At 45.8% G+C, this 99379-nt stretch carries 92 protein-coding genes, 3 pseudogenes and 1 riboswitch; of the genes and pseudogenes, 15 read left to right on the top strand and 80 right to left on the bottom strand.

From position 1 onward, the window contains the following. On the top strand, nucleotides 1-1525 hold a 1525-nt coding region (locus BN1234_RS04905; protein WP_054955543.1), incomplete at its 5' end, for a YhgE/Pip family protein. A 129-nt stretch (nucleotides 1526-1654) separates the two neighbouring features. On the opposite strand, the gene BN1234_RS04910 is transcribed toward BN1234_RS04905, so the two are convergent. The 7 genes from BN1234_RS04910 to BN1234_RS04940 form a co-directional block, all read right to left on the bottom strand. After that, complete coding sequence (locus BN1234_RS04910; RefSeq protein ID WP_054955544.1) at nucleotides 1655-2551, bottom strand: hypothetical protein; 897 nt, start codon at nucleotides 2549-2551, stop codon at nucleotides 1655-1657. A 19-nt stretch (nucleotides 2552-2570) separates the two neighbouring features. Continuing rightward, nucleotides 2571-3935: a nucleotide sugar dehydrogenase gene (locus BN1234_RS04915; RefSeq protein ID WP_054955545.1), complete on the bottom strand. Its 1365-nt coding sequence runs from the start codon at nucleotides 3933-3935 to the stop codon at nucleotides 2571-2573. 65 nt (nucleotides 3936-4000) lie between these two features. Beyond that, nucleotides 4001-4795 (bottom strand): response regulator transcription factor, encoded by a 795-nt coding sequence (locus BN1234_RS04920; protein ID WP_054955546.1) that lies wholly within the window; start codon nucleotides 4793-4795, stop codon nucleotides 4001-4003. Between the two features lie 59 nt (nucleotides 4796-4854). Further along, nucleotides 4855-6222 (bottom strand): glycosyltransferase family 2 protein, encoded by a 1368-nt coding sequence (locus BN1234_RS04925; protein ID WP_170307988.1) that lies wholly within the window; start codon nucleotides 6220-6222, stop codon nucleotides 4855-4857. Nucleotides 6223-6265: 43 nt separating this feature from the next. After that, nucleotides 6266-7459, bottom strand: a complete 1194-nt coding sequence (locus BN1234_RS04930) for a HEAT repeat domain-containing protein (protein ID WP_054955547.1) — start codon at nucleotides 7457-7459, stop codon at nucleotides 6266-6268. A gap of 30 nt (nucleotides 7460-7489) precedes the next feature. Continuing rightward, a complete protein-coding gene (locus BN1234_RS04935; RefSeq protein WP_054955548.1) occupies nucleotides 7490-9772 on the bottom strand; it encodes a hypothetical protein in 2283 nt (760 codons plus the stop codon). A gap of 759 nt (nucleotides 9773-10531) precedes the next feature. Beyond that, the gene (locus BN1234_RS04940; RefSeq protein ID WP_054955549.1) at nucleotides 10532-12298 is read right to left on the bottom strand and encodes a glycoside hydrolase family 35 protein; all 1767 of its coding nucleotides are present in this window, start codon (nucleotides 12296-12298) and stop codon (nucleotides 10532-10534) included. 228 nt (nucleotides 12299-12526) lie between these two features. Between BN1234_RS04940 and BN1234_RS04945 the strand changes: the two genes are divergently transcribed. Continuing rightward, nucleotides 12527-13423, top strand: a complete 897-nt coding sequence (locus BN1234_RS04945; protein ID WP_054955550.1) for an AraC family transcriptional regulator — start codon at nucleotides 12527-12529, stop codon at nucleotides 13421-13423. An 84-nt stretch (nucleotides 13424-13507) separates the two neighbouring features. Here the strand turns inward: BN1234_RS04945 and BN1234_RS04950 are convergent, their stop codons facing one another. The 6 genes from BN1234_RS04950 to BN1234_RS04975 all read right to left on the bottom strand — a co-directional run bounded on the left by BN1234_RS04950 (nucleotide 13508) and on the right by BN1234_RS04975 (nucleotide 20298). After that, nucleotides 13508-14581, bottom strand: coding sequence for a Gfo/Idh/MocA family protein (locus tag BN1234_RS04950; RefSeq protein ID WP_054955551.1), 1074 nt, complete (start codon nucleotides 14579-14581; stop codon nucleotides 13508-13510). A gap of 89 nt (nucleotides 14582-14670) precedes the next feature. Continuing rightward, nucleotides 14671-15762, bottom strand: coding sequence for a Gfo/Idh/MocA family protein (locus BN1234_RS04955; protein WP_054955552.1), 1092 nt, complete (start codon nucleotides 15760-15762; stop codon nucleotides 14671-14673). Nucleotides 15763-15764: 2 nt separating this feature from the next. Then, nucleotides 15765-16718, bottom strand: coding sequence for an AraC family transcriptional regulator (locus tag BN1234_RS04960; RefSeq protein WP_054955553.1), 954 nt, complete (start codon nucleotides 16716-16718; stop codon nucleotides 15765-15767). 3 nt (nucleotides 16719-16721) lie between these two features. Beyond that, complete coding sequence (locus BN1234_RS04965; protein ID WP_054955554.1) at nucleotides 16722-17726, bottom strand: Gfo/Idh/MocA family protein; 1005 nt, start codon at nucleotides 17724-17726, stop codon at nucleotides 16722-16724. Between the two features lie 237 nt (nucleotides 17727-17963). Beyond that, entirely contained in the window at nucleotides 17964-19514 is a 1551-nt protein-coding gene (locus BN1234_RS04970) for a tetratricopeptide repeat protein (protein ID WP_054955555.1), read from the bottom strand. Nucleotides 19515-19758: 244 nt separating this feature from the next. Beyond that, nucleotides 19759-20298 carry a GNAT family N-acetyltransferase gene (locus BN1234_RS04975; RefSeq protein ID WP_054955556.1) on the bottom strand — a complete coding sequence of 180 codons (540 nt, stop codon included), beginning with the start codon at nucleotides 20296-20298 and terminating at the stop codon, nucleotides 19759-19761. Between the two features lie 314 nt (nucleotides 20299-20612). On the opposite strand from BN1234_RS04975, the gene BN1234_RS04980 reads away from it, so the two are divergent. Then, complete coding sequence (locus tag BN1234_RS04980; RefSeq protein ID WP_054955557.1) at nucleotides 20613-20969, top strand: DUF2512 family protein; 357 nt, start codon at nucleotides 20613-20615, stop codon at nucleotides 20967-20969. 333 nt (nucleotides 20970-21302) lie between these two features. Here BN1234_RS04980 and BN1234_RS04985 read toward each other — a convergent pair whose 3' ends face one another. From BN1234_RS04985 to BN1234_RS05020, 8 genes are all read right to left on the bottom strand, one after another. Further along, a complete protein-coding gene (locus BN1234_RS04985) occupies nucleotides 21303-21722 on the bottom strand; it encodes an RDD family protein (protein ID WP_370733787.1) in 420 nt (139 codons plus the stop codon). Between the two features lie 136 nt (nucleotides 21723-21858). Beyond that, the gene (locus BN1234_RS04990; protein WP_054955559.1) at nucleotides 21859-22350 is read right to left on the bottom strand and encodes an AraC family transcriptional regulator; all 492 of its coding nucleotides are present in this window, start codon (nucleotides 22348-22350) and stop codon (nucleotides 21859-21861) included. A gap of 47 nt (nucleotides 22351-22397) precedes the next feature. Next, complete coding sequence (locus tag BN1234_RS04995; protein WP_054955560.1) at nucleotides 22398-22832, bottom strand: YhfM domain-containing protein; 435 nt, start codon at nucleotides 22830-22832, stop codon at nucleotides 22398-22400. 23 nt (nucleotides 22833-22855) lie between these two features. Further along, nucleotides 22856-23221 (bottom strand): VOC family protein, encoded by a 366-nt coding sequence (locus tag BN1234_RS05000; protein WP_054955561.1) that lies wholly within the window; start codon nucleotides 23219-23221, stop codon nucleotides 22856-22858. Nucleotides 23222-23306: 85 nt separating this feature from the next. After that, on the bottom strand, nucleotides 23307-23576 hold the full coding sequence (locus BN1234_RS05005; protein ID WP_054955562.1) for a hypothetical protein: 270 nt from the start codon (nucleotides 23574-23576) through the stop codon (nucleotides 23307-23309). A gap of 30 nt (nucleotides 23577-23606) precedes the next feature. Continuing rightward, nucleotides 23607-24002 (bottom strand): HIT family protein, encoded by a 396-nt coding sequence (locus BN1234_RS05010; RefSeq protein ID WP_054955563.1) that lies wholly within the window; start codon nucleotides 24000-24002, stop codon nucleotides 23607-23609. A 114-nt stretch (nucleotides 24003-24116) separates the two neighbouring features. Beyond that, on the bottom strand, nucleotides 24117-24674 hold the full coding sequence (locus BN1234_RS05015; protein WP_054955564.1) for a GNAT family N-acetyltransferase: 558 nt from the start codon (nucleotides 24672-24674) through the stop codon (nucleotides 24117-24119). A gap of 22 nt (nucleotides 24675-24696) precedes the next feature. Beyond that, nucleotides 24697-25200: a GNAT family N-acetyltransferase gene (locus tag BN1234_RS05020; RefSeq protein ID WP_054955565.1), complete on the bottom strand. Its 504-nt coding sequence runs from the start codon at nucleotides 25198-25200 to the stop codon at nucleotides 24697-24699. 267 nt (nucleotides 25201-25467) lie between these two features. Between BN1234_RS05020 and BN1234_RS05025 the strand changes: the two genes are divergently transcribed. Together BN1234_RS05025 and BN1234_RS22190 are read left to right on the top strand one after the other, a co-directional pair. Then, nucleotides 25468-26391 carry an EbhA gene (locus BN1234_RS05025; protein ID WP_211751793.1) on the top strand — a complete coding sequence of 308 codons (924 nt, stop codon included), beginning with the start codon at nucleotides 25468-25470 and terminating at the stop codon, nucleotides 26389-26391. Between the two features lie 23 nt (nucleotides 26392-26414). Next, on the top strand, nucleotides 26415-26744 hold the full coding sequence (locus BN1234_RS22190; protein ID WP_156337151.1) for a hypothetical protein: 330 nt from the start codon (nucleotides 26415-26417) through the stop codon (nucleotides 26742-26744). Between the two features lie 189 nt (nucleotides 26745-26933). On the opposite strand, the gene BN1234_RS05035 is transcribed toward BN1234_RS22190, so the two are convergent. Beyond that, nucleotides 26934-27629, bottom strand: coding sequence for a DinB family protein (locus BN1234_RS05035; protein WP_054955567.1), 696 nt, complete (start codon nucleotides 27627-27629; stop codon nucleotides 26934-26936). A gap of 40 nt (nucleotides 27630-27669) precedes the next feature. Next, complete coding sequence (locus BN1234_RS05040) at nucleotides 27670-28083, bottom strand: hypothetical protein (RefSeq protein ID WP_054955568.1); 414 nt, start codon at nucleotides 28081-28083, stop codon at nucleotides 27670-27672. A 117-nt stretch (nucleotides 28084-28200) separates the two neighbouring features. Here BN1234_RS05040 and BN1234_RS05045 point away from each other — a divergent pair, with 117 nt between their 5' ends. Further along, complete coding sequence (locus BN1234_RS05045) at nucleotides 28201-28548, top strand: nitrous oxide-stimulated promoter family protein (RefSeq protein ID WP_054955569.1); 348 nt, start codon at nucleotides 28201-28203, stop codon at nucleotides 28546-28548. An 8-nt stretch (nucleotides 28549-28556) separates the two neighbouring features. Here BN1234_RS05045 and BN1234_RS05050 read toward each other — a convergent pair whose 3' ends face one another. The 11 genes from BN1234_RS05050 to BN1234_RS05100 all read right to left on the bottom strand — a co-directional run bounded on the left by BN1234_RS05050 (nucleotide 28557) and on the right by BN1234_RS05100 (nucleotide 35271). Next, nucleotides 28557-29063: a GNAT family N-acetyltransferase gene (locus tag BN1234_RS05050; protein ID WP_054955570.1), complete on the bottom strand. Its 507-nt coding sequence runs from the start codon at nucleotides 29061-29063 to the stop codon at nucleotides 28557-28559. A gap of 45 nt (nucleotides 29064-29108) precedes the next feature. Next, nucleotides 29109-29630: a GNAT family N-acetyltransferase gene (locus BN1234_RS05055; protein ID WP_370733788.1), complete on the bottom strand. Its 522-nt coding sequence runs from the start codon at nucleotides 29628-29630 to the stop codon at nucleotides 29109-29111. 27 nt (nucleotides 29631-29657) lie between these two features. Next, nucleotides 29658-30200, bottom strand: coding sequence for a hypothetical protein (locus tag BN1234_RS05060; protein WP_054955571.1), 543 nt, complete (start codon nucleotides 30198-30200; stop codon nucleotides 29658-29660). 86 nt (nucleotides 30201-30286) lie between these two features. Next, nucleotides 30287-30754: an NUDIX hydrolase gene (locus BN1234_RS05065; protein WP_054955572.1), complete on the bottom strand. Its 468-nt coding sequence runs from the start codon at nucleotides 30752-30754 to the stop codon at nucleotides 30287-30289. A gap of 42 nt (nucleotides 30755-30796) precedes the next feature. Then, nucleotides 30797-31600: an inositol monophosphatase family protein gene (locus BN1234_RS05070; RefSeq protein ID WP_054955573.1), complete on the bottom strand. Its 804-nt coding sequence runs from the start codon at nucleotides 31598-31600 to the stop codon at nucleotides 30797-30799. A gap of 25 nt (nucleotides 31601-31625) precedes the next feature. Then, nucleotides 31626-32126, bottom strand: coding sequence for an HIT family protein (locus tag BN1234_RS05075; RefSeq protein WP_054955574.1), 501 nt, complete (start codon nucleotides 32124-32126; stop codon nucleotides 31626-31628). 27 nt (nucleotides 32127-32153) lie between these two features. Then, nucleotides 32154-32975 (bottom strand): class I SAM-dependent methyltransferase, encoded by an 822-nt coding sequence (locus BN1234_RS05080; protein WP_054955575.1) that lies wholly within the window; start codon nucleotides 32973-32975, stop codon nucleotides 32154-32156. 18 nt (nucleotides 32976-32993) lie between these two features. Next, the gene (locus BN1234_RS05085) at nucleotides 32994-33620 is read right to left on the bottom strand and encodes an HAD family hydrolase (RefSeq protein ID WP_054955576.1); all 627 of its coding nucleotides are present in this window, start codon (nucleotides 33618-33620) and stop codon (nucleotides 32994-32996) included. Nucleotides 33621-33646: 26 nt separating this feature from the next. Continuing rightward, nucleotides 33647-34096: a GNAT family N-acetyltransferase gene (locus BN1234_RS05090; RefSeq protein WP_054955577.1), complete on the bottom strand. Its 450-nt coding sequence runs from the start codon at nucleotides 34094-34096 to the stop codon at nucleotides 33647-33649. Beyond that, the gene (locus BN1234_RS05095; RefSeq protein ID WP_054955578.1) at nucleotides 34096-34725 is read right to left on the bottom strand and encodes a GyrI-like domain-containing protein; all 630 of its coding nucleotides are present in this window, start codon (nucleotides 34723-34725) and stop codon (nucleotides 34096-34098) included. Before BN1234_RS05095 ends, BN1234_RS05090 begins: the two co-directional genes overlap by 1 nt. 42 nt (nucleotides 34726-34767) lie before the next feature. Beyond that, nucleotides 34768-35271, bottom strand: a complete 504-nt coding sequence (locus BN1234_RS05100; RefSeq protein ID WP_054955579.1) for a DinB family protein — start codon at nucleotides 35269-35271, stop codon at nucleotides 34768-34770. Between the two features lie 115 nt (nucleotides 35272-35386). Between BN1234_RS05100 and BN1234_RS05105 the strand changes: the two genes are divergently transcribed. Continuing rightward, a complete protein-coding gene (locus BN1234_RS05105) occupies nucleotides 35387-35737 on the top strand; it encodes a DUF898 family protein (RefSeq protein ID WP_054955580.1) in 351 nt (116 codons plus the stop codon). Nucleotides 35738-35771: 34 nt separating this feature from the next. Here BN1234_RS05105 and BN1234_RS05110 read toward each other — a convergent pair whose 3' ends face one another. From BN1234_RS05110 to BN1234_RS05250, 30 genes and pseudogenes are all read right to left on the bottom strand, one after another. Further along, complete coding sequence (locus tag BN1234_RS05110) at nucleotides 35772-37280, bottom strand: serine hydrolase domain-containing protein (protein ID WP_170307989.1); 1509 nt, start codon at nucleotides 37278-37280, stop codon at nucleotides 35772-35774. A 53-nt stretch (nucleotides 37281-37333) separates the two neighbouring features. Next, the gene (locus tag BN1234_RS05115) at nucleotides 37334-37837 is read right to left on the bottom strand and encodes a GNAT family N-acetyltransferase (protein WP_054955582.1); all 504 of its coding nucleotides are present in this window, start codon (nucleotides 37835-37837) and stop codon (nucleotides 37334-37336) included. A gap of 4 nt (nucleotides 37838-37841) precedes the next feature. Next, nucleotides 37842-38717: a GNAT family N-acetyltransferase gene (locus tag BN1234_RS05120; RefSeq protein ID WP_054955583.1), complete on the bottom strand. Its 876-nt coding sequence runs from the start codon at nucleotides 38715-38717 to the stop codon at nucleotides 37842-37844. A 70-nt stretch (nucleotides 38718-38787) separates the two neighbouring features. Beyond that, nucleotides 38788-38967, bottom strand: coding sequence for a PspC domain-containing protein (locus BN1234_RS21755; protein WP_082423104.1), 180 nt, complete (start codon nucleotides 38965-38967; stop codon nucleotides 38788-38790). Nucleotides 38968-39037: 70 nt separating this feature from the next. Next, entirely contained in the window at nucleotides 39038-40606 is a 1569-nt protein-coding gene (locus tag BN1234_RS05130; RefSeq protein ID WP_054955585.1) for a response regulator, read from the bottom strand. Continuing rightward, the gene (locus BN1234_RS05135) at nucleotides 40581-42497 is read right to left on the bottom strand and encodes a cache domain-containing sensor histidine kinase (RefSeq protein WP_082423105.1); all 1917 of its coding nucleotides are present in this window, start codon (nucleotides 42495-42497) and stop codon (nucleotides 40581-40583) included. The genes BN1234_RS05130 and BN1234_RS05135 overlap by 26 nt, the downstream gene beginning before the upstream one ends. 69 nt (nucleotides 42498-42566) lie before the next feature. Further along, a complete protein-coding gene (locus tag BN1234_RS05140; protein ID WP_054955587.1) occupies nucleotides 42567-44255 on the bottom strand; it encodes a type 2 periplasmic-binding domain-containing protein in 1689 nt (562 codons plus the stop codon). A 115-nt stretch (nucleotides 44256-44370) separates the two neighbouring features. Next, nucleotides 44371-45261, bottom strand: a complete 891-nt coding sequence (locus BN1234_RS05145) for a carbohydrate ABC transporter permease (RefSeq protein ID WP_054955588.1) — start codon at nucleotides 45259-45261, stop codon at nucleotides 44371-44373. Nucleotides 45262-45279: 18 nt separating this feature from the next. Next, a complete protein-coding gene (locus BN1234_RS05150; RefSeq protein WP_054955589.1) occupies nucleotides 45280-46248 on the bottom strand; it encodes an ABC transporter permease in 969 nt (322 codons plus the stop codon). A gap of 190 nt (nucleotides 46249-46438) precedes the next feature. Beyond that, on the bottom strand, nucleotides 46439-46957 hold the full coding sequence (locus BN1234_RS05155) for a GNAT family N-acetyltransferase (protein WP_054955590.1): 519 nt from the start codon (nucleotides 46955-46957) through the stop codon (nucleotides 46439-46441). Then, nucleotides 46938-47672, bottom strand: a complete 735-nt coding sequence (locus BN1234_RS05160) for a GNAT family N-acetyltransferase (RefSeq protein WP_054955630.1) — start codon at nucleotides 47670-47672, stop codon at nucleotides 46938-46940. Before BN1234_RS05160 ends, BN1234_RS05155 begins: the two co-directional genes overlap by 20 nt. Before the next feature lie 82 nt (nucleotides 47673-47754). Then, on the bottom strand, nucleotides 47755-48279 hold the full coding sequence (locus BN1234_RS05165) for an AAA family ATPase (protein WP_170307990.1): 525 nt from the start codon (nucleotides 48277-48279) through the stop codon (nucleotides 47755-47757). A gap of 459 nt (nucleotides 48280-48738) precedes the next feature. After that, the gene (locus BN1234_RS05170) at nucleotides 48739-50190 is read right to left on the bottom strand and encodes an extracellular solute-binding protein (protein WP_054955592.1); all 1452 of its coding nucleotides are present in this window, start codon (nucleotides 50188-50190) and stop codon (nucleotides 48739-48741) included. 90 nt (nucleotides 50191-50280) lie between these two features. Next, entirely contained in the window at nucleotides 50281-51312 is a 1032-nt protein-coding gene (locus BN1234_RS05175; RefSeq protein WP_054955593.1) for an alpha/beta hydrolase family protein, read from the bottom strand. Continuing rightward, the gene (locus tag BN1234_RS05180; protein WP_054955594.1) at nucleotides 51299-53212 is read right to left on the bottom strand and encodes an NHL repeat-containing protein; all 1914 of its coding nucleotides are present in this window, start codon (nucleotides 53210-53212) and stop codon (nucleotides 51299-51301) included. The genes BN1234_RS05175 and BN1234_RS05180 overlap by 14 nt, the downstream gene beginning before the upstream one ends. Further along, nucleotides 53193-54431 carry a DegT/DnrJ/EryC1/StrS family aminotransferase gene (locus tag BN1234_RS05185; protein WP_054955595.1) on the bottom strand — a complete coding sequence of 413 codons (1239 nt, stop codon included), beginning with the start codon at nucleotides 54429-54431 and terminating at the stop codon, nucleotides 53193-53195. Before BN1234_RS05185 ends, BN1234_RS05180 begins: the two co-directional genes overlap by 20 nt. A 20-nt stretch (nucleotides 54432-54451) precedes the next feature. Beyond that, complete coding sequence (locus BN1234_RS05190) at nucleotides 54452-56161, bottom strand: polysaccharide deacetylase family protein (protein ID WP_245640096.1); 1710 nt, start codon at nucleotides 56159-56161, stop codon at nucleotides 54452-54454. A 122-nt stretch (nucleotides 56162-56283) separates the two neighbouring features. Further along, the gene (locus tag BN1234_RS05195) at nucleotides 56284-57879 is read right to left on the bottom strand and encodes an extracellular solute-binding protein (protein ID WP_054955596.1); all 1596 of its coding nucleotides are present in this window, start codon (nucleotides 57877-57879) and stop codon (nucleotides 56284-56286) included. A gap of 86 nt (nucleotides 57880-57965) precedes the next feature. Further along, the gene (locus tag BN1234_RS05200) at nucleotides 57966-58841 is read right to left on the bottom strand and encodes a carbohydrate ABC transporter permease (protein WP_054955597.1); all 876 of its coding nucleotides are present in this window, start codon (nucleotides 58839-58841) and stop codon (nucleotides 57966-57968) included. 33 nt (nucleotides 58842-58874) lie between these two features. Next, entirely contained in the window at nucleotides 58875-59840 is a 966-nt protein-coding gene (locus BN1234_RS05205; protein ID WP_054955598.1) for an ABC transporter permease, read from the bottom strand. Next, nucleotides 59812-62334: a heparinase II/III domain-containing protein gene (locus BN1234_RS05210; RefSeq protein ID WP_054955599.1), complete on the bottom strand. Its 2523-nt coding sequence runs from the start codon at nucleotides 62332-62334 to the stop codon at nucleotides 59812-59814. The genes BN1234_RS05205 and BN1234_RS05210 overlap by 29 nt, the downstream gene beginning before the upstream one ends. Before the next feature lie 473 nt (nucleotides 62335-62807). Further along, the gene (locus BN1234_RS05215; RefSeq protein ID WP_156337153.1) at nucleotides 62808-63272 is read right to left on the bottom strand and encodes an NUDIX domain-containing protein; all 465 of its coding nucleotides are present in this window, start codon (nucleotides 63270-63272) and stop codon (nucleotides 62808-62810) included. Between the two features lie 210 nt (nucleotides 63273-63482). Beyond that, entirely contained in the window at nucleotides 63483-64097 is a 615-nt protein-coding gene (locus tag BN1234_RS05220; RefSeq protein WP_245640097.1) for a GNAT family N-acetyltransferase, read from the bottom strand. A gap of 11 nt (nucleotides 64098-64108) precedes the next feature. Next, nucleotides 64109-64885, bottom strand: a complete 777-nt coding sequence (locus BN1234_RS05225; RefSeq protein ID WP_054955600.1) for a class I SAM-dependent methyltransferase — start codon at nucleotides 64883-64885, stop codon at nucleotides 64109-64111. Between the two features lie 79 nt (nucleotides 64886-64964). Beyond that, the gene (locus tag BN1234_RS05230) at nucleotides 64965-65390 is read right to left on the bottom strand and encodes an NUDIX hydrolase (protein WP_054955601.1); all 426 of its coding nucleotides are present in this window, start codon (nucleotides 65388-65390) and stop codon (nucleotides 64965-64967) included. Nucleotides 65391-65495: 105 nt separating this feature from the next. Further along, nucleotides 65496-66080 (bottom strand): nucleoside-triphosphatase, encoded by a 585-nt coding sequence (locus BN1234_RS22725; RefSeq protein ID WP_245640098.1) that lies wholly within the window; start codon nucleotides 66078-66080, stop codon nucleotides 65496-65498. Then, a pseudogene (locus tag BN1234_RS22730) lies at nucleotides 66066-66527 on the bottom strand (NUDIX hydrolase); the annotation flags it as partial. The pseudogene BN1234_RS22730 and the gene BN1234_RS22725, both read right to left, overlap by 15 nt. 50 nt (nucleotides 66528-66577) lie before the next feature. Next, a complete protein-coding gene (locus tag BN1234_RS05240) occupies nucleotides 66578-66844 on the bottom strand; it encodes a pyridoxine 5'-phosphate oxidase C-terminal domain-containing protein (RefSeq protein WP_054955603.1) in 267 nt (88 codons plus the stop codon). A gap of 96 nt (nucleotides 66845-66940) precedes the next feature. Continuing rightward, nucleotides 66941-68284, bottom strand: a complete 1344-nt coding sequence (locus BN1234_RS05245) for an alanine/glycine:cation symporter family protein (RefSeq protein WP_054955604.1) — start codon at nucleotides 68282-68284, stop codon at nucleotides 66941-66943. 149 nt (nucleotides 68285-68433) lie between these two features. Then, a riboswitch (glycine riboswitch) is annotated at nucleotides 68434-68533 on the bottom strand. A gap of 409 nt (nucleotides 68534-68942) precedes the next feature. Beyond that, nucleotides 68943-69254 (bottom strand): DUF6944 family repetitive protein, encoded by a 312-nt coding sequence (locus tag BN1234_RS05250; protein WP_054955634.1) that lies wholly within the window; start codon nucleotides 69252-69254, stop codon nucleotides 68943-68945. 174 nt (nucleotides 69255-69428) lie between these two features. Here BN1234_RS05250 and BN1234_RS05255 point away from each other — a divergent pair, with 174 nt between their 5' ends. From BN1234_RS05255 to BN1234_RS05285, 7 genes are all read left to right on the top strand, one after another. Then, nucleotides 69429-71219 (top strand): sensor histidine kinase, encoded by a 1791-nt coding sequence (locus tag BN1234_RS05255; RefSeq protein WP_054955605.1) that lies wholly within the window; start codon nucleotides 69429-69431, stop codon nucleotides 71217-71219. Between the two features lie 2 nt (nucleotides 71220-71221). Next, nucleotides 71222-72823 (top strand): response regulator, encoded by a 1602-nt coding sequence (locus BN1234_RS05260; RefSeq protein ID WP_054955606.1) that lies wholly within the window; start codon nucleotides 71222-71224, stop codon nucleotides 72821-72823. Between the two features lie 83 nt (nucleotides 72824-72906). After that, entirely contained in the window at nucleotides 72907-74223 is a 1317-nt protein-coding gene (locus BN1234_RS05265) for an ABC transporter substrate-binding protein (RefSeq protein ID WP_054955607.1), read from the top strand. Between the two features lie 138 nt (nucleotides 74224-74361). Continuing rightward, the gene (locus BN1234_RS05270; RefSeq protein WP_054955608.1) at nucleotides 74362-75243 is read left to right on the top strand and encodes a carbohydrate ABC transporter permease; all 882 of its coding nucleotides are present in this window, start codon (nucleotides 74362-74364) and stop codon (nucleotides 75241-75243) included. Nucleotides 75244-75258: 15 nt separating this feature from the next. Continuing rightward, entirely contained in the window at nucleotides 75259-76092 is an 834-nt protein-coding gene (locus BN1234_RS05275; protein WP_054955609.1) for a carbohydrate ABC transporter permease, read from the top strand. A gap of 15 nt (nucleotides 76093-76107) precedes the next feature. Beyond that, nucleotides 76108-77874, top strand: a complete 1767-nt coding sequence (locus BN1234_RS05280) for a glycoside hydrolase family 36 protein (protein ID WP_054955610.1) — start codon at nucleotides 76108-76110, stop codon at nucleotides 77872-77874. Between the two features lie 444 nt (nucleotides 77875-78318). After that, nucleotides 78319-80607: a helix-turn-helix domain-containing protein gene (locus BN1234_RS05285; RefSeq protein ID WP_054955611.1), complete on the top strand. Its 2289-nt coding sequence runs from the start codon at nucleotides 78319-78321 to the stop codon at nucleotides 80605-80607. 100 nt (nucleotides 80608-80707) lie between these two features. Here the strand turns inward: BN1234_RS05285 and BN1234_RS05290 are convergent, their stop codons facing one another. The 13 genes and pseudogenes from BN1234_RS05290 to BN1234_RS21765 form a co-directional block, all read right to left on the bottom strand. Next, a complete protein-coding gene (locus BN1234_RS05290) occupies nucleotides 80708-81745 on the bottom strand; it encodes a glycoside hydrolase family 18 protein (protein WP_054955612.1) in 1038 nt (345 codons plus the stop codon). Nucleotides 81746-81776: 31 nt separating this feature from the next. Next, on the bottom strand, nucleotides 81777-84404 hold the full coding sequence (locus BN1234_RS05295; protein WP_054955613.1) for a transglutaminase domain-containing protein: 2628 nt from the start codon (nucleotides 84402-84404) through the stop codon (nucleotides 81777-81779). 6 nt (nucleotides 84405-84410) lie between these two features. Further along, the gene (locus BN1234_RS05300; protein WP_054955614.1) at nucleotides 84411-85433 is read right to left on the bottom strand and encodes a carbohydrate-binding family 9-like protein; all 1023 of its coding nucleotides are present in this window, start codon (nucleotides 85431-85433) and stop codon (nucleotides 84411-84413) included. A 16-nt stretch (nucleotides 85434-85449) separates the two neighbouring features. Further along, entirely contained in the window at nucleotides 85450-86736 is a 1287-nt protein-coding gene (locus BN1234_RS05305) for an alpha-L-fucosidase (protein ID WP_054955615.1), read from the bottom strand. 204 nt (nucleotides 86737-86940) lie between these two features. Beyond that, complete coding sequence (locus BN1234_RS05310; protein ID WP_054955616.1) at nucleotides 86941-88548, bottom strand: extracellular solute-binding protein; 1608 nt, start codon at nucleotides 88546-88548, stop codon at nucleotides 86941-86943. 45 nt (nucleotides 88549-88593) lie between these two features. Further along, nucleotides 88594-89502, bottom strand: a complete 909-nt coding sequence (locus BN1234_RS05315) for a carbohydrate ABC transporter permease (protein ID WP_054955617.1) — start codon at nucleotides 89500-89502, stop codon at nucleotides 88594-88596. Between the two features lie 17 nt (nucleotides 89503-89519). Next, nucleotides 89520-90479 carry an ABC transporter permease gene (locus BN1234_RS05320; protein ID WP_054955618.1) on the bottom strand — a complete coding sequence of 320 codons (960 nt, stop codon included), beginning with the start codon at nucleotides 90477-90479 and terminating at the stop codon, nucleotides 89520-89522. 371 nt (nucleotides 90480-90850) lie between these two features. Beyond that, nucleotides 90851-91759 (bottom strand): ABC transporter permease subunit, encoded by a 909-nt coding sequence (locus BN1234_RS05325; RefSeq protein WP_054955619.1) that lies wholly within the window; start codon nucleotides 91757-91759, stop codon nucleotides 90851-90853. Nucleotides 91760-91765: 6 nt separating this feature from the next. Beyond that, nucleotides 91766-92692 (bottom strand): ABC transporter permease subunit, encoded by a 927-nt coding sequence (locus BN1234_RS05330; protein ID WP_054955620.1) that lies wholly within the window; start codon nucleotides 92690-92692, stop codon nucleotides 91766-91768. Nucleotides 92693-92975: 283 nt separating this feature from the next. Next, the gene (locus BN1234_RS05335; protein ID WP_245640099.1) at nucleotides 92976-93500 is read right to left on the bottom strand and encodes a DoxX family membrane protein; all 525 of its coding nucleotides are present in this window, start codon (nucleotides 93498-93500) and stop codon (nucleotides 92976-92978) included. 181 nt (nucleotides 93501-93681) lie between these two features. Continuing rightward, nucleotides 93682-93897 (bottom strand): annotated as a pseudogene (locus BN1234_RS05340) (DUF4303 domain-containing protein); the annotation flags it as partial. Further along, nucleotides 93867-93968, bottom strand: coding sequence for a GNAT family N-acetyltransferase (locus BN1234_RS23040; protein ID WP_082423107.1), 102 nt, complete (start codon nucleotides 93966-93968; stop codon nucleotides 93867-93869). The pseudogene BN1234_RS05340 and the gene BN1234_RS23040, both read right to left, overlap by 31 nt. A 21-nt stretch (nucleotides 93969-93989) precedes the next feature. Then, nucleotides 93990-94374, bottom strand: a pseudogene (locus BN1234_RS21765) (hypothetical protein). A gap of 87 nt (nucleotides 94375-94461) precedes the next feature. On the opposite strand from BN1234_RS21765, the gene BN1234_RS05345 reads away from it, so the two are divergent. Continuing rightward, nucleotides 94462-95406, top strand: a complete 945-nt coding sequence (locus BN1234_RS05345; RefSeq protein ID WP_156337154.1) for a glycoside hydrolase family 18 protein — start codon at nucleotides 94462-94464, stop codon at nucleotides 95404-95406. 42 nt (nucleotides 95407-95448) lie between these two features. Here the strand turns inward: BN1234_RS05345 and BN1234_RS05350 are convergent, their stop codons facing one another. From BN1234_RS05350 to BN1234_RS05360, 3 genes are all read right to left on the bottom strand, one after another. Beyond that, nucleotides 95449-95907 (bottom strand): RidA family protein, encoded by a 459-nt coding sequence (locus tag BN1234_RS05350; RefSeq protein WP_054955624.1) that lies wholly within the window; start codon nucleotides 95905-95907, stop codon nucleotides 95449-95451. Nucleotides 95908-96070: 163 nt separating this feature from the next. After that, entirely contained in the window at nucleotides 96071-97054 is a 984-nt protein-coding gene (locus tag BN1234_RS05355) for an aldo/keto reductase (RefSeq protein ID WP_054955625.1), read from the bottom strand. Between the two features lie 212 nt (nucleotides 97055-97266). Beyond that, nucleotides 97267-99379: FAD-dependent oxidoreductase (locus BN1234_RS05360; protein WP_082423108.1), on the bottom strand; the 2113-nt coding region annotated here is incomplete at its 5' end.

A 99379-nucleotide genomic window follows, 5' to 3' on the forward strand; every position in this document is an offset into this window, starting at 1 on the left:
CCGGGCCATGAATATCGCAATCCAGGATATGAAAACCGCCGGCAAACTTGTCAGTGAATCACAAAAGGCGCTTCCTAATCTGGAACAATTGGCAACCCAGGGGCAAGAGGCTGCAAAAGCGATCGCAGAATTTGCTGCGAAAGCGTCCGAAGCATCTGTGTCTCTTGAACCGCGCCTAAAACAAAATCTGGCTGCATTGAATGAAACGGCGATCTCTGTTCTGCAAACCATCGAATGGATGCAGCAGACGGGCGTTTCATCTGAAGAAGTCCATACACGATTACAGGATGCTGGACAACTTGCCGGAACATCTGCAAAGATTGCGAAGCAGCTGTCCGGATTATTTAATAAGCTGGACACCGCGTTTCCTGGAACAGCAGCGCAAAGTGCAGCCGCAACCTTGAGCAGTATAAGTGATAAATGGACTGCCCTCCAAACGGGTATTGCGGCGGCTGATAAGGCTATTAGCGACAATTCTGATGCGGCGGCGAATCAGCTGAATGCCTTGAAACAACTAGCAGATGATGCCGCCAAATTATCCGGTGGATTGCTGAGCAATTACGATACTCAGATCGGACCACAAATTTCTGCAGGCTTACAAGATACGGAAAGTGCGGCCCATTCCATCGAGGGAGAGCTAAAACGGGCATTAAAAGCAGTTCCTGAGGTTAAGCAGCTCCTCCAGCATGCTGAATCCGGGCTTGCTGCAGGCAGCAAAGAAGCCGTTTCTGTTCAGAATCGGCTCCCGGAGGCTGAGCAGCATATTATAAATTTAGCCAGCCGGTTTCGCAGGCTGGATCAAGGAGGAGAATTACAAGAAATTATTGATCTGCTAAGGAACAATTTCGAGCTTGAGAGCCAGTTTTTCGCAGAACCGGTATTGCTGAAAGAAAACCGGTTATTCCCGATTCCGAATTACGGATCAGGTATGTCACCTTTCTTTACGACATTGTCCCTATGGGTAGGCGCTCTGCTCCTTGTGTCTCTGCTGAGTGTGGAAGTACCTCATGAAACCACCTATAGGAGCATAGAGATATATTTTGGCCGATTCCTTACCTTCCTGTCTGTAGCGATCCTTCAAGCACTGTTCGTCACGCTCGGCGATTTGTTTATTTTGAGAACCTATGTTGTGAATCCCCTGTGGTTTGTACTATTTGCTATCATGATCAGTATGGTATTCATGCTGATTGTATATACTCTCGTATCCGTCTTCGGCAACGTGGGAAAAGCAATGGCAATTGTCCTGCTGGTGATCCAGCTTGCAGGGGCTGGGGGGACGTTTCCGATCCAGATGACTCCGGTTTTCTTTCAAGTGCTTCACCCTTATCTTCCATTTACTTATGCCATCAGCATGATGCGAGAAGCTGTTGGAGGCATTTTATGGGATGTGGTGTACCGGGATCTGCTGATGTTACTGATCTTTGCGTCGGCGGCGGTTGCTGTCGGTATCGGACTTAAAGGTCCTCTTAACCGTGCAGGAGCTGGTCTGGTCCGCAAAGCTAAGGAATCCAAGCTGATTCACTGAATTCGTTGTGCAGACATGGTTTCGATGGCATATCCCTGGCATAACAAAGCAGGCCGCGCTGGGAACATTCCCATTCACGGCCTGCTTCATGTGATTTTTGATTTTTACGGATAACGGTTAAAGCTAAAATCACTCTTCATCTGCTCTGGCAGTAATTTTATTGTGCCACTCTTGATAGTGATGGACCGCAAGCCCGGCGAATGACTTGTGCTTCGATCCTAATTTAGCTGCTCGATTCGCCTCGCTCTTCATGGTTTTCTCACTTTTGTCATAGAAGGTTAAATGTTCCCCTTCCACCGTATCGGTCAGCTCCATACCGATCCAGACAAACTTCCCAAGCTCGTCTGCCTGTGCCAATTCTTCCTTGGATAACTCGTACATTTTCTCACCGTCATCCCGGTAAGACATAACGGCAACCGCATCCGTCTGCTCCAGCATCCAACGGCTGAAGTTGTCTGACCCTTGAGGTCCCGGAACAGAATCCAGCCAGAAAGGAACCGCTGCACTCACTAGAAGTCCTTGGCGTCTTGCCTCCTGTACCCAGACCTCCATATTGCTGCCCCATTCCTCTATAACCTTCTCCTGTTCACTTTCCCAGCGTTTTAGAATATAGGGCTCAACATCCAGTTGAATTCCTTGAAATCGTTCCTCTGGAGCCGAAGTCTTATTATATTCATCAAGCCAGTCCAGCAGTTGCAATCCTTCTTTATTTTGATCCGTATAAGCCCAGTCGGGTTCGCCGCCCAAGGCATGAACATCAATATTCGCCAAACGGGCAGAACGGATAAACAATCGATAGTCTTCAGCCGGAACGGCCTCCTGAATTTGCAGGAAAATGGTTGTGACCCCTTCTTCCCTGCCGAATTCCAGAATTTCGTCAATCTCGCTCCTAATGATTGAAGTATCCCACAGCCATGTCGCTTTATCCTGTTTCACAGGTGCAGATGGAAGAATAACAATAATCAGCAAAAGACTTATCAGTCCAGTAATGATATAAAATCTGACTTTTGCCGATATTTTCTTCATTCTTCTCCTCCATTTCCGCTTATACCAGTACTGCTTCTCCCGGTTCCGTCACATGCTGAACCGAGTGTCCAATTTTATATATATGCGGCTGAGCATAGGAGTTAAATGCATTTCTTGTATCCAGAATCGGCACGCCCAAAGAAGCGATCATGCTGTAATCCAGACTGCTGTGATTCGTAATAAGCACCATGCAGTCGTATTTGTTTCTGAACTGGTTAAGATCATATTCTACACTGTTGACGGTTGCTCCATTTTTATCAAGGAAGCTGTGAGCATGTGGGTCGTAGTATTCTACATTCGCTCCATTCTCTTTGAACTGCTCATATACTTCGAGCCCCGGTGATTCGCGCAAATCACTAATATCTGGTTTGTAAGCCATACCAAGGAGCAGGATATTCGAACGCTTAATCGATTTGGCATATTCATTAAGTATCGTAGCTGTCTTGCTTATTACATAGTAAGGCATATTGTCATTGGTCGACTGTGCCAGCTCGATAAATTTACTGTAGAAGCGGAAGCCTTTTGCCTTCCAGGACAGGTACATCGGATCAAGCGGAATGCAATGTCCACCGATACCGGGACCCGGATAGAAAGGCATATAGCCGAACGGCTTCGTAGCCGCCGCATCAATGACTTCCCATACATCAATTCCCATCCGGTCGCACATCATGGCCATTTCATTGACAAAGGCGATATTAACGCTTCGGAATGTGTTCTCAAGCAGCTTGGACATCTCCGCTACCTTTGGAGAACTAACTGGAACAACGGAATCCACATATTTTTTATACAAGGCAACACCCAATTTAAGGCAATCCTCGGTTGTACCTCCAATGACTTTGGGTGTATTCCGCGTATTAAATCGACTGTTTGAAGGATCGACACGCTCTGGAGAAAAGCATAGGAAGAAATCTTTGCCGGCTTCGTATCCAAGCGCTTCGATCTCGGACTGAATCAACTCTTCAGTTGTACCAGGATAGGTTGTACTCTCCAGCGTAATGAGCAGGCCCGGCTTCATGAAATGCTTAATCTCATCAACGACCTTTGTGATATAGGACGTATCCGGGTCTTGATTCTCACTCAAGGGAGTCGGAACACAGATGCTGATTGCATCAATTACGGCAATCATGCTGTAATCCGTCGTTGGCTTGAATCGGCCAGTTTGCACGCAGGCAGCCAGGTCTTCTGACGAAATATCGGAAATATATGAATCTCCGCGGTATATCCGATCGATTTTTTCCGGATCCAAATCGATGCCTACGACCGTAAATCCTTGCTTAACCATCTCCACAGCAAGAGGTAGACCTACATATCCTAGCCCCACAACCCCGAGCACTGCTTTCTTCGTTTCAATTGCATTAAATAAAGTTTCGAATTTTTCATTCATAAATATCTACCTCCAACGGTGTATTGTCTATAGAAGCGTGTTAGCGTACGCGGTAAAACAATTATTTAATGAAGACAACGACGTATGCGGGCATCCAGCTCGACCGGAGAGAATGGCTTTGTAACATAATCATCCACTCCGTTCTGGAAGCACTGGCTGATCGTCTGCTCCACACGTTTCTCGGTTAATACGACAATCTTAGGGTTGACATCAAGCTGTTGAATATGATGAATAAACGGAAGACCATCAATACCGTATAAATTCAGCTCTGTCAGGACCAAATCAGGCTCCCATTTCGGAATCAATTCCAGTGCTTCCAATCCGTCCACCGCTTCAAGGGTTTCATACCCTTGCATGGCCAGGCGAATCTGTAAGAACTCACGAATTGTAGTGTCATGATCGACTATGAGGATGCGGCTCGTATCCGCCCCCGCTTCGTCTTCACTAAAGATCTGAATATCCTGCGTGGTGCTTAAACGAGCCGATTCTGCCATCTTCCTAATCGCCTGGGGAGATGAGGCATGAGGGCCCGCCGAAAGTGTAATTCTCGGATCCGAATTCTCGTTCATTTCAAGCAGAAGCTGCTTGAGCAGCAGCGCCTGGTAATGAGCTGCATCAAGCGTGAGACCTGGAAGAATAACTGCAAGTGTCTTGGTGACAGGGTCCTTCCGGACCTCACCATGAACACCGGACATTGGATTAAAGAATCCCTTTACCATATCCTCGAGACCCGGGGACTCTCCGGCGCAGTATAGAAACAGGAGTGAACACGTCCCTCTCGGTTCTTTACGTACTTCCTGTTCCAATAAATGATACAGCTCCGTGCCGGGCTCTCTTTGCAATATTGCGGTTTGAGACATGATCAATTCCACCTTTCTTCCATTTAATAATGTTTAAAAAAATCAGACGGACCTGGTTGTCAGGCAGCCTCGTTCTTGTCTTTCCAGCTCTGTCTAGTCATCGTTCCCCATGTGTTGTTGTTTCGCATGTATTGAATATGACCCTGTACTCTCCACAACACACCCAATTGGTGATATCCTACAAATTTGAGTGCTGAGAAGAAGAGCATTTTGACCAGATCGGACAACTTGCTGTATCTCTTGAAGGCAATCTCCTCCAATAGAAGCGCACCCACACTGAGCAAATATCCACTCAGAAAGTTCACAAGTCCGAATACAATCAAAATTTTCCAACTTGTCATATCCAGCAAAACATATCCTAACAGAGCCAGCAGGCCCGTGATTCTAAAGTAAGGGTTAAGTGCTTCAAAAATAACGTTATACGGCATCGTTAAGAGTCCCATGATCTTGTACTTGGGATTGAATACCATGTCGCGATTTTCAATCATATTTTTGAGGTTTCCACGTCCCCAGCGCTTTCGCTGATTGGACAATATATGATAGCTGTCCGGTGCTTGAGTCCAGCAGACGGCTTCCGGGCAAAAGGCAATGCGATAAGGAAGCTTATTCTCAAGCATATAACGGTGCAGCTTGATGATGATATTCATATCTTCACCGGGATAGCCGCCCCGGTAGCCTTCAACAGCAATCACATGGTCTTTTCTGAATAATCCAAACGCACCCGAAACGATAATGAGTCCATTAATCCGGCTCCATCCAATCCGTCCGCCCAGAAAAGCCTTTAAATACTCAATAGATTGGAACATTGGCCAGATCTGGCGCGGCAATGATACCTTCTTCACGGCACCGTTCTCAATAACACACCCGTTAGCAATACGCACATCTCCGCCAATGGCGACAGTTTCTTCTGGATTCTCCATATACATGCGTGCCATACGGATCAGAGCATCTTTCTCCAGCAATGAATCCGCATCAATGGAAGAGATAAGCGGATAGCGGGACAAATTGATACCAGCGTTTAATGAATCCGCCTTACCGCCATTCTCCTTATCGATAATGAACAAATGAGGAAACTGCTCATTGTGATAAACACCACGAACTTTTTTCGTATTAAGCTTCCCTCTAAACTCGGGATTTGGCACACGTTTAAGGTCATATTCATCGATCAAGACCTTCAATGTCTCATCTGAGGAGCCGTCATTGATGACGATTACCTCATACGTCGGATAGTTTAGAGTCATGAGACATCTAACATTTTCAATGATGGTCAGCTCCTCATTATAAGAAGGAACAAGGAGCGAGACCGATGGAACCAGTTCGGAGCCTGACAACGTGTTATATTTGGAATACGTTGCCCTTCTGAAAATATCTCCGATATTTCTGAAAGAAAACAATGATATTGCAAAATAGAGCACATTGACGAACATTACATAATAAATCGCTATCATCCCATAGGTGAGCAGGATATCTCTAAGCAGTGTAATCCCCTCCTACTCGTGCTATTTGTACGTTCCGTTTTTTCGGCTGAACTCCGAAATAACTTTCGTACAGCAGTTTTTTCTTGTTAAATGCAATCATTTGATCTACGGCATCATGGTTATTATCCTTACCCATAATAGCTTCTATTCGGTGGAGTGCCGTTTCCCTTGCGCCTCCGGTTCCATTTAGTGCTGCTTGACACAGAACCTCAAAGCCCTGCTCGCCCAGCAAGGATAAGCTTTCTGCACTAATATTGCGAACATGCCAATTCTCATCCTGAAGTGCAGCCTCCAGCAGCGGTATACTGCCTGCCGCATGCAGTTGACCGAGCGCCTTGGCTGCAGCCGCCCGCACTTCCCACTCCGCATCATTCATCAATTGCTTAATTGTCTCATCCTTCAATACCGGATTCGAACTAAGGTATAGCTTGACCGCTTCTGCCCGGACGTCTTTCTCTTCGGAGCCGACAAGACGGTCGAGTGCCGGAACAACCGCAGGTACGGCTTGCCCCCACATTGCAACCAGTGCTACTTTTACCAAATCCGGATTGGGATCATCCAGAAGCTTGCGCACCAGACTTGCCGAATCCAGCCTGGTTTCCAGCAGAATATTCGCAGCCATATGGTGAATAGGTTTCTTATAGGACAGAAGCTTTGATAGCATGGCACGAATCTGATCCGGCCGAGCTGCACTTTTCGAAATTGCACGGGCAATAATGATCGTCTGCGGCCCATACTTCGTCCGGTCAAGCAAGGTTTCCAAAGCCGGTACCGCTTCTTCTGCACGCATGCCTCCAAGTCGATAAGCCGCTTCTATTCGGCGGCCATAACGCATGCTGGAGAGTGCACGAATCTCGTCCTCTACAAAACCTGCTTCTTTACACAATTCAATCAGTTTCTTCCGCGCATCTCCTTTAAACTGCTCAATCCATTCTATAAATTTATCTTGGATAACCCGGCGCTCCAGCGGCTTGAGTTCTCCTGGTGGAAGCGCCAGCTTTACATCATCATGCAGATGAGCCTGAACGTATAAGAAATAATCCCGATGTTTCTCTGAATATTGTTCCATATGCTTCTGCTCAGCATTATATTTAATTTTCATTTGGAACAAGAGGATGATGCCGACTGCGATAAGGCCCAGACAAACATAGATGAATATATAAGCCAAGGCTAAGTTTGAAAACATATCCGATAGTTCCTCCTTTATGGTAAAGCTCTACTTTTCATTTCGAATATCAGGTATCTCTGTGAAATACTTCTGCATCGCATAGTAACTTTTCTTCAAACGTTCACTATACTTGACCGTCTCCCACGGCTTCCATGTATAAAAGGCACCGTTTTCCAGCTTCATCTCTTTGTTTCCTTGAGGATTAGAGACGGCTGAATTGGCTGCAGGTTTGCCCTTTGTCTGTACTGATTCTGACCGGTCCGAAATCCAAGGTAACAGGCGAATTCCTTCTGTCACTTTAGTATTAAAGGTTCTGCGATCATTCGGACTATAATCAATAACCTGCAGAGAACTTGGGTCTGCGAATCCAAGCAGCATCCATGGAATACGCATCTCTACAACTTTACCTTGGTACTGCCATGATGTAGTAGAGCTGAAATCCGAAGCCTCCGGATCACTAGATCCCCGTTTCAAGTAACCTACCGTTTCCTCTACAAATGGATGGGCAAAGCGGGTATCCGGCGGATTCATCAACAAGCTGATAGCGAGCTTCCATTCATTGAATGAGCTCTCTTTGCTTGATTTGCTATTTCCTTTCGAATCCTTGCTTTCCTCATCCTCATCAATCATCCAGTAACCGTTCTTTCCATAAAGCCGCTTATGGAAATCGTAAGTTGGCGCGATTTTGACCTGGGATTCGCTGCCTTTCCCCAGTTCAATGAGTGTCTCTAATCCGCCACCAGTAATTGTTCTGCCAGCAAGCTCCTTCTTCGGCAGCTCACCGCCATCAATCGTGTCTGCGCCGATGTAAAGCTTGGATTTCTTCGGATCAAATTCCTGATCCAGCTCCATCCCGATATAAAGATAAGCTTCATCGTGTGTCATCCGCATACCTTTTACACCAGAGTCATTGCCTTGCCAGTGAGTAACTTCCCCTTCAGGAAGCTCATCCCAATCTGCAAGATTCCCATCCATGACCAGCATTTCTTCCTTACCAGGCTGCATGGCAAGAACACCAAACATCTTTTCATTTGTCAGCACATTTAGCCAATAGGGCCGGCGATCAGGCGGAATCTCGAACGGCATGGTGTTCCAGGTCTTCTTGAACCATTCGTCCTGCCACATGAATAGAATGGCACCGGAATATCCTTCGTCATAGATGTCTTTCGTAAGGGATACATTAATTTCACCCTGTTCCTGCTCATCATGCCCGCCTTGATCCCGACCGCCTGGACCGTGGTGGGAAACACCAACTGATGAAGGTACACCATACTCTGTTACCATAATTGGCATATCGGTAAACTTCGCCTTTAATTTCCGCAGATAAGCCTTATAGGTGTTGTATCCACCCTGTCCATCTGAGATGGTCTGCAAGCTTTTGTCTGTGCGGAAAAAATCGGGGTAGTACGGATACACATGATAAGAGGCAAAATATCCAGCATCCCAATTCACCGGCTCAATATGTCTGGCATCTACGGAGACCATATCCTCCTCAAACAATGGTTCACCCGGATGCTTAAGAACATCAGTTGTCACCCAGTTCGTAAAAGTCATTGGATGCTGCCAGCCATATTTTTGCTCCTCAGCAGCTGCATAATCTAGGAGTCCGGCAAGCCAGCTCTCAAATGGGCTTGCTTCGGGTGCAGCGGAGAAATAGCTGCCTTTGTAAAGCTCAACATCCTTGTGTTTGCTATTTGTATTTTTGACCATGGAAGGGTCCCATTCGGTACCTATATGCCATGCCATCAAATACTTCCCTGCATTCGTTGTATATTTTCCACTCGATGCCCCGTACTTCTCTTCCACAGTGATATCTCCATACACAGCAGCTACGGCTTTTGAAATCTCGTCTTTAAACTGCTGGTGGATATCACCTAGATAAGCATCCTGCTGCTCGATCAGCTGCTCTTCCGGAGACCATATGCCCTGCATAAAGTAAAGCGGGTCTTCCCCTTTGTTCCGGTTATATTTCACGATTGCTGAATAAAACACCGGATTGTGTACGGTATACAGTCTTATAACATTAGCTCCCATATCGTCAATCTGTTTAAACCACCGGAGATAATCCTCCTCTGTGGCAGGCAGTTCTCCCGGAAAGTGACCCGGAACCGTTGCTCCTAGATTGACACCTTTAACAAATAGATCCTTCCACTGCTCGTTCTCATCGTATTGAAGAAAACTTGTACCCTCTGTTCTAAATTTCATTTTCTTTCCGTCTGTATCTGCAAACGTTGTTAGTGACGGCTTAAAATATCCAAAGATAGCAGCACCACCACAGAGCAGTACGACGGTAAGTATGCCGAGCAGCATCCATCGTTTTCTCTTTTTCATTGCTGTTTCAACTCACCTTCTCCTCTGTTATCCAAAATTCCCTCTGTGATGTTTCCCAGTTCGGCGAAAGCTACACAGGCAATTCTACGACCAGCGGCCTCCTCAGCGCTATGCAACCGATTTACCAACTTTTCAGATTGTCATAGTAGGCATAAAGATACAATCGGTTTTTTATTCTGCTTAAGACTCCTGATCGTCAATTTGAATCGAGTGAGAGGAGGGAAGCGCCCGCTTTATCACGCTTATATGACAGTCCGTGAAGACTCCATTTCTCGTTGACAGAAGCAGTATGAACTATGGATCAGCGTAAGAAAGCGATTCGTAGTTTTCTGAAAATTTTCTTAATCGAATAATTAAACGTCAAAAAATTGCTAAAGTTCCGGTCATTTTTACACGATTATCCAGAGTTATTACAAAATTGATACCAAAGTACGACATGTAAATCACCTTTTCCCCCGTCATTACGCGATTGTTAAAAAATGGGCTGTAACAACAAAATAAGAAGAGAGTCCCAGAGTGGGACCCTCTTCTTTATCCGTTAATTTCCATATGATTTAATAAGGTCAAAAGCACCTAATTTCAAGCTTTTCATCAAGAAATACTAACTTAAATTTTTTCGTAGTACATGGTCTAAAGTATCAAAAAATAGCAATAACGCGTCATATACAGAAACATTAGGTATATTAGGTATATTTTTCATGTTTCTTTTATGCTTTTCATACAACTACTTATGCTCATATACTCTTCTGCAAATTTTTGTTATGACCCCAAATCAGGCGTGTCGACCAGTTCGATTCGAGGCTCATCGGCATGATGCAGCTCGAGTATTATTACCTCATTTCGGCCTTTTTTAAGCAGCGGTGCTGGTAAATAGAGAGTTCGCTGCGGCCCTTGGTCCCAGTAACGCCCCAAATTAAATCCGTTAATCCAGACAACACCCTTGCCCCATCCATCCAATCGCACAAACGTATCGGCAAGCTCCTCAGCTTGGAATTCACCTTTATAGAACTTAGGACGGTCGTTTCTGGCAGTAGCCTTATCTACAATATCGTTAAATGTCAGGCCTAAGGTGTCTTTTAAAGGCAGCGGATAGATTGTCCAGTCAAACAGGAACTGATTATTTAACCTGACGCCTTCCGTAATCCCTTTAGGGTCCCAAAGCTTAGGCCCATAGTTGACTCGTCCCATATTCTCGACAACGATATCCAGCCTTGCCCCGCCTTTAGGTATTTGAAGCAGCAGACTCTGAGGATTCCATCGTTCTACCGTTCCTTGGTAAATACCGTCCAGATAGACCTGAGCACGGTCGCGGACTTCCTGTATAAATAAACTTCCACCTGTCCGTGGGCCTGAAATATGAGTTGAATAAACAATAAAGCCGTAGTTTTGACCAAGCTTCTCCATCGGGACCGGGGCAGCATGCTTTACAGGAGCAGATATCAGATCCAATTGATCAAGCAAATCCGCCTCGCCTGTCAATGTGATGATACCATAGCTTTTCTTCGGCAGAGGCGCCGGCATTTCCGGCAGCTCTGATTCATCTATCCCTTTATATTTAGCAATAATCCCTCGAACTGCTTGAAGTTTAGCTGTGGCGTCACCGCACTCTGACAGCGGAGAGTCATAGTCATAACTTGAAATCGTCGGCTCATAAATATCCTGATTATTTGCTCCATTATAGAAACCAAAATTCGTTCCCCCATGGAACATATAAAAGTTAACAGATGCACCTGCTTGAAGCATCTCATTAAATACCTCTGCAACATCCTCTGCATCACGAGTGTGATGCGGTTTCAGCCAATGATCAAACCATCCATTCCAGAATTCCATGCACATAAGCGGCTCGTCAGGGCGATACTCTCTTAATTTTTCAAATGCCACCCGCGGGTTCGATCCAAAATTAACGGTTGCAAGAACATCAGAAACCATTCCGCCTTGAAGCATGCCATCCTCAGGACCATCTGAGGTAAACAGCATCACATTCACACCTCGTCTAATAAGCCCTTCCTTCAAATAATTCAAATACTGATGATCATTGCCGTAACTGCCATACTCGTTCTCGATCTGAACGGCAATAACCGGACCGCCATTTGAGCTTAGAAGTGGAACAAGACGGGGAATCAGCTCATCATAATATCGGTCAACCTTCTCCAGATACAGCTTATCCATACATCTAACCTTCATATCCGGATAGCGAAGCAGCCAGGCTGGAAGTCCGCCGAACTCCCATTCCGCACAAATATACGGACTTGGTCTCAATATAACATGCAGTCCAACCTTTTCAGCGACACGAACGAACCCCTCTACATCCGCGAGACCGTCAAAGCAAAATTCCCCTTCTTCCGGTTCATGCAAATTCCACGGCAAATAAGTTTCAACCGTATTAAATCCACATGCTTTCAGCTTTAAAAGCCGATCTTCCCAATATTCCGGAACAACGCGAAAATAATGGATTGCACCTGAAATGATTTGCAGCGGCTTTCCTTCCCATTGAAATTGCTTGTTCGCTATAGATAACAGTGCCATTGCTTAACTCCCTCCTACTATTTTAATAACATGACCTTAATTCCCATTACGATTGTTTGTATTATCCACTTTTATCATCCGGGAAATGGAGACAACACTCAATCTCCAGATGGAGCATCTTCTATACCATTTGTGCCAATGATTCCATTCACAAGGCAAATTAACATGTTATGATAACCGTATTAGAACTGGAATTTTAATTTTGCGCTAACTATGAAGGAGATTTCCATGAGTTATTTGTACGAATTCCCTTATTTAATTAATACTTTACAAGTATCAGGCTGCCATTTCGGTATCCATCCTCCCGGCTGGAGTTATCCAAGGCATCACCATCATTTGTTTGAGTTACTCTGTTGTCTTGAAGGTGACGTCGTCCAAATTATGAATCGTGATCAGCTTACATTGCATCCGGGTGACTGGCTGCTTATTAAATCTGGGGTCAGACATCAATCCATCAATGCTTCGAGCTCGCCATACGGCTATTTCAATGTTCACTTTGACCTTGATGTTCCTGAGATTCGCAGTATGCTGGCAAGCGCTCCTTATCGGTACATTCCTCAACAAGTCGCAGATCGGACAAAACTCAGTACTTATATCAACGAGCTGGAAGGCATTCTTCGGCGTAACCATATAAAGACAGATACAGAGGCAATACCAGAGGAGATCGAAGATACAGCTCACAGCTTCCGCTTTGAAGACAAGCTGCTGCTGCAATCCTATACCCTGCTCATCATTCATGATGTGCTGTCTTTACTGCGTGAACTGCCTGCACCTCATATGACACCCACAAGGGAAGGTCCCTTACAGGCAACAGAAATTGCACATACAATTGAAGAAATGTTATCCCGGGGCTTAGATGATGAAATGTCCGTAAACAGAGTAGCCAAGGAACTGAATTTAAGTCGCAGCCAGTGCAGTAAGCTATTCTCCAAGGTGTATGGACTCTCTCCAAGACAATATGTAAGTCGTCAAAAACTCAATGCTGCCAAGGAACTGCTCGTAACCACGAATCTCCCGGTCAGTGCAATTGCCGAAAAGCTCGGTTTTCACTCTGCAAGTCATTTCTCCAGACAATTCCGGCGCTGGACCGGTCAATCACCAACTGAATACAAGCCCAAGCAATGATTAACTGTTCACCCTGAACATATAAAAGAGCACCACTCTTCTCAACTTACCTTAGAGAATAGTGGCGCTTTTTTATATTCTTATTTATTTAGTTACAGGGTAAAGATCAAAATCTTTAATGCTTTCACCTGTTCTGCCTGCCTCGAACACCGCTTCAATGATATTCAGCACTCGCAGCACTTCCTCATTCTTTACAATCGGCTCTGCACTACCTTCAATCACAGCTGCAAAGTTATCGAAGAAGCTGCTTGGCTGACGGTACGGAGCAGGAAGTGCCTCTGTAATGGTAGCCTCCTCCGAAGGCGGAGCCATCGTCTTGGTCAATCCGACTCCGGCTTGGATCGGCTTCGGCTCGACTTTCACCGCATCCTGGTTTCTGCTAACGACTCGGCCATTTAACGACCAGTCTTCAATAACTCCTGTTCCTTCTGTTCCTTTGACATACCAGCGAGGCAGGGTAATGAAATTCGTGGTTCCTACTTCGATTACCGCAGATACGCCATTCTCGAATTGCAGATAAGCTTCAAATCCATCATCCACACCATCGCCCAAAATATAGCTTAACCGGCTGCTCAGACTTGTAATTTTGCTGTCCACCATGAAGATAATCTGGTCCAGCAAATGCACACCCCAGTCCAGAAGCATACCTCCGCCGTATTCCTCAAGGTGGCGCCAGTCGCCTGGAATACCGTTAGCGCCGTGCACTCTCGATTCAATACGGAAGAGCTCACCAATGGTCTTCTCATTATACATTTGCTTGATGATCAAGAAGTCCTCGTCCCAGCGGCGGTTTTGGTGAACCATCAGAACCTTGCCTGCTTCATCGGCAGCAGCGAGCATTTCTTGAAAATCACTTACGGAAAGGGTGACCGGCTTTTCACAGATGACATGCTTGCCTGCCTTAAATGCCCGGATTGCCAAATCCTTATGCACATCGTTAGGAGTCGCAATAAGAACCACCTCTACCGATGGGTCACTTAAAACAGCTTCATAGCTGTCATAAGAAAAATACCCTGCTTCCACAGATGCCTTGCGCCGTTCTTCCAAAACATCATACGTTCCCGTCACTTCAACATGTTGGTTGTCTTTCATCAGTTTAGCATGGTAGCTTCCCATTCCTCCAAAGCCTACAATGACCACTGAGTGTTTCGTTGACATGGATACACAGCTCCTTTACGCTACAACAGCATCTTAAATGAATTTCCAAAGCTTTATGGTGCGTGGAAAGACTTTCCTTATTATTAACCTTATTTTGCTTGATTCATATACACTGCTTTTCCTGTATTGGCAGATTCATATATCGCTTCCAGGATTTCAGAAACCACACATGCTTGTTCCGGGGTTACAACCGGCTCTAAATCCTGATCCACTGCTTCAATCCATTTTCTCATTTCAATATCGGCATCGCTTTCGGAATGACCTGAATAAAATGCAACGCCGCCCGATTTCAAGTCAACCTCCTGTGTGTACAATCGGCTGAACTGTTCTCCGTTTATTCGCAGACCGCCCTTCATATCTGCACCGGCTTTCGTGCCGCTAAGGCTGCATTTCGCTTCATCTACTTCCAGAGAATTGAGTGCCCAGCTGGCTTCAAGCATAATTGTTGCTCCATTTTCCATAACAATCATGCCGAAAGCTGAATCTTCAACGGTGAATTTTTCCGGGTCCCATGGTCCCCAGGCATTTGCTGCATTCTCGTTTTTAGCGAGCTCGTGATATTTAGTTCCCAAAACGACTTTCGGTTTATAATTATTCATCATCCACAATGTTAAATCAAGTGCATGAGTTCCGATATCAATGAGCGGACCACCGCCCTGCTTCTCTTCATCCAGGAACACGCCCCATGTTGGTACCGCTCTTCTGCGAATGGCGTGGGCCTTTGCATAATAAATATCGCCCAGTTCCCCGGCTTCGCATACCTGTTTCAGGTGCCAGCTGTCAGGTCTATAACGGTTGTTGTATCCGATGGTCAGCTTTTTACCTGTTCTCTTGGCTGCTTCAACCATGCTTCTGGCTTCTGCTGCCGTTTTAGCCATCGGCTTTTCACACATAACATGCTTACCGGCTTCCAGTGAAGCAATGGAAATGGAAGCATGAGCATCATTCGGGGTAAGTACATGAACGATATCAATGGTGCTGTCTTTAAGAAGCTCCGTATAATCCGTATAAACTGCTGCCCCTTCAATACCGAATTTTGCAGCTGCTTCTTCGGCACGGCTCTCAATAATATCACAAAAAGCTACGAGCTGTACGTTCTTCAGCTTGCTCAGGCTCGGTAAATGCTTACCGTTCGCAATTCCTCCACACCCGATAATACCTATACGATATACTTTACTCATTGTTAGTCACCTTCACTTTTCATAAGTTTATTGTTGGCCTTTCGATAAACGCCAGGCGTCATTCCCAGTCGCTTGCGGAATACAGCATGCAGATAATTTGCATTCGTAAACCCTTCCATCAGAGCGATTTGCTCAATGGGCATCGTGCTTTCCGCCAAGAGCCGGCAAACCGCCTCTACCCGAATATCCTCCAATATCCTGCTAAAGGAACTGTCCGGATTCATATGCTTGATCACACGCTGCAGCTGCCTTGGACTAATGTTAAGCTTCTCTGCTACATTCTCAATCGTCAGACTCGCCTGGTAGTTGGCTTTCATAAAATGAATGGCATATTGGTACCGATAAGAGAGCATATCCCGAACGGGTGCTTCCGCTCGAATTCCCTCAGAATCGTAAGCTCTTACAGCTTTAACTAAAATACTAATTACAAGATTCTTGATGGACGTATAATAGCCTGCAAGTTTCCCATCACATACCTGATAGGCTTCCAGAAAACAATTCATCGCCTTGTGAGAGTCGTAATTTGGGATAAGCGGAAGCTGTCTTAGTTTCCCGATGCATTCCTCCGCTTCGGCTGCTTCCCAAGGGTCAATATCACAATCTTGTTTCTCCGAAATATTCACATGCAAGCAGAGCTCACTCATAGGCTCCTTGGCATCTGCCTCCTGATAATGCATGACGCCGGGACCCGTTAAATAGAACATTCCTTGGGATAAGGAATAGGCCTGATCTTCAAGAATTACCCGTCCCTTACCTCTTGGAATGAAGTGAAACTCAAATTCGGAATGGTTATGAAAATCTATCACTTTTCCAGGAGAAAACTGAGTCAGGTGAAACCTGAGTACATGAATCTCATACCGTCCCCAATTGATTCGAATATCCAGCCTTTCGAGCATATCCTGCTTCTCAATCATGATACCGTAAGGAAAGACATTACTTCGTTTTAACTCTTCCATTGGTTAAGCTTTCAGTTCATCCAGTTTAACTATCCGTCCTTCTGCTGCGGAACGATTAGCTGCTTCCATTAAGCGGGAAAGCTCAACGGCCATAGCAATGTTCTCGTCAGCTGTTGTGTCGTTCAGGATGTGGTGCACCCACTGATGGAATGCGCTCTCACGATGATCGTGCAATGGAACCTCTGTCCACTCCGAATTAGAGCCTTCCAATAGATTCGTCTTCAGCAAAAGCTTCTCTTCCGGTGTACCGAATAATAACGTCCCTTCTGTACCGTGAACTTCAATCGTAAACGGAGAGTGACTGTTTACAAAGCCTGCCTCGACCACACCAATGGCTTCGGATGCTGTATGCAGGGTTGCAACAGCATTGTCCTCTACCTCTTTACCTGTCACATAACTAAAGCAAGCGCTTACGCCAGTGATGTCTTCTCCAAGGAACAAGCGGGTCAAATACATCGGATGACAGCCAAGATCGATCAGCGCCCCGCCTCCGCACTGTTCTAAATTATAAAAATGCCCGGGAAGCCAGCCGGCAATCGCTCCACCATGGGAAAGACGAACTCGAACATATGTAATCCTGCCAAGCAGTCCCTGCTTCAGCACATTTTGTACAGCTAGTGTATAACCATCATTTAAACGGGGTAACGATACTGTCAGCTTAACGCCTTGTTTCTCGACCTCTGATACAATTTCATTGGTCTCAGCAAGTGTCGGCGCTACCACCTTCTCGGTAAAGATATGTTTGCCTGCCTTCGCTGCTGCTACCATTACCTCACGGTGCCTGTTTGTAGGCGCATCCACGATGACAGCATCCAGATCCTCCAGGGCAAGCATGTCATCCAGATTTTCAAAGAAAGGAACCTGCAGCTGCTCCGCTGCTTTTTTTCCGCGAACGGGATCTTCATCCCAGACAGCAACGATGTCTGTATCCTTATGCTCCTGTGCCTGTTTGGTGTAATCCCAAGCGTGAACGTGCCAGTAGCTGATTTTGCCGATCCTTATGCTCACTTCACATTACCTCCCAGTATATAACATCCTGACATCCACTTATAAAGGTACCACATTTTTCATCTTAATATTATAGAAGTATGCGACAAACGATATATAAAATTACGACATGCTTGTTTCTTTTTGCAAATAGAACTGTCCCGAAGTAATTTATCAGGATAAACAAAAGACCCTGGCCGTAAATACAATGATCTCGGGCTGGGTCATATGATGTCTACTTATTCACTTATTCACATTTTACTCAAAACATTTCAGCAGCGCCAGTGCCTCCTCATGCCCCGGCTCTATTGCTAGCGCTTCCCGCGTATAGGCTTGAGCTTCTTCATCTTCCCCTAATTCGTAACAGCATATAGCAAGGCAGTACAGAACCGTAGGCACGGGTTCATCTTCATCTGTTTCCACCGATGTCTGTAAGAAATACTTCGCATCCTCATACATATCCATCTCGAAGAATAGCAGACCGGCATCCATTGCCAGATCATAGCGCTGTTCCATCTCATAATACGAGGACCACATTATATATATACCTCGTTGAATATCCTGCAATTCTTCAATATTAGCTTCTGGGAGTAAAGTCGAGATTCGCTTCGTGCTCTGGATAAAAAACTCGGCATCATAACCGCCCAAACGCCAAAAGGACAGAATTTGTTGTAGTCCCATTGTCTCAAGGCGCGGGTCCACCCATTCTTTCATGCTAAAGAAATCATCAGGTCCAAAGCGCTCAATGCACTGACGGAATGCGAGTCTTGTGTTCGCATAACTCATAGGAGTGTCCAGCATGAATATGCAGCCTACATTAATATTTTTGTAATGATGAGCCGTGAATAATGTCAGCGCGCCTTTTTGTTCAAATACATGCTTCAGTGCGTGATAGTTAGCCGTAAATGAGAAGCTGCCATGCCGAATTAATTCAGGGGGGTCCGCGAATTTCCAATTCTCAATAAGGTGATCCCCTTTATCTGCCGTAAGGAGAAGAAAGCCTGCCTGAGACAATTGATTCAATCGCTCTAAGCATATGAGACCGGCTTGAGGAAACAGAACATGCGAATCTTCAAGCTCTTGCTGATAAAGGGCGATTACATCACGATAAGGATAATTATCTGCCTCATACTCTGGCGCCCGGCGGTGTTCATAATTTAATTTTAAAAGTCCTAATGCTTCAGAGGGTTTCATTGTCTCGGCTTCAACGGGTGTCTCAACAATTACATCACATTCATGAATTTTACCATCACCTATATAAAGCAGCTCCTGCGGAATCCCGTCGAAAAAATAATTAGCGATAATCAACAGTGGCTGCTTTAAATCTCCCGGGCGGATCACTGTATTGGATACAACCAAATGAAGCTCCGTGTCATTCACGGCATCAAACTTGGCAAAGTCCACCAGACCTTGCTGAATAAAGGGCTGCAGAGCAGGATGCTGACTCCAGGCGTTGACATTTTTAATAGGTAAGTCTGTCATTACATAACGGAAAGGAGGAATCGCAATTCCCGCATAATCTCTCAGTTCACACAATTTATGGAGTACGTGAAATGCAAAGCGGCCTGCACCCGCTCCCAGTTCAACAATAGTTACGGGCTCAGAGATTTCCCCTTTCTCCGCCTGATCGCGTAAAAATCCAAAAATCATTTCCGCATAAGCGGTAGCGATCATCGGGTTGCTTGTTATATATTGCGGAACCTGGTCATTATTCCATGCTTTCGTGCCTTCTTCTTCATAATATGCCCGCTGCAAGTCCCAAATGGGGGCATCGCTGAAGCGGTAACGTTGTTGTGTATATTCTGTCATTCGCGGTAAACCTGCTCTCTAAGTATATGGTTGGATAATCCTTAGAATTTTACCACATATACTGGCTGTACCCAAGTCAAGCCTCATTATACATAACTAGCTTTCCAGAATCATATCCTCCTTGCCGGTTTAAGCCTAAGAGATCATAGGGTTGGGTTAAAGATTTGCAAGACTTTTCGTGCTTCATTCATATTATTCGCTGGGGCAATTACTCATACAGTGCTGACAGGTTGTAATTAGATGATTATCTGCGATGATTCTCAAATTGAAATATTAACTTATGACCGTCATTTGTTGTATCGTCATACTTTTCTTGATATGAACCTGAAGTATATTGATTAATGGTTCTTCTCCAAAAAGATTGAGCTCTCTTATTCCCTTCACCGGGATTGGTCTGTAACTCCCATGTCCCTTTATGCTTGTCCAAAACTTGTACCGCTGCGGCTTCAGCTGCACCTTGACCACGGAACGGCCTTAACACAAAAAACTCGTTCATATAATAATCACTGCCATGAGGAGTGTAAGGCGGAGTTGCTACCAAGGCAAATCCTGCCGGAATATCATCTGCTCTAATTAAATACGGAAATAATATCGATTCTTTCTCCCACCAGATGTCAAAAACTTTGTTCTGTTCATGTAATGTTAATGTATCGCCGTCTTCATACACTCCATACTTATTCGGTTTCCATCCCCAAATTTCAGACAAATCATGAAGGTAGAGCGGATATAGGTTATTTATAATAAACTTCGTGGATTGATCTGTTAGTTCGATTGAAACGCTCAAATTTCTGTCCTCCTTTACTTCTTCTATTTAACTTTCTTTAGTATAATCCGTAATTTATCATTTGTATATTTCTTCCATTAAGCTCTGCTATTTGTTCACGTATTACCCGTGCTTGCTGACACGATGTCATTCAGCACCTTTATTTATTTTCACAAGCAAAAAAAGAAACCTTGAAAAGCATAGAGCCAATCAAGGTCTTTATACCCATATAGAAAAGTCGATCACCTATGGCTACCGAGCCTTCCGTTTGTTTTGTCCGCAGGAAGGCAGGTTAATAGAATGTACAACAAATTACTGAAGAGGATGGTGTAAAAATGAAGATGTTCTTAGTGAAAATGCTTGGCAACGGGGCCATTGTGGTCGGATTGCTGATGCTGCTGGGCGATGCTTCATTCATTGGTGCTCTAGGCACTGCCTTGGCATTGACCGTCATCGCTTATCTGCTCGGAGATCTTGTTGTCTTGCCGAAAACCAATAATATGATTGCGACCGCGGTGGATGCGGTACTGGCTTTCGTCCTCCTATGGGGAGTTTCAAGCAATGCCGACTGGAATATCAGCATGGGAGACCTGCTGATCATCACATTGGCTCTTGGCGTGTTTGAATATATTTTTCATGAAATGCTGTATCGTACTGATTACCATAGAGGAAAGCGCAAGATTGAAACCTAAGTTAAGGAATAAGTCTGAAAAGGGCTGGGGAAGAAAGAGACGGGATGCGATGGCATCTCGTCCTTTTTTGATATACACATGAAGAAGGCCTATTTCCTGCGGAGCCCAGGAGAATAGGTCTTAAGTTTTATGGAAGAATTAAGCTTATTTGGCAATAGCGTTAACGATCAGTGATGTTAGGCAGCAGTCCCGAGACTTCAAGATGGACGCCTTCAGCTTCAATTTTTTTACCAAAATTATCTTATACCCTTTAATTCCGCTTATACTCTTTAATTCCGCTTAGTTTCTTCCCCATAAAAAAACACCTCACCTGGTTACGGCAAGGTATTGTTCTCATGATTCTTGATCATAAACCACTTCGGTTCCTGCAATTAGATCATGTAAAGCACGCTTGTCCTTACGAATGCTGACCATAATAATGCTTGCAATCAATCCGATTCCAATGGTAAATACGTATACCATTCCTCCTACAATATTACGCAGGAACATGGTTACAAGGGTGGGGGGCATCCGATCTTGTACCTTTCGGATACGAATTTTGCATATGCGTTTCCCTACAGTATAGCCATTCCAATATACAGGCAGCAGCAGTGAATATAACACGCTCAGGACATCAATAATTATGAGTTCCCGCTCCGTGCCGCCGGTCATTAGAAAAGTAAGAATACTTGATGGAATTCCAATGATAAAGCCATCCAGCAATAGAGCTCCGACTCTGATCCAAATTCCTGCTGCTTTACTCGCGATCGTCACCCACTCCAGTCATCATTCAAAGATTGCTTGTGTCTCGTTAGTATTTTCAGAATTCCTCCATATTATCCATCTACGCTAAGCCCACCCCCGCTCATAAAAAAAGGATTAGGACACTCCTGTCCCAATCCTTCCTAACTTATTGAAATTCTTTTATTTGTCGTATCGGAATATACAGATCAACCTTTGCTTTTCCTTCAGGGTCATCAGCAGGATTATTCATGCAGAATTCAAGACAATGCCTGTCATCCGGTTCATAATCACTGTTCGGCAGCCACTGTCCGTAAACACTGTGATAAGTGAGCGCCAATTTATCAACGGTATCATAGAATGAATACAGCCCATAAAGCCCACCTGGCAGTTTCTTGTACTGGATCTCTGTCTCAGGCTCGTCCAGCTTATTAAAATTCTCGGGTAAGGTCACACAAGCATCATAACGGCAAGCATGCTCTTCTGTTGTACTTGGATCAACTAATGATATGCCTATAAAATACTGTGCCGGAGGAAACAATTGATGTGTGCCTGCCCATTCCCCAAGCTTCCCCCATAGTCTCTCCAGGCTCAGCTTATTGGATAGATTCTCTTCGATATACTCAATTACTTTATTGATCCGGTCAGTATAGTTGTTCATAGGGGTATTAATCCTTTCGCAAAATCCTTAATTAGTCGCCCCAATACTTACTTCAAATCTTCTAATATTCCTTTGATCTCCGCTCTGGCATTTTCATCTATAACAAAATGACCTTTTGTACCTTGATCCGTAAACAAATTACCGCCATCAAGAATCCACAGATGGAGTTTTTTAATTGCTCCATTATTAAAGTAAATCTCTACAGAATAATCTGGCGGACCTATATCAAGTTGTCCTATATCATATGCCCCATCAGAAATGGCACTTATAAATATATTCATTTCTTGCTGTGTCAGAGTCAGAATTCGGTCGGGATCTTTCATGTCCTGGATTTCAATTGTATGAACATCCTCCGTGCGAATGCTGTTACGATCTCCCCAGGTATTTGAACTCTGGCTTTGTTCTTTAGTATTCTGGCATCCAGACAGTATAGTGACCAGCACCATACATATTAAAATCAGCTTATTCATGACCTTTTTCATAACCCCTCCAGTGGTGGATTTGCCTAATCTATAGGTTTAATAAACTCAACTCTATTTCCAAAAGGATCTCGAAATTCAAATCGTTCAAAACCAGGAATCGGTACCGAATCAAGGATTTCAATACCATTCTCTTGAAGCAGCTTCTCCATAGCCTTTAAATCTTTGACTTCATAAGCAAGATGGGCTTTGGTTAATAGACGATCGACTCCAGCTTCTGTTCCAATATGCAGCTGCTGGTCACCAACCTCAACCCACAATCCCCCCCTGCCGGTCAAAGATTCTGGCTTGGCGATTTCCTTCAGCTGCAATACTCCGCAATAGAAGCTTCTTGCCTCTTCTTCTTGACCCGTAGGTATCGTAATCTGGGCATGATGAAAACGACTAATCATTATAGAGACACTCCTTTCTATTTTTATTTGCATACACTCCTGGAAGTTATTTTGTCTTTGTTATGAGAAAATCGGGTCTTAATATTTATACCACACTTACAAAAGTGCTCCCTGCTAAATACAAACATACGATTGCCAACACCATAAACATCACAAAAATTGGTTTATTACTTCGAAATTTCACACTATATATTCCAAAAAAGAGAGCAGCAGCAAGCTTGGCAAGGCTCTGATAATACCCGTTGAAGCTTGAACTGCTGAAAACAACCGCGATCAGCAAGGTTAATACGATTAAAATTTTAAACCACAAGGGTTCACTTAAAAATAGCCTCCAAAACAATTTGATTCGCTCCATATTAGCCTCCCAATATAATGAGTTTGAATTTTAAGTTAATTTTCCCTTGGTCTTTCTTCTATTTTCTTTACTCTTAAACAGATACCTTATTCCTTTTCCCGCCATCGGTTCATCTGCATATCTTGGGAGAACATGCATATGCGCATGAAATACATGTTGTCCTCCGATCTCCCCGCAATTCCACCCCACGTTATATCCGTCAGGTTGGTATCTTTCATCCATATAACTTTTAACTTCCTGCAGCAATTGATAGGTAGCATTCCATTCATCTTGGGTAAGATCAAACACGGTTTCTCTATGTTGTCTTGGGACAATGATTCCAGACCCTTCAATGTCCTGCTCGTTTAACTGTAAAAACATGCAGTGCTCATTTTCCAAAATAATATTCTGGTCACTTCTTATCTCTGGTTTGCAATATTCACAAATATTCGTGTTCTACGCCCCCTAAATTTGTTCAGTATTAAGTTCAATCTAACAAAACAACCCAGCCTAAAGATTAGCTCTGATCTTAGGCTGGGTCTGTTGTTGTATAAATATTTTTTATGTATAAGCTGGAGACTCTTCGATTATTCCATAATAAACAAGGTCTTCGTATTGTCCGTTTTTTATCACATGTTCATGTAGACACCCTTCAAATTGCATACCTATTTTTTGCAAAACTCTTCCGGATGCAGGATTCGAGCCAAAGTGACGAGCAAACACCTTATGGTACTTCTTTTCCTTAAAAGCATAATCAAGCATCGCTTGTGCAGCCTCTGTGGCATACCCTTTTCCCCAGAATGCTTCTCCAATCCAATAAGCAATTTCTCCATGACGAAAGCTCTGGTTATTGGATAATCCTATGGCCCCGTATAATTGTCCGGTAGCCTTATCTGTGATCGCAAACTCGTATGATTTATTTTTCTGAAAGTTCGTCAGATGACTTGAGATCCAGGAGAGGGCATCTTGGACAGCGTATGGGTACGGAAGGTATAGTGTATTTTTATAAATATTATAGTTGTTGCAGAGCCTAGCAACCTCAGGAGCATCCGAAGAATGAAATAACCTTATGGCTAACCGGTCCGTAGTAATTGTTATATTCGAATTATCCTCAGTCACTTAAATCCCCCATCATCTGGTATCATAATCTCTTGGTTAAATAGAGCGCAACATCATCATCCATTACTGTCGTGTCGCCATGTTCGATATATTGGCGGCTGTTATAGATCCCCTTACCATCCGGAATATATCCTCGCTTTGCATATAGAATCTGTGCATTCCCATAGTCGGAAAATAACCCCACACCGATTCCAGCAATTTCAGACCGTTCTTTAATTCTTTTTTCTGCGCTGTCCATCAACGCCGAGCCCACACCAAGGCGCCGATAATTGATGAGTACGTTAAAATCATTTATTTCCGGAATTCCCTGTTCTCTAAAAGATGGATAATATGAACTCCATAAAATATTGACATACCCGGCGAACATATTATCCACTTCTGCAACTAACGAAACTCTCTCACTATTAGACTGTTCCTCAAAATACCTTAGATATAACTCTACAGGCTTATCCCATCCCTGTTCATAAAACGCTGCTGATATGAGTGAAGGATCTTGCTCATTTAATTCTCTAATACGGATTGTCATAGCATTTTGCCTGCTTTCGTAGTTGATTCTTAATTCTCTAACGAAATTTATAGTGTCGCCTTCTGATCATCTATCATTTCTTCTCCACCAGTCTTAAAATCTCCTTCAAGTTGTCTTTGAATAAAATATTCTACCATTATTTACAACACCCCTACTCTCGCTTTGAAATGCTAAATGTCATACTCATGTCCCCTGCTCCCTTGCTACTATAATTTTTGTAGAGAAAAGCAAAAGATTGAAATAATTTGAAATTATAGGAGGGTATTCATGAAAAGAAGTTTAACATTGGTTAGTTTAATTTTAATAATGTGTTTAGGCTTGACCGGCTGTAAAAGTTCGGATTATAACAAAGCAATAAAGTTTGAAGAATCTAAAGATTACTCTTCTGCTGCAGCAATTTACGAAGATCTTGGTGACTATAAAGACTCCGCAGATCGCCTCAAAAACTGTAACACTCTTATTAGTGCAATCGAAAAATATGATGCTGCTAAAAAAGATGTTGAAAAGAAAAACACAGAATTGGAAACCACTATTTCCACTGCCGAGGCACTCATTTCTAAAGGTGAAAAAGCATTAAATGAAAAACTTATACCAACATTAGAAACTGCGATATCCGAGACAAAATCCGTTAAATATAATATTCCTGCTAGGCCTGATGCAGCTGATGATATTGTTAAAGTTACTGAGGAATTAAACAATATTGACTACAGTGCCGCACAAAAAAATCTTACTAAAAAAACAAATGCTCTTGAGCATAGCATCAAACAGTATGCGTTAGTCAATGCTCCGACAGAAGCTTATGTTATACAGCGTTTGAAAAAAGTAAAAAATGTTGCCGATATTTCCGCTGTAACCGAAGAGAATGACCCTAACGGACAGCTTCATAAACCGGGGGGTTACACATCACAGGTCTATTTTTCAAGTAACCTTGTTAACCAAAGCGAGGTTTATGGAACAACCATCATTGACAAAGGTACCGATGCCGGAGGAAGTATTGAAGTTTATGCAACTGCCGAAGAAGCAAATAAACGAAAAGACTATCTTGCAAGTTTTGATGGTGGACTATTCGCATCAGGCTCACACACAGTTGTCGGCACCGTTTTGGTTCGCACTTCTAATGAGTTGACTGCTTCACAGCAAAAAAAATTAGAAGCAGATATTATAGCAGCTTTGACTTCAATAGAAGATTAAAATATAGATGTGGGGTAAGCGGAATGACTTACGATGACAAAGACTGTGATTGGTTTTGTGATAATTGTAGTGTTTATATGAACAATCAACCTGGATTTACAACCTCAAGTGATGAATGGACTTGCACGGAATGTGGTTATGTTAATGATGTTTCAGAGGATAACATCATAGATGAAGACGATAATCAGGGGTGCAGTGAAGGATATAGCGACGGCTTCACTTGTATTAATTGTCAACAATCGCTGCGCGGTGGTTCACGAACTCTGCCTTGGGAAGATGATGATAATGCAGAAGCGTATATTATCTGCCCTCATTGTGGGTGTAAAAATATTGAAAACGGCGATGAAGATTAAATAATGCGGTAATACATATTAAGAAGCATGAATATTTTGGATGCCACTTCAGTGGCATCCTTTTTTACATCTATACAACCCAAATATAAAAAATATAATCCCCTGCTTTAATTTCATATGTACAAGGCTGAGTCATACAATATATATCCGTTGACTATTACCACAAATAACTTCCTTCGTCTGTCACCGTTACACCTTCACTTTTTGGATCTTTTCCTTCAAATGTATGGATTTATTCAAATGCAAAAAGATATGTCTTGTGGCTGGCATCAGTATAAGACCTGCAACCGTCTTTTTACTCCAGTAATCCAGCAGACATAAGGCTTCTTTCTTTACAGCGTTTTGCTCTTTAAGCATGCTAATTCTTTCGACCTTTACTTTTTTATTGAAATCACCCGGTGTAAGGCCAGATACAACCTCTCGAGTTTTTCGGCCAACTTCCATACGGTATGCCATTAACGAAGAAATATTGATTTGTTCACTAAGATCAGCAATCTCAAGTTCCGTCATTTCATTTCCTGAATGCAGGTACTCTACGCCTAGTTTCTCGTTCCATTTGCCCGAATAGAATACTTGTTCATCGTTATTTACGAGTACGTTCATGGTCATATCTTCAATACGCGTGATGTGCCAAACATGCCAGAGGATAGAATTCTTGGTATCTCGAGCGATCACAGGATATTTACGAAATGTTTCTTCCCGAAGATCTTTAATGAGTTCATCTTCAAGCGTAGCGACAGGTGATTGGCTCATTCTTGATGAGTGCAGCAGACGATGCTGCTCCATGAATAAGTCTACGGATGCCTGATGCTCAGCAGATTTTAGAATCATATTTGTCAGTCTTTTGTGATTTTCATTCCACTGCCTTCTTTGGATTAAATCCACAAGGCACCCCCTCTATGAAAAGATACAATCCTTGATTGCTCTACTCCCAATACAATTCTCTTTGTCTATACATAAAATCCTTAACACTGCTTGAGAATAACAATATAGCAATCGTCACAATGGAGAGCACTAACATGATGATCGTTATAACATTTAAAAATGCCTCAAAAACTTCAGCCCTGGATGTAACTTGCCCGACAGCTACAGCATACATAACCGAAAAAATGTTTAACGTATTCATGATGATATAGATCCACTTCGCAAGCTTCGCGCCAGAATAAATAAAAGCACATAAGACAATCTGGATGATTATAGAGATGAAGTTAGAGAAGATCCCATTCAGTACACTTAATACTAATATCAGAATAAAAAAGAACAAGTTAGCAAAGATAACAGTTTTTAAAATTGTCTTGCCCTTCATTTCTTGTCTTTGAATATATTCTTCTCCCTGCATTTACAGCTCCCTACTCTCACAGCGAAATGCAAAATGTCATACCCTTATCGCTAGCTTCCTTGATAATATAAATTATTGCTTAAACTTTTAAGTAAAATGAAAGGGGACCTTTTGAACATGACCACTAAAGTTAAACGGCAGCCCAATAACGGCCCTAAAATTCGAAAAGAACAAGATATTGTGTTAAAAATGATCCGTATATATTGTAAGAAAAAGCATCATCAAAAGGATTTATGCGCGGAGTGCCAGGACTTAAATAATTTCGCAATGAAGAGACTTTCCCTATGCCAGTTTGGTGAAGAGAAGACTGCCTGTGCCAAATGCCCTATTCATTGCTATAAACCGGATTATCGTCAGAGAATTAAGGAGGTTATGCGTTTTTCCGGTCCATGGATGCTCCTGTATCATCCCATCGAATCGATTAAGCATATACCTATTCCAGAGAGATTTAGAAAAAAGCGTTGAATATCAACTCAGCTAACCCTGTCTTGCATTTCATACTTCATGGCTAAAAAATCAACTTCCTGTCCAGCAATCATACTTTTAAATACGAGTCCTTTTACAAAACCTGCTCGCTCATAGACTCTAATAGCCCGTTCATTAAATTGAGCTACAACGAGCCGAACTCCCAAGCTATGATGTTGTTCTTTAATAAACTGCAGGCAGCTTGTTAAAAAGGCTCCTCCGTTCCCCTTTCCCGTTAATTCCGGACGGAGCCCTAACCCCAGATCAATGTAATCATCCTCATTATATATGCCTGCTTTATATCCTCCCGGAACTCGGGCTGAGTTTCCCGTACAGATAAATGCAATTAACTCATTCTCTTCATTCAAGACATAATAATAATCGCCATTTAACAGCTCCAATATATCCTCAGAGCTCTCATCCATGCTGTATATCGAATACGGCTCTTCATATTTCCAGCTTGAAATTAGTTCTGCATACTGCTGATTCATTTTTATGAATTGGAATTGTGACACTTTCATAGCACTCCTTAAAAGACTGTCGTTTATGTATATTACCGTTTACAGGCTTGAATTCCGTTTAATCCAGTACTTGCATACACCTTCTTTCATTTCAGTCAGGAACCCATGATTAGCCTCTATTACTTTACGCGAAGCCATATTATCTTCATTACAGGTAAGAAGAATTTCATTAATTCCTTTTTGATACGCTTCTTTAACCAATTCACCTAATGCATGTTTCCCATACCCTTTATTTCTTTCCGCTGGACGTATAATGTATCCAATATGTCCACCATGTTCTAATAGTTTATCGGTTAGTCTGTGCCTAAGTTTTCCATACCCTATAGGACGGTTGTATAAATAGAACCAATAAATTGTTTGCGGAACTAGCCCGTCAGATAGATTTTTACCTTGAGATATCTCAACATTTCGAATTAACTTTTCCCGGAATATTTCTAAATCACTCGAATATAGGCTATTTATAAAGCCATTCTGACCTTCACCAATATCCTGAATCATTTGATAAATATCTGGTGGTTCGATCGGTTCCAGTGGTTTAAGATAGAGCTTCAATACAATCACCTCCAGTAAAATCATTTTTATAAGAAATCAGTCTTCTTCCTTCACATATTCCAACGTCAATATATAACCCTCTGAAACGGGTTTAATATTTATGTCCTTCAACCGTACAAAAACCTGATCATGAAACTGAAACAGACCTGCACCTTCTTGATATGACATTGAACTGCTTAGAGTCACCCGAGCTTGATTAGGCAGTTTAAACGTATACATATTATCTAATTGACTGAGATATTTATTAAAGACTCGTGCTCTTAAATAATAATCATTGTCTAGTTTAATTAAAGGATATATCGGATTTCCTTGTGGATTAGGATGAATTTCGAACGCTTTAGAAACAATTTTATACGGCTTTGAAAAAGTAATAATTGTATGAAGCTGATTTTCTGTGAATGGAACTTGAAGCACCCTGTGATGAATTCCTTCGAGGATCTCAATCATTTTATAAACTCCCATGAGGATAAATCCACCTACAACGCTTACTAGAATTATCATGGGATTTTCACTCAAAATACCATAAATTACTCCAAAAACTAAAACTAACAATCCTGCAGCAAATAACATTCTTTTCATTTATATCGCCCGCCTCATGTTTTGAGCTGATATCTCAATTTACGGTTTTTCTTACTAGATGATTAGTTTATAATCCACCATTTAAGCTAACTTATTGCTAATTCCTTCACTTGCTCCAGTTCGTTTATATCAATTGAATATGTACGTAAATGCATTTCTTTCAATACTCTCCATTTGCTTAAAAGGGTATAGAACATATCTCCAAAATTCATCTGCTCTGGCAGCTCGTCGATCAATTTAATTTCTTCGATTTCAAAATTCGGGAGACTGCTCAGCTTAATCACTTCTGCGTAAAAGGCCATGCCCAAGCTCTCTTTCCATTCATATATTCCAAAAGGGGTTAATTCGAATTTAACTGCACCCGTTTCCTCATACAACTCCCGGCTTGCCGTATACAGAATCGATTCTCCCTCTTCTCTATTTCCTCCGGGGATCTCCCATCCATTTCTCTTTTTATTAAATATAATAATGAATTGATCATTATATTTTGCGATGATAACTGCAAATTTAATGAGAGCATGATCTGCTTCATTCAATTCAAACCAACGGCTCATTATACCCTCCCCTTGTTACGCGAAGTTATTTATTGCATTAACTCAACTCATTAATCCTTCTCTCACCATGTCCAATAACTCTTGCTTATGCGCTGGATGACAGGCTATTAAATAGGGTTCTTCATTCATTCCCGTGAATTCATTCCCTTCAAAATCGATCACAATCCCTCCCGCTTCCTTAACCATTAGGATCCCGGAATATAAATCGTCCCCTTCTGAGTTGTAAAGTACAATTCCGTCAATATCTCCCTTCGCAAGCATGCACCACTGAAGTGTAGGAGCCCATAATCTCATCATTCTCTTAACTTTAATATCAATGAATTGTCTTAGTTTAACTGCCCTCAGGTCATTTTGTACTTTATGGCCTTGAATCCAGCCAATGTTTCCTTTATAAATGTTTGAATAAGCTTTGATATGGAGTAGTCGATTGTTACAGAATGCTCCTTCTCCAATGGTCGATACAAATAACCGATCTGTCATTGGTTCATATACCACTCCAAGTACAGGCTCGCTAAGGTACATTAACGTAATGGATGTCGTGAAAACCGCTAATCCAATTGCAAAATTATTCGTTCCATCCAGAGGGTCAATGAGCCATAGCCAATCACTCTTCAAACCGATTATTCCAGCCTCTTCACTATGTATCTGATGATTTGGAAAAACAGTCTGAATCTGCTTTACTATGATTTCCTCGGCAATATGGTCCACTTCAGTAACCACATCTCCAAATCCGTCTTTGGCTCTCAGTTCTATGAAATCGTCGAATTTTTCTTTTGAGATCTGACCCGCTTGACGAATCACCCGAATGGATAATTCTTTTGCAGCCGTGACGATCTGATGATCCATGTAAGACCTCCTGTTTTCAACTGATTTATGATATCCGCTCTCTATGGAGCGCCTCTCTTAACTCATCAATTCCTTCAAATACCGCTTTCATATTTTCTTCATTGTTCATTTGATTTCTTGCATGCAATAATACAGGCCTTAGAGATTCAACTGAACCTCCAAATGCTTCCATCCACTCATATCTTGGAACCATCCACAAATGAAAATGATGTGTTGTATCCTCATTGTAAAAATAATAGACCTTATCGATACCTAATCTCTCTCGTTGTGCCCTTCTAATTTTATGTATTAATGATATGTATTCGTTTTGCTCTGCTTCTGTGAGTTCATCCATACCGTAAAAATGCCTCTTAGATGCAAGAATGATTAGTCCTCGAATGGGATAAGCAACATCCTGATGGATGTGAAATAGATTGGTTTCATATATAACACCACCAGTAGGGGTAATTAACCCACTTGTTAGTGCACAACTGAGGCAATCCACTTCCACTGTTCTTCCATCAGCTAATGTGATTTTTCTTGGCATTTTCAATCTCCTTCTTTACTTGATAACCTAAGGTTTCGTACCACATGCCATAATAAAGGTCATCATCCCATACGCTTCAGACGAATGTTGAATAGCCTCTGAAGCTTGTTTCATTTGTTCCATTTCATCGGAATTAATCACGCCATAATTATAAAGATCAACAAACCGGTTCATATCAAACTGACGTTTAAATCCATCAATGCCATGTACATCACTATGCTGAATGATAGAATCAATGTCTATATCGATGTATCCACTATCTCTAAGGAGGCGCGGCAAGCTTCTGCCGATGAATCGGTTTCCACCTTTTTGTGCAACAGCATCTGCAATCTTTCTTAAAATCGTATGTAGTGACGGGATGTCCGGATTGACCGTGCCAAAGACACCATCATCAATATCAATGATTACTAATTTCCCGCCAGGCTTTAATACACGATAAAGCTCTTGCGCCGCTTCGAGCGGATCATGTAAATGTAGAAAAATCAATCTTGCGACTACAAAATCAAATGAATGATCCGGAAGTCCCGTACTGTAAACCGATGCTTCTACGAATTTTATTCGATCTGCGGGTACGTCTCTTAACAGTATTTTAGCTTGATTCTGCAATGCTTGGTCTATTTCAAGAGAAGTAATATGACTATTAGGCAAACTATGAAGTAACTGTTCCGTTATATATCCAGGTCCGCTTCCTACTTCTAATACACTCATTCCATCCTGCAATCCATACCACTGTAGAGTTCGAAGCTCTTTATACCAGCTCATCGTCGCTTGCACTCTTAATCGCTCTATTTCATCTGGAACACCTAAAACAGCATTTTGGATATTATATGTTGAACGTCGGTCCTTCAATTGCTCACCAGCCTTATCTCAGATATTAGAAATGCACTCCAAAATATCAATCGGATGTTTAAAATAATGATCCGCTTGAATATTCACTTCTTTATTAGCTCCCCATTCAGCCAATCCAAAGGAAATGCCCGAGTCTTTTGCACATTGAGAGTCATATATGGTATCTCCAATGTATATGGATTTGCCAGGGTCTGCCCCCGAAACCTCCAAAAATTTAATGATCGGATCTGGATTGGGTTTATGAAGCTGAGTATCATCAGCACAAACCACAATAGATAAATATTTCATGAGACCAAAATGTTCAAAATCATCTCTTAATTCCACGCGCGTCTTGGAAGTGACGATTCCTAATTGAATGTCCCTCGAGGATAATATCTTAAGCAGTTCTTCTATTCCTTCATAGACATGAATGGAATCAGCGTACTCTTTCATATACATATTCCACAAGTCACTTGCTCTTTCGATATCCTGTATTCCTAATTGAGGCAAGGAACTTGAACCAGGAATGCCAAGTACAAAAGATAATTCTTCTGTCGAGCAGGGCTTGTGATAATCCGTTAGCAGCATTTTTTGTAATGATCCAAGCACGGCTCTTTCTGTATTAATAAGTGTACCGTCAACATCAAAAATAATGGTGTTATACATCCTTCCGCTCCTCCAGTACGTGTAATTCACATCATTTTTAATATAAATCCTGTCTTCTCCCCTTTCTTAAATCCACATTCCTCATAAAATGTATCTATTCCTTCCATTCTAGAACTCGTCATTAACATGACCTTATAACAGTTATGCTCCTTGGCGAATTCAACCGCTTTCTGAAGTACTAATCGCCCATATCCATTTCTACGATAATCAGCATGTGTAACTACATTTTCAATTAACCCGTATGGTCTAGCACCTCTAGTTAAGTTTCTAATCACAACAAGAACACAAGAAGCGACAATCTTTCCCTCGTGCTCCACAACAATGATCTTCATTAGCTGATCATCCATCATCTCACGCCATTGTATCTGAATTTCGTTCCAATCTATATCTGGGTCGTCCGGGTTTAAATGCTTATAGAGTAACAGCAACGGCTCCAGCTCATGCTCATGTATGGTACGAACAGATGTATTCGTCATTATAAATCCTTGGCTTTCACATGGAATCTTAACACGGTTTTCAACTTAGCTTGTTCTGTCTTGCGGGGATCTGACAAATAGATTTCCCGGTGGATTTTGCTGGCACGGATGTAACCCTGTTCTGTACAAAATTCTTCCATTCGTGCAAAGCTTTCCGGCTCGTCATCAAAACTTCCTATATGCATCATCTGACAACTCAGTCCATCTTCCGCTTGTTCAAAGCGGATCTTCTCAAGAAACGGATTGGGTTTCTTTTTGATGGTCTGCTCCAGAAATCTCTTAAACCATTCTTCAGTTAAAAAATCAGGCTGGCGGATCATAATTGTGTATTTAAAGTTACTTTTATCTGTTGCGGGCTTAGACCGATCAAGCAGGTCCCATACACCTTCAAGTGGAAAAACCGTGTATTCATAATATCCATCCGGGACAACATCATTTTTATATGACATTCTCACCGCATAACTCAAACTGTACAAAGCTTCTGTCGCCTTAGCAAAGTCCTCTCCATTCGGGTCACCAGAACCGTCAACCATAAAGAACGGCATTTTGGGAACTTTTATAATTTCCGGTGATTTTTTTGGCAGATACAGTTCCTTAAAGTCCTTTTTATAATTGATCTTTTTGCTCAAAGTCCGCCTCTCCTTTTGTATGAAATAATGCTCTTCACGGATTCACTCCCATACAATTTTTCCCTTCTTCATTTTTGCAATATAAAAGATTTGTCCCGTATGACCTGGTAAATGTCTGAATTGATGCAGAAGCATTTCTAATATAGTGGATTGATTATCGAGGCCTGCACTGTTGAACGCTGGATAGTTTAAATAAGGTTGTTCCAGCAATTTTTCAGGGTTATCTTTTATCATTTCAAGAACTTGTATGATGCAATCGTATGATTTCTGTGAAAGTTCCAAAGCTTCTTGCCTAGACATTTGCAGACCTTGTTCGAACTCTCTACTTCGATCTAAGATGTATGGAGCGTCAAAATATGCAACTTCAAACCATTGATACACAGCCCCTGATATGTGCGCTATCAAATTAGCGATGCTGTTACTTTCAGGCGTTGGAGTCCAGACAATATCCTCATCAGACAGTTGTTCAAGTACAACACGAGTCCATTTTTGATCTGCTTTGTACTTCCTTAACAGAAGGTCGATCACTATGGTTGAACTATCCATACTTGTCACACTCCATATTTTCTATTGTGTGCACTACAATGCAATGAAATTATTCATTGATCACTAAATCTTTGACTGACTATTATAGGAATAATCTTGAAAGGTGGGATGGATCATGGATAATGCAGCATTTAACGTAAATGTACATAATGTTCCTCTAGGTGGAGGGGAATCCTATTTCGATGGTGGTTTGCTTTCTTATATTGGCTGGTCGATCTTAGGAGCACTTATTACCGTTTGCACGTTCGGAATATGTTACCCTTGGGCACTGTGCATGATTTATGGCTGGAAAATCAATCATACGGTTGTTGAGGGCAGAAGGCTTAAGTTTCATGGAACAGCAATTGGGCTTTTTGGCAACTGGATTAAATGGTTCCTGCTTTGCATTATCACGCTCGGAATTTACAGCTTTTGGGTTTTCATAGCACTTGAAAAATGGAAAGTCAAACATACCACTTTCGAATGATATAATTAAATCCCCATTACCTGGGGATTTTTTATTAACTTCTTCTAATTATAGCAATTTTTTTAATATGTATGATAATCGATAAAATGCAATTGATAGCAGCCAGCGCGATCCATATCAAAAGGGAATAGGACATCCATACGCTGATCATATAATAATTATTGTTTATCAAATACGGCCAGATTATTAACAATATTAAAAAGATACTTCTAAATATAAGTGCAATACTGTTACCAATTACTTTTCTGGTTCTTGTTCTTCCATCATTTATGTATAATCTTATTCCTCCAGCTAATTTAATTATCTTTAAACATAGGGAAATGACTGCAAGAATCACTAAGATTGAAAATACCAAATCCATCAATACATAAGTATCATCATATCTATATTTCTTCATACTATTTCCGTTTATATTCTTGAATAGATTATCAGCAATAAGTGACGGTGCCGTTGAATTCGCATTCGTTAATACAAATACAGCTCGCTGTTTTTCTAAATCAACAATCACATGCGAGGAATAATTCGGATTACTGCCAGCGTGGGTAATAACTTTATTCTTCGTATCCACACTCCATCCGAATGAATAAAACTGATTATTACCTTCATGTCCAGCTGTATCCAAGTCCACCTCATGTGATTCCTGAATTGCTTCCTTTAAATTATTCGGTAAATCTCCCATTCCTAACTGAGCATGAATCCAGTGCTCTAAATCCTTTAAATTAGTTACCAAATAACCTGCTGCAATATTACCATAGTATCTAGGAGCATCATATTCCATGTCTTTACCAAAGAGAATACGATATCCTTTAGTACGATGATCAGGTTCCAATTCCTGGCCCGTTGAAAAATAACTATCTGTCATTCCTAATGGAAGCAGGATGTTTTCAGTTACATAATCTTGATAACTTTTACCTGTGACTTTTTCAATAATCATCGCTAAGACATCATAATTAATGGTTGCATAGCTATATTCCGTCCCGGGGGATGAATCTAATTCGATTTCTGAAACATTATGTATGGTTTTTTCAAGCATATCATCTGTTGAACCTTCTGGAATTAAACGAATAGTCCATGGTGGAATTCCACTTGTATGAGCTAACAACTGGTTGATAGTAATCTTAGCCTGTTCACCCTTAAAGGTTGGCTCAAACCAAGGAAGATAATCGGTTATTAAATCTGAATATTTTAAAAGTCCCTCGTTCTCTAACAAAATAACGCTCAGCGCCGTAAACGCCTTTGTAGTCGATCCTAATTCAAACAAGGATTCTTCATTAACCATTTTTTTATTCTGAATATCGGCATATCCATATGCTTTAAATTCAGTCTCTCCCTGGTTGGATATTACCACAGCTGCTCCTGGAGTTGCTGATTTAGCCATGATGGTCTTCACCATGTCTTCTTCATTATCATACTTGCCTGCCATAAATAAATTTCCAAGTTGATTCCAACAAACAGCTACAGTAATGATCAAGATAAGCAGGACGACACCTGCAAATAATGTACTTGTTCCATATAGTCTTTTCTTTAATGCCATTGATTTCATCTTCAATTTTAGTCTTCTTCTCCCTAATCCACTCAATATCATTACTAAGGTTATCAAGCATCGATTTCCAATTCATATTTTATTTGCGTTTTACTTTGTCCTTCTATGGTTTCGATCATTTCTTCTGTTTCTTTAAACCCGCTCTTCTCATAAAATGCTCTTCCTGTATGATTCTCTTTTGCTACCCAAGCAAACATCTTCTTAACTGGCTTTAACAGTTGGATAAATTCCTGAATGAAGCCTTTTCCTATTCCCATTTTGTGATATTCAGGTCGTATGTAGATTCTTAACAGCTCATATTCTTCTTCATTCACTTGACCTGTTTGAGCATATCCAACAACTTCACCATTACATTCAGCAACTAGGAAACTCCGCTTAGGCTTCTGAAGGTCTCTTTCTACAGATCGACTTAAATTCTCAGTTGAATAAGCTTTACTTAGAAAATGTTGAATGTAATCTTCTGAATAAATGCTTTTATAAGTGAACATCCAGGTTTCATGTGCTATGGATTGAATGTGCGGGATATCTTCACTTGAAACATATCTAATTGTGATCATGCGTCTATCCTTCTTTCATATGTAATCTTCTAGTCATCCTCGCAAACCTCGGACCTGCTTGAAAACCTGTTTTTTTATAAAGTATTTCTGCAAAATTGCCAACCGTAACACATAGCTTCACAACCTCAGTATAAGGGTTAGCAGCTTCTTTTATATAATTAAGCATAAACTCTGCAATGCCTTTATTTCTGTATTTAGGGACAACGCATAACTCACCGATTTCTGCAAATCCGAGTGGCATGTTTTTGCTTATACCAGCTATGCACAGACCAACGATTTCTTGGTTCTGTTCATTTACGACATAGATCGATAGATTCCTATGTTTATATACTTTTAAAAGATACGACAAATCCTCTATGATCTTCTCATCACTAGGGACACCAAAGACCTCATAATCAATACCACCGCGGTATCCTTCCTTCATTACATTGCTAATCTTTGTTAAATCTAAAGAATCGTCCAGCAAATACACTGACATTCCATCTGGAATGACCGATTTTTTACTTGCCCCCGTAGGGCAGCACATAACCTGTCGAATTACATTTACTCCAAAGCCCAATGACAGCAGTATATTCACATCGTCTTGCAGAACTCCATTGATATTTTTAATATCCTCACAGCAATTTAATAAAATCCTCCACATAAGTTGTCGATCTGAAAATGGCGGGATCATAAACGGATACATTAGCGTATCATCAAGCCTTACAATTCCTCCAATTCGATCTTCGTCACTCATGATCCAATAACACTGGTCCGTAAACTTCGTATCATTCAAGCGAGTATTCCAGTCAAACCACATTTCTATATCAGAATTAGAATAGATAACTTGATGAACTGCAAATACGTTTTTTTCTGCCTGCTCTAATCTATAGTGTTTCATGACGCTGCACCTCACGTAAGGATTATTAATTTTGAAGGTAATTCATGTTCATTCACTATATAAGTTCGATTTATAAAGTGTTTGTCTCTTCCATTGAATTAAGTAATATTACGTATATTAACATGGATGCCGGTAACGAAACCAAAAAAATCAACCTAATACTAAATGCAGAAATACCTACAAATTCAGCAATACCACCACAGACACCAAAAAGTGATTTGTATTTAGAAGATCTTTTGAGTTTTTTCAAATGCTACATCCTGCCTTTCATTTAGGCTCTTTCTAATAACTATCTTGGTTCTTATATTGTATTGCTTCGATTACCGGCTTAACAGCTTCTCACGGTACTCCTGTGGCGACACGCCTTCCAGCTCTTTGAACACTCGGGAAAAATGACGGGTATTCTCAAATCCGACCGCAGCGCTGATCTCCGATAATTTGAGTTTCCCCTTGCCGATCAGCTCCTTCGCCTTGCGGATTCTCACTTTCTTCAGGTAGGTTACAAAGCTTTCTCCGGTATATGCCTTAAACGTCTCGCTGAAATAGGAATAATTGAGCGATACATAATTGCTTACCATGGCCATATTCAGAGGACGATGGTAATGTTCCTCGATATACGCAACGGCTTCTTTCATTTCTCCATGTTCGCTGTGAGCAGAACGTATTTCTTTTATATACTCGCCGAGATCCAACAGCAGCTGCTCCAGCGACCGGAAATAGTCGTGAAAATGGCGGAAGTTCGACATCACCCCCACCTTGCGGTAGAGCTTGAGGACTTCCACGGAGGCTTCTCCGTAAATCCGAAACACCTCATCGAGCACCTGTTCATTAATGTACCGGCTAACTCCCTCCAGATACGAGATATCAAGCTCGGATAATTGTTCTATCCGGAAAATCTCCTGCAGCAGCGGCCCAATCTCCTTCTCATGATTGGTTCCAAGGATGTTGCCAAGCTTATGAATTTTCTCCTTGGGCAAAGGGTAAGACCGACGATTATCAGGCAGTTTTCCATACCTGATCAGCCGGGTTTTCGGATAAATAAATGTATACTTTAGAGATTCACGAGCCTGATGGTAGCCTATTACCAGATCCTCCAGCGTGTTTCCCTCACTACTAACACCAATAAGCATTCCTTCAAGCTCCCGTTCCGCAGCCAGGAACGACAAATCTGCAAGTTGGGTTGACGGTCCGCCGACAAGAACGACCCGCCCCTCCCGATCGAGCAAAGATGTGTTAATTTCGCCTTCCATGCTTTCCAGCATATGCTGAGTGAGCGACATTAACTCCTCCTTCTTCATACGGCTGCCGTCTTCGTATTTGTAACTTACCACAGCTACACAAAAAGGAAGTTTATAATGGTCAAATCCAATTTCTGTACTCCACAGCCGGACTTCATCCTCCGTCATATTCTGCATTAAGAAAAGCTCCTGCAGACGTGCCGACTGAACCTGCTGCCGGTAGCTCTCCGTAACGGCCAGCTGCTCAGCCATCCGGGACCGCTTCGCAAGATGCTCCTGACATTTTCGCAGCGAGGTAAACAGTTCATCCCTGCGGATCGGTTTCAGCAGATAGTCCACCACCTGGTAACGGATAGCCGCTTTAGCATATTCAAAATCCTCATATCCGCTTAAAATAATGATCTGCGGCCGCCCGCCCTCGACCGGAGTTTGTTCTGCTGAAATTTTTTCGATCATCGTAATACCATCCATTACAGGCATGCGAATATCAGTAAGGATGATATCGGCACCTGTCTTCTGGTACAATTCGAACGCTTCAGCTCCATGACCTGCCATAATTAATTCGTACTGATCCGGGAATTCGCGCTCGATCATGGTTTTCAGACCGATACGGATATTTTTCTCATCATCCACGATTATTAGTTTTGTCATCCGTGTCACCTCTTCCTGTTAACAGCACTTTTGGCAATCTCATGATAACCTGAGTGAACTGTCCTTCTTTGCTGAATACCTTAAGCCCGTATTCCTTTCCATAATATAACCGTATGCGTTCCTGAACGTTGCGAAGGCCGATACCGTGAATCTTCGGCTCCGTTCCGAATCCACGGTGTACCTTTTCGGTCAGCCCTTCCTTATCCAGTTCGTGGTTCAGTTCAAGCAAGGAAGCTTCATCCATTCCTCTTCCATTGTCCGTTACAACAATTCGCACGTCATTTTGTGACATATTCTGAAGCTCGATTGAAATGTTCCGCTGGCCTGTCTCTTCCCCGGTCCAGGCGTGCTTCACCGCATTTTCTACAATCGGCTGAAGCGACATTTTAAGCATCTCCATATCGAGATCATGTCTGGGAATATCAAGCTGTAAATCAATTGGCTCATCAAAGCGTATATTCATGACATCTATATAATTTTCGATATGCCTAATTTCATCGTGCAGCTTCACATACTCCCCCGACCATTTAAAATTGTATCTCATCATCCCTCCAAGGGAAGTCAGTGCATCGGAGATCTGTCTTTGTTTTTCTATCTCGGCCAGCATCTTAATATTCTCTAACGTATTATAGAGGAAATGGGAATCGATTTGATTATGAAGTGTACGCAATTCCGCTTCTTTCGTGAGAGCTTCCTTCTGCACGGCCTGGGCCACCAGCGTATTAATGGTGTTCATCAGCTTCGAGAAGTGGTGCGCCAGCTCTCCGACCTCGCCCCCTCCACGAATCGTGATTCCACTGTAGGCCTTCCCCCGCCGTACCTTCTTCATCTCCTCTGTCAGCAAACGGAGATTTTTAAGGATAAATGCATTAAGAACATAAGCAATCACCGTGACCAGCGTAATAAATCCGATATTTGCGCCAATCAGGATATTTCGTGTGCGTGAAATATTTTGGAGCACCCCGTCCATGGATACAACGTTCAGCAGATCCGCATTGATCCGCTCGAGTGGCTGGTGCAGCAGCAGGAAGGACTCGCCGTTCTCCGTGTACTGATTATCCCAGTCTCCCGTTTCTTTGTAGTGCTGAAGGTGCTCTGTAATAACTCTTTCCAATTTCGGATAATCGGTAATAAAAGAGTTCTTCTCCCGCGTAAAAACCTGTCTTTCACTGTCCACCAGCAGCATTTGAGTCTGGTTGTCCTGAGGAGCCGCGTACGTTCTCGGGCTAAATTTATCGAGCAGCATATCCACCTGAACCATACCAACATGATGATTGGCAGGGATACTCATTTCACGCAGCAAAGACACTTTGGGAGTAGGCGCAGGGGTTTGTCCCTTGTACCGTTCAATCACATCCTGGTCGTTATAGAGGAATGACCAGGACTCCAATCCCTTCATCTGCTTCGCCTTTTCATACCATAATTCATCGGCCACGCGGCTTTCGCGGAAAAAGATCGGCCAGATTTCCGTAACATTACTGCTGGAGAACAGACGAAGATGTTCCACATTCGGATTGTAATATTGAATGCGTGTCAGGTTTTTAAAGCTGCTTGTACTGAACCTCACCAGTTCCTCCAGGCTAGGCTCGTGAGTATTGGCTAAATAATCCTGAACATCAATATCGTCATAAGCAACCTGCACCGCTCGAACCATGGATTCAATCTGGGTGTCAATATGCTTGATTTCCATTTCCATCAAGGAGGTATTCTTGTCCACAACATCACGGACGTACATATTATTTATCGCTTTATATGAATATAAGGACACCGCCAAACTGGGTCCCAAAATAATAAAAATATATGAGGCAATGAGGCGGCTCTGCAGCGAGCGACGTCCAAACCAGTACATAAACGAGTCTCTTAATGTTGTCCAGCGGTTACCTTTCTTCATCAGAACGTAACTCCTTTTTATAAAAACCCAAAAGCCCGCGGTTAGCGGGCGTAAAGGGCAGTTCAATGATTACATGCCAAGTTTCTTCTTATTTTCTTCGTATTTGGTTTGCTGGAAGGCCTGCACTTTGGCAAGACCCAGATCTTCTTGCTTCTTGATGTAATCCGTCCAGATTTTATCGAATTCGGCTTCGGATGGAGCCATCAACAGCTTCGGCAGCGTCTTGCCTCGCAAGTCCTTGATCTTGCCAAGAATAATACCTTCTTCCGAAGTTCCTAGTGGATCTAACAGGTCAAATTCGGATACACTCACCGTTTTACCACGCGTCCAGTCTTCCAATTGCTTGTAAGGCTCAACCGATTTAGGTGCCCATTGCTGGGTGATATTCGTATCCTGCATCATCCAGTAGGTGAAGGAAGAACCGTATTGCTTGTCAAATGCGGAACGGTCTTTGTTCATGAGCTCGAATGCTTCTGGAAGGAACTGGTCTTTGCCATCAATTGTATCATAACTTACGCCTTTTTCCCCCAGGAAAAGATCTTTTTGTCCTTCCTCACTCATCAAGTAGCTCAGGAATTTAATAGCCCGCCCTTTGTCTTTAACATCCTTGGAGATCAGGGTCACTGTCCAGCCGGAGATCGAAGGGCCGTTCAGGTTAGGCGGGTCCAGTTTAGAGTTTGCTGGACCATCAACCGCGATGTAAACCATATTCGGATCCTGCTGGTACAGCGTTCCCAGTTGAGCTGCGAAGTCTGTGCGTTGGTACAGCATCGCGAAGTAACGCCCTTGCGCAATTTTCTCTTCCATTTGTGCGCGCTTATCGATAAAAATATCCTTCGCCAAGAGTCCGTCTTGGTTGGCTTGGCGCAGTGTCTTCAACCAGGCTACATATTCCGGATCGGTTTCACGGTTGTACAGCTTGCCGTCTTTTTCTCTCGGAATGGCCAAGAAGTTTTGAATATAACCTTCCAGAGAATCATTGCCGGTTGGAATGAATTCATGCAGACCAAGTGGGATCAGCGGCTGGCCGTTGATATCCGGGAATTTCTCTTTCGCAGCCTTCAGAGCGGCAATGAACCCTTCCGGTGTGCGCATATCCGGGCTGCCGATTGCTTCATAAATATCCTTGCGAACGACAAATGTTTGGTTGGATACATAAGTATCTCCATATTTCTCATAGTCTTTCGGAGATGAAGAAGAGTTCGGATATCCGTAAGTGTTGCCGTCAGACTGTGCATACCACCCCAGTTTATCCGGGTCAGATATTTTAAAGAAATACGGATCGTACTCCTCCGCCAGCTTGTTCAGAGGTAATACCAAGTCGCCTTCAATCATTTTCTTCACGCCGTCTTCCCACCAGCCCAGTGTAATGAAATCAGGCAGTTTACCCGAGGCGATCAGCGTATTGAGCTTTTCATTCTCATTACCTGCTGGAACGATGAAATTGACATCAACGCCAGTCTTCTTGGTTACATATTTAGAAGTCGGATCAACACCCCATTTATTAGGGAACCAAGCAAAGTTTAGATACCAGTCAAACGTAATTGGTGACGTATCGGATTTCCATCCCGGTTCGTCTGCCGATGGAGGCACTGCCGGCTTTGCTGTTTCCTCCTTAGGCTTATCAACAGTGGAGTCATTTGCGCCTTCTTTTCCTGCATTGCCGTTCCCGCTGCCGCCACAAGCAGCCAGAGACATAACCATGAGGACTGCCATCAGAAGCATCATCATCTTTTTGGTCTTACTTTTTACGCCCATGTTTTAACCCCTTTTCCGTAATTGTATAAAAATCTATATGTGCAACTCCAAAGCCGCCGCATAGCGGCTCGGAGGAGTTACTGCAAGCAAGTGATGCCGGCCTCATTCTTACTGTTTAGCCCTTGATAGAGCCGATCATCATTCCTTTGACAAAATAGCGCTGCAGAAACGGATAAGCGAATACGATTGGCAGTGTCGTGACGACCATCGTCGCCAGCTTGATCGACTGTGAGGTCACTGTTTTGGTCATTGCGCTGCCCTGCAGGGCAGTAGTCATAATATTGGAGCTGGACTGGGCCACCACCCGGAAAAGAAAAGTCTGGATTGGCTGCAGGTTCTCGTTATTGACATAGATGATTCCTGTAAAATAGTCATTCCATTGGTACACCCCGTGGAACAAGGCAATGGTGGCCACAACAGGCATGGATACCGGCAGCACCACTCTAAGAAACACCGTCCAGTCATTGGCTCCGTCAATACGGGCCGCCTCCTCCAATCCATCGGGAATTTCACGGAAGAAGGTCATGAAGATAATGAGATCAAAAAAGCTGAACAGTACTGGAATGATATAAACCATAAAGGTATCGAGCATATGCAAATTGCGAATAAGCAGGAAATTAGGTATAAGCATCGCTGGAAAGATCATTGTAATGGTTCCCAGCAGGATGTAAAGCTTCCCACCGATTAAATCTCTGCGAGAGAAGGCATAGGCCACCATCGACGTAAAGAACACATGCGCGGCCACGCCCACTACGGTTTTAGCAATAGTGAGTCCCATTGCGGTCATAATACCGGGATTGTCGAATACCGCTTCAAAATTCTCCATACTGAACACTCGCGGCCACCAGTAAATTCCGCCGAGCATTGCGTCCTTACCATCATTGAAGGCATTGACCAGTACGTACCAGATCGGGTAAAGCGTAACGAAGCAGACCAGAAGCATGGTCAGATTATTCAGTGTATCGAAGACGATTTCGCCTTTCGTTCTACGGCTTAGTGAAATCATGTGTTGGTCCTCCTTGGCCTAAAACAACGAAGTGTCGTTGAGTTTTTTGGATACTTGGTTCGCAATCAGCAGCAGCATGAGCGCAATCACGGACTTGAACAATCCGATCGCCGCTGAATATGAGTAACGGCCCGAAGAGATCCCCGTATAGTAGACGTAATAATCGATAACGTTACTTGCGCTTTCATTCAGCGAGTTCCGAAGTACCAGGATCTGATCAAAGTTAGAGTTCAACACACCGCTGACAGCCAGGATAAACAAAATACTAATCGTGCTTTTGATTGACGGAAGGGTGACATACCACATCTGCTGAAAGCGTCCGGCACCATCGATGGTAGCCGCTTCATACATCTCGGGTGAAATGCTCGTAATAGCTGCTAGATATATGATGGCGGACCAGCCCAGCTCTTTCCATATATCTGAAGTGATCAGGATGGTCCAGAAGTACTTCGGCTCGGCTAGAAAAGAAATCGGCTGGTCGATAATATGCAATGCCATAAAGATTTCGTTAATGATGCCCACATCCGATAACCAGGTGGCAAGAATTCCGCCAAGCACAACCCAGGAAAGAAAGTGAGGCAGGTAGGAAATCGTCTGGATTGCCTTCTTAAACCGCAGCGATCTCACCTCATTCAGGAAGAGGGCAAAGATGATCGGCAGCGGGAAGGTCATCAGCTTCAGCAAGCTGATCCCAAGCGTGTTTTTCATGACATAACCGAAGTTTTCGTCAGCCAAAAATTCCTTGAAATGCTCCAGTCCGACCCATGGAGCTTCAGCAATGGTTTTGATAATGTCATAATCCTTGAACGCAATGATACCGCCGTACATGGGTATAAAGTTGAATATAATCATCCAGGCGACACCAAGCAGACCCATAATTTGAACATGTCTTTGCGAATAAAGCTTCCTCAGCCATTTCCGCCTTGTTGATGGCGGCGTTTCTGTTTCGAATATGGCTGCGGACTGTGTTGACGGCTTAATCTCCATCACCTATGACCTCCAAGCTGTTCTAGTCTGTTGTTGTTTGAAAGCACTTTCATTTCTTAACTTCATTTTACTTGCGTTCCGTGCCCAGAGTAATGCTCCAGATTTCGTATCGATGTATGCTTTTTTCGGTTTTTTGTAAAGTTAACCTTTGCTAAAACGCAAAAAAAGTCCGCACCAGGGGTGCGGGCTTTTATCCTTCCTTTTTAACTGTTTCTGTATCTCTCAATGTAAAATACAAAAGATTGTCCTTCAGTTCACTCTCCTGCGTAAATCCCATCTTCTTCAAAAGCCTCTGTGAACGTAGATTTTCCACTTCTGTCGTTGCTTCAATATAGTCTAGCTTCATTAACTCAAATCCAATTCGGATCACTTCCATCAAAGCTTCCTGCATCAGTCCCCTTCCCCAATATTTCGGGGATAAATCAAAACCTACTTCAGCTTTTGTTTCCTGATTTACATTTAACCAGCAATGAAAACCACAGGTTCCGATAAGTTCATTATTTTCTTTATTAAATAATCCGTATCTGCATCCGGTATCGTTTATATGAAAAGCAATCATCTCTTCTGCTTCTCTTAAATCCTGACATGCGTCAATATCCATATACCTTGTAACCTCTGGATAGGAAAAATGTCTATAAACTGCTTCAGCATCATCTAAGGTTAGTTCTCTTATGTATATTCTCTGGGTTTCAACATTCGGGAAAATCACATCGCCAATCTGACACCCAACCAGGTGAATACCCTGATCGTTGAGCTACTCTTTGTGAAGCAAGGTTACTGGCGATTACGTCATAACTCGGTACTTCTCCACGTTCCAATATTTCAATAGTTAACCTGTTTACAAGATAACTAGCCAACCCTAAATTTCGATATTCGGGTAAGACATCAATGCCAATTTGCCATAGTTTTGCACAGGTCTTACTTGCTCCTGCCACACCAACAATTTTCTCTCCTTGCTTTGCAATCGCAGCCAAATCAGTCTGCCATGGAAGATTTGCATCGTATATAACTGCATTATCAAAACTTGTAGCATGAAGTAAATGGACCACTTCTTCTCGCTTAATCACTTCAAATAAAAAATTATTGGGTGAAAACATTGGCTTTATTCTTGTTACATCCGGCAGAAAATGCAAGTAAAGACCTCGGATAATTGGCAAAGCAAATACGATGTCCCTATCCTTTCCTTGCATCTGTGCTTTAGCAATTGACAACCGTTCAGGTGTAGCCGACACTACAATGGATTTCCCCATAGACACAATTTCGAAAAAACGAGTTTTTCTCGGAAAAGGTCTCCGTCCGGGATTTTCTTTAGCTTCAACAAAAATAATGCTGTCCTTCTCACCGTTAAGATCATCAATCGAGCAATTCAGGTCAACTGCAAGCTGTGATTGCACAATGAACAGCATTTCTGTTTGTGTCATAATCATCGTTGCCCATTCCTTTCGCTTCGCCCAGCCTGTGTTAGATGATCTCAGCGGCTTCTTGATAACTATTTCACTTTTTAAATTATTTCATCTCTACTAAAAATCTCTTGTTATTAACAATCTCATCTACTACTTCATCTACATTAAGATGGGTTGAGTTTAATATATGGTTTTCATGAACGTTTTGATCTAAGATCTCCTTCAGTACAATAATACATCTTTCCTGCATTTGGTCTTCAGGACTGCGCCTGCCATCTCTTCTCAATAATTCTTCTTCATCAGTTATCATGACAACATATTTAACTAAAACATCTTCAGTCCTTAGTTCATTCAGAAAATAATCAATGTTTTCATTGAATATTATGTAATCGATCACCACATCGTGTTCTTGATGAATAAAGTTTTTTGCCAATGTGGTAATGTTGAGCCATATTAGATTGACATGAAAAGGGCTTAACCACGGCTTCTTGTATCCTCCAATAACCATGTGGTTTATAATATCCCCTTCAATATAAGCACTTTTTTCTAATCCTTCAGCTATTCTTCTTGAGGTAGTAGATTTCCCTGAACCTGGAGGTCCCGTAACTAAATAAACCGTTTTTTTCATGTTATTCAGTCCTTTTTCGAATATTAACCACAAGAAAACACCTGGATGAAAGGAAGAACTCATTATGCCATATATTCGAGATGCGAATCTGGTTACCCTTCAAGAGTTAAAAGTGATGGAGGAATAAATCGTTCTTGCAGTTCTTGAATTAACAAAAAAAACACCGCGAAGCCTTCGCGGTGTTTTACGTGGGAAGCGGTTATTCACTTGTTCCAGCAAAATTACATTCTGCCTTGATCGTAATCGGAATCATTCGAATCAGGTTCGAATGCATTCCTCTTTAGTGTCCATTGGTATCAACAACCTTTCGGTAAGCGACAATCTGTCAGTTATCCGTCTGATGAAGATAGTATCCACTTCCCACTTGTTATAAGATTACCCTCTCAAGAGAGGATGAAACATTTTTAAACTCATCTTCAAACTTTTTTTGATAAAAAAAGGCTCGGATTCACCGCTCCGTCATTTATCCGTACCTGTTCCGGCGCCCGTCAGGCCAAGGCGGCTGTTAAACAACTCCTCAATCCGGATGCAGGTATCTGCCGGAGTCTCCATTCCGGCCCACAGCAGATTCAGCTCATCCAGCAGTGTCAATATTTCAGATTGGCTGAGGTTAAGCGTATGAAGCGGATAAGCGTCAGGCAATACCTCCAGAAAACGGTTATAGTGCTGGGGATGAATGTCCGGATTTAGCAGGCGGTCATCCTCTGCCACCGACCGTAAAACCGGAATGGTGCATCCATATTTCTTCAACAGTGTCTGTGCTTCAACACCTGTCATGAAATCCACGAGCTTCTCGGCGATTTTCTGATGACTGCTCGCCGTGCTGATTGACAGTCCCCCTCCGAGCAGCATAGTGGCTGGCTTGATGCCTTTGGGCAGTGTCATCACATCCCAGTCGATGGAATGGTCGTGGAATTCATTCATGAAGTAATAGGTGGACATGATCATGGCAACCCGTTCCTTCATAAACAGCCTCTCGGCTAAATGGCTGCTTCCATGGGAAAAGATCGGTGAAACATGCTCCTTGTACATAAGCGAAACACAAAATTCTAGCGCTTCAATATTCCGCTGATCCGCCATCGTGCTCCGGCTGCGGTCTGCCGCCATGATACTTCCGTTATTTTGGAGTAAAAAGACTGGCCACCGGTTCGGAGCCGAGGAGAAGCAAAATCCATAATGATCAATCATGCCATCTTCGTTAGGAGCTGATGTGCACGCTTTGGCAGCCTTCAACAACTCATTCCAATTGCCTAGGCTGATATCATTAGGAAGTCCATGCTGACGGAAGATCGCCCGATTGTAGCAGATGACCACCGGTGAGAACACGAATGGCGCTGCAAGCATGCTGCCTTTATGATTGAACAGGTCAAACACTTTCGGATAGCTGATCCCTTTCTCCTTAAGATGAGGAGGAATATATCCGGTCAGCAGATTAGTGCGCCCGCTCTCGGTCCACTCCCGGAAATGCTGGTCTGACATAATGAACAGATCCGGTCCCTGTCCATCCTCAATGGACCGAATGATCGTTTCGGTGTAGAAGTCTTCAGAATACAGCACCATTTCCACCTGAACGAAAGGATGCTTCCGCTCGAAAGCCTCGATCATTTTTTCGACAATCGGAATCTCATAGGAAGAGGAGAACCAGGCGAGTCTCAGCACGACAGGCGTTCTGTCCTCATCCGGCTCCTTTACACGGTTTCCCTTTCCTGCGATCTTCTCAATCAGCCCTTCGTTCACAAGCTCTTCCAGCGCCTTCCGGATCGATACCCGGCTCATTTCATACTTCTGGCTAAGCGTATTTTCCGGCAAAATAAATTCACCCGGTTTCAGAACACCGGTAACAATTTCATTTCTCAATTCCTGGACAAAGCGTTCATAACGCTCATGAAATTCATTTCTTCTTCGCAACAATATATACCGCTCCTATACATGTCTATAAAATTCAGTATATCATGAGGAACATAAGGATTCCATGCACTCCGGTTAAGAAAGCGTATATATTTACCCTGCAAGCTGCTTCTCAAGAAAAGCGTAGGCGCGCTGCCGGATATCGTGCGGAAAATCATGTCCTTCATGGCCGATCCAGCATTCAAAAACGGATGAAGCATTCAGAAACTGATACAAGCCGTCCAGCTCCCCGAGACCAGCTGCGATCTCCCTCCAGTTCGGAAAAATAGCATCTTTCGTTCCGCACCACATGAACATGGGTACCGGAGCCGCCAGTGCCGCAATTTCATGCCATTCGAACGGCAGGGAGCCTTTTCTCAGGCTTTCTGTAATGGAAGGAAAATGGGAGAACCATTCGCGGAGCCCCCAGCGGTTCGGGTCCGGATCGCCGCGAAACATCGTAAATCCACAGCTTGACACGACCGCCTTGACCCGTTGATCTATCCCGGCCAGGAACCAGCCGTTATATCCGCCCAACGAATGCCCAATGACACCGATCCTCTTTGGGTTTATCTGCGGCAGCGAGGATAGCACATCGACCGCAGCCATGTGGTCGGACAGCATTTTGCCAACTGCGGTCCATCTCGGGTGCAGCTTATAGAACGGAGCGGTTTGAAACGGTTCCTCACCTGGATAGACCCGGTCACCGAACGTTATGGAGTCCGGAGCCAGCACGGCAAATCCACGCTGTACCAGCTCCAGTCCGTAACGGCGATTCTCTCTTCCGGAAGCCAGACAAATATCCCTTTTGCCGTTCTCGGTTGTCGGATGAAGAGCAAGAACGGCTGGAATTCCGCCTGGAGACTTGTCGGTCTCGGAAGGAAGCAGAAGATATGCAGGGATTTCATTCCCGTCCGGGGAAAGGTAAGTAATCTCAAGCTTTGTGTGATCCTCCTCTTCATGCTTTGAGAGAATCCGGTAACCTTTACTGTCTACAAGAGCTTTCGGCTTGTAATCCACCGTCTCCGGAGACTCACCCAGCAGCTGCAGCCAGCGATCTCTCACCCTGGACTCCTTATCTCTCCAGGCTTCAAGGGTATGGATTCCCTCCAATAGCGGCTTCATTTTCTCACTATACTGGTCCATTAATCGGATCTCCCTTCTGTTTCAGCCGGTATCGCCACAGCTCGGCACCGGACCCGAAATATACGTCTCCGTTAAGGCAAGCAATCCCGGTTGTTGCTTCAATCGGAAGCCAGTCCAGAAGCTCCGGCTGCATACTCTCTGGATCCACGGTAAATAAAGCCCGGGTCAGCAGACCCAGAAGAATTGGACTTCCATTCCACTCGGTCATGAGCAGCCCTTGCCGGACAACGCTCCCCCAGGAAGACAGATCGAAATGATGTACAGTACGTTCCAGCTTTAAATCAAAAATGAAGAAGACGGATTCCGATGTCAGGCCGTATAAAATACCTTCTTCTCCTGAAGCCAGCTGGGCAATTTCTTTTGCACCCGGGATCGGCTTCCATTGGCGGATCACTTTCCGGGCTGGCAAATTCAGCTCATACAATACCGCTTCCTCAGCCGTGCTTTTTCCGCCGCCGGGAGTTTCGATACTCGTACCGCCGAATACCCTGCCATCCGGCAGCACCGTTAGCGAAATTGTGCTCTGCCCGCTGACGGTATCCCGGTGCTCCAGCATCTCCACCTGGGCGGTCTGCACATCCACGATACCGAGCCCTCCGCCTGCCGCTCCATAACCGGGGTATCCGCCATATAGAACATGACGGCCGTCCGGATGGGCGGCTGCACATCTCGGCCGGTGGACGGCTGCATTTTCATAGATTAACCGGGGATTCCGAAGAGGTCCCTCTTCCGCGCTAAGCTCCTTCGTGGTATCCAGCAGATAGACCATGCCGCCGGCATAAGCCGCACCAACGATGATGCTGTCTTGAGCCGCATAGGCAGGGATATTGCCGCCGCCTCCCCGCTCCACAATATTACCGCCCCAATCAGTTAGAAGCCGGGTGTCAGGATCATACGTAATCAAGTGAAGCGGGTGATTGGAGGTGCCGTACAGAACACCGTCCGGACCACCGAACACCGTGGAGAGCGTCGTACCGCCTCCCTTGTATGTAAGCGGAATCCGCTTTAGACCCCCGTCCGCTTCAAGGATGATGATCTGCCTGTCGGCCAGCTGCCACTCCAGCAGTGTACGCCCACCACCAAGCTCCATATGCAGCTTGTTGTAGCCTGTTCCCTTGTAATATGATGGGCTCACTTCCTCTTCCGGTACCCGCTCCGCTCCGTGCTCACCCATTCGGTACCATTCTTCACCGCCCTCAGCGGAAGGCATCCTGCCGTATATGGAGCCATCGCAGCCCAGATGAACAGCAGCACTGCCCGGCATATCCTGAGGTCCTTCAACCACGATCCTTAGCGTGCCTGTCTCTTCATGAAAGCTTGCAATGGCTGGCGATGTTGTGCCAAGACCCGCATAAATCCTCCCGCCGCTTCCACAGGCAAGTGTCATCGCGTACTTCCTTTCGGAATCCAGCCTGCATAATGTATGGGAAGAATCGGCCGCAGCATCCAGCTCAACCAGATAGCTTCCCGGGTAGGTAGTTGCATAAACCCGTCCATCCCCACGGACGGCAAATGCAAACCCGGCTCCATCTTCCCCTTCGGGTACACTAAACTGCCCCACAAATGCTGGAATGAACGGATCCACAACGTAACAATAGCTCCCCGCACCCGTGTAGAACCATCCGCGGGAATCACTGGTCGATGCATAGGGATACTGGCCCTCCCCTTCCGGAAAATAAAGCTGGGTACAGCCTCCCGTTTCCGGGTCCACAATCAGCACATAGCTCCGGGCTGCGATGACAATGCGTTCTGATCCATCATCTCGGCGGCACACCGCCGCAGATCGGCTTTCGTCCACATCTGCAGGAACTCCGATCCGTTCAAAGCTCTCATTCGACTCAAAGCTCTCACTCGTCTCAGGCACTTTCACGCCGTCTGTATTACTCATCGCTTTTGGCATAATAGGCGCCCACCTTGGCAACCGCTTGAATAATGTCCTCAATATCCTCCGGCGAATAAAACTCATTCAGCGGAATCTGCACTGCCGTTTGCAAAATCTCTTCCGCGACCGGACAAAGGCCCTGCTCATAGGACACGCTGCTGCCGTCAAATGGAAAATGGCTTCCCAGATAAGCCTGCTTCTTCTGGAATAACGGCTGCAGATAGCATACCTGCGGGATATAGCCGGCACGGTTCGGGATACCTTCCGCTTCAAGCGCGTTACAAAATTCATCGCGGCTGCAGGTCAGTTGATCCAGATCCAGCCGCAGCATGTAGAACCAGTATGTACACTCATGCTCCGGAGCGTACTCCGGCGGAATAACACCCTGGATCCCTTTCAATCCTTCATTGAGCCGCTCGCCGAATTGCTGCCGCTGCCCGCAAATCCAGGGCAGCTTTTTAAGTTGAGCGATACCGACGGCTCCCTGCAGCTCGGTCATCCGGTAGTTCGGTGCAATGTAGCTCGTTCCCCGTTCAACAATGGTGCCAAGTCGGCGGTAGTTTTTGTCTGCAAAGGCATGAGCGGTTTCGTAATCCTCGCGTTTCCCTGAATTGATCAGGACCATGCCCCCGTCTCCAGTGGAGATATGCTTGAAATCGTTTGTGCTGAAGCAGCCGTAATCCCCTATGGTCCCGGTCAGTCTTCCCTTATACCTGGTCAGATAAGCTTGCGCGCAGTCCTCGATAACCTTGATACCGTGCTTCTTCGCGATCTCCATGATCGGGTCCATATCGCACGGATACCCCGCAAGATGAACGACGAGAATCGCCTTTGTTCTAGGCGAAATACACGCCTCAATAGAGGCTGGATCCATATTGTAGGTATTCGGCTCCAGATCGGCAAACACCGGAATCGCATTCTGATACAGAATACCGATCAGCGTTCCCTGGTCCGTAATCGGGCTTGTGATAACCTCATCCCCAACAGATACGCCGGCCGCTCCAAGCGCGACATGAAGCGCTGCAGTCCCGGAGGAGGTGGCTACGCTGTATTCACGACCATACATGGCATTGAAATCAGCCAAAAACTGCTTTACCTTTGAGCCGAAATGATAAAAGAGCGTGTTCTGCTCCAGCGCTTCGAGCAGATGGGCTGCTTCCTCTTCCCCGAATCTTTTGCCTGTGCCAAAAGAGCCGGTCTTGACCGGCACTCCCCCATGAATCGCTATCGTTTCCACGTTCTGATTCCTCCTCGTCGTTATTCAGCTGCTGTGTTCACTACGCTGGCCATTTCAGCGCACGGCCGCCCAAAGCGGGTTTCCATGTTCATGCGTAATTGTCCGTTATTCTCACCGTTTAGCGGCAATCGGACGACCGCACCTTGCGGAAGATTTTCAGCGATGAACGTGCCGTCAGCGTCTATTCGAAGTACAGCAGCTCTTCTTGCCTGCTCCCACCGGGTAATCTCCTCACACGTCCAGAACGTATATCCGAGACGCTTTGCGGTTTCAATAGCCAACGACAGCGCATTTCGGACCTGCTCCAGGTTATGGATATGCTGCTGGTGAAACAGAAAATGGGCAACACCGCGAACTTCAGCCACCTTTTCCAGAAACGGGGCTATGACCGACACATCAGAGAGTGTTGGATGCTCAAGGTCCTGAGTGAGAAAGCCGATTTGCAGTACCCGGTAAAACCGGTTACGGTCATCAGATTGAGCGATAGGGTAATATGGATGGCAGGTGCCGAACGGAAAACCGACATTTCCTTTTTTGCTCGGCCCTCGGGATTGATCCGCTTCAATGCCGTTCTGTTCACACCATTCGTAAAATTCTCCCCACCCTTCAAAGCGGGTATAGTGGTTTTTGTTCGATACGATCTCAGCTCCGCTGGTACTCCGGATCACATTCAGCTGACGGGAGAATTCCTCCGCGCTCCATATGCCATCCTCCTGCTCCAGCGCATTATAATGAAATGCCAGCTCATGTCCGGCAGCCTGGATTTCCTCGTACAGCGACGCGGAATAACCCGGTTCGATCATGCACCAGGTCGAGCGGGCGCCGCTTTCCTTAAGCACCTTCAGCGTTGTCCGTCCCGCCTCCTCTATATTGAAGTCGCTGTCATGCGAAATCATAGCAACCTGATTGACGCCTTCCGGCCAATAATCCAGAAAAGGAAGAGCAAGTCCGAGGTCGTCCGCTTCCTCCATCAACTGACGGACAATCGCCTCACGCCACCAGTCTGCATACGGGATATTAAAATAAGGCATTCCGGTTTCCGTCACTAAACGGTCCTCATCCCAGTCCAGCTCACAACCGTCATCTGCCTTCAAAATGCCCTCATCCACCGCTCCCGTGCCATCCGTTGCGGGAATGCCGTCCTGGACAACCGGACCGCTCCCCTGCTGCAGCATAACGATATTCGCAGGAATATCCACATTCCAGCGAATCAGCCGGCCTTCGCCGAGCGGAAACTTCAGTACAGCCTTTGCCGCTTCAGCGCCATTTTTCCGGAGCCTGCGAAGAACGCCATCCGCTTGAATAGGCATGACAGGCTCCTCTATAACCGTCCATGGATCGCTGCTTACCGCTCTTAGTACCGGTATACCCTCCGCTAATCGCAATCCCGAAAGGTCGGCGTACACCGCGTCCCGGATCACAACCCGGCGGCAGCCCAGCCGTCCGGCCATGCGATTTAATCCACCATAGCTAATAACCGTCGCCCCGCGGCTTGCCCATTGCTCCAGACGTTTCAGATCCTCTTCCTTCTCCCCCGCGTGCAATACCACGATTAGATCGGGAGCGTAAGCCTCAAGTGATTCGGCATTATCAAATCTTGCGTAAGGGATACCCGCATGCCCAAGCACCTCTTCCAAATAAAGCTGAAACAGATTTTGTCCGTGTCCCCACAAGTATTCCGCCGACTGTTTGTTAAACCACAAACCGATTTTTGCTGACTTTCTCACCATACATCTCTCCCTCTTCCGGCCCGCATATTCTAATAGGTGTCGATTATCCAATGAGAACAGGGGCAAAATGATTTGCCCCCGCAATCCTACTGAACATTTATAAAAGCATTATCTAAACCATCTTACTTAAAAAGTGCTTTTTGATCCTTCTCTTTGATATTCGCGTTGTACTCCTGAATAATCTGTGCTCCGCCTTTATCCAAATACTCCTGGACGAGTTTATCCCAATCGGATACCGGACGGGTGCCTGCAATCATCTTCACCTGCTCATCCATGACGTATTTTCTCAGCTCAGCACCTTTCGTATTGTCCGCCTGCGACTCCAGCCCGTTGATCGGATTAGCGTACAGCTTGATTTCCTTGTACATCGATTCGATCTCTTCCACCAGATCAGACAGCTGCTTCGTCTGGTACGTAATCGAGTAATCATTATCGAAATCCTGCGGTGCCCATGAAGTGTTGTCTACATAGTAAGTGGAAGGCGCAAGTCCGTCCGATGCAAAATTCTCCTTGTTGACCGGCACACCATCCTTCATATCATAACCTACCCCGACTTTACCGGACCACCAATCAAAATCGGCGTTTTTGTCGTTCCGCTGATCCTGCGGATAGAACTGGCGACCGAAATCGATCATCTCCAAAATTTTCTTCAGCTTTTCCGGTTCATCCGCAAGCTTCGCGCTGAGCACGGTAATTCCGTTGTAACCCGCTCCGGAAGTAAGGCCCTTGTTCCCGTATTTATCCTCGAAAGGAGCCAGGCTGACAAACTGGGCATCCGGATGGATTTGCAGCAGGCCGTTCATGTAATCCTGCGACATGCCGCGCGGTGTACCGATGAATATGCCTGCTTTGCCGGAATAAAACTCTTTGTTGGTATCTCCCCAGTTCAGGATCGCGTAGTCCTTCGTCATTGCTCCCTGCTTGTATAAGTCAGACAGCATTGTAATGATTTCCCGGCGGCCTTCGCCAATAATGCCCGGGATGAAGTTTCCCTGTGCGTCCTGGTGGTACCAGGCATCCGGGTCCCAGTATGGTCCCTGGTTAAAGTTCGGATTAATGTCCTGGCCAATAGCGATACCATATGTATCCTTCTTGTTGTTACCGTCCGGATCGCCATTCGTAAATGCCAACGCTACTTCCTTGAGCTCTTCATAGTTCGTAGGTGTTTTCAGGTTCAGCTTGTCGAGCCAATCCTTGCGGATGACGGTCACGACCTGATACTTCGGAGAATATTGGGGGATGGCATAAATCTTACCGTCCACACGCATGGAGTCCCAAATAAATTCAGGCACCACTTTAAGTGACGGGTATTCCTGAATATAAGGCTCGAGGTCAAGGAAAGCCCCCTGCTTCGCAAATTTATTATAGCGGTTCTTGATATCTGCAGACATAAGTCCGATCACATCGGGAATTTTGCCCGAGGCGAATACAGCGTTAATCTTTTCATCAAAGGCGGTATTCGGCACAAAAACCGGCTTGTAATCCACCTTGAATTTCTCGTTAATCATGTCGAGTCCAGGACTCGAAGTCGGCGGTGGATCTCCGTACCTGAAATCAATCGTTGTGATCGTGTATGTCTGCTCTACCTGCTGCGGGTTTTTCTCTCCTTGAGGCGTAGTCGTTTCAGGTTTTTCCTCGGCTTTCGGCTGACTGCATGCGGCCAGACTGATAGAGAGCAGTGCTGCCATCACCGCGGTAAGTCTGCGTTTCTTTAACATGAGCTTTCCCCCATTCATTTTCTTTGTCGGAGTATCCTCCATCTATGAATCATTCGACAGCCGCCATAAGCGGCCATTCGAAGTCATCAACCTTTTACGGCGCCCAGCATAACGCCCTTGGCGAAATGCTTTTGCAAAAACGGATACACGATCAGGATCGGCAGGGTTGCCATCAAAATGGCGGCCATCTGGATCGTCTCCGGAGGCGGCGGATTATCAAGGAACATGTTGTCTCCCCCAAGCGTGCCTGTTGTTTCCCCTACTACGACAATCTGTCTAAGCACAACCTGAATCGTCCATTTGGACGGATCATTGATGTACAGAATCGGCGCAAAGTAGTTGTTCCAGTGTGTCACCGCATAAAACAGACTGAATGCTGCTAATGCAGGCTTCGAGAGAGGCAGGATGATGCGTCCAAAAATCTGCAGATCATTCGCGCCGTCCACAATACCTGCTTCAATCATGTCGCCCGGAATGTTCATGAAGAACTGGCGGATGACGATCAGATTGAACGGAGCGATGGCCACCGGCAAGATAAGCGACCAGATCGAATCCAGCAGCCCTGTTTCCTGGACAATCAGATAGGTTGGAATCATCCCGGCTGAGAACAGAAGAGCAAATACAACCATAAACATGACAGTGCGCTGGCCTAGTATCGGCCGGGATAATGCATAGGCCATCGTTGACGTAAAAAACAGATTGACGAAGGTACCGAGCACAGTCACCAGCGCCGTGTTCAGCAATGCCTGCCGAAACGTCCTGGAACCCCAGATATATTCATAGGCATCAGTCGTCCAGTTGGAAGGCCACAGCAGCAGCTTGCTGCCCAGAAAGTCCTCGAACGAGGAAAATGATACCGAGAACAAATATAAAAACGGAAACAGCATGACCGTGGATATGAGAATCAGCAGACTGATATTTACCCCGTTGAACAGGCGGTCAGCAATGGATTTTTGCTTCATATGTCGATCTCCTCCCTGATTGAATCGAAGTGCCTAGTAAACGCCCTGCTCGCCAAACTTCTTGGACAGCTTGTTGGCGCTGATAACCAGCACAAGACCGACCAGTCCCTTAAATACGCCTACCGCAGTAGAGAAGCTGTAGTCCGACTGCTGAATTCCCTTGTAATACACAAAGGTGTCCAGCGTGTTGCCTATATGCATGTTAAAAGCATTCAGCTGAAGGAATACCTGCTCGAACCCGACCTCCAGCACGTCGCCAAGCCGGATAATCAGCATGATGATGATTGTGCTGCGGATGGCAGGGAGCGTAATATGCCAGATTTGGCGAAAGCGACCCGCGCCATCCATGACGGCAGCCTCGTAAAGTGCCGGGTTAACGCCTGCCAGCGCCGCCAGGAAAATAATCGTCCCCCAGCCTGCTTCCTTCCAAATGACCTCGAGAACCAGAAAGGCCCGAAAAAAATCAGGTTCGGTCAGAAAAGGGATCGTCTGCTGCATACCGAACACTTCGCGGAGCAAATCATTCACAAGGCCCTCATTCCGGAAAAAAATCGTCACGATCCCAACTACTACAACCCAGGAAAGAAAATGCGGCATGTAAACGATCGACTGCAGTCCTTTTTTCAGAAGGGGGCTCCCCACCTCGTTCAGCATGATAGCCAGTATGATCGGAGCTGGAAATGCAAACGCGATCTGCAGAAAAGAAATCGTCAATGTATTCCAAATGACCTGTATAACCTCAGAGCTTTCGAAAATCCGAGCGAAGTTCGCAAATCCGACCCATGGACTGTCCGCGATGCCCCGGAACGGGCTATAGTCTTTAAAGGCAAGCGATATGCCCAGCATGGGCAGATACCGGTACACGATAAAATAGAGCAGACCGGGCAGCAGCAGCAGATAAAGATAACGATCCCTCCACATGCGGGTCCGGATTCGCTTCCAGGCGCTTTGTTGGGCTGGAGCGGATTTTTTATTTGCTTCCAGAGTCACAGTTTCCACACGCCTCTCTCCCTTCCGTCTGGCCACCTCTGCTTATATGTCCAAAACTCCATTCATGACAGCCGGGTGGTGCGGTTTGTTTCACTTCTAAGCCGGAGGGCAGTCTCAGCTTAAAAGAGACCTCCACCGGGTGGGGATTATGCACAGCAAAGATTGAATGACCGGCATGGATATTCACGCTCAAAGGCAGATCAGCCTCGTAGGCGATATCCCGGCTGCTCAACCTTTTAGCCTTCCATAAATTAATCATATCGCCGTCACCGGATATGCGAGCTGCATCTCCGAGGAAGGTAATGCCCTGGTAGTCCGTTTCTGCTGAATCAGCGCAGAACAGCCAAATATCCTTCACTCCTTCTTTTCTCACAACCGTCAGCCCTGAAGCCAGACTGTCAGCATTCTGCTTCTTTTGACGGACTTCCAGCTTTCCATCCAGATGGAGACGCGGGTTTATTACAACGATGAACCGCCGCCTTTTCCCCGCCGAGCTTCCGACAGTGACATAAGGACCGTAGCTTTCCGCCCCAGGGTATTCCCGGAGGGAAAGAACCTTCTTCTCTGGCAGCGCGAATATTAACTGCAGAGCGGACTTCTCACCTTGAATTACAGTCGATTCACTCTCCAGAAGCTCACCAGGAACTCTAGGCTTCTCACCGTCAAGGACAGTCGAAGTCGTATGATACAACAATTCGGTCTTATCCGAATCCTGATGCAGCTCCACATCATCCACAACGACATAATAGGCCGATTCGATATGTATGATAGATCTCCGGTAGCATTTCAACAGCCCGCCGTAGCTTTCGGAAGCGTCGCCTGATACGACTTCAAAATAAGGAAGCATCAATGTTTCCCGGAAACTTGCGCCTCCTAACTGAAGCTGTCCCTGGTCATTGACGAGCAGTGAATTATGGCCGACCGTGCCAGTGGTGTAATCCGCCTTCGGACCGGGAACATAATCCTGGTAGCCAGGATTGGTGAGCAGCCATTCGCCGCAGGAATTGATCACCAGATTGTTCTGGTCCCTGTGATTATGATCCTTCGCTGAACTGCTTGCCGTAAAGCACAGCAGATGATCCTTATCGCTCCATCCCGACCGCAAAGCAGCCCAGCCTATGTTCCCGAAAGCTGCGGATGCATGTTTGCCGTATAGCTCTGCCGGGCTCTTAGGCAGGATCTCCTTTCGTAAATAAAGAAGCAAGGCATCATGCAGCGGAGCATGCTTCTGCAGGTACCACACCGCTGCCGGATGACCGTAATGTGTAGCTGTCATAGCCATAAGATAAGCGATATCGAGCTTAGGAAATGAGTCCGACAGATTCGGGAACGAGCTATCTTCCCCCGGCGCCATAAGCCGGAAAAAGCGTTCAGGCAGCTCCTCCCGCAAATAAGGATGTTGAACATAGCTGTCATCGCCGCTGATTCTCAGATAAAGATCCGATGCCATCCATGCATGACGCGCCGACACATTGTCGTACAGCAGCCCTTCTGTTTCCCCGGATACTATTTTTCGGTCCAGATATCTGTGGAGATACGCAAGTCCGGCGTTTAAATACTTGACGGCAAACGGGACTTCGTCCATGATGGCCGCCGCACCGTAAATCATGGCCACCTGCTTGGCCGCCACAATATTGTGCATATCAGTGCTGCCAATATCCTGAGCCAGCGGCTGCAGCCCTTTTTCCAGAATCGCTTGGCGTATCAATCTCCGTTCATCATTCGAGAGAAGACTGTAAATTGCATCATAAGCACTCGCCATTCCAATCAGCAGATGAGCGTTGCTCAAATTCCCTTCCGCGCCCCGTTCGTCAAATTCATACCATTTGCCGAAGGCGGCCAGAGATAACAAATGCTGTTTCACACGAACCGCATATTTTTTCTCTTCCGTTACCAGGAATACCGTAGACAGGACAACCAGCCTTTCCTCAATTGCTCTGGAATACATCGTCCAGAATGGGAAGAAAGTATGACCCTCCGGTTCGGGTACCCGCTTCGGTTCTGTCAGAGGCAGCGTAATATTCCACTGATCAGGTATCGACGGATATAGCACCGTGAAGCCTTCTTCCATCTCATAGGTATCCGCCTTGGCCAAATAGCCGGCCCATATCCGGGATACATCAATTACCCTCTCAGGACTGCCTTCGCCCGGCTTAATCCGTTCACGAAAATCCCTTAGTTCCTCTTCCGAAAATAAGATCCTTGGATGGTCCTTCATCTTCAGACCTGAAGCCTGACCTGCAGGCTGCACCCGCACCTTCCAGCTGTGCACGGGTAGTTTATCATCGTGGAAGCTTACAGAGATTTCTGTCTCACCAGGCTTCAGCCCGGTCATCAGACTGCCGTTCAGTCCAATAATCTCCGGGTCACTGCAAATGATTCTATAGGGTGTATGCCTTTGAGGTTCCAATCTTCCACAAGGATGCACTAGCATAAAGTTCAGCTGATGCTCCTCCCCAATCTCCAAAAGCGAGGGCTTTATAAATTCCGTCCGCAGCTTCAATCTCAAGACCCTCCTTTATGTAGTGAGTTTTACCTGTACACCCGACTAAGAAAACGCTCTCATGATTCTATGGAAAACTGGCTGTTATAGGAAGCTATTCATCTTTCGTTACCTTCTGGGCGGTATCGTTTTCCCTGTTCTCTATTTTATATACATGTATATTACTTGTATTCTTATTGTTCTGTCAATTCAATTTTTTGTAGAATTTATCCAATATCACTGTGATTTATATGATATTAATATCCTTTTAACTGAATAACAGGCCAATAAGCATAAGCAGCATATCAAAGAGCTACAGTCCTTAAGGGGCTCGCCATTTTCCTCTTATATGAGACGCTCTGCGAACGACAACAAAAATAAGCAGGACACTCAAGGATGCCCCTTGGATGGCCTGCCTCAACTGAGCGCCAATATACGGTCTCTATGCAGCACTGTTACATTGTTAGAAGATAGCTTGTTCTTCCCTAAAAATCCTAATCACCATAGTCTTTAAATGTACTTTCCCAAAATGGTCCTTCCTTGTTATTAAGATATCTCTTTATAATATCTCTAACTGGATATGGTTGTAGATTGTGTTGTTCCATTTCATTAATCTTTATCCAGTAAAACTCTAAATGATTCTCTCTGGATTCCGGGTTTAAATCATGACTGATTTTTGGTAACACAACTCTAAATAAGTGGTTTATTTCTTGATGATAGGTGTCAGGTATCTCAAAGTCGGCTTCAACACACCCAATATATTCTTTTACAAAAGAGTCTTGTCCAAGCTCTTCTTCAATTTCTCTGTATAAAGTCGTTCTCATTCCTTCCCTAAATTCTACATGCCCGCCTGGCAGAAAAGTATTGTCCATTCCTTTACAGTGAGCAACTAATATATTTTCTCCAGATATAATAATGCCCCTCGCAAGTACATGATATTTTTGGTTTTGTCTTTCCATATAATTCACGAAATCACCCACTAAGATGGTTTAATATATCTCCATTCATGTATTCATCAATTAATTTCTGAACAAATTTATATCCCTCAGATATACTTTCATCTAACAACAGATTAATATTATACTTTTCTAGACAAGTAACTCTTTCAATATGCATCGGAGTGTTCACCCTCATTTTCATATCTTACAATCTACCAAATGAATCGCGTTTCAATAAACCTTAGCCATGTAGTATTCATCAATATATCTATCACCAATGATTATCGAGTTCTTCTTAATTCCCTCTACTTCAAATCCCGCTTTCTTATATAATTTTATTCCTATTTCATTATTCGTCATTACTGTTAGCTCTAGTCGCTTAATACCGGTTGTTAATCTCCAATTTTCCATTGCATTAAATAATTCATATCCAACCCCCTTACTACTAAATTCTTTCAATATTCCAATCACTATATAAGCTCTATGACTTATCCTTTTAGTATGCCCCCCGATCACTGTTAAATGACCAACTACTCTGTTATTTTTCACTGCGAGAAAAATGTTCGAATTATTAGATTCAAGAATTGAACTAATAATCTTGGATTGCCGGGTTTCGTTATTTTCTCTTTCATCAGGCTCAAATAACATAAATTTAGTTTCTTCGTCCAATTGTTTATGTAATTCAACTAATTGATTAGCATCAGTTTGTGTTACTTCCCTTATTATCATTTTTATTGTTCCTCTTTCTTGGTTTAATCTGTTATCATCCTGCCTGCAATTACGATTTGACCCGGCCTTAGTTAACTCATTCTTAGGCCGGGTCATGTAATAAACGAAAACCGACATCCTGGATCAACTCACATTAACTTCTTGCCTAAAAATAAAGCAACTCTATGATCTTTATGAATATATCCACCAGATTTATCAATCGAATTCTTGATTCTATTTAATAATGAGTTTTTGACTGACTCTGAAAGCTGCCTATGCTTTGAATTCGTGTTGAGCAAAGAAACGTAATCGTTGCTTGTATACGTAAGAACTTGATTGTATTCCTTAACTAATATATTAGAAAATAAACCAGAATCCTCAGTTATGGTTCTTCTTTCATCTATTGATTCTTCAGGTGTTTGAAGTTTGGAATCATCTAAATGCGGAGCAAGTTCTACATAATGAGATCTTATCTCATTATGTATCTCATCATATTTTGGAACATGTATCGTCCAGAAAAAACCGATAGTACCTGAATCCTCAAGAAGTTCCCATACCCTCCGGTAACCAAATTTCGGATCAATAAAGTGAAATGCTGTACCTGACACAGCTAATTTGAATGGACTTCCTTCGCCGTTCCAATCTTCAAAAGATGTATTAATCACTTTAATAGAAGCATAGGCTTTAAATTTTTCTGCTGTAAAATGAGCTAATTTATTACCCAATTCAATACAGGTAATGTTTTTATAATCTTTGCCTACTAAGCCACCCGTCGCTTGACCAGTTCCACATCCGATTTCAAGGATTTTATCCTTCTTTTCAGCATTCGAATAACAGAATATATCATCAAACATTTCATCAGGATATGTAGGTCTAAATTTCTCGTATTCATCAGGAATAAAATTAAACGTCTCTTTATTTTGCATTGAATGCACTCTCCATTACTCGATTCGGTAATTTCGCCTAACGTTAATTAGATGATGCCCGCACTTTTACAAGATACTCTCAAATATTATTCTCGTCATTAAACTCAATACAGAATGGTTGTATTTCTGGGTTTAAACAATATTCTATTCTTTGTCTGAAGTTCTTCCATTCAACCATTTCCAGTGCTTCTTCTATGGGGAAAAATCCAGAATCCAAGCTCTCAACAGTAGTTATAAGTTCTCCACCGATCGGCTTCGCTAAGAATAATGTATTACAAATGGAATTTCCGGTGTTCTGAAAAATGCCGCAGAATTTAATGATTTCTATGTCTATTCCTGATTCTTCTTTTGTTTCTCTAATTGCTGCTTGTGAAAGAGATTCCCCAATTTCAACTTGTCCTCCAGGCATCTCCCAGCCTCTTCTTGGCCCTTTAATAAGTAATATTTTTTTGGCATCATTTATTACAATTGCAGCTGCAGAAACAATATGTTTCGGAGGGTTCATCGTTTTCTCCTTCTTTCTTTTAGGTTTTATATGCTCTCCCCGTGATTCAGGACCAAGGGTTATTTTGGCGTTCGGTGATACGATGTTATATGAATTATATTTTCTTCAAGATCCTTGCAATGTACTTAAATCTAAAGTTTTTAAAATATCCTTCACTAATAATTCAGTTATCATATCACGTGTAGATTCATTAATGCTTATTAGCTGTACTTCCTTGTTATATTTGATCTTGTCAATTCGCGGATGACTATCAAGCGGAACTGTCCCTAAAACAATTCGATTATCATACATGATTTCTTGCACTTTCATTTGAAAAGATGCGGATAACATCTGCATGAATCCAATTTCATCAATTACAATAATCTTTTTAAATGTCATAGCCTCTTGTAATACTCTCAAGGCAAATTTCTCGAATTTTTCTATATCAATTCCGTATCTCCCAATTCGAGTTTGACTGGGACTCTCTACATGCGCAATTTCCACACTCTCTCCGTCAACGGATACGCATCTGAAACCAATTCGCTCATTAATTGAATTCGTTATTTCCTCAGTGTAAAATCCACCGCAAATATCTGGTCCTATCTCATTTATAATTTTTTTGATCAAAGTTGACTTCCCTGCTCTGGGCTTTCCCGTAAGCAAAAATACTCTCTTAGAGCTTTGCTCTTCACCGTCTATTCTTGTCAACAACTTATAGTCAGGCGGATTCAAATTCCACGTTTCGTAAGGAACAGAACGTGCCGCACGTAACGTATCTATAATGCGAGATTTTAAATTTGGCCGTTTAATGTATTCATCTATTGTAGTTTCATCCAAGTGTAAAAACTTCGCTTCTAATATCTCCTCGGGTTGAATTGTTATTTCCCCGCTCTCATAGTCCGCCTTAAAAACCACAGACAATACGTGAAGTCTTTCGTTATAGTAAACACCGGATACTCCGATAGGGCGGATAACAACTCCGGTTTCCTCAAGGAATTCCCGACAAACCGCTAGTTCTAATGACTCTCCAGCATCAACAAATCCTCCCGGCAATTCCCAAGTATCAGCTCGTAAATGTGTCCGGACCATCAATACATGCCCCATCTTATTCTGAACAAGTGCAGATACAGCAACTAAATGTTTTGACTGCTCTTGCATTGTCAAACACCACCGATCAAGTATTTTGTATTCTATTCGATATAGAATTCTTATGGCCAGAGAGTGTTTTTAGTCCACCTGTCACCATTTAATTTATACAACAATCTTGTATGCTTTCTATCCTCATTCGCCTGCCAGAACTCAACCTCTCTAGCATTTACTTGATAGAAGGTCCAAGTGGATGAGACAAATTCCGGTTTTATCATATGTTCATTCAATTTTTCTTGTAAATTATCCTCTAATTCCGTTGGATCAACTAATATTTGACTTTGTCTTTCGATTAATGCTATTGCCTTAGCAACAGTACCTCGTTTCATATAATTATACTTCTGAAAACTGAGGAGTGATAGCTAATGAACCTGCACAAAAACAAACAGACAACAGCTCGCTCAACTGTTGCCTGTCTACGTATCCTAATTCTTTTTCAAATGTCGAAAATAAAGTCGTGTCTCAGCCACAACCACCCCGGACAAACCAAGCAAGGCGATCAAATTGGGCAGCGCCATCAATCCATTCATTATATCCGCGAGCAGCCATACTGCCTTCAGCTTGATAAATGCACCGGCTCCGATCAGGAGGACAAACACCACACGGTAAGGCAAGATAGATTTGACTCCGAATAAGTACACAATGCAGCGTTCGCCGTAGTAGTTCCAACCCAAAATCGTCGTAAATGCGAATAAAACCAAAGACAACATAAGAATGAATGACCCTAAAGGCATCGCCGCCCCAAATGCAGCCTGAGTCATCGCAGCTCCTTCAGCAGCTCCATTCCATGCGCCGGTTACAATCAGAGTCAGGCCAGTCAGCGTACATATAATGATTGTATCTATAAAGGTACCTGTCATGGAAATCAACCCCTGCTCAGCAGGCCATTTCACTTTTGCCGCCGCCGCAGCAATCGGTGCACTGCCAAGTCCGGCTTCATTAGAAAATACCCCTCTCGCAATACCCGTTCGAATAGCCATCATGACCGTAGCACCGAGAAATCCACCGCCTGCTGCAGTAGGGTTGAACGCGCTTTGAAATACAAGTGATAATGCAGCCGGCAGTTTGTCCGCGAAGACAAAAAGCACAACACAACTGGTTAATATATAGACAACAGCCATCACAGGCACTATTTTCGAAGTGACCACGCTTATGTTCTTTATTCCACCAACAGTCACCAACAATGTCAACAGCGTTATCACGATTGCAGTGAACACTGGCGGAACACCCACACTTGACTGTACTGATGTTACAATGGCATTAACTTGCGGAAAGGTTCCGATCCCGAATAAGGCAACCAGCACCCCGCTCACCGCAAAAAATACAGCAAGTGGTTTAAATTTCTTACCCAAACCTTGTTCAATGTAGACCATAGGTCCACCTGATATATGTCCATTCTCGTCAATCTTTCGGTATTTTACGGCGAGCACACCTTCTGCAAATTTAGTAGCCATTCCAAAAAAAGCAGCCACCCACATCCAAAACAATGCTCCAGGTCCGCCCATTTGAATAGCAGTTGCCACCCCGACAATATTTCCTGTCCCAATCGTGGCGGCAAGAGCAGTCGCCAGAGCGCCAAAGCTGCTAACGTCACCATGTCCTTCATTTCTAGACGTAAACACAAGTTTAAGCGCGAGTGGAAGGCGAAACACCTGCAGCAACCCTAGACGGATTGTTAATAATATACCTGTTCCCACCAACAAAATAAGAAGCGGAGCCCCCCATACCAACTGATCTGCACGATCTAACCACTGTTCAACTTGATGCATTTCCTTTTCCCCTCTTCAGCCTGATGTCAATGTTTCTCTAAAGATGAAAAAGAGCCAAATCATAATAGATTTGACTCTGGGGACATTTTTTGCAGAATAGTAAATAAAACGATCGTGATCAACTCACATTTTCGATAATGATGCATTCATCTGCAATCCCTGTCCTTTTACCTGAGAGTTTGAACGTGTCATTACACGTCTTGCCCCTTCGGTGCCCCGCTCAAGCGGAGTCTCTCCAGAGTTCTGTCCATATACGGTCCTGCTTGCGTCCAATCTTGTGAGATTGTAAGCGCCTGAGAGTTTTGCCCCTTCGGCCAGACATGGTCTGTCTCCCGTATACTTCATCCAGTTTATAAACTTGTTCATTTATTATAGAAGAATCTTTCTTTTTTCGGCAATAGAAATAACTCCCAGTACCCTTCTTAGTTACCCGATGTCCATTACTTTATGAATTGTGTCATTTATTACGCCAGGTATTCAAAATATATCGAAAATCAATGCAATAATATAGACTTATATTTTCTTCTAATCTATACTCATAACATGAAAGCTGATACGCACCCTTTTAAGGGAAAAGACACTGGAATTGAACGTTCGTTTCAATATTAAAAGGCGCTCATGCCCATGAGCGCCTTTTACACTGCTCCAATCAGCTTTATTATTTCCTTCGATGCCTGGTCCGCCTTCCGGGTACCAGTGTTTTGATTCCCGCCACGACCTGGATGGTGCTGCCCATGGCCTGCAGCGAGCTGCCGAGAGCGTTTAATAGATCGGATTGTGAACCTCCCTGCTCCAGAATGATCTTCGTCTGGGCCGTATTCGAAATGGATTGCATGGCATTTCCCAGAAGCACCATTTCATTTCCCTGCACCTCTGCTGCTTTGGTTTTGTTCAATAACCGGGTCTGTCCTATAGCTGTAATGTTTGTTCCCAAAGCCTGAAGCCATGCATACGCAGCAATCTGGCTCATGTATGTTTCCCCGGCTGACAATACAATCTCCTTCTTTCATCTGTATTTCAAAGTTCTTACAACGTATGTCAAAGGTCCTGAATTCGAACCTGATATTCGACACCTCATATTCTTTCGTACCTCACTTCAACAACACGAGGTTCAACAAACAACTAAGGAGTGAACTTTCACATCATGAGAAACAGAGCGGGCCTGCGGCTCAAAAATATGCGCATTCATAATAAAATCATCGTGATCTTCATCCCTTTGATCGTACTTCCGCTGTTTCTTCTAGGGTGGATATCCTACAACATTTATACCGATGCGGTCATTTCGAATACCAAAAAGAATATGCTGGACGAGTCCCGGCTCATTGTCACCCGCATCAATACCGTGCTGTCCAACGGCGAGAGCTATGCCAATCTCGCCATGCTCGATTTGAATAAAGAGTCCTGGTTCAAGGGGGACGCAGCCTACCTGCAGCAGGAGGAGGGCCAGAATTACCAGCTGAGAAACCGGGTGGAAAACAAGCTGGATTTCGGAAAAATCATCTTTCCGGATATCGAGTCGGCCCTGTTTATTGACCGCAACAACAATACATACAGCACCAATCCCAGAATTACACTGAATTCCAATAAAGGCCTAACCAGCAAAATGTACAGTGAGCTGCTGAGCAGCAATGGACGAAATGTATGGTTTCCTATGCAGTACCGCGATTTCTGGGTGACTGATCCCGGGCTTCCGGTTCTGACCATCGGCAAAAAAATTATCGACACCGAAACGATGGAGCCTTTGGGGATTCTGATTGTGAACATTAAAGAATCCACACTTTCCTCCATATACGGACCGGTTGGGCCCGTTCAATCCAATGGTTATTTTATCATTGACGTGAACGGAGCCATTATCTCTTCAATGGACAAGAACAAGCTGCTTAAGCCTATGGAACAAAGTGAGCTGTTTGATATTGTCGCTCCTGTCGAAAAGCTGTCCGAGGTTCAGAATTATAACGGCGAAAGCATACTTCTTACTTCAATGGCCTTCGGAAATATGAAATGGAAGCTGATCAACGAAATTCCGCTGCAGGAACTCACCCGGGAAACCCGCCAGCTGTCCAAGGTCATTGTTTATATCGGTACCTTCTGCCTTCTGCTGACCGTACTCGGAGCGTTTATTCTCTCCCAATCGATAGCAGTGCCTATCATCCGACTAGCGAAGCATATGGGCAAAATCAAGGATGACACGCTGAACTGGCTCATCCCGATCCAGACCACAGACGAGATCGGCAAGCTGGGATCCGGCTTCAACCAGATGCTGCTTCGGATCAACGATCTCATGCTGAAGCTGAAGGACGAGCAGAAGAAAAAACGGGAATTTGAGCTGGCACTCGTACAGGAACAGATCAAACCGCACTTTTTTTACAATTCGCTGGATCTCATCTATGTACTCTGCCAGGAAAATGAAAGCGCTACAGCAGGCAAGGCAACGAAAGCGCTGGCTGATTTTTACCGCGTTGCCCTCAGCAACGGCAAGGAGGTCATCACGATCCGCGAGGAAATCCGCAATCTGCACAGCTATCTTCTGATCCAGAGCACCCGGTATGCCGATCTGTTTGATTTTCAAATCGATATTCCCAATGAGCTGCTGAACTATCCGATCCCCAAGCTGACGCTGCAGCCGCTTGTTGAGAACTCGATCTATCACGGATTAAAGGAAAAGGAAGGATTCGGTCATATCCATATCAGTGGCAGCAAGGACGAAAATTCGCTTGTTTTGCGGGTCAGGGATGACGGTCTCGGGTTCCCTGCCGATGGGGAGCTCTCACGCCTCACTGAAAAAGACCAGTCCGCTTCATTCGGCTTAAAGAGTGTGGACGAACGAATCAAGCTTTATTACGGTGAGCACTACGGTGTCCGTATTTTCAGCATACCCGGCCAGGGTGCCGAGGTTACCATCGAGATCGCGCTGTCGCTGAAAGGAGAAGAATAAATATGTACAAGGTGATCATTGTAGACGACGAAGCGATGTTCCGCAGATATTTGCGCGGTGTCATAGACTGGGAAGCCCACGGCTTCCGGCTGTGTGGAGAGGCGAAGAACGGGCTGATGGCTCTGGAGCTGGTTAAGGAGCATGAGCCTGACATCGCGATTGTGGATATTAACATGCCTTACCTGAACGGTCTTGATCTTTCTGAGCAATTGAAGGAGACGTTTCCATATACCTATGTGCTAATCGTGACCGGACACAGTGAGTTTGAATACGCACGCAAAGCGATCAAGCTCGGAGTCGTGGATTATATCCTCAAGCCCTTTGACGAAGAAGAGCTTCTTATGGCTCTGACCAGAACCAAGAGCGCCATTGATAAAATCCGGATGGAACACAATCAGGAAGAGAACCGAAAACAGCTTTTGAAGGAGAGTTTTTTAAACCTGCTGATCAGCAGCGAATACAACGGCCAGGATGAATCCATCCGGCAGCAGATGAACCTAATCGGATTACGTGAGGACAACCTCGGCTTTCAGGTCGTAACGCTTGAGATTGATGACCTGCATCTTCAGTGGCCGGGCTCCGGCGAGGTCAGGCTCCGCAAATACATCATCGCCAACCTGCTGGGGGATCTGCTTAACTTTGACGGAAAGGTCGTTGTATTTAACGGGCCTGAGGAGCGGGTAGTTTCCCTGCTGCAGTTTAACCAGACGGTGAACGAGGATGATTATCTCGAAGGTTTCTCCAAGCTTAGCGAAATGATTAAAAAGCATTTCAGTTTCAGCGTAACCATCGGCGCAGGTAATCCCGGCCAGGGCATCTTCTCCATCCGCAAATCATACGTGGAATCGGTCATCGCCCTGAACAACAAAATTTCAATCAGACGGGGCGACATTATTTTATACAAAGATATTGAGTCGCGGAGCGGAACCATAGGCTTTTATCCAAGCGAAATGAATGAAAATCTGCTCATATCCCTTAGAACGCATGATGAGTCCGAAATCCGTCAAACCCTGAATGCCGTTCAGGTATATATACGCACGCAGCAGCTGTCCGGGGACAATATTCATATGATACTGGCCGGTTTGGTATCCGTATGCCTGACTTATATTTACGAGATTGGCAGAACCGCTGAGGAATTGTTTCCGGAAGGTGTGAATCTGTTTCGCAGCATTGCAGGCCAGCCGACCATTGAAGCCGCCTTTGACTGGGTTATGAAGCTGTATCTGACGACCATGAAGCAAACAGAGGGCATCAAGCATTCCAAGTCCGGAAAGCTTCTGTCAGAGGCTATCGATTTTATTGGCTCCCACTATGCGGATCACGGGCTCAAGGTAGAGGATGTCGCACGGGCCCTCTATGTACAATCACGGTATTTAAGGAAAATTTTCAAGCAGGAGCTTGGCAAGGGAATCAGCGATTACATCACGGAAGTCCGTATGCAAAAAGCCAAGGAGCTGCTCTCTTCGGGAGGCAACCTTCGGCTTGCCGACATTGCCGGGCTGGTTGGATACAGTGACCCGGGGCATTTCAGCAAAAGTTTTAAAAAACATGCAGGAATGACGCCTAGCGAATATGAAGTAATGCGAAATAAACTGGTCAAATAACCCCAATGTGTTCCGTTTCATCCATTTATGAGATGGAAACGATTTCAGTACAATGTAGACATTAAAGATAAGGGGGAATTATTTTGTTCAAGGCAACAGGAAAAAAAATGATGCTGTTGATGCTGGCAGCCTGCATGGTTATGCTCACGGCCTGCGGCGGCGGGAAAGACAACGCGGGCGAATCGCCAGCAAGCAGTTCCGGAAGTGAAAACCAGCCTGTGAAGCTGAAATTCTATGCCCAGTATAGCGGTGAGAATATCCCGGTATATGATGCGGCAAAGGAAGCAATGAAGAAAGTCATGCCTGAAGTTGAAGTGGAATTCGAGGTCGCCGCACAGGATGACGAGCAGAAAATTAAGACCTATGCTGCCGCAGGCACGCTGCCGGACATTTTCTTTGCCTCCAGCGGCTTGATCGAAGTCTTCCGCACATCCGACAATCTGATGCAGCTGGACCAAATCGTCAAGGACAACAATATTGAGGAAATGCTCAATCCCACCTCCAAAGCAATGCTCTGGAACAAGGACGGCCACTCCTATGCCGTGCCGAACGTGGGCCAATGGGCAGCCATCGTATATTATAACAAGGAACTGTTTGAAAGCAACAATGTAAAGGTTCCTGAGAACTATACAGAATTTCTGGCAGCCGTAAAGACATTTTCTTCAAAGGACATCACTCCGCTCGCCCTGTTCGCCAAGGAAAAATGGCCGATCGTTCAGCTTTACGATATGGCCGTAGTATCCTCGGAACCCGGTGGTTTGAAGAAGCTTGACGGCGGGGAAGGAACATTCTCCGATGAAGCGTATATTAAGGGAGCAAACAAGGTGGCTGAGCTTTCGGAAGCAGGCATCCTGTCTAAAAATGCCTTTAACATGACCTGGGATGACGCTATGGCCCAGTTTACTTCCGGCAAATCGGCCATGATTCTGAACGGCGCTTGGGTTATGAACGATATCTACAAAGCCATGGGAGATAAAGTGGACATTCTCTACACCCCTCTTGTGGATGCCGAAACCGCAGAGACCACAAAATGGAATATTAGCGGCGGCGGCTTCAATCAGGGCTTTGCCGTTTCGAAAAACTCCAAAAATCCAGAGGTAGCGGCCAAGTATGCCGCCCTGTTCTCGATTGAATTTGCAAAGAGTCGTGTCGAGCTTCTCGGGGATCCAAACCCGATCCTGAATGAAAACCCTGAGCCGAAAAACGGGCTGTCTCCAATTCAGCAAAAGTATGCCGCTGATTCAGCCAACTTCAAGACGATGACCTCCTTCGCATGGGGGCTTGAGAATGCCAAGTTCAAAACAGCTATCGAAGACAACACGCCACTCCTGCTGCTCAACAAGAAGGTGGACGCGTTTATCGAGCAGATGAACAAGTCACTGGAAGCTGCCCGCAAATAAGAAATCATTTCCTGCATAACCAGGTTGTCCGGGAAGATTAGGATAACCTGGTTTTCTAAACTATACAGAAATTCAGCGCCGCCCTCTCCCTCTCCTTCTTAGGGCGAAAGGAAGCGGACGGCGACTGGGAGGGGAAACATGACTGCAAAGACGAAAAATAGAATTGCCTTATTAATTTTCACTGTGCCGACTTTGCTATTCTTTACGGTTATCGTAATGGTTCCGATCCTGCAGACTTTTCAGAAGAGCTTTTTTGACTGGAACGGCTTGGGAGCCGCTACTTACATCGGAATGGAAAACTACGTACGGCTGCTTGATGATCCGGACTTCTGGGTCTCGCTGAAAAACGGCCTGATCTTCGCCTTTGTGCTTGTCGTATACCAGATCGGAGTCGGTACGCTGCTTGCGATCGCCATGTCCAGCAGATCACTGCGAGGGCGCAAATTTTTTAAAACTTCCTATTTCATCCCGGTCGTATTGTCCGGAGTTGTTGTATCACAGCTATGGATCGCGATCTACAATGCCGACGGCGGCCTTCTAAACAGCATTTTTGCCCTGCTGGGCATTCCTTATGAACAGGCCTGGCTAAGCGGAGAGAATACATCCATCTGGGCGATTGCTTTTACGAATGCATGGCAGAACATGGGCATCCATCTGGTGCTGATCTATACAGCTATCAAATCCATTCCGGAGCATCTATATGAGGCGGCCCGGATTGACGGTGCTTCGAGCTGGCGGACCCACTGGAATATTACGATTCCGCTGCTCAGCGAGACGTATAAATTCAGCTTGATTCTCGCAATCACAGGCGGCCTGAACGCCTTTCAAAATATGTTCGTCATGACCAACGGCGGTCCGGGCAATATCTCATATACGTTCACATTCATGATGTACAAGGCAGCTTTCAGGTCCAATGAATATGGCTACGGTTCCGCTGCCGCAATGATTCTCGTCATCGAGTGCCTGCTGTTCACGGTGCTCATCAACAAATTGATGAACAAAGACAAAATCAGCTACTAGGGGTGAGAGGTACCTATGATCAAGAAATCAGGAAAAAGATTTCTCATGTACGGGCCGCTCATCGGCTACGTCGTGGTTAGTTTATATCCGCTATTATGGCTTTTGTTTTATTCCTTCAAAAACAACGAAGAGATTTTCTCCACCAATGTTTTCGGTGTTCCTAAGGTTTGGCGTTTTGAAAACTATCAGAACGCCTTTCAAATGTTTGATTTATTGAAATATTTCAAAAACAGTCTGATTATTTCGATCGCCACGGTTATAGTAACGGTGCTGCTGGCTCTGATGTATTCCTATGCCGCAGCGCGGATGAAGTGGAGATTCGCCGACGCCACCCGGATCTATATGACGGCAGGGATGTTCATTCCCATGCAGATTATCATGATTCCGCTGCTGGTGATTGTGCAGACGATGCACCTTCAGAACAGCTATCTGGCCGTTATCGTGCCTTATGTGGCTTTTCAGCTCTCTTTTGCCACCATTATCTTCTATGCGTTCTACCGTTCTCTTCCTTATGAGATTGAGGAAGCGGCGTCGATTGACGGGGCTAGTATTTATACAACGTTTTTCAAAATTATCCTGCCGCTCGTCAAGCCGGCCATTGCCTCCGTTTCCATCTTTATTTTTCTGTTTGCCTGGAACGAGTTTCTGGTGGCGCTTGTTATGATCAGCAACAACGAGCTTAAGACTTTGCCGCTCGGACTGCTCTATTTCCAAACGCAGTTCAGCTCGGACTGGGGAGCGATGGGCGCCGTCATGGTGCTGTCTACGATCCCTACTGTCCTCGTTTATCTGCTGTTCTCCGAGCAGGTAGAGAATGCGTTGACCGTCAGCTCTGCCGTAAAAGGATAAAGGAGGAAGACTTAGATGGAGCTACAAGCAGGAAACAGAACCATGAAGCTGACCGGTCACTTGACCGGATTTCGGTTCTCACTAGAAACACTGCCGGAGGAAGACGGGGTGCAATACTTCCGGTTCGTCATGAGATCTGAAGAACCGCGGGTGCCGAGCCCCATTTCCTTGAGCTGGAGGGAACCAGCGATTGATTTTCACGGATACTGGGATCCGGGAAGCAGCAGGGACAAGGGCTTGCGTGTTGATTTCAGTACGCCCTTCTCCTCCAAATCCACGTCGCTCGCGCCGGTCTATTCTTTTTACAACTTAACCGGAAAGAATCGTCTGACCGTGGCTCTCTCCGATGCGCTGACCCCGCTCAAGCTTCGTGCCGGCGTCCATGAGGAAACAGTGAGCGTGGACTGCTACACCGAGTTTTTCACCGAGCCCAGTCCGGCGATCACCCGGTATGAAACCGTCATCCGCATTGATCAGCGGGATATTTATTATTATGATTCACTCCACGATGTCAGCGACTGGTGGGCAGGCCTTCCCGGCTATGAGCCTTCGGCGGTTCCGGATATTGCCCGTCTTCCGATGTACTCAACCTGGTACAGCTTCCACCAGCAGCTCGAGCCGGAAGCGATCCTCCGCCAATGCGCCATTTCCAAAGACATGGGCTGCGAGGCGGTCATTGTGGATGACGGCTGGCAGACCGACAACAGCGAACGCGGATATGCATACTGCGGCGACTGGCAGGTGGCACCGTCCCGGATTCCGGATATGAAGTCATTCGTCGACAGCGTCCATCAAGCCGGTATGAAATTTATTCTGTGGTATTCCGTGCCTTTTGTCGGCATTCATTCCGAAGCATATGCCCGGTTCAAGGGTAAGTTCATAAACACCTACGGGAACGACGGCACCTATGTCCTGGATCCTCGTTTCCCTGAAGTGCGCGAGTACCTGATCGGTATCTATGAAAAAGCGCTGCGCGAATGGGACCTGGACGGCTTCAAGCTCGATTTTGTCGATTCCTTCAATCTGTCTGAGGAATGGAAGGATGCTGCCGGCGAAGGCAGGGACTATAACTCCGTACCCGAAGCGGTGGATCGACTGCTGACAGATGTAATGGCAAGACTTAAGAGGATCAAGGCTGATATTATGATCGAGTTCCGCCAGCAGTATATCGGACCGCTCATGCGCAAATACGGAAATATGTTCCGTGTGGCCGACTGTCCGAACAATGCCAGCCAGAACCGGATCGGTTCCCTTGATCTTCGCCTGTTAAGCGGCAGTACAGCTGTCCACTCCGACATGATGGTCTGGCATTCCGGGGACAGTGAGCGCAATGTGGCCCTGCAATTTATCCATGCGCTGTTTTCGGTCCCCCAGGTTTCAGTCCTGCTGGATGAGATTCCTGATGGACAACGCCGTACGGCAGCCTTCTGGCTTCGCTTCTGGCGTGAACACCGGGAGCTGCTGATGGATGGAAAGCTGGAGCCGATATCGCCGGAGCTATTGTATCCTATCGTCTATGCTGCGGCAGATCAGCACATGCTTGCGGCGGTCTACGGTGATCAGGTGGTCCGGGGATGTCCTTCGGGGACAAAACGGTATACCGTGATCAACGGAACGCTGCAGGATCGTCTGGTTATGGAATGGAATTCTTCGGAGCTGGCTGAAGTGACGGTTCTGAATCATTCCGGCGAAACCATCCGAAAAGAGCTTGTTCGGCTGGAGGAAGGCCTGCTTCAGCTGCACGTTCCTCCTTCTGGATTAGCCGTGATTGAACTGAAATAAGGACACCGCAGCCGAGATGTATACTGTTTTCACATAACGGCGGACTGCTGAAAGTATAATGGGTGTCACGAAATGAGGCAATGAGCGGGTTTCGCTCATTGCCTTTTCATCATTGAACTTATCTTCGCTTTTTCTCGGCTTCGGTAATATCTCTTGTTACACACAGGGAATTTCATTCGTTGACAATGTATGCAGTTGTTTTTATAATCCAAGTAGTTCAGGTACGATACGGCTGCGCGAATGTTGTACCATCCTTAACTTGAGGAAGCAGCAGCCGGACCGAGTGAGGTATCCATTGCCTACCGAGATTGCAGAGATGACCGGACAAGCTTAGGAAATGGTATGACCGTAATTCAATAAGCTTTTTATAGTTAAGACCACATTTTTTGCTTTTTGTGTCATCTGTAGTACAACATCTTGCTAAGCATCGTGGGAGGTAAGCTTATGAAATGGAGCCATTTCAAGTCCAAGCTTTTGTTTAAGTATACGCTTTCCTATATCGCCATTTTTCTCATCCCCCTTGTGATTCTGACTGTATTCATCTATCAGAACGCAGTAATAACCCTCCGCTCGGAAATCGAGCAGTCCAACGTCAATCAGCTCACCCAAGCCAAAATTATCATTGACGAGCGCATGAAGGAGCTGCAGGACCAGGCCTCTCGCATCGCCTATGACAAGCAGCTAACACCCTATTGGGTGCATCATCCTTACTACAGCCGGGAATCTATCGAAGCCTTGGGCAAATACAAGGCCACCAGCTCCATTGTAAATGAGCTCTTTCTGTTCTTTAGAGACGACGAAAAAATTTATTCTACAGAAGGTCTGGAAAACCTGGACGTGTTCACCCGGCGCTATAAATTTCATTCGTGGGACAAGGAGGCGCTCATCAGGGATCTGAATACTGTAAGCTACCCTACCATGCGCCCGGCGGAGGAAGTGGATAAAGACACGCGCGCCAAGCAGTCCATGCTGGCTTACCTGGTGCCGATTACGCCTAACAACCCTAATCCACACGGAACCGTCATGTATCTGATAGACGAATCCAATCTAACCGGCTTGATCGACTCCATACTGACTGGCTATAACGGGATTACATACATCTTCGACAACAACGGACAGGTTCTGGCTGCCAATCAGCGCGGCGAAACGATCTCGGAGACAGAGGCTCGCGCCCTGTTCACCCTGAATCCCGGCACTCACAGCCTAGAGCTGAACGGTAAGTCCTATTCCGTTGTTTCCGTAAAATCAGAGGCTGGCTGGACCTATGCTACTGCCATGCAGAGCAATCAGTTTTTCAGCCGTATTGTGCATGTGCAAACCGTCTTTGTTCTGGTTTTCTCTCTTGTAGCTATCATCGGTTTCGTGCTGGCCATCCTGCTGGCGCGCAAGCAGTACCATCCAATCTCGGACCTGATGGAGTTTGTGCGGGTAAAATCAGATGGAGATGCCACCCGACCGAACAACGAGCTGGATTGGATCAAGCAGACACTGCATGACTACAGCCAGCGAATCGATCTGCAGGAGCCTTATGCCCGGAACCAGCTTCTCCTGCTTCTGCTGAAGCACGGCCATCACAGCGAATGGACGTCCGAGTTTTACGCCACGCTGGGTGTGAGCTTTCACCGTTCTCACTATTTTGTTATCTGTATGAGCTGGGAGACGCCTTCCTCAGCCACCGAGCCTGATCCGGACAAGCTTCCGGTGACGCAGCTAATGAGTGAGGTGCAGTGGCCGGAACTTGCCGCTTACGCTTATGGCGTGGAGCTGACACAGCCGGGCCGACTGGCGCTGATCGTCGGTTTTGACGCCAGCTTCGAGGATGATGACCGGGTGCTGGGCCGGATGGAAGCGATTGTCGAATCTGTGCGAGCCATGATCTATGAGCATGAAGGGCAGTTTCCCACCATCGGGGTGGGTACCGGATATCGCTCTGCCGAGCAGTTGAACCAGTCCTATATCGAAGCCTCCACATCTTTTGACGCATCTCTGCTTCATAGACAGGGTACAATAACGTTCTTTAACAAGCTTTCCGAGACTCAGGATTCCTCCTTCTGGGTGTCCAAGGACGTTCTGCTCAAGCTTGAACAGAGCCTGAAACAGGGCAGTTACGATGTTGCTTCACGGATGATCGCCGACGCCATGGAAAATCTGAAGCTGGAACGGTTGTCCGTTCCACTGCTGCGCTGTATCTGCTTTGATATTCTGAATACGATGCTGAAGACCGCCTCGGACCTCGGTATCCGCCATATCGTCAATGAAATCCCGAAAATTACTTCATTTGATTCGCTGGAGGATCTGGAGAAGAAGCTGAGGGAACTGGCCGCAGAAATTTGCAGAGAGGTTGAAACGCAGAGTGAAACCGAGGAAAGCAGCCTCATCGACCAGATCACAGCATACATCGACGAGCATTACACCGACTATACACTGAGCCTGAACACCATTTCATCGAGGTTCTCCATCTCAGCATCCTATTTCAGCCGTTCCTTCAAAGAGAAGACAGGCATCAATTTCTCCCAGTACATTTGGCAAAAAAGAATGGATGAGGTGATTCGCCAGCTGCTGCACACGAACGATCCGCTAAAAGAGATCATCACCCGCGTCGGCTATCTCGACACCCCGAACTTCATCCGTAAATTCAAAAAAGAGACGGGCTGTACACCCGGTCAATATCGTAAAATACACGGCGTCAGTGCTGAAGTTGCTGCCGCCGAGGACGATATGATGGAAGTATAAATCGTAAAGAAGCTCCCCGGAGATTCATTCTCCGGGGAGCTTCTTTTTAATGCGGCCTTTCTTCTGCGAAGGGAAGAGAATAGCTGTTTTTCTTATAGCGTCAGCCGTTCAAACCCTGATGAATCACATCCAGCAGCCGATGGGTCCGGTCACAGGAATATTCCCAGAACATGATGCCGGCAATTCCCGTTTTCTTGACGTACTCACATTTGCGTGTGATCGATTCCTCGTCGTCATAGGAAATGAGGCTGGATCCGTTAAACAGATACGGAGCGCATGCCTCCTCATCCCAGTAGCGGACATAGCCATTTTTGTTAATATAATTCTCGGCCAGAACAGTGAAATCCGGTCCGTAGCCACCTGTGGTGCCTGCCATCTGGTGCAGGCCGTGATCGCGGTCCGGCACTTCATTCCAGATGCGGGAATAGAATGCCGCACCGATGACAATTTTCTCCTTCGGTACGCCCGCCTGGTGGAACAGGTTTACCGAGGCATCTACGCTGATGCGGAACAAATCTCCCGTCGGCGTATACAGATTCGTATGGTGTCCGGTTAGCACCTGGAAGCCACCACGCATGTCATAGGTCATAAGCTGGACGAAATCAAGATACTGCTGCACCTTGTCCATTTCCGTACCATCCACATAATACTGATCGGCCCCAGCAGCTATGGTCAGCAAATAATGCTTTCCGTCCTCCATACCCTTCGCATCCAGCGCCTCCCGCATTGTCTTAAGGAGCAGGGTGAAATTTTGCTTGTCGGACGGGCTTGAGGCAATATCAGCCTCGCCATAGCACGGATACTCCCAGTCCAGATCAATACCATCAAAAGGAAGCTCGCTCAGCACACGGACCGCTGAAGAGGCCATAGCGGCGCGTCCTTCTGCAGTAGAGGCGGCTTCCGAGAAGCCACCGGCGCTCCAGCCGCCAACGGACAGCAGCAGCGTCAAGTCAGGGTGGTTTCGCTTGATATCCGATAATACAGATGTGTTCTTCAGATGTGCGGTCGTAATCTCGTCGTTCTTCACATGGCCGAACGCCACATTCAGATGGGTCAGCTTCGATAAATCCTCCGATGTTATATCCGGAAGCACCCGATCAGACGCGTAACCGGCCGCTATATATTTTTTGGTCGTCATGTCAATGATTCACTCCGATTCTCTATATCATTTAGGATGTGCTGTAAACAGCAGACATGATCTTCAGCGCTTCCTTCCCGTTTCCGATCCGGTATCCGGAAGCCGTATAACGGATCCGGTTCTGCGAATCGGTTACAAATACATGCGGGAACCCGGATTCGCGAGCGGGTGATTCCGACACAAAGCCCGGCAAGGAGCCATAGGTGGAATCCTTCGCCCATACGACATTGGACGGCAGCTCTGGATATTGTTCAGGCTTGAAAGAAGCGGTCCATTCGGCATCGCCGATCACAAGCACAATCGGTGCCCCCAGCTCCGCAAGCGGACCAGATAGCTCACCCAGCTCGCGCAGCAGATGCTTGGTCGGCTCCCGCTCGGGCTCAAGCCATGCCATGATGGCCCCTCGCGTTCCCGCCAGCTCCGCAAGCTCAACCGGACTTCCGTCCAGCCGGGTAAAGCGGCTGCCTTCTCCAAGCTGCCCAAGCACCGGAATTTCGGTTTCAGTCTCCCTGAAGGTCAGGACAGTCTCGATCTCCTCTCCGGCACTAACCACAACCTGCGTGAACCGTACGCTTGCCGTCCCGTCCTTCAGCCGAACGCCGGTGATAATCCGGTAAGCTCCCGGCTCCACCTCGAACGGCTTGTCATACACATCCTTCATGTTGTATGGGAACACCAGCGTCTTATACATGCCCTGCTCCAGCCGGGCGATCGTAAAGTTTTCATAATACGATGCTTCCGGGGCACCCGGATACGCGTCCGGATCCTTTCGCAGAATCAGGCGGCCGGTCACAGAAGATGCATGGGGCTTCTGATCGACCTTGCGGTCATGGAATTCAGCGTCGACCCAGACGTTGTTCTGCAGGTACTGCGGCTTCTGCTCGTTCGGATGCAGCCGGGCCGGAATACCAACGCTGCGGCACACCGCTACGAACAGAATGTCGAGCGATACCTCATCTCCCGCTTTCAGGCTAAACGTGCCCGCCGGATTGCCTTTGCCCTTCAGATTGGGGAGATCCTCCCAGTACACATAATCCTGCTCCAGAGCCTCCACAAGCTTGGCCGGATCGGCCTGGAAAGTCTGGACCTCCTGCTCTGCAAAGGCCTCATGGAAGTAGCGCCGGTACGGCACGATCATTTCGTAAAGAACCCGCGGACAGAGAATATAGTCGGCAAACGTCTTGTCGTCATAGTCGTCCTTCCAAGCCAGGCCCTCGATCAGATGATCGTCCAGCGCCGGTCGGAAGGAGTCGATCAGGTCTTTCTCGTTCAACGTTTCCAGCAGACGCAGCGGCCATTCGCCATACTCTCCGGAACGTTCCGTAAGGAAGGCTGCAATTTCCCGGCTGTTGCCGCGCGCCTTGCGCAGCACATCCCAGACGCGTTCGCCCGGAAGCTTCAGCTCCTTCGCCAACTCACGTGCCTCCGATTCACCGATGAACGTTCCTTCATAGGAAGTTCGGATCGACGTGCCTTCCTCCAGGCGGCGGTTGTGCCGCTGCACCTGTTCGTCAGTCAGCGCCTTCTCCGCTTCCCCTTCCCTCTCCGGCGGTGGCACCATATCAAGGTCCGTCAAGCCCTGCAGCTGTTCGCTCTGGCTCAGCACCAACTCGCATCGTCCGCCATCCTTCGCCGAATGCTTTATCTCGCCCCATACACCATCTTTCACGGCACGGATCAGCACGTCGCCGAAACCTGTTTTGAATGAGGCTTGGCCTTTTTCATTCGTTGGAAGTGAAGCGATTGGATATAGCTCAGCCATATTGTACAGCTGGAAATGCACCTCCGCGCCGCCAACAGGGTTGCCTCCGGTATCCTTCACCGACACATCGATGATACGGGTAGGCGCGTAATTTTCCAGCAGATTGATTTCCGTAAACCATTCATCCGAAAGCGTAATGTCCTCCGGCCCCGGATAATCGGCAAAAATGCGCGTGTTGATAAGCATTGCACGCCGGGCCGGCGGGCTGAACCAGCCCTGGTTCAGGCGGGTCTCAGGCTCGCAGGCACCGATGTAGTACCAGCGTCCGTCAGCCCATGCCTCTACCCATGCATGGTTGTCGTCACAGTGCGCCCAGCGCGGCGTATATACCTGCCGCGCCGGAATGCCAATGCTGCGGAGTGCCGCCACTGCCAGCGTTGATTCTTCACCGCAGCGTCCGCGTGCATTCCGGATCATCGTCAGCGGCGAAATCGTCCGCAGGTCGCTGGCGATGTAGGTTGCTTTTTCATGGCACCAGTAGTTCGTTTCCAGAATCGCTTCCTTCATAGTAAGCCGAGATGTCCGGTCAGCCAGCTCCTGATGCAGAATGCCGCGGGAATCCTCGATATTCTCCGTATTCACACGGTAGGGCATCACGAAGTGCAAGAACAATTGGTCAGGTACCCTGGAGCCCCAAGGCATCTGGCGCCGAATCTCGAGCGTTCTGCGGACATGGCTGAGAAACATTTTCCCGTCATAATCCGCGAGATCCGTCACCGGCATATACGCATACAAATATTTGAGTGCCCACAATTCCTCATCTGTCAGCTGCTCATGAAAGATACCGAACAGTTCCTGTTCCCTGGCCTGCGCAAGCTTCCGCTTCTGCTCGAATTTTTTGTCGATCTGTTCCCTGGTTTTGGCATTTAGAGAAAACGCCTGTGATTTCATCTCCATCTCATCTCACTCCTTCCACAACTTTCCGTCTTCCCGGATGCACAGCATGCTTAACCCGTCGGAAGACGGTACTGTAATCTGAAACATGCTCCTCGTCGTCTCGATCACCGGCTCAATGCTCCACATCTCTTCACCCATCAGCAGCCCGGCATCCGCCGTAAAGGCACCATGCTGTTCATAATAGTTCCGCTGCTTGTAATAGAGCTTACGCAGCTCCCACTTGATCATTTCATCCCTGGAAAGCTCAAATTCCTCTCCCCTGACGCCATCCGAGAACATGACATAGCCCCAAAGCTCTGGATAATGCATGTTGATGAGTCCCATCGGTGACCATACCCAGTTGTCCTCCGGATACGGCTTGCCAGTGTCAGGATTAAGTACCTTACGGTACTGACCTTCCTTCACATCGGTCTGCCATTCTACCCGTGAGAAGTTGACGCGCCAGAATTCACCGGCCACCGGCGGACGCCCTTCCGCTGCGCACTCCCTCAGACTCTGCCACGGAATCGCAACCTCAACGCTCCACTTCTTGCTGCCGGCTTCGGGATTGTTCAACTCTCCGTCAATATGCACCGCTGTCTTCAGCCCGGCGATATCCCAGCCGTTCACCGGCGGGCCCCCGTCCCGGTATGGCTTCACCAGAAGCAGGTCCCATACCGTATTCAACGCGTTGATCTCGAATTCGTAATACTGGTGGCTGTCCCCATCGGGATCAATGAAGATCTCGAAATCCTTATCGTAAAAAATAACGGAATCACGCTCTGTCAGCGTCGCCCAGATCTGATCCTCTTCCATTTCCGCAGCAAAATAAAAATACTCGTCGTCCCACAGCATTTTTACCCGTGTCCGCTTCGTCGGTTTCGGTTTTAGATCCCCTTCGATATCGACAAAATCCTCACTCCATACAGCCGCCTCCCAGAACGGCTTGTCCACCCGTCCGTCAAGCGCAAGCGCCCCCTCGGCACGCCTGCATATGTAATGCCTTGGCTCATAGTTAATATTCGGCTCCGGCATCCCGCTCCAGCTCATCTTGTCCTTCGCCTCCTCAGTTATGGGTTACCACGGCGCCCGAACCACCGTACATTTCGATTTCCTCATCGAATTCCAGCCTCAACACGGTCACCTGCTCATGTGTGTCTTCCGGCGACAGTTTAATCCACGTGGTGCCCGGAATGTTGAACCAAGGTACACCGCCATGAATCTCATGCTCCAGCTCCTTGCCGGAGTGCAGCACTGTAATTTTCTTGATCGGGTTGCACAGACCTTTCAGGCACACGCTTTCCTTCGGTGTGTCGTACACGAACAGATACAATGTCTTGCGATCCTTGGACACGGTGCTGCCGCCAAGATAATAACGGGTCATAATGCCGTCCACCGTGCCGAATACCGCCTCTTCATGCGTACGGATCCAGTCACCTAATCCAAGCAGTATCTCTTCCTGTCTCGGATCGATCGTGCCGTCCTCGCGCGGACCGATATCAAGCAGCATGTTGCCGCCCATGGAAATACAGTCGCAGAACATGCGAATTATTTGATTCAGTGATTTATAATGGTTGTCCGTCGGGTCATAACCCCAGGAGGAGTTGATCGTTGTGCAGAATTCCCACGGCCCCTCCGGTCTCGTGATCGGCAGCCCCTGCTCCGGCGTTTTATAATCCCCATGCCCCGAGAGACGCGAATTGATAATGAGATCGGGATTAAAGGATTTTAAATAGTGCTTGAATTCCGGCAGATTCCACTGGTCCGCGCTCCGCTCCCAGTCGCCGTCGAACCACAGCAGATCCACTTTACCGTAATTGGTCAAAAGCTCACGCAGCTGGTTGTTGTTAAACTCCAGAAACTTCTGCCACTTCTCTTCATCCTGCACGCCGTCCACCGGACCGGAATGAGGATTAACCTTACTCAGGTCTTCAGGCACCCGTCCGCCCTCAAACACGCTCGGATAATCCGGATGCGACCAATCGATCAGGGAATAATACATGCCGAGGCGGATGCCTCGTTTTGTAACCGCTTCCGAGTATTCTTTGATAAGGTCCCGCCCGGCCGGTGTTTTCTTGACTACATTCAGGTCGCTGTACTTCGTGTCCCACAGGGCCACGCCATCATGATGCTTCGTTGTCAGCACGGCGTATTTAGCGCCGGATTTCTGAATCAGCTCTGCCCAGTAATCCGCGTCGTAATTCGAGGCTGTAAAGCCGTCAAGCTGCTTCATATAATCCTCGTATGACATTCTCCCATTGTAAAAAGACCAGGATTCCGATACCCCGTCCACCGCATAAATGCCGTAGTGAATAAATATCCCCAGCTTCGCGTCCTCAAACCATTGCTGCATCTTACAATCCCACCTTTCAATTGAAAAAAAGTAACAGCCAGTTCCCGGACGGCAGGGTCCGGGAGCGCTGGCATGTTTTTCTTGTCTCAAGATTCCGTCAGGCGATTCGTGCTGCTTTATGGATTAATGTTCTCGCCGGACGTCCATTCTCCTTCCTAACCGTAAGGAAAGACCTCATTTTTTATCAAATCGGCCTCCAACCGATTATTTCGTGGAATTCCAGCGATCGTAAGCGCCCTGGTACAGCTCAACCAGACGGTCGCCGCCCATTTTCTTCACTTGTGCTACATATTTATCCCAGTTTGCGAGCGGCTCTTGGCCGGTCACGAATTTTGCTTCCATCTGGGTCACATAAGTGTTCAAATCGGATTGCAGCGCCGAAGCCTCGCTCTGCTCCTCTGTCGTCAGATATACGTTCGGGAACGGGGACTTGCCGATCGGCACAAGCTTCTCCTGGTTTTGCTCATCCAGCCACTCGTCGAATTCGGAGCGAAGGCCGTCCGAGGTGTCCGGAGAGTTGATACCCGGTGTCAAAATACCGTTGTTTGGCGTTACTTTGCCGCGGTATTCATCACGGTCGCCGCCGTCCGGAACCGGCAGCCATTCTTTTTCCTTTTTCGTCTCATCCTTGTACTTCCACAGCAAGCCTTCAGGCCCAAGTGCGAACAGGGTGGAGCCTTCCGGGCTGTATATATAGTCGATCCAGCGCATCGTTGCCTCCGGCGCCGGGTTCTTGCTCGTGATGGCAAACGTGCCGTTCGCAGAAATGCCCGGATGCATGCCGTAAACTGGACTTCCTTCAATCTCACTCTTCACTGGCGTCATCAGAGGATGCTTGTCGCTCGGCTCTCCGCCCATCGTAAATTGCGGGAAGTAATCGTTGAACACGCCGATCTGATTGGCCTGTCCTTTGGCCTTCTTTTGCTCCGCGGTTTGAGAGAAGGTTTCGTGGTCAAGAAGCTCTTCCTTCCACAGACGGTTCATAAAGGTCAGATAGCCTTTGTAGCCTTCCTCCAGGAACGAATAGTGGACCTTGTCCTCCTTGTCGACGTAGATGCCCTCGCTGTACATGCCCCAGAAGCCGAAGAAGTACATGCGCAGGTCATCCAGCTTCACCGAGGTGAGCGGAATTTCATCCTTCTTGCCGTTTTTGTTCGGATCCTCTTCTTTCACGCGTTTCAGATATGTGTACAACTCTTCGGTAGTTTTTGGTTCTTCAGCATTAAGTGCCTTCAAAAACTCGCCATTGTACCATACTGGACCGCGGTACCATACGGCTGCGGAATCGATAAATGGCAGCGCGTATATATGGCCGTCTGTGGTCGTAAACGATTTTCGGAAATCCGGGTTTTCGTCAAAAATCTTTTTCAGGTTCGGCGCATAGCCGCCATCAATATATGACTCCAGCGGGATCAGAACACCCTGATTGCCGTAGGTCACCTGCTCTGCCGGCTTAAGGTCAGCCGCATAGAAAATATCAGGCAGATCACCGCTCGCAAATACAAGATTTTTCTTTGTAGCGAAGCTGTCAATTGGTGCAAGCTGGTACTCCATCTTGATGCCAGTCAGCTTCTCCATCTCCTTGAGCGTCGGCATATCGTTCCAGTCTGCCACGCCCACGTCCTGAGACATCATTTTCAGGGTAAGGGGCTTGTCCACTATCGGGAAGCCTTCCTTCTTAACGTCCTCTGCAGTGTTGGTGCCGGCAGCAGGGGAATTTCCTCCCGCTCCTTTGTCTCCGCACGCCGTTAGCATGCTGACAGACAGCAGAAGGCTGAGCGAAATCGTTGAAGCCTTGCGAAGTTTTTTCATGTCGCTACTCTCCTTTGTATTCTTTAATCAGAATCTATGATGGGATCAGCCCTTGACGGAGCCGATCATAACACCCTGTACAAAATAGCGCTGCAGGAACGGATAAATCGCTATAACCGGCACGGTCGCTACAATAATCACCGCATACTTCACCAGCGCTGCAATTTCCGCCTTGTTGTTCATTGCAGCCGCCGTGTTCACGTCGATGATTCCCCCACCTTGGGCGGACATCTCCTGCAGGACCAGAATCTGGCGCAACACGAGTTGAAGCGGATATTTACCGGCATCGTTTAGATAAATGAGAGCCGAGAAATAGCTGTTCCAGTTGCCGACCCCGTAAAAGAGGGCCATAACCGCGATAATCGGCATGGAGAGCGGCAGAACGATTCGGATGAACAGTCGCATGTTGGTACAGCCATCGATCTGCGCTGCCTCCTGCAGCTCCTTCGGAATGGAGCTCTGGAAGAACGTTCTGGACACGATAATGTTCCAGATCGAGGCAGCTGACGGAAGGACGATGGCCCACATCGTGTTGACCATGCCGAGCTGCTTCACCAGCAGGTATGTCGGCACCAGTCCACCGCCGAAGAACATGGTCACCATGAACATGCCCATAAAAAAGTTGCTGCCGACAAAATCCTTCCGGCTCAGTGCATATGCCGCCGGCAGCGTCACCAGCAGGTTAATGCTGGTTCCAACCACCGTATACAAAATTGTGTTCGCATATCCGGTCCATATAGCCGTGTTCTCGAACACTCTCTTGTATCCGTCAAAGGTAATCCCCTTCGGAAAGAGCCACATCTCCCCTGAGCCGACCAGCTTCGGATCACTGATGGAGGCGCTGACTATATATATTAAGGGATAAAGAACAACAGCAAAAGCAAAAAACACATAAATATAGTTGAGGGCGAGAAACAGTCTGTCTCTTCCCGTTTCCTTGATACCTGACAGCATTGATTAGCTCCTCCTTTCTACCACAGGCTGTTTTCGCTCGTACGGCGGACGATCTGGTTCACAACGATCAGCAGGATAGCATTGATGATCGAGTTGAACAGGCCGATCGCAGTCGAGAAGCTGTACTGGGCATCCACGAGACCTGACCGGTACACGAACGTGGAAATGACGTCCGAGGCTTCCATGTTGAGCGAGTTTTGGAGCAGCAGGATTTTTTCGAAACCTACGCCCAGCAGGCTGCCGATATTCAGAATGAGCAAAATAGTCATCGTCGGCACCAGCGTCGGAATATTGATATGGCGCACCCGCTGAAACCGCGAAGCTCCGTCGATAACTGCCGCTTCATGCAATCCGGGGTCCACACCGGATAGCGCTGCCAAATAAATGATTGTACCCCAGCCTGCACTCTGCCAGACACCGGAGAATACATATACCGTTTTGAACCATTTCGGATCCGTCAGAAAATCGGGTGCACTGAAGCCGATCCATTCAACCATCTTGACGAGGATGCCCGTAGACGGCGAAAGGAAAGTAACGATCATTCCCGCCATTACAACGACCGAGATAAAATGTGGCGCGTAAGTTACGGTCTGAGCCATCTTTTTAAAGAAGCCCGTCCGGATTTCATTAAACGCCAGGGCGAGTATGATCGGAATCGGAAAGCCCACGGCCAGCTCGTACAAGCTGATGCTCAGCGTATTCCACAGCAGATCCCAGAAATAATAGGACTCGAAAAAGCGTTCGAAATGATCGAAGCCGATCCAGGGACTTCCCGTGATTCCCATCGTGGGAATAAAATTTTTAAAAGCGATCTGGATGCCGTACATTGGCCCGTATGCGAAAATAAGAAAGTAAAAAAATGCGGGGGCAATAAAAATGTACAGCTCCCAGTTCTGGAGGATCCTCTTCCACAATCCCCTTCTGCCCGACTGGAGAGGCAGTGCAGCTGAATTGCTGTTGAGTGTTGTTTTCCCCATTTATTAAGGTTCACTCCTTCCTGATGTTTCTTAGTTCTGCAGCAACTTGCGATGTAGAGTTGTTTATGGCAACGCTTACAAACTCACAATAGGCGACAACCCGTCCGGGGGTAAATATGTCATTTTGTCACAGCTGAAAAATGTTGATGCAGCAAGGGTTACAGCATTTTTGACAATTGCCGGCAGCCACCCGGAAATGTGTTGTTTTTGACCTGCCGGCATATGGATCAGACAACTTGGTCAAAATTAGCCAATCTAGCTTATGCATATAGACACTGAATTTTCAGCCACCCATACCACCGGACAACGCAAAACAGGCCGCCCTGGAGAAAAATCTCCAAAGCGGCCTGCGACCGGAACTTGACCAAACACTATGCCTTGAGAAAAAATTTTCGCCGGAGGCCTTCCCCGAGCAGATTGAATGTCACCACAATTAACATGAGGCCCAGAGCCGGATAGAATACAAAATCAAATTTACTCAAGAATATTTGCGTCTTGTAGTCAGAAATAAGCGTGGTCCAATTGAAGCTGGTGCTCACAAACTTCATGGTATAATAGTTGACTTCCTTCCATTCCTGAGTTATGAAGATGTCCATCACGGCCAGCTGGCCGAGCAGAATCGTCACTTTACCCATGTCCGCACAGAAGTTGACAATGAGCTCCGGGGTCATTGCAGGTATGTAATAAGCCCGGAGCTTTCTTTTTGCGCTTAAGCCCAGCGCTTCCCCCGCTTCCATATAGGTCTCCTTCGAGATCCGGTCAGCCTTGGCCTGCACCGTGATAGCGACTCTTCCTGCTTCAACCACGGCCAGAACAAAGAGAGACCAGAAGTAACGGTTCGGCGAAAACAGCAGGCTTGGAAGTGCCAGCAGCAGGATGGCCGAAAAAATGGACGGCAGGTAGGAAAAAAACTGATTCAGCAGCATGATCAGCTGATAGAAAAATCCATTCTTTTTTCGTGCTAACAACCCTAGCGGCACGCCGATCATATAGCGGAGAACGGTGACCATCAATATGAGATAAAGCGTGTCTTCCGCAGCGACGACCACCTTGCTGAGATGGTCGACACCTTTTTTGTCCGTTCCGAGCCAGTTCTCTTCCGAGGGGGCAAAGGCTGGCAGCTGGAGCTTGCCGCCGGGCTTATCTACCCAGCGGAAGGTTTCGCCTTTCAGCTCCTTATCGATCAAAGGCAGATGCGGTCCTACATACATAATGAACAGCAAAAGCAGCAGCATCCCGATGCCAATCCACAGCGGGGCATTTTTCTTCTTCTTCTTCATTTTGTTTCACCTCATCATCGGATCATAATACTTTCTGGCAATTTGGCTGATCCACTGAACCAGCAATATCAACAACATGAAGCAGAAACTGATGCCGATAATGATACCAGGCTCATACTCATAGCCAGTTCCGAAGTATGTGTTATAATCCAAAGCCAGGTACAGCCGCCAAGCCGCGCCTGGGAAACCGCGGTAAATCTCGACCATCAACAGGTTGGCCAGTATGTATACAAGCAAGGTCGGAAGCTGAATAATCACGGTGCCCATACTCCTCCGCAGCATATGCTTGATCAAAATCATCCGGTTGCTAAGTCCCTTCGCCTTGGCAAACAAGAGATACAGCTTTCCTTCCTGGTCCGCCAGCGAGGCCGAAGTAATGCTCGCAATATACACGATCGGATACAGCGACACCAGCAGTGTCGGTAGTATAAAACCTTGCCAGCCTTCGTCGGCAAAAAAGCGGATAGCGGTGACATGCTTAACGATAAACCACTGAACCAGCAGCAGGAAGAAAAAGTCCGGAACGGACTGGAACATCCAGGTCGTCCAGTTTCCCAGAATGTTAAGGCGGGTTTTGGATAGGCGGTAATCCAGAATGCCCTTCAGCACGCCAAATACAAAACCGATCACCAACGCTCCGCAAATGACAGCAAGGCTGTTGCCTACCGCCCGGATGACGGCTTCTCCAGCGGTTTCACCGTTAAACCGGGAAAAGCCAAGACTTTTGTTTACGAACAGATCGGTAAAAAACTGCTTCACATTTGCTGCAAGTGCCTCGATTGCCGAGGTGCCAACGGTATAATCGACGGCTACCTTGTACCCCTCTATGGAAAGCATAAGATGCCTAGGGTAAAGGACCGCCCCGATGATGAGTGAAAATGCAGCAAGATTAATCAGAAGTGATCGCAGCATTTGAATCCCTAAACGCGGCATAAAACCATTTCAACCTCCTTGATTCTCCTTGAATAAACCTGTGAATCCTGATTTTGGAACATCATTATGTAAAGTAGACCACAAGCCTGCGATTTCGTCTATAAATATATTAAAAATTTTATAATGATTACACTGGAGCATGGGGAGAAATGGAAAGACACATAAAGAGGCAGCGCTCCATTCTGGAGCACTGCCTCTTTATTAGAATACGGCACTGACGTGCCATATAGAATCCCGGGTACTGCCGGTAATCCGGCTGATTTCCCCACCGCCAATTCGTTAGTTATAGCGCAGTATCTTCCGAGCTTGCCGTGGTTCGTCTTCTTTTCCATGGTGTACCGAACAATGGAAGTGCCCAGCGATCCAGGCCGTACCAGCCTGCCACCTTCCACGCCAGCACCAGCCACGTCGCCAAAATAAACAGCAGCGGGTTCGAGCTCACGGTTCCGGCAAATAGGAAGCTGGCATTCATAAGGCTGCCAAAGAAGGCAGCTATTCCTGTCAGAAGGCCGAGAATCAACCCCAAGCCAACCAGCACCTCACCGAACGCCACCATATAGGAGAAGAGCTTGGCATTGGGCAGAACCGCATTTTCCAGAAAGGACGCATACCACCCGGTAACATCCTTTCCTTCCTCCGCCTTTGCAAGCGCACCCTTCATAAAGCCTTCCACAGCGACCCCCGCATTTTTTCCTGTCCATGCGTCGGATGTTACCTTCTTGATTCCTGCGGTCAGCCATTCATAACCCAGATACAGACGGATAATCAGCCATATCCAAGACGAGCGCGTGCTGTTGAAGAGAAACATTGAGACAGGATTCTCCGGCACAATTACATATTGACCTTCCTTGTAGCTCTGTCTAGCCAAATTCATCATCTCCATTCCGAATAAAATGATTTGTTCTATCTAATTCATCTAACCATATTCACAATTTCGACACAATATAAAATTTCGGCTAACAGTCCGCTGACAATATAAGCTCTCGAGCCGATTCAAGTGCCAACAACATATTTAACGATTCTTTCAACAGGGTTTTAACCCGCTTGTCAAAATCATCTTCATCAGTTTCATGATATTTCGCAATCAATTTATTCACTTCATCAAACATTCCGAAATTGTCCCATTCACTCCACTCAACTGCTCCATATCTATGAAAATCCAGAGTATCCGTCTTCATAAATTCACATTGTTTCTCCCTGCTAATCTCTCAACCTCATGCATTAGTTTGGTGCCGTAACCTAACATTCTATACTCAGGTTCTACATATAGTTCCAACAGATCTCTCCCAGTGGCCCATCAAATCAAATTTATCCTATGGTTACCCGAAAGATCGTTAATGGCTTGAACAGCTAATTCCAAAGATATAATTCTCCGTTCTAGAAGTGTCCTTTGCGGGCTGCCTGCCTTTGACTTGGCATATACTTTTTCAATTGATGGGAGTAGCCCCATAAGAGTGTGACGAGCTTCTGCTAGATCATCCTGGTTAATAGTGATGAGACTTTTGATGCCAAACATATTCGAGCATGGCTAAGCCAATGTAAAAAGCTTTGAGTCGTTTCTTTATTAAAGTAGTATTTGCACCTTTTTGAGTCATTTGGGCCAAGCCATTTTCGGATTTGCTGATTCCTCTAATATTTTTTTCATAAAAATGGTGCCCATGAACTACAACAACATATTCCAAAATAAAAATGGTCTTCGCATTGGTCCCATCAGATCATTCGCTGAGCTCTACTTATATGATAATCTAGTCCATGGAAAAATAACTAACATGAATGGAGTAGAGAAACGAGTGAAGAATAAGGCCCTCTTATTAGTTTTAGCATTTTGTCTGACGGTAATGAATATATTCCCTTCCCCGGCTCATGCGGATAATGGAAATACAAAAGCTTTATGGGTATGGGATTTTTATGATGCAGCTTCAAATTCAACCAAGATCACGCAGTTGCTACAGTTTTTAAAGGATAATGAAATCAATTTGCTGTTCATTGGAACAAGAAATACGTTACAGTATCAGCCGGAAACTTATGAAGAACTAATCCTAAGGGCACATGAAGAAGGGATACGTGTATTTTCGCTGGTGGGAAGAGCAAACTGGGCCCTGGAAAAATATCATCGCGATGCGTTAAAAGAAGTTCGGGAAGTTATCTCATTTAATAAGTTGCATCCGCTCAGCAAATTTGACGGAATCCAATATGACGTTGAACCGCACACAATGGCTGAATTTAAAACCAAAAGAGGCTCCATTAGCTATCAATATATACAGATGTTAAAGAGAATAGCGAATGAAATTAGATTAAGTGAAGACAAGCTGGAGTTTAATGCAGCAATTCCGTTCTGGTATGCAACAGGCGAAAATCCGGTCATTGTTGAAACGGGCGGTGAGAAAAAGCCGCTAAGTTACTTTGTATTAGACATTGTGGACACCGCTACAATCATGGCGTATCGTGCCACGGGCGAGAGACAAATTCGTTCATCACAGGCGGAAGCCGATTATGCCGCAAGTATAGGCAAGAAGGTTTATATCGGCTCGGAGACTAAACCTCCGGACGGCAAAAGCATCATCAATGAAATTACTTACTATAATAAAGGTCTAAAATATATGAATCAGCAACTTAATACAGTCATGAATTATTTTGCAAATCACACCGGTTTTAGCGGTATTGCAATTCACGATTACCCTGCATTCAAGAAAATGCTGCAAAACGATCGGTAACCCTGCGAACGTAATCATGATAACCCTTATTTGTGTTGTTATTTACTTTTCAATCTCAAATATGGAATCAACTATTATTGGGAGATTATTTCGTACAGATACTGCTCCAAACACTGACCTTGCATGAACTCCCTTATCATCAAAAACATCATACAGAAGATCTGAAAATCCATTAAGCACTTTATGATGCTCTTCAAATTCACCACTTGCATTAACGAAACCTTGGATCTTAACAGCTCTTTTGACTTTATCTAGTGAACCTAGTTCTGACTTTAATACTGCTAAAACCTCAATCCCTGCTTGTCTTGCAAACTGATAGCCTTGTTCCGTTGTAAAATCAATTCCCAACTTTCCTTTAGGGTTTCCAGCTGGTCCTTTGCCAGAAACAAATACAAAGCCATTCACAATAATGACATTTGCATACTTGGCTGCAGGTTCACTTGCTTCTGGCAGTGTAATATTAAGAGCTAACAATTTCTTATCTATTAAAGAAATGCTCATCAGAAAACCTCCAATGTAACAAATATTGGAAATAGTTTACTATCTTTATGGAACTTGGTCAATATTCGACAGCCAGAAGATTCAGGAGAATGATGCACGCCAAAAAAGGAGGACGCACAAACGCCCTCCTGTCATATCATACTTTTATTCAATCCATCCTGAATCAGTAAGCCCCGCGGATATGCTCTGCCACTTTTTCCTCATAAAACTGTTTCAGGCGCTGCATCTCCCCAGGCGAGAAGGAAGGAACGTCGATTGCTCCCAGATTATCTTCCACCTGGCGGGTGTTTTTAAAGCCAGGAATGACACATGTGATATCTGGACAGTCCAGAATCCAGCGCATCGAAGCCCGTGCCATGCTCACCCGGCCCTCCGCAATCCATGAAAGCTCTCTTGCCAACTCAACCCCTTTTTCAAAAGGCAGCCCTGCAAATGTCTCGCCGACATTGAACGCCTCACCGTTCGCATTAAAGTTCCGGTGATCATTCTCGCTAAAGGTCGTGTTCTCGTTAAACTTGCCGGTCAACAGGCCGCTTGCCAGAGGCAGACGAACCAGAATACCCCTGCCTGATGCATTTGCTTTCGGGAAGAGCTCCTGAAGCGGCTTTTGGCGGAACAGATTGAAGATAAATTGCAGCGCTTTGACGCCCGGCACGCCAAGACAGTATAATCCTTCCTCCACCGTCTCCACACTAACACCATAGTGACGGATTTTCCCTTCCGCCTGCAGCTTGTCCAGCACTTCAAATACCCGGCCGTCCTTTAATACCTCAAGAGGCGGACAGTGAATCTGGTACAGGTCGATGCGCTCCCGCTCCAGACGCTTCAGGCTGTCCTCGCAGTAACGACGGACGACTTCCTCGGAATAGGTATGGAGATCATGAATGTCTCCTGCCCGGCAAAATTTAGTAGCGATATGAACGGTATCTTCCTTGCCCTTGGTGGCTTTGGCAAGCAATTTCTCCGCATGTCCTCCACCATATACATCCGCAGTGTCAAAAAAGTTCACTCCACGGTCCATAGCCAGTTCCAAGCCCTTGATAGCTTCGGCATCACTCGACTGCCCCCAGTCACCGCCAATCCCCCATGTGCCAAAGCTGACTTCGCTGATAGAAAGCTCCGTATCTCCAAGCTGACGATATTTCATAGATGATAGCCTCCTCCGGTTATTGTTAGCATTACCTATCCTTCAGCATATCGATAAAATCGCTTTCATGCAATGACATGATCAAAGGGATGCAGCTGTCTCGACATTGACAACACTATTCCTTCATAAACCCAGAACATATGCTGCTGCATGTGATATGTCATTCGACATAAAAGGCAGCCGCCCCTGAAAGGGTAGGCTGCCTTAGCTTTTTAATATACTCGAATCTCCACAAGTTCTGCACTGGAAGCGCCGTTCGTCTCTTCGATCACGATGCGCAGTCCATCGGTCTGAATCGCGCTCTCCAATCGGATGCGGTTGCTTCTTCGGCGGTTATCATTGACCGAAGCCAGTGTACTCCATTGTCCTTGAATATGGGCCTCGATCCGGTAAGACTTTGCCAGTTCAGGGATGACTTCAAATGACGTCCGGTGATGATGAAGGTTAATCAGGTCCTCATTCACGTCATCATTCCACGTCAGGAGGATTTCCTCCATGGCGATATTCTGCTCCCAAGACAATTGCAGCCAAGCCTCCTGCTCCGTACCGATTGGCTCGGATGCCCACAGATTCGGTCCTCCGAACGGACGCTTGTATCCGCCGACCGCTTTTTCCGGCCCATAGGCTTCAGTCATGCCTTTTACCTTGAAGCAGTACGGCTTGCGGATCAATGTCTTCATGCTCCACGCCACGATGGGTTGATTCTCGTCGTGGTCCTCCAGATTGGATGACGCGTTAGGTACTGCACCCTTCTCGAACGCCAGAACACCAGTGAGCGGTTCGTTCGACCGGTACAGGCGGATAGCAGGATTCTCACGAATGATGACAAACGCATTCTGCGGCGTTTCCGGGCTCCAAATGAGTGGCAGAGATACCCACTGCGCTCCACCCTTGGAGACAGAAGCCTCGGCTTCAGCCACCTTCGAGTACGGCACGTAGTTCTCAAGACGTCCGGTATCCCATAACTCTATGGAAAGCGTAGTGTCCTCTGATGCGTCAATGAGCAGCTCCAGCCCTTCGATCCCCGGCTCCACCGGGAATAAGATCGCGGCATCCCGGCTTAGTTCAGCAGCGCATTCCGGCTGATCAATCACGATGTCGCGGCGGTATGAGGATGCCGTCACCTTCGCTGAGCGGGCCAGATCCCGCTCATCTTCATGCCGCAGACCGATGATCGAAGCGTCCTGCCGCAGCAGCGTCTGCTGCAGCTCTTGCAGATGCGAGCGGTAAATATCCCGCGGTGATGCGCCCTTCGTTACGCATAAGGAAGCTGCGGTGCCGGCTGCTTCTCCCATAACCGCACAGGTCGCCATGACTCTTGTCGTACCGAACGCTACATGGGAAGCGCTGATGTTGCGGCCGGCGAACAACAGGTTCCCTACGTTCGCCGAATACAGGCAGCGGTACGGAATATGATAGTTACCGTCCGCATGTGTATGCTTGGAGCCGCTGGCTTCGGCATACATTCCCTGCGGAGGATGCAGGTCAATAGACCAGCCGCCGAAGGCAATGCGATCGTCGAACGGCTCCTGTGCAATGATGTCGTTTTGATTCAGCACATAGTCGCCGACGAAGCGTCGATATTCTCTTTTTCCGGGGATGGAGCCGACCCATTCCAAAGTCATGGTGTCCGCCTCAAATTGCCCGGAATTTTTGATATAATCCCAAATACCATAAATGACCGACCACAGCTCATCCCGGATGATTTCATTATCGTGGACCGTATCCAGTTCGCCGCCCCACTCGATCCACCAATAATGGCAGCCCGAGTCGCCGCTGCGGATGACCCGCTTAATCGGGATGGGTGTCTGGGTGATGTCCTTGGCGAAGGAAGGCGGCACGAACCGAACGGGGTGTCCCGCATCCTTCGTGTAGAACAGCAGCGTACTGCCCAGTGTAATGCCATCCGCTTCCTCCGGTGCCCACTCTTCCCCGTATTCATGAGCGGCTTCCCGACCAATCCGGTACTGGGCACCAGCTAAAAAGCCGACAAGGCCGTCGCCCGTGCAATCCAGGAAAATGGGGCTTTCCAGGCGGATCCGCCGCTCGGAGCCCTGCATCCAGCCAGTGACTGACCGAATCATTCGGTTATCCTCCGGACCGTCCGCCTCAACCTCATGCACATCGGTATTGAGCAGCAGTGTAATGTTCGGTTCCGCTTTGACTGCCTCCAGAATGACCAGGTCCCATAAATACGGGTTACCGTCCGGGTTGCGATACTGGTTCTCCACGAACAGCTCGCCCATGATGCCGGTCTCCCGTGCATATCTATTGATACCATGGGCGGTCGCCCCGCATACCCATACCCGGACTTCGCTGCTGGAG

The organism is Paenibacillus dakarensis (assembly GCF_001373415.1).
GTDB classification, from domain to species: Bacteria; Bacillota; Bacilli; order Paenibacillales; family Paenibacillaceae; genus Paenibacillus_AQ; species Paenibacillus_AQ dakarensis.

Coding starts and splice junctions, on each gene's coding strand:
- BN1234_RS04910 (WP_054955544.1), bottom strand. CDS start 2,551: ATGAAGAAAATATCGGCAAAAGTCAGATTTTATATCATTACTGGACTG.
- BN1234_RS04915 (WP_054955545.1), bottom strand. CDS start 3,935: ATGAATGAAAAATTCGAAACTTTATTTAATGCAATTGAAACGAAGAAA.
- BN1234_RS04920 (WP_054955546.1), bottom strand. CDS start 4,795: ATGTCTCAAACCGCAATATTGCAAAGAGAGCCCGGCACGGAGCTGTAT.
- BN1234_RS04925 (WP_170307988.1), bottom strand. CDS start 6,222: ATGTTCGTCAATGTGCTCTATTTTGCAATATCATTGTTTTCTTTCAGA.
- BN1234_RS04930 (WP_054955547.1), bottom strand. CDS start 7,459: ATGTTTTCAAACTTAGCCTTGGCTTATATATTCATCTATGTTTGTCTG.
- BN1234_RS04935 (WP_054955548.1), bottom strand. CDS start 9,772: ATGAAAAAGAGAAAACGATGGATGCTGCTCGGCATACTTACCGTCGTA.
- BN1234_RS04940 (WP_054955549.1), bottom strand. CDS start 12,298: ATGGCACTGTTATCTATAGCGAACAAGCAATTTCAATGGGAAGGAAAG.
- BN1234_RS04945 (WP_054955550.1), top strand. CDS start 12,527: ATGAGTTATTTGTACGAATTCCCTTATTTAATTAATACTTTACAAGTA.
- BN1234_RS04950 (WP_054955551.1), bottom strand. CDS start 14,581: ATGTCAACGAAACACTCAGTGGTCATTGTAGGCTTTGGAGGAATGGGA.
- BN1234_RS04955 (WP_054955552.1), bottom strand. CDS start 15,762: ATGAGTAAAGTATATCGTATAGGTATTATCGGGTGTGGAGGAATTGCG.
- BN1234_RS04960 (WP_054955553.1), bottom strand. CDS start 16,718: ATGGAAGAGTTAAAACGAAGTAATGTCTTTCCTTACGGTATCATGATT.
- BN1234_RS04970 (WP_054955555.1), bottom strand. CDS start 19,514: ATGACAGAATATACACAACAACGTTACCGCTTCAGCGATGCCCCCATT.
- BN1234_RS04980 (WP_054955557.1), top strand. CDS start 20,613: ATGAAGATGTTCTTAGTGAAAATGCTTGGCAACGGGGCCATTGTGGTC.
- BN1234_RS04990 (WP_054955559.1), bottom strand. CDS start 22,350: ATGAACAACTATACTGACCGGATCAATAAAGTAATTGAGTATATCGAA.
- BN1234_RS04995 (WP_054955560.1), bottom strand. CDS start 22,832: ATGAAAAAGGTCATGAATAAGCTGATTTTAATATGTATGGTGCTGGTC.
- BN1234_RS05000 (WP_054955561.1), bottom strand. CDS start 23,221: ATGATTAGTCGTTTTCATCATGCCCAGATTACGATACCTACGGGTCAA.
- BN1234_RS05005 (WP_054955562.1), bottom strand. CDS start 23,576: ATGGAGCGAATCAAATTGTTTTGGAGGCTATTTTTAAGTGAACCCTTG.
- BN1234_RS05020 (WP_054955565.1), bottom strand. CDS start 25,200: ATGACAATCCGTATTAGAGAATTAAATGAGCAAGATCCTTCACTCATA.
- BN1234_RS05025 (WP_211751793.1), top strand. CDS start 25,468: ATGAAAAGAAGTTTAACATTGGTTAGTTTAATTTTAATAATGTGTTTA.
- BN1234_RS22190 (WP_156337151.1), top strand. CDS start 26,415: ATGACTTACGATGACAAAGACTGTGATTGGTTTTGTGATAATTGTAGT.
- BN1234_RS05040 (WP_054955568.1), bottom strand. CDS start 28,083: ATGCAGGGAGAAGAATATATTCAAAGACAAGAAATGAAGGGCAAGACA.
- BN1234_RS05045 (WP_054955569.1), top strand. CDS start 28,201: ATGACCACTAAAGTTAAACGGCAGCCCAATAACGGCCCTAAAATTCGA.
- BN1234_RS05060 (WP_054955571.1), bottom strand. CDS start 30,200: ATGAAAAGAATGTTATTTGCTGCAGGATTGTTAGTTTTAGTTTTTGGA.
- BN1234_RS05065 (WP_054955572.1), bottom strand. CDS start 30,754: ATGAGCCGTTGGTTTGAATTGAATGAAGCAGATCATGCTCTCATTAAA.
- BN1234_RS05070 (WP_054955573.1), bottom strand. CDS start 31,600: ATGGATCATCAGATCGTCACGGCTGCAAAAGAATTATCCATTCGGGTG.
- BN1234_RS05075 (WP_054955574.1), bottom strand. CDS start 32,126: ATGCCAAGAAAAATCACATTAGCTGATGGAAGAACAGTGGAAGTGGAT.
- BN1234_RS05085 (WP_054955576.1), bottom strand. CDS start 33,620: ATGTATAACACCATTATTTTTGATGTTGACGGTACACTTATTAATACA.
- BN1234_RS05090 (WP_054955577.1), bottom strand. CDS start 34,096: ATGACGAATACATCTGTTCGTACCATACATGAGCATGAGCTGGAGCCG.
- BN1234_RS05100 (WP_054955579.1), bottom strand. CDS start 35,271: ATGGATAGTTCAACCATAGTGATCGACCTTCTGTTAAGGAAGTACAAA.
- BN1234_RS05105 (WP_054955580.1), top strand. CDS start 35,387: ATGGATAATGCAGCATTTAACGTAAATGTACATAATGTTCCTCTAGGT.
- BN1234_RS05110 (WP_170307989.1), bottom strand. CDS start 37,280: ATGAAATCAATGGCATTAAAGAAAAGACTATATGGAACAAGTACATTA.
- BN1234_RS05115 (WP_054955582.1), bottom strand. CDS start 37,837: ATGATCACAATTAGATATGTTTCAAGTGAAGATATCCCGCACATTCAA.
- BN1234_RS05120 (WP_054955583.1), bottom strand. CDS start 38,717: ATGAAACACTATAGATTAGAGCAGGCAGAAAAAAACGTATTTGCAGTT.
- BN1234_RS05130 (WP_054955585.1), bottom strand. CDS start 40,606: ATGACAAAACTAATAATCGTGGATGATGAGAAAAATATCCGTATCGGT.
- BN1234_RS05135 (WP_082423105.1), bottom strand. CDS start 42,497: ATGAAGAAAGGTAACCGCTGGACAACATTAAGAGACTCGTTTATGTAC.
- BN1234_RS05140 (WP_054955587.1), bottom strand. CDS start 44,255: ATGGGCGTAAAAAGTAAGACCAAAAAGATGATGATGCTTCTGATGGCA.
- BN1234_RS05145 (WP_054955588.1), bottom strand. CDS start 45,261: ATGATTTCACTAAGCCGTAGAACGAAAGGCGAAATCGTCTTCGATACA.
- BN1234_RS05150 (WP_054955589.1), bottom strand. CDS start 46,248: ATGGAGATTAAGCCGTCAACACAGTCCGCAGCCATATTCGAAACAGAA.
- BN1234_RS05165 (WP_170307990.1), bottom strand. CDS start 48,279: ATGAAAAAAACGGTTTATTTAGTTACGGGACCTCCAGGTTCAGGGAAA.
- BN1234_RS05175 (WP_054955593.1), bottom strand. CDS start 51,312: ATGGACCAGTATAGTGAGAAAATGAAGCCGCTATTGGAGGGAATCCAT.
- BN1234_RS05180 (WP_054955594.1), bottom strand. CDS start 53,212: ATGCCAAAAGCGATGAGTAATACAGACGGCGTGAAAGTGCCTGAGACG.
- BN1234_RS05190 (WP_245640096.1), bottom strand. CDS start 56,161: ATGGTGAGAAAGTCAGCAAAAATCGGTTTGTGGTTTAACAAACAGTCG.
- BN1234_RS05195 (WP_054955596.1), bottom strand. CDS start 57,879: ATGTTAAAGAAACGCAGACTTACCGCGGTGATGGCAGCACTGCTCTCT.
- BN1234_RS05200 (WP_054955597.1), bottom strand. CDS start 58,841: ATGAAGCAAAAATCCATTGCTGACCGCCTGTTCAACGGGGTAAATATC.
- BN1234_RS05215 (WP_156337153.1), bottom strand. CDS start 63,272: ATGGAAAGACAAAACCAAAAATATCATGTACTTGCGAGGGGCATTATT.
- BN1234_RS05220 (WP_245640097.1), bottom strand. CDS start 64,097: ATGTCGGTTTTCGTTTATTACATGACCCGGCCTAAGAATGAGTTAACT.
- BN1234_RS05225 (WP_054955600.1), bottom strand. CDS start 64,885: ATGCAAAATAAAGAGACGTTTAATTTTATTCCTGATGAATACGAGAAA.
- BN1234_RS05230 (WP_054955601.1), bottom strand. CDS start 65,390: ATGAACCCTCCGAAACATATTGTTTCTGCAGCTGCAATTGTAATAAAT.
- BN1234_RS05240 (WP_054955603.1), bottom strand. CDS start 66,844: ATGAAACGAGGTACTGTTGCTAAGGCAATAGCATTAATCGAAAGACAA.
- BN1234_RS05245 (WP_054955604.1), bottom strand. CDS start 68,284: ATGCATCAAGTTGAACAGTGGTTAGATCGTGCAGATCAGTTGGTATGG.
- BN1234_RS05250 (WP_054955634.1), bottom strand. CDS start 69,254: ATGAGCCAGATTGCTGCGTATGCATGGCTTCAGGCTTTGGGAACAAAC.
- BN1234_RS05255 (WP_054955605.1), top strand. CDS start 69,429: ATGAGAAACAGAGCGGGCCTGCGGCTCAAAAATATGCGCATTCATAAT.
- BN1234_RS05260 (WP_054955606.1), top strand. CDS start 71,222: ATGTACAAGGTGATCATTGTAGACGACGAAGCGATGTTCCGCAGATAT.
- BN1234_RS05270 (WP_054955608.1), top strand. CDS start 74,362: ATGACTGCAAAGACGAAAAATAGAATTGCCTTATTAATTTTCACTGTG.
- BN1234_RS05275 (WP_054955609.1), top strand. CDS start 75,259: ATGATCAAGAAATCAGGAAAAAGATTTCTCATGTACGGGCCGCTCATC.
- BN1234_RS05280 (WP_054955610.1), top strand. CDS start 76,108: ATGGAGCTACAAGCAGGAAACAGAACCATGAAGCTGACCGGTCACTTG.
- BN1234_RS05285 (WP_054955611.1), top strand. CDS start 78,319: ATGAAATGGAGCCATTTCAAGTCCAAGCTTTTGTTTAAGTATACGCTT.
- BN1234_RS05290 (WP_054955612.1), bottom strand. CDS start 81,745: ATGACGACCAAAAAATATATAGCGGCCGGTTACGCGTCTGATCGGGTG.
- BN1234_RS05295 (WP_054955613.1), bottom strand. CDS start 84,404: ATGGAGATGAAATCACAGGCGTTTTCTCTAAATGCCAAAACCAGGGAA.
- BN1234_RS05300 (WP_054955614.1), bottom strand. CDS start 85,433: ATGAGCTGGAGCGGGATGCCGGAGCCGAATATTAACTATGAGCCAAGG.
- BN1234_RS05305 (WP_054955615.1), bottom strand. CDS start 86,736: ATGCAGCAATGGTTTGAGGACGCGAAGCTGGGGATATTTATTCACTAC.
- BN1234_RS05310 (WP_054955616.1), bottom strand. CDS start 88,548: ATGAAAAAACTTCGCAAGGCTTCAACGATTTCGCTCAGCCTTCTGCTG.
- BN1234_RS05315 (WP_054955617.1), bottom strand. CDS start 89,502: ATGCTGTCAGGTATCAAGGAAACGGGAAGAGACAGACTGTTTCTCGCC.
- BN1234_RS05320 (WP_054955618.1), bottom strand. CDS start 90,479: ATGGGGAAAACAACACTCAACAGCAATTCAGCTGCACTGCCTCTCCAG.
- BN1234_RS05325 (WP_054955619.1), bottom strand. CDS start 91,759: ATGAAGAAGAAGAAGAAAAATGCCCCGCTGTGGATTGGCATCGGGATG.
- BN1234_RS05330 (WP_054955620.1), bottom strand. CDS start 92,692: ATGCCGCGTTTAGGGATTCAAATGCTGCGATCACTTCTGATTAATCTT.
- BN1234_RS05335 (WP_245640099.1), bottom strand. CDS start 93,500: ATGTTTCTCTTCAACAGCACGCGCTCGTCTTGGATATGGCTGATTATC.
- BN1234_RS05345 (WP_156337154.1), top strand. CDS start 94,462: ATGAATGGAGTAGAGAAACGAGTGAAGAATAAGGCCCTCTTATTAGTT.
- BN1234_RS05350 (WP_054955624.1), bottom strand. CDS start 95,907: ATGAGCATTTCTTTAATAGATAAGAAATTGTTAGCTCTTAATATTACA.
- BN1234_RS05355 (WP_054955625.1), bottom strand. CDS start 97,054: ATGAAATATCGTCAGCTTGGAGATACGGAGCTTTCTATCAGCGAAGTC.